This is a genomic window from Methylobacterium sp. EM32 (assembly GCF_040593685.1).
Lineage (GTDB): Bacteria > Pseudomonadota > Alphaproteobacteria > Rhizobiales > Beijerinckiaceae > Methylobacterium.
The window spans coordinates 1-112,804 of sequence record NZ_JBEXZS010000145.1; the positions used below are offsets into that span (position 1 = coordinate 1).

101 protein-coding genes and 1 pseudogene (1 of these 102 cut by a window edge) are annotated in these 112,804 nt (G+C 71.1%); 52 read left to right on the forward strand and 50 right to left on the reverse strand.

Annotated elements, in window-relative coordinates; all coding sequences use genetic code 11:
- Positions 1–366 precede the first annotated feature (366 nt).
- The 3 genes from ABZT49_RS19070 (at position 367) to ABZT49_RS19080 (ending at position 2,814) form a co-directional block, all read left to right on the forward strand.
- Complete coding sequence (locus ABZT49_RS19070) at positions 367–1,320, forward strand: sugar kinase (protein ID WP_355288001.1); 954 nt, start codon at positions 367–369, stop codon at positions 1,318–1,320.
- The gene (eda, locus tag ABZT49_RS19075; RefSeq protein ID WP_355288003.1) at positions 1,320–1,976 is read left to right on the forward strand and encodes a bifunctional 4-hydroxy-2-oxoglutarate aldolase/2-dehydro-3-deoxy-phosphogluconate aldolase; all 657 of its coding nucleotides are present in this window, start codon (positions 1,320–1,322) and stop codon (positions 1,974–1,976) included. The genes ABZT49_RS19070 and eda overlap by 1 nt, the downstream gene beginning before the upstream one ends.
- 205 nt (positions 1,977–2,181) lie before the next feature.
- Complete coding sequence (locus tag ABZT49_RS19080) at positions 2,182–2,814, forward strand: L,D-transpeptidase (protein WP_355288005.1); 633 nt, start codon at positions 2,182–2,184, stop codon at positions 2,812–2,814.
- A 429-nt stretch (positions 2,815–3,243) separates the two neighbouring features.
- On the opposite strand, the gene ABZT49_RS19085 is transcribed toward ABZT49_RS19080, so the two are convergent.
- The gene (locus ABZT49_RS19085) at positions 3,244–4,038 is read right to left on the reverse strand and encodes a helix-turn-helix transcriptional regulator (RefSeq protein WP_355288007.1); all 795 of its coding nucleotides are present in this window, start codon (positions 4,036–4,038) and stop codon (positions 3,244–3,246) included.
- 126 nt (positions 4,039–4,164) lie between these two features.
- Between ABZT49_RS19085 and ABZT49_RS19090 the strand changes: the two genes are divergently transcribed.
- A complete protein-coding gene (locus tag ABZT49_RS19090) occupies positions 4,165–5,484 on the forward strand; it encodes a tetratricopeptide repeat protein (RefSeq protein WP_355288009.1) in 1,320 nt (439 codons plus the stop codon).
- Between the two features lie 17 nt (positions 5,485–5,501).
- Positions 5,502–6,758 carry an MFS transporter gene (locus ABZT49_RS19095; protein WP_355288011.1) on the forward strand — a complete coding sequence of 419 codons (1,257 nt, stop codon included), beginning with the start codon at positions 5,502–5,504 and terminating at the stop codon, positions 6,756–6,758.
- On the opposite strand, the gene ABZT49_RS19100 is transcribed toward ABZT49_RS19095, so the two are convergent.
- The gene (locus ABZT49_RS19100; protein ID WP_355288013.1) at positions 6,759–7,163 is read right to left on the reverse strand and encodes a DUF971 domain-containing protein; all 405 of its coding nucleotides are present in this window, start codon (positions 7,161–7,163) and stop codon (positions 6,759–6,761) included. It abuts the gene before it with no gap.
- A gap of 124 nt (positions 7,164–7,287) precedes the next feature.
- On the opposite strand from ABZT49_RS19100, the gene moaA reads away from it, so the two are divergent.
- Positions 7,288–8,337: a GTP 3',8-cyclase MoaA gene (gene moaA / locus ABZT49_RS19105; RefSeq protein WP_355288015.1), complete on the forward strand. Its 1,050-nt coding sequence runs from the start codon at positions 7,288–7,290 to the stop codon at positions 8,335–8,337.
- A 228-nt stretch (positions 8,338–8,565) separates the two neighbouring features.
- On the opposite strand, the gene ABZT49_RS19110 is transcribed toward moaA, so the two are convergent.
- Positions 8,566–10,302: a chemotaxis protein gene (locus ABZT49_RS19110; RefSeq protein ID WP_355288017.1), complete on the reverse strand. Its 1,737-nt coding sequence runs from the start codon at positions 10,300–10,302 to the stop codon at positions 8,566–8,568.
- A gap of 159 nt (positions 10,303–10,461) precedes the next feature.
- Here ABZT49_RS19110 and ABZT49_RS19115 point away from each other — a divergent pair, with 159 nt between their 5' ends.
- Entirely contained in the window at positions 10,462–11,262 is an 801-nt protein-coding gene (locus ABZT49_RS19115) for a transporter substrate-binding domain-containing protein (protein ID WP_355288019.1), read from the forward strand.
- A 117-nt stretch (positions 11,263–11,379) separates the two neighbouring features.
- The gene (locus ABZT49_RS19120) at positions 11,380–12,246 is read left to right on the forward strand and encodes an NAD(P)-dependent oxidoreductase (protein ID WP_355288021.1); all 867 of its coding nucleotides are present in this window, start codon (positions 11,380–11,382) and stop codon (positions 12,244–12,246) included.
- Between the two features lie 224 nt (positions 12,247–12,470).
- Here ABZT49_RS19120 and glpK read toward each other — a convergent pair whose 3' ends face one another.
- From glpK to ABZT49_RS19175, 11 genes are all read right to left on the reverse strand, one after another.
- Complete coding sequence (glpK, locus tag ABZT49_RS19125) at positions 12,471–13,964, reverse strand: glycerol kinase GlpK (RefSeq protein ID WP_355288023.1); 1,494 nt, start codon at positions 13,962–13,964, stop codon at positions 12,471–12,473.
- A 25-nt stretch (positions 13,965–13,989) separates the two neighbouring features.
- A complete protein-coding gene (locus tag ABZT49_RS19130) occupies positions 13,990–14,424 on the reverse strand; it encodes a type II toxin-antitoxin system VapC family toxin (protein ID WP_355288025.1) in 435 nt (144 codons plus the stop codon).
- Complete coding sequence (locus ABZT49_RS19135) at positions 14,421–14,660, reverse strand: type II toxin-antitoxin system Phd/YefM family antitoxin (RefSeq protein WP_109970440.1); 240 nt, start codon at positions 14,658–14,660, stop codon at positions 14,421–14,423. The genes ABZT49_RS19130 and ABZT49_RS19135 overlap by 4 nt, the downstream gene beginning before the upstream one ends.
- A gap of 93 nt (positions 14,661–14,753) precedes the next feature.
- The gene (locus ABZT49_RS19140) at positions 14,754–16,499 is read right to left on the reverse strand and encodes an ABC transporter substrate-binding protein (RefSeq protein WP_355288028.1); all 1,746 of its coding nucleotides are present in this window, start codon (positions 16,497–16,499) and stop codon (positions 14,754–14,756) included.
- A 72-nt stretch (positions 16,500–16,571) separates the two neighbouring features.
- Entirely contained in the window at positions 16,572–16,853 is a 282-nt protein-coding gene (locus tag ABZT49_RS19145) for a DUF2160 domain-containing protein (protein WP_355288030.1), read from the reverse strand.
- A gap of 17 nt (positions 16,854–16,870) precedes the next feature.
- On the reverse strand, positions 16,871–17,668 hold the full coding sequence (locus ABZT49_RS19150; protein ID WP_355288032.1) for a carbohydrate ABC transporter permease: 798 nt from the start codon (positions 17,666–17,668) through the stop codon (positions 16,871–16,873).
- On the reverse strand, positions 17,668–18,642 hold the full coding sequence (locus ABZT49_RS19155; protein WP_355288034.1) for a sugar ABC transporter permease: 975 nt from the start codon (positions 18,640–18,642) through the stop codon (positions 17,668–17,670). Before ABZT49_RS19155 ends, ABZT49_RS19150 begins: the two co-directional genes overlap by 1 nt.
- Positions 18,639–19,724: an ABC transporter ATP-binding protein gene (locus tag ABZT49_RS19160; protein ID WP_355288036.1), complete on the reverse strand. Its 1,086-nt coding sequence runs from the start codon at positions 19,722–19,724 to the stop codon at positions 18,639–18,641. Before ABZT49_RS19160 ends, ABZT49_RS19155 begins: the two co-directional genes overlap by 4 nt.
- A 14-nt stretch (positions 19,725–19,738) precedes the next feature.
- Positions 19,739–20,824 (reverse strand): ABC transporter ATP-binding protein, encoded by a 1,086-nt coding sequence (locus ABZT49_RS19165; protein ID WP_355288038.1) that lies wholly within the window; start codon positions 20,822–20,824, stop codon positions 19,739–19,741.
- A gap of 22 nt (positions 20,825–20,846) precedes the next feature.
- Complete coding sequence (gene glpD, locus ABZT49_RS19170; protein WP_355288040.1) at positions 20,847–22,394, reverse strand: glycerol-3-phosphate dehydrogenase; 1,548 nt, start codon at positions 22,392–22,394, stop codon at positions 20,847–20,849.
- Between the two features lie 134 nt (positions 22,395–22,528).
- Positions 22,529–23,338, reverse strand: coding sequence for a DeoR/GlpR family DNA-binding transcription regulator (locus tag ABZT49_RS19175; protein ID WP_407943531.1), 810 nt, complete (start codon positions 23,336–23,338; stop codon positions 22,529–22,531).
- A gap of 315 nt (positions 23,339–23,653) precedes the next feature.
- Between ABZT49_RS19175 and ABZT49_RS19180 the strand changes: the two genes are divergently transcribed.
- Entirely contained in the window at positions 23,654–24,406 is a 753-nt protein-coding gene (locus ABZT49_RS19180) for a hypothetical protein (protein WP_355288042.1), read from the forward strand.
- A gap of 83 nt (positions 24,407–24,489) precedes the next feature.
- On the opposite strand, the gene ABZT49_RS19185 is transcribed toward ABZT49_RS19180, so the two are convergent.
- Positions 24,490–25,530: an RHE_PE00001 family protein gene (locus ABZT49_RS19185; protein ID WP_355288044.1), complete on the reverse strand. Its 1,041-nt coding sequence runs from the start codon at positions 25,528–25,530 to the stop codon at positions 24,490–24,492.
- Between the two features lie 209 nt (positions 25,531–25,739).
- Here ABZT49_RS19185 and ABZT49_RS19190 point away from each other — a divergent pair, with 209 nt between their 5' ends.
- From ABZT49_RS19190 to ABZT49_RS19200, 3 genes are read left to right on the forward strand one after another with little or no spacing between them, the layout of a single operon-like run.
- Positions 25,740–26,678: a glycosyltransferase family 2 protein gene (locus ABZT49_RS19190; RefSeq protein WP_355288047.1), complete on the forward strand. Its 939-nt coding sequence runs from the start codon at positions 25,740–25,742 to the stop codon at positions 26,676–26,678.
- On the forward strand, positions 26,675–27,643 hold the full coding sequence (locus tag ABZT49_RS19195; protein WP_355288049.1) for a glycosyltransferase family 2 protein: 969 nt from the start codon (positions 26,675–26,677) through the stop codon (positions 27,641–27,643). The genes ABZT49_RS19190 and ABZT49_RS19195 overlap by 4 nt, the downstream gene beginning before the upstream one ends.
- Positions 27,644–27,681: 38 nt before the next feature.
- A complete protein-coding gene (locus ABZT49_RS19200; RefSeq protein ID WP_355288051.1) occupies positions 27,682–29,442 on the forward strand; it encodes an ABC transporter ATP-binding protein in 1,761 nt (586 codons plus the stop codon).
- Positions 29,443–29,679: 237 nt separating this feature from the next.
- Here ABZT49_RS19200 and ABZT49_RS19205 read toward each other — a convergent pair whose 3' ends face one another.
- Positions 29,680–30,645 carry a C45 family autoproteolytic acyltransferase/hydolase gene (locus tag ABZT49_RS19205; RefSeq protein ID WP_355288053.1) on the reverse strand — a complete coding sequence of 322 codons (966 nt, stop codon included), beginning with the start codon at positions 30,643–30,645 and terminating at the stop codon, positions 29,680–29,682.
- Positions 30,646–30,672: 27 nt separating this feature from the next.
- A complete protein-coding gene (gcvA, locus tag ABZT49_RS19210) occupies positions 30,673–31,578 on the reverse strand; it encodes a transcriptional regulator GcvA (RefSeq protein ID WP_355288055.1) in 906 nt (301 codons plus the stop codon).
- A 140-nt stretch (positions 31,579–31,718) separates the two neighbouring features.
- On the opposite strand from gcvA, the gene ABZT49_RS19215 reads away from it, so the two are divergent.
- Positions 31,719–32,549: an EamA family transporter gene (locus tag ABZT49_RS19215; protein ID WP_355288056.1), complete on the forward strand. Its 831-nt coding sequence runs from the start codon at positions 31,719–31,721 to the stop codon at positions 32,547–32,549.
- Between the two features lie 4 nt (positions 32,550–32,553).
- Here ABZT49_RS19215 and ABZT49_RS19220 read toward each other — a convergent pair whose 3' ends face one another.
- Positions 32,554–33,174, reverse strand: a complete 621-nt coding sequence (locus ABZT49_RS19220) for a pyridoxamine 5'-phosphate oxidase family protein (protein ID WP_355288058.1) — start codon at positions 33,172–33,174, stop codon at positions 32,554–32,556.
- 290 nt (positions 33,175–33,464) lie between these two features.
- On the opposite strand from ABZT49_RS19220, the gene repA reads away from it, so the two are divergent.
- From repA to ABZT49_RS19255, 7 genes are all read left to right on the forward strand, one after another.
- Positions 33,465–34,685, forward strand: a complete 1,221-nt coding sequence (gene repA / locus ABZT49_RS19225; RefSeq protein ID WP_355288060.1) for a plasmid partitioning protein RepA — start codon at positions 33,465–33,467, stop codon at positions 34,683–34,685.
- Positions 34,682–35,716, forward strand: a complete 1,035-nt coding sequence (repB, locus tag ABZT49_RS19230) for a plasmid partitioning protein RepB (protein ID WP_355288062.1) — start codon at positions 34,682–34,684, stop codon at positions 35,714–35,716. The genes repA and repB overlap by 4 nt, the downstream gene beginning before the upstream one ends.
- A gap of 195 nt (positions 35,717–35,911) precedes the next feature.
- Entirely contained in the window at positions 35,912–37,051 is a 1,140-nt protein-coding gene (locus tag ABZT49_RS19235; RefSeq protein WP_109974990.1) for a replication protein RepA, read from the forward strand.
- 1,863 nt (positions 37,052–38,914) lie between these two features.
- Entirely contained in the window at positions 38,915–39,655 is a 741-nt protein-coding gene (locus ABZT49_RS19240) for a damage-inducible mutagenesis protein (RefSeq protein ID WP_355288064.1), read from the forward strand.
- Complete coding sequence (locus tag ABZT49_RS19245) at positions 39,573–41,075, forward strand: DUF6504 family protein (protein WP_355288065.1); 1,503 nt, start codon at positions 39,573–39,575, stop codon at positions 41,073–41,075. Before ABZT49_RS19240 ends, ABZT49_RS19245 begins: the two co-directional genes overlap by 83 nt.
- Before the next feature lie 256 nt (positions 41,076–41,331).
- Entirely contained in the window at positions 41,332–44,550 is a 3,219-nt protein-coding gene (locus tag ABZT49_RS19250; RefSeq protein WP_355288067.1) for an error-prone DNA polymerase, read from the forward strand.
- Positions 44,551–44,614: 64 nt separating this feature from the next.
- Positions 44,615–44,908: a FitA-like ribbon-helix-helix domain-containing protein gene (locus ABZT49_RS19255; RefSeq protein WP_355288069.1), complete on the forward strand. Its 294-nt coding sequence runs from the start codon at positions 44,615–44,617 to the stop codon at positions 44,906–44,908.
- A gap of 82 nt (positions 44,909–44,990) precedes the next feature.
- Here ABZT49_RS19255 and ssuD read toward each other — a convergent pair whose 3' ends face one another.
- The 5 genes from ssuD to msuE form a co-directional block, all read right to left on the reverse strand.
- Positions 44,991–46,154, reverse strand: a complete 1,164-nt coding sequence (gene ssuD / locus ABZT49_RS19260) for an FMNH2-dependent alkanesulfonate monooxygenase (RefSeq protein WP_355288070.1) — start codon at positions 46,152–46,154, stop codon at positions 44,991–44,993.
- Positions 46,155–46,405: 251 nt separating this feature from the next.
- Entirely contained in the window at positions 46,406–47,230 is an 825-nt protein-coding gene (locus ABZT49_RS19265) for an ATP-binding cassette domain-containing protein (protein WP_355288072.1), read from the reverse strand.
- A gap of 47 nt (positions 47,231–47,277) precedes the next feature.
- Positions 47,278–48,063 carry an aliphatic sulfonate ABC transporter permease SsuC gene (ssuC, locus tag ABZT49_RS19270; RefSeq protein WP_355288074.1) on the reverse strand — a complete coding sequence of 262 codons (786 nt, stop codon included), beginning with the start codon at positions 48,061–48,063 and terminating at the stop codon, positions 47,278–47,280.
- 5 nt (positions 48,064–48,068) lie between these two features.
- The gene (locus ABZT49_RS19275; RefSeq protein WP_355288076.1) at positions 48,069–49,013 is read right to left on the reverse strand and encodes an aliphatic sulfonate ABC transporter substrate-binding protein; all 945 of its coding nucleotides are present in this window, start codon (positions 49,011–49,013) and stop codon (positions 48,069–48,071) included.
- Positions 49,010–49,591 (reverse strand): FMN reductase, encoded by a 582-nt coding sequence (gene msuE, locus ABZT49_RS19280; RefSeq protein WP_355288077.1) that lies wholly within the window; start codon positions 49,589–49,591, stop codon positions 49,010–49,012. The genes ABZT49_RS19275 and msuE overlap by 4 nt, the downstream gene beginning before the upstream one ends.
- A 524-nt stretch (positions 49,592–50,115) precedes the next feature.
- Between msuE and ABZT49_RS19285 the strand changes: the two genes are divergently transcribed.
- The gene (locus tag ABZT49_RS19285; RefSeq protein ID WP_355288079.1) at positions 50,116–50,568 is read left to right on the forward strand and encodes a TerB family tellurite resistance protein; all 453 of its coding nucleotides are present in this window, start codon (positions 50,116–50,118) and stop codon (positions 50,566–50,568) included.
- Positions 50,569–50,878: 310 nt separating this feature from the next.
- Here the strand turns inward: ABZT49_RS19285 and ABZT49_RS19290 are convergent, their stop codons facing one another.
- Together ABZT49_RS19290 and ABZT49_RS19295 are read right to left on the reverse strand one after the other, a co-directional pair.
- Positions 50,879–51,844 carry a D-2-hydroxyacid dehydrogenase gene (locus tag ABZT49_RS19290; RefSeq protein WP_355288081.1) on the reverse strand — a complete coding sequence of 322 codons (966 nt, stop codon included), beginning with the start codon at positions 51,842–51,844 and terminating at the stop codon, positions 50,879–50,881.
- Positions 51,845–52,027: 183 nt separating this feature from the next.
- Positions 52,028–52,300, reverse strand: a complete 273-nt coding sequence (locus ABZT49_RS19295; RefSeq protein WP_407943532.1) for a hypothetical protein — start codon at positions 52,298–52,300, stop codon at positions 52,028–52,030.
- 160 nt (positions 52,301–52,460) lie between these two features.
- On the opposite strand from ABZT49_RS19295, the gene ABZT49_RS19300 reads away from it, so the two are divergent.
- The 3 genes from ABZT49_RS19300 to ABZT49_RS19310 are packed head-to-tail and all read left to right on the forward strand — an operon-like array spanning position 52,461 to position 56,285.
- Positions 52,461–52,976, forward strand: coding sequence for a (2Fe-2S)-binding protein (locus ABZT49_RS19300; protein WP_355288083.1), 516 nt, complete (start codon positions 52,461–52,463; stop codon positions 52,974–52,976).
- Positions 52,973–54,028, forward strand: a complete 1,056-nt coding sequence (locus ABZT49_RS19305; RefSeq protein ID WP_355288085.1) for a xanthine dehydrogenase family protein subunit M — start codon at positions 52,973–52,975, stop codon at positions 54,026–54,028. The genes ABZT49_RS19300 and ABZT49_RS19305 overlap by 4 nt, the downstream gene beginning before the upstream one ends.
- A complete protein-coding gene (locus ABZT49_RS19310; RefSeq protein ID WP_355288087.1) occupies positions 54,021–56,285 on the forward strand; it encodes a xanthine dehydrogenase family protein molybdopterin-binding subunit in 2,265 nt (754 codons plus the stop codon). Before ABZT49_RS19305 ends, ABZT49_RS19310 begins: the two co-directional genes overlap by 8 nt.
- Before the next feature lie 270 nt (positions 56,286–56,555).
- On the opposite strand, the pseudogene ABZT49_RS19315 reads toward ABZT49_RS19310, so the two are convergent.
- The 3 genes and pseudogenes from ABZT49_RS19315 to ABZT49_RS19325 form a co-directional block, all read right to left on the reverse strand.
- A pseudogene (locus tag ABZT49_RS19315) lies at positions 56,556–58,535 on the reverse strand (PhoX family protein).
- Between the two features lie 75 nt (positions 58,536–58,610).
- Positions 58,611–58,868, reverse strand: a complete 258-nt coding sequence (locus tag ABZT49_RS19320) for a hypothetical protein (RefSeq protein ID WP_355288089.1) — start codon at positions 58,866–58,868, stop codon at positions 58,611–58,613.
- Between the two features lie 648 nt (positions 58,869–59,516).
- Positions 59,517–59,843, reverse strand: a complete 327-nt coding sequence (locus ABZT49_RS19325; protein ID WP_355288091.1) for a hypothetical protein — start codon at positions 59,841–59,843, stop codon at positions 59,517–59,519.
- Positions 59,844–60,228: 385 nt separating this feature from the next.
- Between ABZT49_RS19325 and ABZT49_RS19330 the strand changes: the two genes are divergently transcribed.
- Positions 60,229–61,647 (forward strand): pyridoxal-dependent decarboxylase, encoded by a 1,419-nt coding sequence (locus ABZT49_RS19330; RefSeq protein ID WP_355288093.1) that lies wholly within the window; start codon positions 60,229–60,231, stop codon positions 61,645–61,647.
- Between the two features lie 61 nt (positions 61,648–61,708).
- The gene (locus ABZT49_RS19335; RefSeq protein ID WP_355288095.1) at positions 61,709–62,017 is read left to right on the forward strand and encodes a HigA family addiction module antitoxin; all 309 of its coding nucleotides are present in this window, start codon (positions 61,709–61,711) and stop codon (positions 62,015–62,017) included.
- A gap of 9 nt (positions 62,018–62,026) precedes the next feature.
- On the opposite strand, the gene ABZT49_RS19340 is transcribed toward ABZT49_RS19335, so the two are convergent.
- The 5 genes from ABZT49_RS19340 to ABZT49_RS19360 all read right to left on the reverse strand — a co-directional run bounded on the left by ABZT49_RS19340 (position 62,027) and on the right by ABZT49_RS19360 (position 66,216).
- The gene (locus ABZT49_RS19340) at positions 62,027–62,239 is read right to left on the reverse strand and encodes a hypothetical protein (protein WP_355288097.1); all 213 of its coding nucleotides are present in this window, start codon (positions 62,237–62,239) and stop codon (positions 62,027–62,029) included.
- An 81-nt stretch (positions 62,240–62,320) separates the two neighbouring features.
- Positions 62,321–63,436 carry an aldo/keto reductase gene (locus tag ABZT49_RS19345; protein ID WP_355288099.1) on the reverse strand — a complete coding sequence of 372 codons (1,116 nt, stop codon included), beginning with the start codon at positions 63,434–63,436 and terminating at the stop codon, positions 62,321–62,323.
- 16 nt (positions 63,437–63,452) lie between these two features.
- Entirely contained in the window at positions 63,453–64,130 is a 678-nt protein-coding gene (gene larB / locus ABZT49_RS19350) for a nickel pincer cofactor biosynthesis protein LarB (protein WP_355288101.1), read from the reverse strand.
- Positions 64,127–64,936: an adenine nucleotide alpha hydrolase gene (locus ABZT49_RS19355; RefSeq protein WP_355288103.1), complete on the reverse strand. Its 810-nt coding sequence runs from the start codon at positions 64,934–64,936 to the stop codon at positions 64,127–64,129. Before ABZT49_RS19355 ends, larB begins: the two co-directional genes overlap by 4 nt.
- Positions 64,933–66,216, reverse strand: a complete 1,284-nt coding sequence (locus ABZT49_RS19360) for a LarC family nickel insertion protein (protein ID WP_355288105.1) — start codon at positions 66,214–66,216, stop codon at positions 64,933–64,935. The genes ABZT49_RS19355 and ABZT49_RS19360 overlap by 4 nt, the downstream gene beginning before the upstream one ends.
- 199 nt (positions 66,217–66,415) lie before the next feature.
- Here ABZT49_RS19360 and ABZT49_RS19365 point away from each other — a divergent pair, with 199 nt between their 5' ends.
- The 10 genes from ABZT49_RS19365 to atpC all read left to right on the forward strand — a co-directional run bounded on the left by ABZT49_RS19365 (position 66,416) and on the right by atpC (position 76,730).
- The gene (locus tag ABZT49_RS19365) at positions 66,416–67,999 is read left to right on the forward strand and encodes an aldehyde dehydrogenase (NADP(+)) (RefSeq protein WP_355288107.1); all 1,584 of its coding nucleotides are present in this window, start codon (positions 66,416–66,418) and stop codon (positions 67,997–67,999) included.
- Between the two features lie 100 nt (positions 68,000–68,099).
- Positions 68,100–68,333, forward strand: a complete 234-nt coding sequence (locus ABZT49_RS19370) for a DUF2171 domain-containing protein (protein ID WP_355288109.1) — start codon at positions 68,100–68,102, stop codon at positions 68,331–68,333.
- 447 nt (positions 68,334–68,780) lie between these two features.
- Positions 68,781–70,004: a Zn-dependent hydrolase gene (locus ABZT49_RS19375; RefSeq protein ID WP_355288111.1), complete on the forward strand. Its 1,224-nt coding sequence runs from the start codon at positions 68,781–68,783 to the stop codon at positions 70,002–70,004.
- Between the two features lie 14 nt (positions 70,005–70,018).
- Entirely contained in the window at positions 70,019–70,510 is a 492-nt protein-coding gene (locus ABZT49_RS19380; RefSeq protein WP_355288112.1) for a glutathione peroxidase, read from the forward strand.
- Between the two features lie 75 nt (positions 70,511–70,585).
- Positions 70,586–71,290 carry a DsbA family protein gene (locus ABZT49_RS19385; RefSeq protein ID WP_355288114.1) on the forward strand — a complete coding sequence of 235 codons (705 nt, stop codon included), beginning with the start codon at positions 70,586–70,588 and terminating at the stop codon, positions 71,288–71,290.
- A gap of 383 nt (positions 71,291–71,673) precedes the next feature.
- Positions 71,674–72,246 (forward strand): F0F1 ATP synthase subunit delta, encoded by a 573-nt coding sequence (locus tag ABZT49_RS19390; RefSeq protein WP_355288116.1) that lies wholly within the window; start codon positions 71,674–71,676, stop codon positions 72,244–72,246.
- 60 nt (positions 72,247–72,306) lie between these two features.
- Positions 72,307–73,836, forward strand: a complete 1,530-nt coding sequence (atpA, locus tag ABZT49_RS19395; RefSeq protein ID WP_355288118.1) for a F0F1 ATP synthase subunit alpha — start codon at positions 72,307–72,309, stop codon at positions 73,834–73,836.
- A 31-nt stretch (positions 73,837–73,867) separates the two neighbouring features.
- Positions 73,868–74,755, forward strand: a complete 888-nt coding sequence (locus ABZT49_RS19400) for a F0F1 ATP synthase subunit gamma (RefSeq protein WP_355288120.1) — start codon at positions 73,868–73,870, stop codon at positions 74,753–74,755.
- A 25-nt stretch (positions 74,756–74,780) separates the two neighbouring features.
- A complete protein-coding gene (gene atpD / locus ABZT49_RS19405; RefSeq protein ID WP_355288122.1) occupies positions 74,781–76,238 on the forward strand; it encodes a F0F1 ATP synthase subunit beta in 1,458 nt (485 codons plus the stop codon).
- A 90-nt stretch (positions 76,239–76,328) separates the two neighbouring features.
- Positions 76,329–76,730, forward strand: a complete 402-nt coding sequence (gene atpC, locus ABZT49_RS19410) for an ATP synthase F1 subunit epsilon (RefSeq protein ID WP_355288124.1) — start codon at positions 76,329–76,331, stop codon at positions 76,728–76,730.
- Between the two features lie 72 nt (positions 76,731–76,802).
- Here atpC and ABZT49_RS19415 read toward each other — a convergent pair whose 3' ends face one another.
- The 3 genes from ABZT49_RS19415 to ABZT49_RS19425 all read right to left on the reverse strand — a co-directional run bounded on the left by ABZT49_RS19415 (position 76,803) and on the right by ABZT49_RS19425 (position 80,695).
- Entirely contained in the window at positions 76,803–78,197 is a 1,395-nt protein-coding gene (locus tag ABZT49_RS19415) for a sulfatase-like hydrolase/transferase (protein WP_355288126.1), read from the reverse strand.
- 285 nt (positions 78,198–78,482) lie between these two features.
- A complete protein-coding gene (locus ABZT49_RS19420) occupies positions 78,483–80,099 on the reverse strand; it encodes an AMP-binding protein (protein WP_355288128.1) in 1,617 nt (538 codons plus the stop codon).
- On the reverse strand, positions 80,096–80,695 hold the full coding sequence (locus tag ABZT49_RS19425; RefSeq protein WP_355288130.1) for a nitroreductase family protein: 600 nt from the start codon (positions 80,693–80,695) through the stop codon (positions 80,096–80,098). The genes ABZT49_RS19420 and ABZT49_RS19425 overlap by 4 nt, the downstream gene beginning before the upstream one ends.
- A gap of 163 nt (positions 80,696–80,858) precedes the next feature.
- Between ABZT49_RS19425 and ABZT49_RS19430 the strand changes: the two genes are divergently transcribed.
- The 8 genes from ABZT49_RS19430 (at position 80,859) to ABZT49_RS19465 (ending at position 85,932) form a co-directional block, all read left to right on the forward strand.
- On the forward strand, positions 80,859–81,218 hold the full coding sequence (locus ABZT49_RS19430) for a hypothetical protein (protein WP_355288132.1): 360 nt from the start codon (positions 80,859–80,861) through the stop codon (positions 81,216–81,218).
- A 4-nt stretch (positions 81,219–81,222) separates the two neighbouring features.
- The gene (locus ABZT49_RS19435; protein ID WP_355288134.1) at positions 81,223–81,516 is read left to right on the forward strand and encodes a hypothetical protein; all 294 of its coding nucleotides are present in this window, start codon (positions 81,223–81,225) and stop codon (positions 81,514–81,516) included.
- 10 nt (positions 81,517–81,526) lie between these two features.
- Positions 81,527–81,700 carry a hypothetical protein gene (locus ABZT49_RS19440; RefSeq protein WP_355288136.1) on the forward strand — a complete coding sequence of 58 codons (174 nt, stop codon included), beginning with the start codon at positions 81,527–81,529 and terminating at the stop codon, positions 81,698–81,700.
- Between the two features lie 79 nt (positions 81,701–81,779).
- Positions 81,780–82,022 (forward strand): hypothetical protein, encoded by a 243-nt coding sequence (locus tag ABZT49_RS19445; RefSeq protein ID WP_355288138.1) that lies wholly within the window; start codon positions 81,780–81,782, stop codon positions 82,020–82,022.
- A gap of 104 nt (positions 82,023–82,126) precedes the next feature.
- Positions 82,127–83,548, forward strand: coding sequence for an SNF2-related protein (locus ABZT49_RS19450; protein ID WP_355288140.1), 1,422 nt, complete (start codon positions 82,127–82,129; stop codon positions 83,546–83,548).
- A 12-nt stretch (positions 83,549–83,560) separates the two neighbouring features.
- A complete protein-coding gene (locus ABZT49_RS19455) occupies positions 83,561–84,166 on the forward strand; it encodes a sulfite oxidase-like oxidoreductase (protein WP_355288142.1) in 606 nt (201 codons plus the stop codon).
- Between the two features lie 222 nt (positions 84,167–84,388).
- On the forward strand, positions 84,389–85,096 hold the full coding sequence (locus ABZT49_RS19460; RefSeq protein ID WP_355288144.1) for an FAD-binding oxidoreductase: 708 nt from the start codon (positions 84,389–84,391) through the stop codon (positions 85,094–85,096).
- Between the two features lie 8 nt (positions 85,097–85,104).
- Complete coding sequence (locus ABZT49_RS19465) at positions 85,105–85,932, forward strand: shikimate dehydrogenase (protein ID WP_355288146.1); 828 nt, start codon at positions 85,105–85,107, stop codon at positions 85,930–85,932.
- Between the two features lie 230 nt (positions 85,933–86,162).
- Here ABZT49_RS19465 and ABZT49_RS19470 read toward each other — a convergent pair whose 3' ends face one another.
- Complete coding sequence (locus ABZT49_RS19470) at positions 86,163–87,461, reverse strand: S8 family serine peptidase (protein ID WP_355288148.1); 1,299 nt, start codon at positions 87,459–87,461, stop codon at positions 86,163–86,165.
- Between the two features lie 271 nt (positions 87,462–87,732).
- Between ABZT49_RS19470 and ABZT49_RS19475 the strand changes: the two genes are divergently transcribed.
- The 3 genes from ABZT49_RS19475 (at position 87,733) to ABZT49_RS19485 (ending at position 91,472) form a co-directional block, all read left to right on the forward strand.
- Positions 87,733–89,142, forward strand: coding sequence for an FAD-binding oxidoreductase (locus ABZT49_RS19475; protein ID WP_355288150.1), 1,410 nt, complete (start codon positions 87,733–87,735; stop codon positions 89,140–89,142).
- A 255-nt stretch (positions 89,143–89,397) separates the two neighbouring features.
- Positions 89,398–90,993 carry a choline dehydrogenase gene (locus ABZT49_RS19480; protein ID WP_355288152.1) on the forward strand — a complete coding sequence of 532 codons (1,596 nt, stop codon included), beginning with the start codon at positions 89,398–89,400 and terminating at the stop codon, positions 90,991–90,993.
- 11 nt (positions 90,994–91,004) lie between these two features.
- Positions 91,005–91,472, forward strand: a complete 468-nt coding sequence (locus tag ABZT49_RS19485; RefSeq protein ID WP_355288154.1) for an ureidoglycolate lyase — start codon at positions 91,005–91,007, stop codon at positions 91,470–91,472.
- Between the two features lie 212 nt (positions 91,473–91,684).
- On the opposite strand, the gene ABZT49_RS19490 is transcribed toward ABZT49_RS19485, so the two are convergent.
- From ABZT49_RS19490 to ABZT49_RS19510, 5 genes are all read right to left on the reverse strand, one after another.
- Entirely contained in the window at positions 91,685–92,458 is a 774-nt protein-coding gene (locus ABZT49_RS19490) for a DUF4198 domain-containing protein (protein WP_093567682.1), read from the reverse strand.
- Positions 92,459–92,799: 341 nt separating this feature from the next.
- The gene (locus tag ABZT49_RS19495; RefSeq protein ID WP_355288156.1) at positions 92,800–94,101 is read right to left on the reverse strand and encodes a CCA tRNA nucleotidyltransferase; all 1,302 of its coding nucleotides are present in this window, start codon (positions 94,099–94,101) and stop codon (positions 92,800–92,802) included.
- Positions 94,098–94,355 (reverse strand): DUF6111 family protein, encoded by a 258-nt coding sequence (locus ABZT49_RS19500; RefSeq protein WP_093567680.1) that lies wholly within the window; start codon positions 94,353–94,355, stop codon positions 94,098–94,100. Before ABZT49_RS19500 ends, ABZT49_RS19495 begins: the two co-directional genes overlap by 4 nt.
- A gap of 23 nt (positions 94,356–94,378) precedes the next feature.
- Positions 94,379–95,050, reverse strand: coding sequence for a CoA pyrophosphatase (locus tag ABZT49_RS19505; RefSeq protein ID WP_355288158.1), 672 nt, complete (start codon positions 95,048–95,050; stop codon positions 94,379–94,381).
- Entirely contained in the window at positions 95,047–95,661 is a 615-nt protein-coding gene (locus ABZT49_RS19510) for a DUF1285 domain-containing protein (RefSeq protein ID WP_355288160.1), read from the reverse strand. The genes ABZT49_RS19505 and ABZT49_RS19510 overlap by 4 nt, the downstream gene beginning before the upstream one ends.
- A 401-nt stretch (positions 95,662–96,062) precedes the next feature.
- On the opposite strand from ABZT49_RS19510, the gene ABZT49_RS19515 reads away from it, so the two are divergent.
- A complete protein-coding gene (locus ABZT49_RS19515; RefSeq protein WP_355288162.1) occupies positions 96,063–97,538 on the forward strand; it encodes a TadE/TadG family type IV pilus assembly protein in 1,476 nt (491 codons plus the stop codon).
- A 56-nt stretch (positions 97,539–97,594) separates the two neighbouring features.
- On the opposite strand, the gene ABZT49_RS19520 is transcribed toward ABZT49_RS19515, so the two are convergent.
- A complete protein-coding gene (locus tag ABZT49_RS19520) occupies positions 97,595–98,026 on the reverse strand; it encodes a PaaI family thioesterase (protein ID WP_355288163.1) in 432 nt (143 codons plus the stop codon).
- A gap of 144 nt (positions 98,027–98,170) precedes the next feature.
- Between ABZT49_RS19520 and ABZT49_RS19525 the strand changes: the two genes are divergently transcribed.
- Complete coding sequence (locus ABZT49_RS19525; protein WP_355288211.1) at positions 98,171–98,554, forward strand: PaaI family thioesterase; 384 nt, start codon at positions 98,171–98,173, stop codon at positions 98,552–98,554.
- A gap of 102 nt (positions 98,555–98,656) precedes the next feature.
- Here ABZT49_RS19525 and ABZT49_RS19530 read toward each other — a convergent pair whose 3' ends face one another.
- Positions 98,657–99,022, reverse strand: a complete 366-nt coding sequence (locus ABZT49_RS19530) for a cytochrome c family protein (RefSeq protein ID WP_093567675.1) — start codon at positions 99,020–99,022, stop codon at positions 98,657–98,659.
- A gap of 279 nt (positions 99,023–99,301) precedes the next feature.
- Here ABZT49_RS19530 and ABZT49_RS19535 point away from each other — a divergent pair, with 279 nt between their 5' ends.
- Complete coding sequence (locus tag ABZT49_RS19535; RefSeq protein ID WP_355288165.1) at positions 99,302–100,735, forward strand: FAD-linked oxidase C-terminal domain-containing protein; 1,434 nt, start codon at positions 99,302–99,304, stop codon at positions 100,733–100,735.
- A complete protein-coding gene (locus ABZT49_RS19540; RefSeq protein ID WP_355288167.1) occupies positions 100,732–102,519 on the forward strand; it encodes an SWIM zinc finger family protein in 1,788 nt (595 codons plus the stop codon). Before ABZT49_RS19535 ends, ABZT49_RS19540 begins: the two co-directional genes overlap by 4 nt.
- Positions 102,520–102,523: 4 nt before the next feature.
- Here ABZT49_RS19540 and ABZT49_RS19545 read toward each other — a convergent pair whose 3' ends face one another.
- The 3 genes from ABZT49_RS19545 to ABZT49_RS19555 all read right to left on the reverse strand — a co-directional run bounded on the left by ABZT49_RS19545 (position 102,524) and on the right by ABZT49_RS19555 (position 104,760).
- A complete protein-coding gene (locus ABZT49_RS19545) occupies positions 102,524–103,369 on the reverse strand; it encodes a 23S rRNA (adenine(2030)-N(6))-methyltransferase RlmJ (RefSeq protein WP_355288169.1) in 846 nt (281 codons plus the stop codon).
- A gap of 264 nt (positions 103,370–103,633) precedes the next feature.
- Complete coding sequence (locus ABZT49_RS19550; protein ID WP_355288171.1) at positions 103,634–104,287, reverse strand: ribonuclease T2; 654 nt, start codon at positions 104,285–104,287, stop codon at positions 103,634–103,636.
- Positions 104,287–104,760 carry a hypothetical protein gene (locus tag ABZT49_RS19555; RefSeq protein WP_355288173.1) on the reverse strand — a complete coding sequence of 158 codons (474 nt, stop codon included), beginning with the start codon at positions 104,758–104,760 and terminating at the stop codon, positions 104,287–104,289. The genes ABZT49_RS19550 and ABZT49_RS19555 overlap by 1 nt, the downstream gene beginning before the upstream one ends.
- Before the next feature lie 298 nt (positions 104,761–105,058).
- Here ABZT49_RS19555 and polA point away from each other — a divergent pair, with 298 nt between their 5' ends.
- Positions 105,059–108,118, forward strand: coding sequence for a DNA polymerase I (polA, locus tag ABZT49_RS19560; RefSeq protein ID WP_355288175.1), 3,060 nt, complete (start codon positions 105,059–105,061; stop codon positions 108,116–108,118).
- A 433-nt stretch (positions 108,119–108,551) separates the two neighbouring features.
- Here polA and ABZT49_RS19565 read toward each other — a convergent pair whose 3' ends face one another.
- The 3 genes from ABZT49_RS19565 to ABZT49_RS19575 all read right to left on the reverse strand — a co-directional run.
- Entirely contained in the window at positions 108,552–110,636 is a 2,085-nt protein-coding gene (locus tag ABZT49_RS19565) for a HAMP domain-containing methyl-accepting chemotaxis protein (protein WP_355288177.1), read from the reverse strand.
- Positions 110,637–111,438: 802 nt separating this feature from the next.
- Complete coding sequence (gene nadC, locus ABZT49_RS19570) at positions 111,439–112,299, reverse strand: carboxylating nicotinate-nucleotide diphosphorylase (RefSeq protein WP_355288179.1); 861 nt, start codon at positions 112,297–112,299, stop codon at positions 111,439–111,441.
- Positions 112,296–112,804, reverse strand: the final stretch of a protein-coding gene (locus ABZT49_RS19575) for an L-aspartate oxidase (RefSeq protein ID WP_355288181.1). 1,021 nt of this gene lie beyond the right edge of the window; the window shows 509 of its 1,530 coding nt (coding positions 1,022–1,530); the start codon falls outside the window, past its right edge; its stop codon occupies positions 112,296–112,298. The genes nadC and ABZT49_RS19575 overlap by 4 nt, the downstream gene beginning before the upstream one ends.

The window sequence follows — 112,804 nt, forward strand, 5'->3', positions numbered from 1 at the left end:
AAACCGCCGCGGGCTCAAACCGCCGCGGGCTCAAACCGCCGCGGGCTCAAACCGCCGCGGGCTCAAACCGCCGCGGGCTCAAACCGCCGCGGGCTCATCGCTGCGATCGCCCATCGGCGACGCTAGGTCAACGCTTCTAGCGTCATCTCCGGAACGTTCAAGAGTTAACTCCAGGGAAGATCACCCCGGGGCGGCCGAGGCGCGCGGCGGGCCGTCGGCCGTTGACATGGCACCTCGCCTCCTCCTTGTGGGGAGGGAAGAAAGCCGGCCTCTGCAACGTCTTGGCCATAGAGGCTTTGGCCCCGGGACCTCGGCCTTGCGACGAAGTGTCGATCCGCCGGCGCGGCGGGGAGAGGAACGAACACGATGACGACGAGGGTCGCCTGCATCGGCGAGTGCATGATGGAGCTGTCGGAGCGGCCCGACGGCAGCCTCTCGCGCGGCTACGGCGGCGATACGCTGAACACCGCGCTCTATCTCGCCCGGCTCGGCGTCGCGGTCGATTACGTGACGGCGCTCGGCGACGATCCGTGGAGCGAGGAGATGCTGGCGGCCTGGGCCGCCGAGGGGGTCGGCACCGGTCAGGTGCGGCGCCTGCCCGGGCGGATGCCGGGGCTCTACATCATCCGCACCGACGCCTCCGGCGAGCGCAGCTTCCATTACTGGCGCGACAGCGCCGCCGCCCGCGACCTCTTCTCCGGCCCCGGCGCCGCGGAGACGCGGGAGGCGCTCGCGGGCTACGACCTCGTCTACGCCTCCGGCATCAGCCTGTCACTCTACGGCGAGGCCGGGCGGGCGGCGCTCGCCGAGACCTGCCGGGCGGTCCAGGCCCGGGGCGGGCGGGTCGCCTTCGACACCAACTACCGGCCCCGCGGCTGGCCCGACAAGGCGAAGGCGCAAGCCGCCTTCCGCGACGCGATGGCGGCGGCCGACCTGATCTTCGCATCAAGCGAAGATCTCGAATGGCTGTACGGGCGCGACGGCGAGGCGGAGGTGCTGCGCCACCACGGCCGCTGCGAGATCGTGCTGAAGGGCGGCGGCTCGCCGCCGAGCGTGCGGGTGCTCGCTGGGACCGGGGACGTCACGGTGCCGGCCCCGCCCGTGGACTCGGTCGTCGACACCACCGCGGCGGGCGACAGCTTCGCGGCGGCCTACATGGCGGCCCGCCTCGCCGGGAAGCCGCCCGCCGAGGCCGCCTCTCACGGCCACCGCCTCGCCGGCACCGTGATCGGCCATCACGGCGCCGTGATCCCCCGGGCGGCGATGCCCGGCCTGCCGCTCGCCCCGGATTCTCTTGCAACCGAACAGGGACGCCCGTGATGACCGAGACCCGCCCGACCGAGACCCGCGCCCAGCGCCTCGACGCATTGCTCGCCGCGTCCCCGGTGATCCCCGTCATCACCGTGCCGGAGCTCGCCCACGCGGTGCCGCTCGCCCGCGCCCTGGTGGCGGGCGGCATCACCACCCTGGAGATCACCCTGCGCACGCCGGTGGCCCGCGACGCTGCCAGGGCGATCATGGACGAGGTGCCCGAGGCGGTGGTGGGCCTCGGTACGGTGCTGAATCCGGCCGACCTCGAGACCGCCCATGCGCTCGGCGCCCGCTTCGCGCTCAGCCCCGGGGCGACGCCGGAGCTGCTGCGGGCGGCCGCCGCCAGCGACATGGTGTTCATGCCCGGCATCGCCACGCCCTCCGACCTGATGCAGGTGCTGGCCGCCGGCTTCACGGTGGCGAAGTTCTTCCCCGCCGTGCCGGCGGGCGGCATGGCGGCGCTGAAGGCGCTGGGCGGGCCGTTCCCGCAGGCCCGCTTCTGCCCGACCGGGGGCATCGGCGAGGCCGACGCCAAGGCCTGGCTCGCCCTGCCGAACGTCGCGGCGGTCGGCGGCTCGTGGCTGGCGCCGGAGGCCGAGATCCGCGCCGGCCAGTTCTCCGCCATCACCGAGCGGGCCCGCCGCACCCTCGCAGCTTTGCAGTAACACGCCAGAAACGTGTCCGCGCCGCCACGGTGTGGCGCGGGCACAACGCCGCTTTCGCAACCGCGAAGCCGAAATGGATTTAAGCTTGGCTTTGGGACGCGGGCGTTTACGGCTTGGCCATTGGTTCCGCCGTACGGTGCCGGTCGCGTTCGCACCGACCTTCCCCGCGCTTTCCCCGCCGAGTTTTCTTAGCCAAGAGGCTTCCATGCGCCGCTTCGTCCCCGCCCTGGCCGGGCTGGTCTGCGCCGTCACCGCCTGGGCGGCGCCCGCCGCCGCCTATGAGATCGACCCGCTCACCCGCCAGCCCCTCGACCAGCCGCTCACCGTGACGGTGCGGTCCCCCGCCGCGGCCGCGGCGTCCGTCGATCCCCTCGACGCCTCGGTGCCGAAGCTGAGCCCGATCCCGCGCGAGACGGTGGCCTATTCGGGCCCCTACGGCGCCGGCACCATCGTGGTCTCGACCGGCGAGCGCCGCCTGTACTACGTCCTCGGCAACGGCCAGGCCCTCCGCTACGGCGTCGGCGTCGGCCGCCCGGGCTTCACCTGGGGCGGCGTGCAGAGCATCTCGATGAAGCGCGAGTGGCCCGATTGGCGTCCGCCGGCCCAGATGATCCGGCGCCGGCCCGACCTGCCGCGCTACATGAAGGGCGGCCCGGAGAACCCGCTCGGCGCCCGCGCGATGTATCTCGGCGGCTCGCTCTACCGCATCCACGGCTCGAACGAGCCCGAGACCATCGGCACCGCCGTCTCCTCCGGCTGCATCCGGATGACCAACGACGACGTGATGGACCTGTATACCCGCGCCAAGGTGGGTACGAAGGTGATCGTGCAGCGCTGAAGCGGTGCGTTTTCTTCTTGATGGTTGAGGCCGGCCTTGTGCCGGCCTTTTCATTTCAAGCCGCCGGATAATCCGCACCGTCTGACGTACGATCCCTTCTCTCTCGGGATGCTACCCTGTGAATGAAGGCGCAGGTCATCTCCTCTCCCCGACAGATCCCGGGCTTGCCCGGGATCTGCAAGCGACAGGCGAAGTCGGGCAAGCCCGACTTCTCGCGGGGAGAGGGCCGTGTCCCCGTTCAGGGGATGCGGCAAGCGGAGGCGAAAGCCGGAGTGAGGGTTAGGGGGTGTCTCCGGATAAGGCTCTTCCGGAAACACCCCCTCACCCCCGCCCTGCGGGCTCGCTGAACCCTCTGAACGAGGGTTCAGCCCTCTCTCCGCCCGCTGGGAGAGGTGAAGAGTGCGAACCCTCTGAACGGGTGAGCCCCGCTCACACCCCCACCCCCGCCGATCGCCCGCGCATGTAGGCCTGCGGCGCGCAGCCCATGTCGCTGCGGAACGCGTAGACGAAGGCCGAGGTCGAGCCGTAGCCCAGCGCCAGCGCGGTCCGGGTCACGTCGAGCCCGCCGCCCATCAGCTCGATCGCCTTGAACAGCCGCAGGCGCCGGCGCCAGGAGCGCAGACTCATGCCGAGCTCGGCCTCGAAGCGGCGGGCCAGCGTGCGGCCCGACAGGCCGAGCGCCCGGCCCCATTCCTCCGGACCCCGCGCATCGGCCGGCTCGGCGTAGAGCGCCTCGCACAATTCGGTCAGCGGGCCGCCGCGCGGCCAGGGCAGCGCCCCGGGGAGCGGCGCGGCGCGGCGGAGCTGGTCGAGGATCAGGCCGGCGACACGACCCGCATAGCCGTCGGAATCATCCTGCCCGTCGATGGCGGCGGCCTCGACGATGAGCGCCTGGAGCAGGGCCGAGACGCCGAACACCGTCGGGTCCTCCGGTAGCCCGCGCCCGGCCGCGTCGGCGATCCACAGGCTGCGGAACTCGGCGCCGAGCAGGGATCCGACCCGGTGCCGGTGCCCAGTCGGCAGCCACACCGCCTGCTCCGGCGAGATCACGAAGGAGCGCCCGGCCACCGACACCGTCAGCACCCCCGAGATGGCGTAGACGACCTGGTGCCAGGGATGGGCGTGCTCGGGGAAGGAGTGGCGCGCCGGGATGGCTTGCGCCCGCACCGTCAGCGGCTGCGGCGATCCCGCTCCGGGCGGCGTCTCGATCGTCTCCCACCGCATGCGGGGCTCCAGATTGGCGGCCAGTCTACACGGATTGGCGCCCCGTCGAAATACGGACAGCCGGCGCTCCGTTATGCAGGAGAAGAATTCTGCTGCCGCAGGCCTTCACCAGAGAAGAACACCATCATGGGCCACAACGACCGCCGCGGCCTGCCCCTCTCGACCCGCTCCGACCGCGCCGCCGAGCGCTACCGCGCCGGCATCGACCTCCTGCTCGCCGCCTGGCCGGGCGCCGCGGACGCCCTCGACGCGGCGATCGCGGAGGATCCCGGCTTCGCCCTGGCCCACGCCGCCCGGGCCCGCCTGCACGCGATGCGCACCGAATCGCGCGCGGCGCGGGCCTGCATCACGAAGGCCGCCGAATGCGTGGCGCGGGGCGGGACCGAGCGGGAGCGCAGCCACGTCGCGGTCCTGTCGCTCGCGATTGACGGCCAGTCGGAGCAGGCTCTGGCACGGGCGTTGGCCCACGCCGAGTCCTGGCCGCGGGACGCCCTGATCCTGTCGCTGCCGCTCGGCGCCTTCGGGCTCCTGGCCTTCTCCGGCCGGCCCGACCACGACCAGGCCCGGGTCGATCTCTGTGAGCGCCACGCCCACGCCTACGACGCGGACGACTGGTGGTTCACGACCTATCGCGGCTGGGCCCACACCGAGAACGGCGCGGTCGCTCGTGGGCGGGCGCTCGCCGAGCAGGGTTTTGCCCTGCGGCGCGAGAACGCCAACGGCGCCCACGCCCTCTCGCACGCCCTGTTCGAGGACGGGGCCGGCCCCGAGGCCGAGGCGCTGATCGCCGGGTGGCTGCCGGATTACGACCGCTCGGGCATCCTGCACGGCCACATCGCCTGGCACGCGGCGCTCGCGGCCTTGGAACGCGGCGACCCGGACGGGGCGCTGGCGATCTACGCGGACCACGTCCGGCCCGGGGTGACCGCGGGCCTGTCGCTCAACGTGATCACCGACACGGTCTCGCTGCTCTGGCGGCTCGCGGCTTACGGGCACGCGGTCCCGGCCGGCCTGTGGGACGAGGTCCGGGCCTATGCCGCACCGTACTTTGCCAAAGCGGGCTTCGGCTTCGCCGACGCGCATATGGGCCTGCTCGCCGCCGCGACCGGCGACCGCGCGGCGGCGGAAACGCGCATCGACGCGCTCACCGGCCTCGTCGAGGCGGGGACGCTGGCGGCGGGGCCGGTGGTGCCGGCGATCTGCCGGGCGGCCCTCGCCTTCGCGGAGGAGGATTACGGTGCTTGCGCGCGGATCCTCGAACCGGTCGCGGCCGAGGTCGTGCGCATCGGCGGCAGCGGCGCCCAGCGCGAGGTGATCGAGGACACGCTCCTCGTCGCCCTGATGCGCGCCGGCGAGACCGCGAAGGCCCACACCCTCCTCGACCGGCGCCTCCACCGCCGCCCCTCGCCGCGCGACGCGCGCTGGCAGGCCCAGCTCACCGCCTGACACCCGAGACGAGAGAAATGTCCAACCCCGCCGCCGCCCTTCCTGAAGAGTCCTTGCCCGGAGCCCCCGTCCGCGCCGAGACCGGCACCGGCACCGGCACCGGCACCGGCAACGTCCTACGCCTCGCCCTCGCCCAGGCGCTCGCCGGCGCCAACTCGGTCGTGGTCTACGCCACCGGGGCGGTGATCGGCAGCCAGTTGGCGCCGAGCCCCGCCTTTGCCACCCTGCCGATCTCGATCTTCGTCGTCGGCATGGCCGCCTGTACCCTGCCGGCCGGGCGCATCGCACGGGCTTATGGCCGCCGCACGGCGTTCCTGGCCGGCACGGCAAGCGGCGTGCTCGTCGGGCTCCTGGCGGCGCTCGCGGTCGTCCTGTCCTCGTTCTGGCTGTTCTGCGTCGCGACCTTCTTCGGCGGGGCCTACGCCGCGGTGGTGCTGTCTTTCCGCTTCGCCGCCGCCGATTGCGTCGCGCCGGAGCGGAGGCCGCGGGCGCTGTCCGCCGTCATGGCCGGCGGGGTTTTTGCGGGCGTCATCGGGCCGCAGCTCGTCAGCCACACCATGTCGCTGTGGCCGGCCCACGCCTTCGCCGCCACGTTCCTGGCTCAAGCGGCGGTCGCGGCCCTGTCGGCCGTGGTGTTGATCGGCGTGCGGCTGCCGAAGCCGACGCCAGCCGACCTCTCCGGCGGGCGCCCGCTGCCTGAGATCGCCCGCCAGCCCCGCTTCGTCACCGCCGTCCTGTGCGGGGTGGTGTCCTACCTCCTGATGAACTTCCTGATGACCGCCGCGCCGCTGGCGATGCACCTGTGCGGCTTCACGCAGGACGACGCCAATCTCGGCCTGCAATGGCACGTCATCGCCATGTACGCCCCGAGCTTCTTCACCGGGCGGCTGATCGCGCGGTTCGGCGCCTCGCGCGTCGTGGCGGCGGGGCTGTCGCTCACCGCGGTCGCGGCCTTCGTCGGGCTGTCGGGGCTGGACCTCGCCCATTTCTGGGCCTTCCTGGTCCTGCTCGGGCTGGGCTGGAACTTCGGCTTCGTCGGTGCCTCCGCGATGGTGCTCGAGTGCCACCGGCCGGAGGAGCGGACCCGGGTGCAGTCGCTCAACGACTTCGTGGTGTTCGGCACGATGGCGGTCGGGTCGTTCTCCTCCGGCGGGCTGCTGGCGCGCTACGGCTGGGACGTGGTGCTGTGGGTGTCATTCGCGCCATTGGCCGTCGCGGTCGCGGCGCTCAGCCTGTCGGCGGCGTCGCGGCCCGTGCGCGTGGCGGAGGGCTGATCACCGCCGCTTCGCCGGCTCCCGGCTCAAACCTCGCGCGGCCAGTTCCTCCTCGTAGCGGGCGAAGCGCTCCGCCTGCTCCTCGCCGAGGCGGCGCAGGAAGTCGAAGGCGTAGATCCCGGTATCGTGCATGTCGTCGAAGGTGAGCTTGACGGCGTAGTTGCCGACCGGGGCCACCGCCAGGATCTCGACCTCGCGCTTCCCCGGCAGCCATTTGCGCTCCGAGGGCGCGTGGCCCTGGACCTCGGCCGAGGGGCTCTCGACCCGCAGGTACTCCGCCGGCAGGGCGTAGGCCGCGCCGCTGGCGAAGGCGACGTGGAGCGTGCGCTTGTCGCGCGACAGCCGGATCTCGGTCGGCCAATCGGCCTGGTCTGCCGCCTGGTCGGTCCTATGAGCCTCGGTCATGGGTTGCGTCTCCCTCGCCTCTGGCACAACTTGCCCGTGGTCCCGCAAGCGCTCATATGCAGGCCGACAGCCGGCCGCCAGAGCCCAAGTCCCGCAGAATTTAAGCCCCGAGGATTGTGTTCGCATGTGGGGTCCCCGTACCGACGATCCGATGCCGGCCGTGCCCGTGCCGGCGCGGCCGGCGCCGCTGATCGATCCGTTCCAGCGCGCGATCACCTACCTGCGCGTCTCGGTGACCGACCGCTGCGACCTGCGCTGCGTCTATTGCATGTCCGAGGACATGACGTTCCTGCCCAAGCGCGACCTGCTCACCCTGGAGGAGCTGGACCGGGTCTGCTCGGTCTTCGTCGAGCGCGGCGTGCGCAAGCTCCGGATCACCGGCGGCGAGCCGCTGGTGCGCCGGGACATCATGCGGCTGTTCAAAAACCTCTCGCGCCACCTCGCCTCCGGGGCGCTGGAGGAGATGACGCTCACCACCAACGGCACGCGCCTGCGCCAGCACGCCGCCGAGCTGGCGGATCTCGGCATGCGCCGGATCAACGTCTCGCTCGACACGCTCGACCCGGACAAGTTCCGGGCGATCACCCGGCGCGGCGATCTCGAGACGGTGCTCGACGGCATCGCGGCGGCGCGCGAGGCGGGGCTCAAGGTCAAGATCAACGCCGTGGCGCTCAAGGGCGTCAACGAGGACGAGATCCCGTCGATGCTCGCCTGGGCCCACGGGCTCGGCATGGAGATGACGCTGATCGAGGTGATGCCGCTCGGCGACATCGAGCCGGACCGCGTCGACCAGTTCCTGCCGCTCTCGGTGGTGCGCGAGCGCCTGTCGGAGCGCCTCACTCTCACCCCGCTCCCCGACCGCACCGGCGGTCCCGCCCGCTACGTGCGGGTGGAGGAGACCGGCGGACGCCTCGGCTTCATCACGCCGCTCACCCACAATTTCTGCGAGAGCTGCAACCGGGTGCGCCTGACCTGCACCGGCCAGCTTTATCTGTGCCTCGGCCAGGAGGACGCCGCCGACCTGCGGGCGGCGCTCCGCGCCTCCCCCGACGACGCGGTGGTGGCCGAGGCGATCAGGGAGGCGATCACCCGCAAGCCGAAGGGCCACGACTTCGTCATCGCCCGTGCGGCGAAGCCGGCGGTGCCGCGGCACATGAGCACGACGGGGGGGTAGGCTCCGGGTCGAGGCCGAATCGACTCGCGCGACGAGGCTGACACCCTCCTCGTCATTCCGGGGCCGCGCAGCGGAGCCCGGAATCCAGACACGCAGGACGTTTAGAAGAGAGCGACACGCGGTCCGCTTCGTTGTCGACCACCTGTGCTTCTGGATTCCGGGCTCCGCTGCGCGGCCCCGGAATGACCCTGTGGATGTCAAAAAATTCGGAGAAACCCAGACGGGCGCTCAGATCCGAAATCCCATCCGCAACGCCCCCCAGTGCCGCCCATGCACCCGGATCGGGCTCGATACCTCGCGCAACGGCTGGCGGCCGGCCTCGTCCTGCGGGCAGGCCTGGACCAGGAAGGCCCGGGTCGAGCGGGCGGCGGACAACCCGATGCGGTCGTCGTAGAGCCGGCGCTGGCGGGCGTGGAGGGCGTTCCAGGCCGGGTCGCCGGCCCGCGGCGCCTGGGCCTGGGCGCGGTTGTAGACCGGGGCGTAGCCGTTGCGGTCGACCGCGATGCAGAACGCCGTGCGCGCGTCAGCCAGGAGCAGCGGCTCGAGGATCGGCGGCAGGATGTCCTCGAGCGCCGGCACGGCGGCGGTGAGGTAGTGCGGCGGCTCGATGCCGGCGACCGGGCGGTAGGTGGTGTCGAACAGGGCGTGATGCGCGAGCCGGCCCGCGGCCAGCGCCTGCTCCAGGGCCGTGCCGACCGAGGCGGCCCCGCCCAGCACCGCCGCGATCAGCGGCCGGTTCTCCTCCTCGATCGCCACCAGGGCGTCGCGCATCCGCGCGTCCGATACGGCGTCACCGAGCGCGCAATGCAGGCCGCGCGGGCTCGCGCCGACGACCCGCACCTGCATCCGGCCGATGCCGCGCAGGTCGAGGGAGAGCCGAGCGCCAACCGCCGCGCCGCAGCCCTCCGGCGGGGTCAGGAGCAGGCCGCCCCGGCTCAGGTCGAGCACCCGCCCGAGGCCCCAATTGCCGACCCGCGCCGCGAGGTCGACCGGATAACGGTCGTGCACCCGCCGGTCGCCGATCTCCGCCTGGCGCAGCGACGCGACGGTGCGCCCGGCGAGCCCCCCGGCGAGGCCGGCGACGCCGGCGCCGACGGAGCGGGCCGCCTCCATGCGCCGGGCCGCCTCGCCGGCGGCGACTGTGGCCAGAGCGGCCTCCCGGCCGAGGTCGTCGGTGACCTCGGCGAGGTCCCGGGCCCCGTCGGAGAGGCGCCGGGCGGAGGCGGCTTGCGCCTCGGCTGCCGAACCGGTGGTGGCGAAGGCCGGGCGCAGGCAGGCGAGCGAGGTCGCGACGCTGCCCATCGCCACCGCCCCGGGGCCGGAGAGACGGCGGCTCAAGGCACGCACCTCCTCCACCGCCCGGGCGGCATCGGCCGACAGCAGCCTGAATTCCTCGGCCGCCTGCCAGAGCGGCCCGCCGCCCGCGCCGGCGCGGGCCGCTTCGACGGTGGCGTTGAGGGCGAGGCGGTTGGCCTGCCGCGCCAGGGTCGCTACCGCCTCGACGACGCGGGCGGCCTCCTGCGCGGCGCTTCCTATCTCGGCTTCGAGCACCCGGCTCTGCTGGTCGGTGCGGTCCAGGTGGCGGCCGGCCTGGACCAGCACGCCGGCGAGCCCGTCCGCCTCCGCCGCGAGGATCTCGGCGTCGGCGCTCAGCGCACGGCCGCGCGCTCCCGCCGCGTCGGCCCGGATTCCCAGGCCGTCGAGGCCGCGGGTGAGGGCGGCGGCGTCCGCGGCCGCCGCCTCGGTCTCGGCGCAGCCGTCCCGGGCGGCGACCCCGACGGCGCGGGCGGCCCGGACCAGCTCCGCCTCCACCCGGTCGACGGCGTCGCGCCCGGCCCGGCCGGCATCGCGCCCGGATCCCTCGGCCGGCCCCTCGATCGCCGGCCCGACGGGGAGCGGCGGCAGGATCTCGACCGCGTCGGCGCGGTCGCGGGACGGGTGGGGCGGGCGGAAGCTCAGGCGCATGGCCGGATCAGAGCGCGCCGCGCTTAAAGGCCAGTTAACCCTGACGAAGCGTCACCGCCGCCAGTGCGGGTCCGACGCGCGAGTTGCGCCGGCAGGCGCGGCCGTGGCAGGGTCCGGCCCCGTTCGATCCGCTATCCTGCCACGAGAGACCGCCGCCGGATGAGCCGCCTGCTCGCCCGCCTCCTGCTCCTGTCGCTGCTGGCCGCCGGGCCGGCCCTCGCCGAGGACGCCCCTGCCACGCAGCAGGCCCCCGCCCCTCTCCCCTCCCCCGTGCGCATCGCCACCGAGGGCGGCCACCCGCCGTTCAACTATGTCGAGGACGGCAAGCCGGCGGGGTTCGAGGTCGAGCTGGCCCAGGCCCTGTGCGCCGAGGCCAAGCTCACCTGCACGATCGTGCTCCACCAATGGGACGGCATCATCAAGGGCCTGGAGGCCGGCGAGTACGACGCCATCATGGCGGCGATGGCGATCACCCCGAAGCGCGCCGCCCGCATCGCCTTCACCCGGCCTTATCTCCGGATCCCCTTCGCCTACGTGGCCCGGCGGGACACCTCGCTGCCGACCGTGAGCCCGGCGGCTCTCAAGGGCCGCACGATCGGCGTCGCGGCGCATGGGCCGCAGGTCGCCTTCCTGGAGCAGCGGGTGCCGGGCGCCGAGATCCGCACCTTCGACACCCTCGCCGACGCGACCCTCGACCTGCGCGCCGGCCGGGTCGACGTCGTGCTCGGCGACAAGCTCGACCTCGCGACCTTTCTCGGCAGGCCCGAGGGCGAGGCCTGCTGCCGCCTCGTCGGCGACGTGCCGGCGGGCGAGCCCATCCTCGGCGAGGGGTTCGGGATCGGCCTGCGCAAGGGCGACGGCGCGTTGCGCGACGCATTCGACAAGGCGCTCGCGGCGCTCGTCGCCGACGGGCGCTACGACCGCCTCCGGGCGAAGTTCATCCCGTTCGACACGAAGTGACGCTCCTCGCCACGAACGATCTCGTTCGTAGAAGAGGCGAACCGGTTTGACGGGCGGCGGGCCGGCTCACTACACCGGGGGCCGATCGCCGGGACAACGGCGTGGGAGGATGAACGCATGGCAAAGGTCGCGTTTCTGGGTCTCGGCGTGATGGGCGGCCCGATGGCCCGGCACCTCGCCGCCAAGGGTCACGACGTCACGGTCTACAACCGCACCAAGGCCAAGGCGGATGCCTGGGTCCAGGCTCACGGCGGCAAGGCCGCGGCGACGCCCCGCGAGGCGGCGGAAGGCCAGGAGATCGTCTTCGCCTGCGTCGGCAACGACGACGACCTGCGCTCGGTCACGACCGGACCGGACGGCGCCTTCGCGGCGATGGGCAAGGGCACCGTCTTCGTCGACCACACCACCGCCTCGGCGGAAGTCGCCCGCGAGCTGTCGGCCGCCGCGGAGAAGGCCGGCTTCGGCTTCATCGACGCGCCGGTCTCGGGCGGCCAGGCCGGCGCCGAGAACGGCGTGCTCACGGTGATGTGCGGCGGCGACGCCGACACCTTCGCCCGGGTCGAGCCGGTGATCGCCTCCTACGCCCGCGCCTGCCGGCTGCTGGGGCCCGTCGGCGCCGGCCAGCTCGCCAAGATGATGAACCAGATCTGCATCGCCGGCCTGGTCCAAGGCCTGTCGGAGGCGGTGCATTTCGGCAAGCAGGCCGGGCTCGACATCGAGGCGGTGCTCGACGTGATCTCCAAGGGCGCTGCCGGCTCCTGGCAGATGGAGAACCGCGGCAAGACCATGAACCAGGGCAAATTCGATTTCGGCTTCGCCGTCGACTGGATGCGAAAGGACCTGTCGATCGTGCTGGCGGAAGCCCGCAGCAACAAGGCGAAGCTGCCGGTGACGGCTCTCGTCGACCAGTTCTACGCCGAGGTGCAGAGCATGGGCGGCGGGCGCTGGGACACGTCGAGCCTGATCGCCCGGCTGGAGAAGTAAGAGCGCCGCGGTCGGCAGGGCCGGCCGCGTGCAATCCTAGACTCTATCGTCATCCCGGGGCCCGGCGCAGCCGGGAACCCGGGATCCATAACCGCTGACGACGCAGAACGAGGCGGATCGCGCACCGCTTTCTTCCGGGCCGTCAGCGTTTATGGATCCCGGGTTCCGCTGCGCGGCCCCGGGATGACGTGGAGAGTTTTGGACCGGGACGGAAAATGCCGTCCCTACTTCCCCACCAGACAGCTCACCGCCTTGCGCCAGCCGGCGAGCCGGCGCTCGCGCAGGGTCGGCTCCATCGCCGGGGCGAAGCGGCGCTCCAGGCGCCAATGGTCGGCGAAGTGCTCGGGCTCGGGGTAGAGGCCGCAGGCGAGACCCGCGAGGTAGGCCGCGCCCAAAGCCGTGGTCTCCTTCACCTCGGGCCGGTCGACGGGGGCGGCCAGCAGGTCGGCGAGGCGCTGCATCGTCCAGTCCGAGGCGACCATGCCGCCATCGACCCGCAGCACCGTGGCGCTTCCCTCCCCGTCCGGCCAGTCGGCCCGCATGGCGGCGAGCAGGTCGGCGGTTTGGTAGCAGACGCTCTCGAGCGCCGCGCGGGCGAGCTCGGCGGGGCCGGTGCCGCGGGTCAGCCCGAACAGGGCGCCGCGGGCGTCGGGCTCCCAGTAGGGCGCGCCGAGGCCGACGAAGGCCGGCACGAGGTAGACGTCCTGGGCCGGATCGGCCCGCTCGGCGAGCGCGCCCGTCTCAGCGGCCGAGTCGATCACCCCGAGCCCGTCGCGCAGCCACTGCACCGCCGCGCCCGCGACGAAGATCGAGCCTTCGAGCGCGTAGGTGCGTTTCCCGTCGAGCTGGTAGGCGATGGTGGTGAGGAGCTTGTTCTTCGAGACCACCGGCTGGGTGCCGGTGTTGAGGAGCGCAAAGCACCCGGTGCCGTAGGTCGACTTGACCATGCCGGGCCGGAAGCAGGCCTGGCCTACCGTCGCCGCCTGCTGGTCGCCGGCGACGCCCCGGATCGGGATCGCGGCGCCGAACAGTTCCGGGTCGGTCTCGCCGAAATCGCCCGAGGAATCGCGCACCTCCGGCAGCATCGAGGCCGGCACGCCGAGGAGCGCCATCATCTCCTCGTCCCAGGCGCCGCGATGGATGTCGAAGAGCAGGGTGCGCGAGGCGTTGGTGGCGTCGGTGACGTGGAGCCGGCCGCCGGTGAGGCGCCACAGGAGATACGAATCGACCGTGCCGAAGGCGAGTTCGCCGGCTTCCGCCCGGGCGCGGGCGCCGGGCACGTTGTCGAGGATCCAGGCGATCTTGGTGCCGGAGAAGTAGGGATCGAGGATCAGGCCGGTCTTCGCCGTCACCGCGGGCTCGTGGCCCGCCTCCTTGAGACGGGCGCAGATCCCGGCCGAGCGCCGGTCCTGCCAGACGATGGCGCGGTGCACGGCCTCGCCGGTGCGCTTGTCCCAGACCAGCGTCGTCTCGCGCTGGTTGGTGATGCCGATCGCCGCGATGTCCCTCGCCGTCACCCCGGCCTGCTTCATCGCCGCCCGGCAGGTCTCGAGCGTGGTGCGCCAGAGGTCCTCCGGCTCGTGCTCGACCCAGCCCGAGGCCGGGAAGTGCTGCGGGAACTCGGCCTGGGCGAGGCCGGCGATCGAGGTGTCGGGGCGGAACAGCAGGGCGCGCGAGGAGGTGGTGCCCTGGTCGATGGCAAGGATGAGGGAGGACATCGGGACGGCTCTTTCGCGCGGTGCGTTAGAGGGGTGGCGGCTCCAGCGTGGCGAGGCCGAGGGTGGCGGCCGCCCGGCCGAGCCGCGCGTCGAAGGTCGCGAAGGGCAGGCCGGTGACCTGCAGCAGCGCGAGGTGCAGGGCGTCCGGGCCACGCACACCGAGGGCGGCGTCCTCGACGATGGTGCGGGCGTTCGCGAACATCTGTCGGGTGATGGTCAGCGGGCGGCCGAGGGCCGCCCGCCAGAACTCGAAGCGTGAGCGAACCGACTGAGCCTCAGCCGAGTCCAGCTTGCGCTCGCGGACAAGGCGGGAAATCGCCGATGTAAATTCGAGAACCGTAAGATCCGATATGACGACGCCAACGCTCGGGTCGGCGACCCAAGCCTGGATACGCGCTGACGAGGCTTCCCGCACGAAGATCGCGATCACGATGTTGGCGTCACAATAAACGCGGTTCACGCGCCTTCATCCCGCATCTCGCGAACGAGGGCGACCGCGTCGATCGGCTCACGCGGTGTCACGATGGTGTCGCGCAACCAATCGACTTCCTCCTTCGTCATCGGCCTTGGTTCGGTCGGGACGAGCTTAACGAGATCCTCGTCGAGGCGGGTGATGATCACCTCCTCGCCCTCCGTCGCCTTGGCGAGCAGTTCGGGCAGGCGGGCGATGGCATCTTCCAGCGAGTAATAGGCCATGACAACCTCCGTGGCAGCGTCTCCGCCAGGATAGCGGAATCCGGCCGTCCGCGGAAAGGAGAGCCGGGGCTTCTCGCCCCGGCTCCCGCAAGGTCAGCCCCGCTTCGGCGGCGAGGCCGGCCAGCTCTTGATCAGGGTGTCGTAGTCGATCGTCTCACCCTTCGGCTTCTCGTCGGCGAGCTTGCGCTGGGGGGCCAGCGTGCCGTCCTTCTTGGCCTGCTCGTACCAGTGCTCGGCCGAGGTCTTGGGGTTCAGCTTCGGGCCGCAATCGCCCTGGACCTTGGAGCGCTCCAGGCGCGCCATCACGTCGTCCTGGGCGTTGGCGAGGGCGTCCATCGCCGCCTGCGGGGTCTTGGCGCCCGAGGAGGCGTCGCCGATGTTCTGCCACCACAGCTGCGCGAGCTTGGGGTAGTCCGGCACGTTCACGCCGGTCGGGGTCCACTGCGTGCGGGCCGGCGAGCGGTAGAACTCGACCAGGCCGCCGAGCTTCGGCGCCCGCTCGGTGAAGGACTTGTCCCAGATGTCGCTCTCACGGATGAAGGTGAGGCCGACATGGCTCTTCTTCAGGCTGACCGTCTTCGAGACGATGAACTGCTGGTAGAGCCAGGCCGCCTTGCGCCGGTCGAGGGGGGTCGACTTCAGGAGGGTGAGCGAGCCGGCATCCTGGTAGCCGAGCTTCATGCCGTCCTTCCAGTACGGGCCCTTCGGCGAGGGCGCCATGCGCCACTTCGGCGTGCCGTCCTGGTTCATGACCGGGAGACCGGGCTTCACCATGTCGGCGGTGAAGGCGGTGTACCAGAACATCTGCTGGGCGACGTTGCCCTGCGACGGGACGGGACCCGACTCCGAGAAGGTCATGCCGGCGGCCTGCGGCGGGGCGTACTTCTTCAGCCACTCGACGTATTTGGTGACGGAATAGACCGCCGCCGGGCCGTTGGTGTCGCCGCCGCGCTCGATCGAGGAGCCGACCGGGCGGCAGCCCTCCATGCGGATGCCCCACTCGTCGACCGGCTTGCCGTTCGGAATGCCCCGGTCGCCGTTGCCGGCCATCGACAGCCACGCATCGGTGAAGCGCCAGCCGAGCGACGGGTCCTTCTTGCCGTAGTCCATGTGACCATAGACCTTGACGCCGTCGATCTCCTTCACGTCATTGGTGAAGAAGTCGGCGATGTCCTCGTAGGCCGACCAGTTGACCGGCACGCCGAGCTCGTAGCCGTACTTGGCCTTGAACTTCTCCTTGAGGTCGGCGCGGGTGAACCAGTCGTAGCGGAACCAGTACAGGTTGGCGAATTGCTGGTCGGGCAGCTGGTAGAGCTTGCCGTCCGGGCCGGTGCCGAAGGACTTGCCGATGAAATCGTCAAGGTCGAGGGTCGGCGAGGTGACGTCCTTGGCCTCGCCCTTCATGAAGTCGGAGAGCGCCACGGTCTGGCCGTAGCGGAAATGGGTGCCGACGAGGTCGGAATCGTTGATCCAGCCGTCGTAGATGTTCTTGCCCGACTGCATCTGGGTCTGGATCTTCTCCACGACGTCGCCCTCCTGCAGGAGGTCGTGGCGGAGCTTGATCCCGGTGATCTCGGAGAAGGCCTTGGCGAGGGTGCGGGCCTCGTATTCGTGCGTGGTGATGGTCTCGGAGACGAAGTTGATCTCCATGCCGGCGAAGGGCTTCGCCGCATCGACGAACCACTGCATCTCCTTGAGCTGCTCCTCCTTCGACAGGGTCGAGGGCTGGAACTCGGTATCGACCCAGCGCTTGGCCTCCTCCATGCCGGCGAAGGCGTGGCCGGCGGCGAGGCACAGGGCCAGCGCGCTCGCGGCCGTCAGCAATCCGTGGCGTTTCATCCTGGTTGTCCTCCCTCTGGTGTGATCAGGCCCGTCTGATGCCGGCTCGTGCCGAACGTAGCGACGGGCTTTTCAAGCGAAGCGGAACATCACCGCCCCGTAAACGAGCGAGAGCGCGAGCGCCCATTCGAGGCTCGGGCCGACGAGGCCGAGCCAGGCGAGATTGATGAAGGCGGCCCCGACCAGCGTCAGGAACAGCCGGTCGCCCCGGGTGGTGGGGATCCGCAGGATCCCGACCTGCTCGGTCTCCGGGCGCCAGACGGCGAGCGCGGTCATCAGGGCGAGCAGGCCGGCGATGACCACGAAGAAGAGCGCGGTCTGCCAGGTCCAGGCCATCCAGGCGAAATCGAGCATCGCTCGGAACTCCCCGATCACACCCGGCCGAGGGCGAAGCCCTTGGCGATGTAGTTGCGCACGAACCAGATCACGAGGGCGCCCGGCACGATGGTGAGCACGCCGGCCGCCGCGAGCAGCCCCCAATCCATGCCGGCGGCCGAGACCGTGCGGGTCATGGTGGCGGCGATGGGCTTGGCGTCGACCGAGGTCAGCGTGCGGGCGAGCAGCAGCTCGACCCAGGAGAACATGAAGCAGAAGAAGGCGGCGACGCCGATGCCCGACGCGATCAGCGGCATGAAGATCTTCACGAAGAAGCGCGGGAACGAGTAGCCGTCGATCGCCGCGGTCTCGTCGATCTCTCGCGGCACGCCGGACATGAAGCCTTCGAGAATCCAGACGGCCAGCGGCACGTTGAACAGGCAATGGGCGAGCGCCACCGCCCAGGGCGTGTCGAACAGGCCGACCGCCGAGTACAGGTTGAAGAAGGGCAGCGCGAACACTGCCGGCGGCGCCATCCGGTTCGACAGGAGCCAGAAGAACAGGTGCTTGTCGCCGATGAAGCTGTAGCGCGAGAAGGCGTAGGCCGCCGGCAGCGCCAGCCCGATCGACAGCACCGTGTTGATCGCCACGTAGGACAGCGAGTTCAGGTAGCCGCCGTACCAGCTCGGATCGGTGAAGATCCGGATGTAGTTGTCGAACGTGATCGCATGCGGCCAGAGCGTCATGCTGGTGTTGATTTCCTGGTTGGTCTTCAGGCTCATGTTCACGAGCCAGTAGATCGGGACAATCAGGAACAGGAGGTAGAGCGTCATCACGACGTGGCGCGGGCGCATCAGGCGGCCCTCCGGTCGAGCGGGATGGTGGTGGCGGGAGGCAGGCTGCCGGCGGCGGCAGCCTCGGCCGGGTCGCTGTCGGCCAGCACCGTGCGGTTGCCGGCGTCGACGTTGGTCATGACGGTGTAGAACACCCAGCAGACGCTCAGGATGATCAGGTTGTAGACCAGCGACATCGCCGCCGCCCGGCCGAGGTCGAACTGCCCGAGCGCCAGCTTGACGAGGTCGATCGACAGGAAGGTCGTGGCGTTGCCGGGCCCGCCGCCGGTGAGCACGAACGGCTCGGTGTAGATCATGAACGAGTCCATGAACCGCAGCAGCACGGCGATCAGCAGGACGCGGCGCATCTTCGGCAGCTGGATGGTGCGGAAGATCGCCCACTGGCTCGCCCCGTCGATGCGGGCGGCCTGGTAATAGGCGTCGGGGATCGACTTGAGACCCGCATAGCACAGGAGCGCGACGAGGCTGGTCCAGTGCCAGACATCCATGGTCACGATGGTGACCCAGGCGGCGAGCGCGGAGCCGGCATAGTTGTAGTCGATGCCGATCGTGTTGAGGAACGAGCCCAGCAGGCCGATATCGGAGCGGGCGAAGACCTGCCAGATCGTGCCGACGACGTTCCACGGGATGAGGAGCGGCAGCGCCATCAGCACGAGGCAGAAGGCGACCCCGCGGCCCTCCCGCGGCATCGAGAGTGCCACCGCGATGCCGAGCGGCACCTCGATCGCCAGGATGATTCCCGAGAACAGCAGGTTGCGCCACAGCGAATCGAAGAAGCGCTCGCCGAACTGGCTCGACGGATCGAGCAGTTCCTGGAACCAGCCGAGACCGTTCCAGAAGAACTGGTTGTTGCCGAACGTGTCCTGGACCGAATAATTGACCACCGTCATCAGCGGCAGCACCGCCGAGAAGGCGACGACGGCGAAGACCGGCAGGACGAGGAGCCAGGCCTTCTGGTTGACGGTCTTGGTCATGCGGCCTCTCCGGGCACCAGGGCGCCGTCGGCGTAGATGTGGATCTGGCGCGGATCGAGGGTCAGCGCCGCCTCGGTGCCGTCGAGGCTCTGGTCCTCCGCCACCGTGGCGACGAGGGGCCGGCCACCCAATTCGACCCGGGCGAGGCGCTGGCGGCCGATATCGTCGATCCGCCGCACCTGCACCGGGAGCCCGAGGCCCTTCGGCGCGAGATGCACGTATTCCGGTCGGACGCCGAGCTCGATGCGCTTGCCCTTCGGCAGGTCGGGATAGTGCCGGGCGAGCGGGATGGCGTGGCCCTCGATCGTCGCGGTCGCGCCCTGCACCTCAGCGGGAAGCAGGTTCATGCCCGGCGAGCCGATGAAGTGGCCGACGAAGGTGTGGGCCGGGCGCTCGAAGAGTTCGTCGGGGGTGCCAGTCTGCACCACCGCGCCGTCATGCATCACCACCACCGTGTCGGCGAAGGTCAGCGCCTCGGTCTGGTCGTGGGTGACGTAGATCATCGTCAGGTCGAGCTTGCGGTGCAGCTCTTTCAAGGTCGAGCGCAGCTGCCACTTCAGGTGCGGGTCGATGACGGTGAGCGGCTCATCGAACAGGATCGCCGCGACGTCCGGGCGCACGAGGCCCCGGCCGAGCGAGATCTTCTGCTTCATGTCCGCCGTCAGGTTGTTGGCGCGACGGTCGAGGACGCGCGTCAGGTCGAGGAGCCCGGCGATCTCCTCCACCCGCGAGCGGATGGTGGCGGGCGCGACGCGCCGGTTCTTCAGCGGGAAGGCCAGGTTCTCCCGCACCGTCATGGTGTCGTAGACGACCGGGAACTGAAAAACCTGGGCGATGTTGCGCCCCTCGGTCGGCACGGTCGTGACGTCGCGATCGTCGAACAGGATCCGGCCGCGGGTCGGGACGACGAGGCCCGAGATGATGTTGAGCAGAGTGGACTTGCCGCAGCCGGAGGGGCCGAGCAGCGCGTAGGCGCCGCCCTGGCGCCAGACGTGATCGATCTCCTTCAGCGCGTAATCCTGCGGGCCTTGCGGGTTCGGGCCGTAGGCATGGGCGAGGTGGTCGAGGGTGATGCGGGCCATGGATCCCCTCCCCTTCAGGCGGCCGCCGGCAGGTCGAGGGCGGCGGTGCGGCCGCTCTCGTCGAACACCAGGGCGTGGCGGGGGTCGAGATAGGCGGTGACCGCCGTGCCAGGCTCGAACCGGCGCACGCCGGGCAGGAGCGCGATCAGGCGGCTGTCGCCGGCATCGACGTGGACGAAGCTCTCCGAGCCGGTGATCTCGGCGACCGAGACGGCGGCGGGGAGCGCGATCGCCTCTCCCGGCAGCGGATCGAGGGCGAGGTGGTGGGCGCGAAAGCCGATCGTGTAGGCGCCGTCCGGGATGGTCGCGAGCGTGCCGGTCGCCCGGACCTGGCCGCCGGTCGGCAGCGCGACCCGGCCGCCGGCCTTGACCACGCGCAGGGTGTTGAGCGGCGGGTCGGAAAAAACCTTCGCGGTGGTGAGATCATCGGGCCGGCGATAGACATCCGGCGTCGGCCCGACCTGCGTGACGCGGCCCTGGTGCAGGGTGGCGGTGCGCCCGCCGAGCATCAAGGCCTCGGCCGGCTCGGTGGTGGCGTAGACGAAGATGGCCCCCGTGGCGGCGAAGATGCGCGGCAACTCCTCGCGCAGTTCTTCGCGCAGCTTGTAGTCGAGGTTCGCCAGCGGCTCGTCCATCAGCACGAGGTCGGCGCGCTTGCAGAGCGCCCGGGCGATGGCGGTGCGCTGCTGCTGGCCGCCCGAGAGTTCGAGGGGCTTGCGCTTGAGGTAGGGCGTCAGCCGCAGCAGACCCGCCGCCTCTTGGACCCGCGCCTCGATCTCGGCCTTCGCGACGCCCGCGACACGCATCGGCGAGGCGATGTTCTCGTAGACCGAGAGCGAGGGGTAGTTGATGAATTGCTGGTAGACCATCGCGACGTTGCGGCGCTGCACTGGCAGGCCGGTGACGTCCTTGCCGTCGGCGATGATCCGGCCCTCGCTCGGCGCCTCGAGCCCGGCCATCAGGCGCATCAAGGTGGTCTTGCCGGCGAGCGTCTGGCCGAGCAGCACGTTGAGCGAGCCCTTCGGCAGGGCCAGGCTGACGTCGCGGATATGGGTCTCGGGCCCCACCCGCTTGGTGATGGTCTCCAGGATCAGGGTCATGGCGCCCTCCCGTCTCTTCTCGTCAGGCCGCGTTGGGAGCGGCGGCGGCGCGGCGCATGAAGTCGTCGAGGGCGGCGGCCTCGGCGGGCGTCAACCTAAGGCCGAGCTTCGAGCGGCGCCAGAGCACGTCGTCGGCGCTCACCGCCCATTCGCGGCGCATCAGGTGGCGCACCTCGCGTTCGGTGAGGTCGGCGCCGAAGAGCCGGCCGAGATCGGCCATGGCGCGGGCGCCGCTCAGGATCTCCCGCGCCTCGGTGCCGTAGGCTCGCACCAGCCGGGCGACCAGCACCTCCGGCACGCCCGGATGCTGGCGCGTCAGTCCGGCCACGACGTCGTCGTAGCTCTCCTTCGGGAAGTTGCCGCCCGGCAGGGTGGCGCCCGAGGTCCAGGGACTCTTTCGCGCCGCCGGCAGGTGGTCCTTCAGGCGTTCCAGGGCCGATTCGGCGAGGCGCCGGTAGGTGGTGATCTTGCCGCCGAAGACCGAGAGCATCGCCGGCTGGCCCTCCGGCGCGTCGAGGGTCAGCACGTAGTCGCGGGTGGCTTCCTGCGCCTTCGAGGCGCCATCGTCGTAGAGCGGGCGCACGCCCGAATAGGTCCACACCACCTCGTCGCGGGTGACCGGATCGCGAAAATACTCGCTCGCGGCGGCGCAGAGATAGGTGATCTCCTCCTCGCTCGCCTTCACGTCGGCCGGATCGCCCGTGTAGTCGCGGTCGGTGGTTCCGATCAGCGTGAAGTCGCGCTCGTAGGGGATCGCGAAGATGATGCGCTGGTCGGCATTCTGGAAGATGTAGGCCCGGTCGTGCTGAAATAAGCGCCGCACCACGATGTGGCTGCCCTGGACCAGGCGCACGCCCTCGGTGGAATTGGCCCGCGCCACGCCGGTGAGAACATTGGCCACCCACGGACCGGCGGCGTTGACGAGGGTGCGAGCCCGCACGGTCTCGCGGGCGCCGGTCTGGCGGTCCTCGACGGTGACCTCCCACAGGCCCTCGCTGCGGGTCGCGGCGACGACCCGGGTGCGCGGGCGGATGATCGCGCCGCGCTCCGCGGCGTCGCGGGCGTTCAGCACCACGAGGCGCGAATCCTCGACCCAGCAATCCGAATATTCGAAAGCGCGGCGAAAGCCGGGTTTCAGCGCCTCGCCGGCGGGATCGCGGGTGAGGTCGAGGGTGCGGGTGCCGGGCAGGCGCTTTCGGCCGCCGAGGTTGTCGTAGAGCAGCAAGCCTAAGCGCAGGAGCCAGCCCGGCCTGAGGCCCGCATGGTGCGGCAGCACGAAGCGCAGGGGCCAGACGATATGGGGCGCCATGCCCCACAGCACCTCGCGCTCCATCAGCGCTTCGCGCACCAGGCGGAACTCGTAGTGTTCGAGGTAGCGCAGGCCGCCGTGGATCAGCTTGGTCGAGGTCGAGGAGGTGCCGCTGGCGAGGTCGTTCTGCTCGAACAGCACCACGGAGGCGCCGCGGCCCACCGCGTCGCGGGCGATGCCGCAGCCATTGATGCCGCCGCCGATCACCGCGAGGTCGAACACCCCGCGCTCGTCGCCGGGCTGCTGACGCCTGGGGGCCAAGGCCACCTCCCTGTCGGAGCCTTTCGGCTCTTTCGTTTGCATCCTGGCGCGAATCTAGACGCGCTCCCGGCCTGACGCAAGCGAAACCGAAAGCAAAAAGGCGCGAACGAAAGCCTAAGACTTTCGGTTTGGCTTCACTCCGCGGCGTCGGAGGTGTCCTGCGCCTCGAGTCCGGCCTCGACCAGGGCGACGCGGTGGGCCGCGCACATCTCGCGCAAGGACCCGGAGGGCAAAGCGTCGGTGACGAAGTAGTCGAGCTCGCGCAGGTGGCCGACCCGGATCGGCGCCGAGCGCTCCAGCTTCAGCTTGTCGGCGACCAGGATCACCCGGCGGGCATTCTCGATGATGGCGCGGGCGACGCGCACCTCGCGGTAGTCGAAATCGAGCAGCGTGCCGTCCTCGTCGATCGCCGAGACGCCGATCACCGCGTAATCGACCTTGAACTGGTTGATGAAATCGACCGCCGCGGAGCCGATTACCGCCCCGTCCGCCCGCCGCACCGGCCCGCCGGCGACGATCAGGCTCATCTTCGGGTGCCGGTAGAGGAGCGTCGCCACGTTGAGGTTGTTGGTGATGACCAGAAGATCCTCGTGGTCGCCGAGGGCGCGCGCCACCTCCTCGGTGGTGGTGCCGATATTGATGAACAGCGAGGCGCTGTTGGGGATCAGCCGCGCCGCGGCGGCGCCGATCGCCCGCTTCTCGCCGTGGGCGACGAGGCGGCGCGCCTCGTAGGAGACGTTCTCGACGCCGGACGCCACCACGGCGCCGCCGTGGATGCGCGACAGGAGCCGGCTGTCGCAGAGCTCGTTCAGGTCCTTGCGGATCGTCTGCGGCGTCACCTCGAACCGCCCCGCCAGCTCCTCGACGCTGACCCGCCCGTGCAGGCGGGCGAGGGCGAGGATGTCCTGCTGGCGCTGGGAAACCTGGTCGATCACGACGCGCATGCCTTGGTCTTGCCCGCCGGGATGCGGGGGCGGGCATTGTCGGGGCAAGCGGAGGCGGGCGCAATCGGGGTGGGGATGGTTGCGTTCAGACCGCCACAGCCCATCGAACCTAGACTTAGGTAGATTCCAATCTTGAGTTGGAATTTCAGTATTGGAAGAAGGCTATAAAAATCTAATCCCTTAACAGTGCGCACGTTCGTTCCAGCGAAATGGAGTTAACATTTTCGAAAAAATGTGTGCTATGATACTCTTCACCTACGCTGCAGCCACGCGAAAAATTCTGAATGGATCTCCCCAAGAAAGATAGAGACTGGCATGAATTACGAATTAATATCAGACTCCGACTATGCGAATTTACCAGAGGATAATGATCGATGTTTTGTAGAATTTGAGGCTATATGTCGGCGAAATATGACCAGAATGATCGATGAAAATAGTTCGACAGATTTTGACCGCGCCGTTCGTGAGCAATATATGACTGCAGTTTCTGCAGTTGCGCAAGAATGTTTTATCACAAATATTACTCATACTGCTAGCGGGCAAAATGGATTTTGGGATGATTTCAGTCGGTTTTCTCTAGCAGTTCAAGGCGAAATCGCCCGGATAAGAATTCGCCAGCGTGGAGAGCGCAATCCCCATTCTGTACTGCTCACAACCAATACACGAACAAAGATTGAACATCACATTTCTCGTATTCGGGAATTAATTGACAAATCGGACATGAATGAAAATTCTAGAAGTCGCCTACATGAAAAACTTGATATTTTATCAAACGAACTACGAAACCAACGCTCAAATATTACCGCAATGCTTGCTGTATTGATGTACGCAACTACTACAATCGCGGCCGTTACAACCATAGCGGCAGACGGCAAAAATGCGATTCTGCAAATCATGCAGTTGATCGGACAAGACAAAGAAACTGAAGATGCAGCCAACAAGCGTCTCACACCGCCGCAAAAATTTTTGCCAACTCCCGTCAAGCAAATCTCCCCACCAGCTAAGCAACAACCCCGCCAGATCACGGCGCGTCGCTACGACGGTCTGGATGATGATATTCCGTTTTAATAAAATCTAACTCTGAAACATGAATAGATAGAATTTATAAAAATCTTTAACAGCATTCAAGGCGGGTGTGCATCAAATGAATATCACACGATCCCCCACGCCCGATACCGCCGCCTTTCCGTCAATTCCCGCGGCCGGGCCGCCCCCAGCTCCGCCAGCATTCCCTCCACCGCCTGCGGGCTGACCGCGAGGGCCCGGGCGGCACTCGCCACCGTGACGAGGGGGGTGCCGACGAACAGGTCGACGAGTTGCGGCAGGCGGGAAGTCCGGCGCCGCCCGGCGCAGGCGCGCAGCATCACCTCGCGGGCGAGCGCCAGGCGGTCGAGATCGCGGCCGACGGCGCGGGCCGAGGCCTCGACCGCGCCGAGGAGGCCGGTGAGCCGGTCGGGGAGCGGCCGAGCCTGAGACCAGCGCGCCCGGGCCTCGCGCAGGCCCAGCGACAGGGCCGGCAGGTGGGCGCCGGCCTTGCCCCGGGCCCGCAGCAGGGCGGCCGCCAGGAGCGGGCCGCGATGGCCGCGGCGCGGGGCCGGATCGAGCACCAGCCAGGCATCGAGGGCGATCGCCGCCGCCAGCAGGGCCGGCAGGTCGCGGGTCTCGTCGAGGATCCGCTGCCAGCGGGCGAGCGGATCGTCCGGCGCGGCGCGCGGCGTCGGCGCGCCCGTCATGTGGTCGGCGAGGGTGCGGCGGGTGCGGGCGAGCAGCCGGTCGATGGCGGCGAAGTCCGGCTCCTCCGTCTCCTCGGCATCGTCCTCCGCGTCCGGCCCGGGCCCGGCGAGCAGCCCCCAGCCGGCATCGGAGAAGGCCCAGCCGGGGGCCGCGGCGGCCAGCCGACGGCGCTCGGTCAGCACCGCGACGGCGCGGGAGAGCGCCAGGGTCGGGCGGCGCACGTCCATCGCCGCCTCGTGCAGCACCAGGTCCTCCAGGGCGACGAGCTCGCCGTCGAGGTGGAGGGCGGCCTGCGCGTCGAACAGGTGGGCCCGGGCGCGGGCACCGTCGGCCAGCACCGGATCGGCCCGGGCGAGGCGCTCGTCGAGGCGCACCAGCGCGTCGGACGCCGCCTCCAGGGGAACGGTCAGGCCTCGCCAGGCGGCGGGCAGGCGGATCGCATCGACATCGTAAACCATTGCGGCGTCACGATACGAAGATCCATCCCCAAGGAAAGCCACGCTTCGCTTGGGTCACAGCGAAAGCGCGATCGGGCCCGTTTCGCCACCCACTGCCCGCGAGACGCCTGCCCCAGCCGGTCCGGCCGTGCCGCCCCGCCACAATGTCGCTGCCGCTCCGGCATATTGACCCGCCCGCCCCGACGGCCCTACGGCGGCGGGATTCCCTGATGCCGCGCCAGCCCCTCGCCGAGACGATCCTGCCACCCTCTCCCGCCCCCGATTCCCGGTCCGTCGCCATCGGCATCACGGTCTTCCGCCCGGACGCGGCGCAGGTCGCGGCCCTGCGCGCCCGGGTCGCGGCGGAGACGCGCCGGACCATCGTGTTCGACAATGGCGGCCTGCCCGCGGACGCCGCCGCCGACCTGACCGCCCGCGGCGCCCTGGTTCTGTCGGCGGGGCGGAACATCGGAATCGGCGGCGCCCTCGACGCGATCGCGCAGGCGGCCATCGCGGCGGGTGCGGGCCAGGTGCTGCTCCTCGACCAGGATGCGGCATTCGCGCCTGAGCAGGTCTCGGCCCTGGAGGCGGCGCTGGCGCACTTGGGCCAAGCGAGCCCGCCGCCCGCCATCGTCGGGCCGCGGCCGGAGGCGGCGCCCGACCGCAAGGCGCCGGCCTATCCGCGCCGGCCGGGAATCCCGGAGGACGGCGCGCTGGTCCCGGTGGAGTTCCTGGCGACCTCCGGCTCGCTCGTCGACCTCGCGGCCTATGCGCGGATCGGCCCGTTCCGGAGCGATTTCTTCATCGACGGCGTCGACCTCGAATGGTGCTTCCGCGCCTGGGCCCGGGGCTATGGCTGCTGGATGGAGACCGGCACCGCCCTCCCCCACCGGGTCGGCGCCGGGGTGATCCGCTCGAAACTCCTCGGCATCGAGATGCCGCGCCAGCCACCCTTCCGGATGGCGGCCTACCTGCGCAACAGCGTCTATGCCTGGCGGCTGCCGCACGTGCCCCGGCGCTGGCGCCTGCGCCAGGCCGCCTACCTGCCGCTCCAGGCCCTGCTGTACTGGGCCGATGCCGGCTTCCGCCCGGGCGTGCTGGCGCAGCTCGCCGGCGCGGTGTGGGACGGCCTGCGCGGCCGGCTCGGGCCGCCGCGAGGATTGCCATGACAGCCGATCCGACAGCCGACGCTCCGAATCCCGCCCTCGACGTCGTCATCGTCAACTGGAACGGCGGCGCCCTGCTGCGGGCCTGCCTCGCCAGCCTGGCGGCGGCGGAAGGCCAGCTCGGCGACGCCCTGCCCCTGCGCGTCGTGGTGGTCGACAACGCCTCTCGCGACGGCTCGCTGGCGGGCCTGCCGCCCCTGCGTCACGGCCCGGCGGTGATCGCCAATCCCGACAACCAGGGCTTCGGCCGGGCCTGCAATGCCGGCGCGGCGCGGGGCCGCGCGCCCGCTATCCTGTTCCTCAACCCCGATGCGCGGGTCACGGCCGCGAGCCTGACGGGCGCCTACGCCGCCCTGATGGCGGATCCCGACACCGGCATCGTGGGCGCGCAGCTCCTCGACGAGGCGGGCATCGTGCAGCGCTCCTGCGCCCGGCGGCCGACCACCCGCTCGCTGATCGGCCAGGCGCTGCTCCTCGACCGGGTGCGGCTGGTGCCCACCCACTTCATGACCGAGTGGGACCACGCCGAGGACCGGGCGGTCGACCAGGTAATGGGCGCCTTCCTGATGACCCGCCGCCCGCTCTTCGAGGATCTCGGCGGCTTCGACGAGCGCTTCTTCGTCTATTACGAGGATGTCGATCTCTGCGCCCGGGCCTGGGATGCCGGCGTCGCGGTGCGGCACCTCGCCGGCATCGCCGTCCGGCACGAGGGCCAGGGCACCACCCGGGCGGCCAAGGCCCACCGCCTCGCCTGCTTCCTCGAGAGCCAGATTCGCTACGCCGCCAAGCATCACGGCCGGGCGACCGCATTCATTCTGGTGGCGACCGCCTTCGGCGCGCAGGTGCCGTTGCGCCTCGTCCAGGCGCTGGCGCGGCGCTCGATACCTGAGGCCGGCGAGGTCCTGCGCGGTGCGGGCCTGCTTGCCCGGGCGCTGCCCGACGTGATGCGGACGATCGGTCCCCGATAAGCCCCCTCCCCCGATTCCAAGTCTCCCGTGAGTCCACGATGCGCGCCCTGATCGACCTTCTCCGCGCCATGACCCCGCGCGAGCGCCGCCGCGCCGGGCTGATCGGGGCCGGGCTGGCGCTCGCGGCCCTGCTCGAAGTGATCGGCGTCGCCTCGGTGATACCGTTCCTGACGCTGGTCGGCGATCCGGGCGCCGCCGCCCGGGTGCCGGCGCTGGGGGCGATCCGCGACGGGCTCGGGCTCGCCGACGACCGCAGCTTCCTGATCGTGGTCGGGTTGAGCGCCTTGCTCGCCATCCTCACCACCTCCTGCGTCAATGCCGGGCTCACCTACGCCCAGTTGCGCTTCAGCCACAGCGTCGGCTACGGCTTCGCCCGCCGGCTCCTGTTCCGCACCATCGACCGCGAGCGGCTGTTCTTCACCACCGCCAACAGCGCCGCGCTCGCCAAGACGATCCTGAGCGAGACCGACCGCCTCGTCGTCGGCGTCCTGACCCCCGCCACCGTCATCGCCTCGCGGGCGACCTCAGCGAGTGCCGTGATCGTCTTCCTGCTCGTCGTCTCGCCGCGCCTCGCGCTGATCCTGGGTGCGGGCTTCGGCGGGCTCTATGTCGGCATCTTCCTGGTGGTGCGGGCGCGGCTCGCGCGCATCGGCGCCCGGGCCGTCGCCGGCAACGAGGGCCGGTTCCGCGTGGTGCACGAGACCCTCGGCGGCCTCACCGAGCTCAAGCTCTACGGCCGGGCGGAGGGCTTCGCGCGCCGGTTCGAGGCCCCGGCCCGCGCCTACGCGCAAGCCAGCGCCGAGAGCCTGCTCACCGGGCAATTGCCGCGCTTCGTCATCGAGGCGCTGGCCTTCGGCGGCGTCATCGTGGTGGTGCTGTTCGCGCTCTCGCAGGGGCTCGACACCGCCGGCATCCTGCCGCTGCTCGGCCTGTTCGCCTTCGCGGGCTACCGGATGCTGCCGGCGTTCCAGAACGTGTTCAACGCGCTCGCCCTCCTGCGCTTCACCCTTCCGGCGGTGCGGCTCGTGGTCGAAGGGCTCGAGGGCGAGCGCGCCTCCACCCCCCGGACGCCCGAGCGCCTGCCGTTCCGGGACGCGATCCACCTCCAGGGCGTCCGGTTCGACTACGAGCCCGGCCGCCCGGCTTTGTCGGACATCGACCTCACGATTCCGGCCCACGCCACGGTCGGCCTCGTCGGCCGCACCGGCTCGGGCAAGTCGACCCTGGTCGGCCTGATCCTCGGCTTCCTCACCCCCACAGCGGGCCGCATCGCGGTCGACGGCACGATTCTCGATCCCGCCACCCTGCCGGCCTGGCAGAACCGCATCGGCTACGTGCCACAGGACATTTTTTTGATCGACGGCACCATCGCCGAGAACATCGCCTTCGGGCTCGACGCGATCGACGCGGCCGCGGTGGAGCGGGCGGCGCGGCTCGCCGGCGCGCACGACTTCGTCGCCACCCTGCCGGAGGGCTACGCCACCCGCGTCGGCGAGCGCGGCGCCCGGCTCTCCGGCGGCCAGCGCCAGCGCATCGGCATCGCCCGGGCGCTCTACCACGACCCCGACGTCATCGTGTTCGACGAGGCGACCTCCGCCCTCGACGACGAGACCGAGGGTGTGGTGATGCGGGCGGTGCAGGGCCTCGCCGGCACCCGCACCCTGATCATGATCGCCCACCGCCTCACCAGCCTCGCCGGGGCCGATACGGTGCACGTGCTGGAGGGCGGCCGTATCGTCGCCTCGGGTCCGCCGGAGCAGGTGCTGCCGCAGCTAGCCCGCACGGTGGATCAGGGGTGATCCAGCGCGGCAGCGCGGAAGCGGTCCCTCGACGGGGCGGATGCCAGCTCGTCGCAGTCGGGCCAAGAGGGACGAGAGCGGCGCCCCTTCGCAAGCCACCTCCCCCTTTCCCGGACGACTGAAGCGACAGCGGAAGGAGATCCGGGAAAGGGAGGCGTGGGTTACGAGAAGCGTTCAGGTGCCGACGCGCGCCGGTTGCGGAGCGCGGCGCGCCGCGATCGGGCGATGCTTCCGGGATCACGCTTCCAGCGCGCCGTACTCGTGGGTATAGGCCCCCTCCTCGAACCGGTCGAAGCTCTGGCTCCAGCGTTGGCCGGGCCAGAGGTAATCGACCCGGCCCGCCTCCGGCCGATACACGGCCGTGTAGGCGGTGGTGAAGCTGAGCTTGCGCGAGTAGAGCGGCGGCGCGAAGAAGCGCGCCGTCAGAGCCTCGAGGGTCATCGACGGGTCGTCGAGGGCCTCCTCCAGCACCCGCTGGCGCAGGGCCGAGCGCGAGGCGGGCAGGATCCGCTCCTGGTGGTTGGTGCAGGTTCTCTGCCGCGTCACCGCGGCCTCGCGCCGGGGGCCGAGAAAGACCGTGGCGTGGTCGCCGGTCCGGTCGAGCAAGGTGACGTTGTGGAGCTGCACCGCCGGGAGGCGGCGGAGCGCGGCGACACCCTCGGGCACCGAGCCGCAGGTCTCCAGCACGTAGCGCAGCATCTGGATGATGGCAAAACCCTCGCCACGCCGGGCGAGGCCGCCGAGGGTACAGCTCGCCACCAGCCCGTCCTCGTTCATGCCGTCGAGGCAGCCGCCCCAGGGCCGCTGCACCATCCCGATCACCCGCCGCCCCGCCCAGGCGGTCAGCTCGATGCGGCCGGTGATCGAGGTCAGGGGATAATCGTAGTTGCGGATGAGGGCCGGCCCCTCGTCGCCGAGCCACACCGCTTGGCTGCAGCCCTGGCGGTGGGGGGCCGGGCGGTAATGGCTGAGGATGCGGTGGGCGAGGTCGTCGTCGCCGACCATCCCGCACACATCGTCGTAATGCGGGACGAGTTCGGGCATGTGCCGCGTCAGCGCAGCCCGACACTCGGCGGCGTCCGGCCGGTCGGGCGCGCCCTCGCCGAGATACCACCGCGCCGCCTCATCCCGTCCGTCCCGGAAACGCGCGAGCCACGCAGGCCCGGGCCGGTCCTCGCGATGGGCGGTGAAGGTCTTTTCCATGATGACGCCATGTAGGCGCCCGGCCCGTCACGCTCCAGGCGGCGCGGCAATCGGACTGGCCCCCTCCGCTTCGATCCAGGCCAAGAAGGCGGCGACCGGCCCGGCCGAAGCCCTCCCCTCCCGCACGTAGGTGCAGTAGCTCCGCGCCGGGAGACGCGGCCCCGCGAAGGCTGCGACGAGGCGGCCCCGCGCGAGGTCGTCGGCGATCAGGGCCGTCGGGCCCATGGCGACGCCGACGCCGTCGAGGGCGGCCTGGAGCGTGAGGTAGAAATGGTCGAGGGTCAGCGCCGCCTCCGGCTCCAGACCCGGGATGCCGGCGGCGGCCAGCCAGTCGTCCCACAGCCGCGGCAGGCTCGCGCTGTGCAGCAGCGTGTGATGCCGGAGATCCGCGGGTTCGCGGAGCGCCACCCGGTCGCGCAGGCCGGGGCTGCAGACCGGCAGCCGCTCCTCTGACAGGAAGACCCGAGCCGTCAGACCATAGAAGGTGTCGGGCCCACCGCGGATGGTGACGTCGCCCGGATCTGCCAGGGCCTCGAGCGGCTGGTTCGAGGTCTCCAGCCGCACCCGGATCGCGGGATGCCGCGCCCGGAACTGCGCGAGCCGCGGCACCAGCCAGCGCAGGGCGAAGGTCGACGGCGCGTTGATCCGCAGCACCGCGCCCGCCTCGTGGCCGTATTGTGCCGTCGCGGCAGCGATGCGGTCGAGGGCCGGGCCGATCTCCGCCAGATAGGCGCGGGCCGCCGGGGTGAGCACGACGCGCCGGTTGTGCCGCTCGAACAGGCTCGCCCGCAGCCACTCTTCGAGCCCGCGCACCTGCTGGCTGACGGCGCCGTGCGTCACCCCGAGCTCGTCCGCGGCGGCCTTGAAGCTGCCGAGGCGGGCGGCGGCCTCGAAGGCGCGCAGGGCGTTCAGGGGTGGCAGCGCGCGCCGCATTCGGGTGAGTTTTCCTGTCTCATGCCGCCTGAACAAATGGTTTGCCGGGGCGTCCCGCAAGAGCCACCCTCACGCGTGCTCGTAACCAACCGCGTGACTCCGATGCCCGACACTCCGATCCACCGCACCGAGGCCGCCGCGTGACGCCGCTCGTTCTCGCCTCCGTCACCGGCGCCGCGATCCTGCATGCGGGCTGGAACGCGGTCCTGCGCGGCGGCAGCGACCGGCTGTGGTCGATGACCCTGATGATGGTGGCGGTCAGCGCCGTCACGGGACTCGCCGCCCTGGTCCTGCCCTGGCCGAACGCCGCGAGCTGGTCCTACGTGATCGCCTCCGCACTGATCCACGCCGGCTACAACCTGTCCCTGGTGCGGACCTACCGCATCGGCGATCTCGGCCAGACCTACCCGATCTCCCGCGGCTCCTCGCCAGTCCTGGTCGCTCTCGGCGCGATGGTCTTCGCGCACGAGGCCGTCACCCTCGTCTCGGCCCTCGGCATCGCGCTCGTCTCCGGGGGAATCGTCTCGCTGGCCTTGCAGGGCCGCAATGTCCGGGCCGAGGTGCTGCCCGCCGCGCTGACCACCGGCGTGCTGATCGGCGCCTACACGGTCGTCGACGGGATTGGGGTGCGGCTCTCGGGCGACAGCGTGGCCTACGCCAACGCGATGTTCCTGCTGTGGAGCCTGACGATGCCGCCGCTCTACCTCGCCCTGCGCGGCCGGCAGCGCCCGGCCTATACGCGGCGCGAGACCGCGATGGCGCTCGCCGGCGGCGTGGTGTCGATCCTTGCCTACGGCATCGTCATCGGGGCGATGCAGTTCGGCGCGATGGGCGTGGTCTCGGCCCTGCGCGAGACCAGCGTGGTCTACGCCGCGCTGATCGGCCGGATTTTTCTGAAGGAGCGGCTGACGGCGCAGCGGATCGCCTCCTGCCTGGCGATCGCCGCGGGCGCGGCCTGCCTCGCCGCATGAGCTCTCACCACATCGTCTGCTTCGCCCGCTCGGCCCACGCCCCGTCGTAGCTCTCGCCGCCGACGCGGCCGTCGCTCAATTCGGCCAGGATCTGGCCGGTGGTCGGCAGGGTTTTGGGGTCGACCTGGGCCTCGGCCCGCCACAGGCCGGAGCGGATCAGCGCCCGGGCGCACTGGAAATAGACCTCGCCGACCCGGATCACCATCACGGTGCGGGGCGCCTTGCCCTCGACGGCGAAGGACGCACACAGGGCCGCATCGTCCTCGATCACCGCCCGGCCGTTGACCCGGAGCGCGTTGCCGATGCCGGGAATCAGGAACATCAACCCGACCCTCGGATCGCGGACGACGTTGCGCAGGCTGTCGATGCGGTTGTTGCCGCGGCGGTCGGGCAGCAGCAGCGTGCGCGGATCGGCGATCCGCACGAAGCCCGGGCGGTCGCCGCGAGGCGAGCAATCGAGCCCTTCCGAACCGCAGGTTGCCAGGGCGGCGAAGGGGGCCGCCTCGATGAAGCGGCGATAATGCGGGGTGACGTGGTCTGTCACCTTGACGGTCGAGGCCTCGCCGACGGCGCCGAACTCGCCGTAGACCCGCTCCAGATCCGCTTCCGTCTCCAGGATCGCCATTGTCTCGTCCCTCCGTCGCCGGGTGTCGGATCCTTAGGAGAGCGGGAGGCGCGTGACCATCGAGAAGATTGCACCCTCGCGTGAGCGGCGCTCATAGAGCCGCGGCCCGCCCCGGGCCTCCCGGTTGCCACCTGGCAACGATCCGAGGTGGGACGCAGCCCGGCACCGGGTTGCCAGCTGGCAACTGACTTCTGATGGTTAACGGAGCTTAACCAAAAACCGTTTGCGTCGTCACGGCCACGCTGGCATCGTCTTACGGAGTTTATCCGTGATGCGTCCAGGAACCGTAAATGCCCGATCAGCCGCAGGAGCAGGCGAGAGCCGCAGCCTCCGACCGTCCCTCGATCACCCGGATCATCGCCGATGACGGCGGCGCCCTGTCGAGCGAGCTGAACGCCCTGCGGCGCACGCTCTTCCCGCCGGCCTCGCACAAGCTCCTGCGCTCGTTCTCCTCCGGCGAGGCGGCGAAGCTGATTGGCGTCGCGGACGGCTACCTGCGCCAGCTCTCCCTCGCGAGCAAAGGCCCGCAGCCGGAGATCGGCCCCGGCGGCCGGCGCTCCTACACGCTCGGGCAGATCAACGAGTTGCGCCAGCTCCTCGACGACGGCCCGAAGGCGAAGGGCTACGTGCCGCATCGCTCCGGTGACGAACACTGCCAGGTGCTGGCGGTGGTGAACTTCAAGGGCGGGTCGGGCAAGACCACCACGGCGGCCCATCTCGCGCAGTACCTCGCCCTGCGGGGCTACCGGGTGCTCGCCGTCGACCTCGATCCGCAGGCCTCGCTGACCGCGCTCCACGGCTACCAGCCCGAATTCGACGTCGGTCCCAACCAGACCCTCTACGCCGCGATCCGCCACGACGACGAGCAGCGCCCTCTCGTCGAGGTGGTGCGCAAGACCTACTTCCCGGGCCTCGACCTCGTGCCCGGCAACCTCGAACTGATGGAGTTCGAGCACGACACCCCGCGGGTGCTGGCCGACCGGAATGCCGAGCCGTTCTTCGGCCGCATCGCCACGGCGCTCGGCAGCGTCGCCGACGATTACGACGTGATGATCCTCGACTGCCCGCCGCAGCTCGGCTTCCTGACGCTCGGCGCGCTCTGCGCCGCCACCGCGATGCTGGTGACGGTTCATCCCCAGATGCTCGACGTGATGTCGATGTGCCAGTTCCTGCTGATGGCCTCCGACCTGCTCGGTGTGGTGCAGGAGGCCGGGGCCGACCTCGATTACGACTTCCTGCGCTACGTCGTGACCCGATACGAGCCCTCCGACGCGCCGCAGACCCAGATGGTCGGCTTCATGCGCTCGCTGTTCCGCGAACGGGTTCTGACCCACCTGATGCTGAAATCGACCGCGATCTCGGATGCCGGCCTGTCGAAGCAGACCCTCTACGAGATCGGTCGCGAGAGCTTCACCCGCGCCACCTACGACCGGGCGATCGAGGCGCTCGACGGGGTCAATGGCGAGATCGAGGGCCTGATGCACCGCGCCTGGGGACGCGTTCCGGCATGAAGCGCAAGGATGCCCTCCGCGCCGCCCTCGGCGCTCGCTCCGCCGACCGCGAGACGACAGAGTTGCCAGCTGGCAACCCGGCCGAACCGCTGGAAACGCCCCCCGAGGCGCCGCGCCCCCTGGTGCGCTCCGGCGCCGTCGGCGCCATGGGCCGCAGCCTCGGGCGCATCGCCAGCGCGGCGGCGGAAGCCCGCGCCATGGTCGCCTCCGGCGACCGGGTGGTCGAGCTCGATCCCGCCCTCATCGACGGGTCCTTCGTGCAGGACCGCCTCACCGGCGATCCGGCCGAGCACGCCGCCTTCGTCGAACTGATCCGCGAGCGCGGCCAGCAGGTGCCGATCCTGGTGCGGCCGCACCCCAGTGCGGAGGGCCGCTACCAGGTGGCCTACGGCCATCGCCGGTTGCGGGCGGCAATCGAGCTCGGCCGGCCGGTGCGGGCGGTGGTCAAGGCGCTCTCGGACGAGGATCTCGTCGTCGCGCAAGGCCAGGAGAACTCGGCCCGGGCCGATCTCAGCTACATCGAGCGGGCCTTGTTCGCGATCGCGCTGGAGGATCGCGGCTTCGACCGCGCCACCATCATGGCGGCGCTCGCGGTGGAGAAAACCCAGCTCTCGCGCCTAATCGGCATCGGCCGGGCGGTGCCGGCCGAGGTCGTGGCGGCGATCGGCCCGGCGCCGAAGGCCGGGCGGCCGCGCTGGACCGCGCTCGTCGAGGCGCTGGCGCGGGACGGGGCAGGGGAGGCGGTGACCCGCCTCCTCGCCGCCCCGGATTTTTCGGATCTGTCCTCCGACGACCGCTTCGCCCGGCTGCTCTCGGGCCTCACCGCGCCGGCGCCGCGGCCGGCGCCGAGCCCGGCTTTCTGGACCAATCTCGGCGGCCGGCCGGTGGTGCGGGTCGAGCGCGGCCGCCAAGGCACCCAGCTCACGGTCGACGACACTCTCGAGCCGGACTTCGCCGCCTATCTTATCCAGAGTCTTCCACAGCTCTACGCCAGCTTCACCGAGTCGAAGACGCGCGACGAGACCGATTAAGGTTCGATCCACGATCGAGCCGGCGGGACAAAGACTCGCCGGTTAGGCACAGAGATTCACAGGAATCTGTCGCTCTGCTTCGAGAATCGGCCGGACTCGACTCGGCCGATTCGGGTTTCGCGCGTTAGGACTCATCGACAGACAACAGTCACGACGCGCGCCTTCAACCGCGCGTCTCCGCGCGGAGCCCTCTTGGTGGAGACGACGACCCCGCCGCAATCCGCCCTCGAACCGGTCGAGGGCGTGCGCGACGCCGACCTGATCGAGATCGTCGAGAAGGCGCGCGGCAGCGTCGCCTACAAGGCGACGCTCGCCTTCGTGCGCGCCAGCCAGGCCAAGCGCGACGCGGAGGCCGAGGCGCGCGACAAGCTGGTGGTGCTGAAGGCCGAGGCCGCGGCCGAACGCGCCCGGCTCCCCCGCAACGCCCGCCGCCGCGACATGGTGCGCGAGGTGATCGAGAACGAGCCGGCGGCGCCCGAGAACATCCAGCACATCCACTCGGTGCTGGCGCTCTGCGGCCTGCCGTATCGCGAGCCGAAAGGCGTCACCAACGTCTCGCGCGAATACGGCCGCAACACGCTCGCCATCAATGCCGGCCGGCTCATCAACCCGTCGACCGGCGAGATGGAGATGCAGGGGCTGCCCTACGGCCCGAAGGCACGCCTCCTGCTGCTGCATCTCTGCACCGAGGCGGTGCGCCAGCGCAGCCCCAAGGTCGAGGTGGCGCAGAGCATGTCGGGCTTCATCCGCGACATGGGCTTTCCGGTCACCGGCGGCGAGCGCGGCACGCTCAAGCAGTTCAAGGAGCAGCTCAACCGGCTCGCCGCCTGCTCGATGCAGATCGGCCTGTGGGACGGCACCCGCGCCTCGACCCTCAACGTGCCGCCCTTCCGCCAGATGGATGTGTGGCTGCCGCTGCACAACCATCCTGACCAGGGCCTGCTCTGGTCCTCCACCATCACCTTCCACCGCGAGTTCTACGACAACCTGATCCAGCACGCGCTCCCGGTCGACATCCGCGCCGCCCGCGCCTTCGCAGGCTCGGCGCGCAAGCTCGATCTCTTGTTCTGGGTCGGCTACCGGCTCTCGCGCCTGGAGCGTCCGCTGCGCCTGACCTGGGACAACCTCTACAAGCAGTTCGGCAGCGAGAACGGCTCGATCCGCTCGTTCCGCCAGGAGTTCCGCAAGGACGTCGCCCATCTCACCGAGGTGTTTCCGCGCCTGCGTCTGACCCTCGACGATGGCGGGATGCAGCTCCTGCCCTCCGATCCGAAGGACCTGCTGGTGCCGCCCAAGGCGACCCTGGCAAATAGGCGAGCCCGCGCAAAGGCTTGATTCCGCCGACTTCCCTACGAGGGGAGGCGTGGGCTGGCCCGCGAACGAGGCTCCGCGCGCGGGCGTTACGGATCCGCCGCTTTCGATGAGGCTCTATATAGGATTATTTTCTTACATTTGATTGCTCCCCGATGCCGGCTTCGCGCATCGGCCGAGGACTGAATCATCGATCTCAACCCTGTTTATGATCCTCCGCGTCATCCCGGGGCCGCAAAGCGGGACCCGGGATCCATAACCGCTGAGGAAGCCGGATGAGGCGGTGCGCGTCCCGACCCCTTCTGAAGCCTCGGCGGTTATGGATCCCGGGTTCTCGCCTGCGGCGAGCCCCGGGATGACGATGGAGGGTGTATTTTAGGTTCAAAGGGGCAGATCAGCGTTTCATGCAAGATCTTACGCCCTCATAAATGGAGTATAAACTTAATATATATTATATATATCAATATCCTGAGGAGTTTTAACCGATATAATATCGGTACATCCGTCGATATCGTATGGGAAAAACCTTTTCCGATCGCACCATGGTGCTCCGCTGGGGCTACCATCCTACGCCGAGTTGCCTACGCTCCGCCACGACCCGGACCGCCCCCGATCACGCTGACTCGCCTACGCGCCCTGAGCCCCGCGCGGCGCCCCGAATCCAGCGTCTTGCCGTTGAGATTCCGCGGCTTTTCCGATTCTCCCACGGCGCAGACCAGCCTACGGGACGGGACCGATCCCACGCCGAATTGCCTACGCTTCTCCGCGACCGGGCAGCCGGCCGGTAACCCTTCGCCCGTCGGGCGCCGCGAGTCGCGCCCAAGTATTGCCGGGCCCCGGCGGCCTCGCGAGAGTCGAGCAAGAGTCCCGCATCGGGACGGCGAATCATCAGTCAGCGTACAGGCGAGTCGGTTCCGGCCGCTCAAGCCTCGGCTCGACTCATCCCCGGGGAAACGATCCCGGCTGTGCTGGGCTTTGTCGGACGAGGACTCGTGAGCCGCGAGTCTCCGACTCGGCGGCGTCGCCCCAAGACTCAGGAGGGGCGGGGGAGGGGGAGCGCCTCGTACGGCCCGGCCCCGGATCGTGACGCCTCCCCCTCCGGCCGATCACGAACGGGGCGGATCTCGACGATCAGACCCCGAAAAACCCCTAACTTCCGATCCCCAAAAGCCTTTTTATGAAAGATTCAGAATCTGGATTCTGAGTCTGAATCCGTAGAGCTATATGGGTATTATATGGGGTGGCGATTTTCTGAAGTCCTGCAAGGGGTTGAGCCCTGCTCGCGTAGGCATGTCTGCGCGGTCGCGTAGGCAACTCGGCGCGGCCGCGTAGGCAGGTCTGCGCGGAAACGGGGGGCCAGCGAAGGCGACTCGGCGTGACCCCGTAGGTTACTCGGCGCAGGGCCCCGATTAACAGCTTGGAAAGCTGTGTGAATCGCGGATGGCCCGCCGTAGGCGATTCAGCGTGCCGCACGAGGCCGCGCAACACCCCGGACGGCACCAGATTCGTGACCTCGGCGCAGCGCGCCGACCCCTGAAGCGCCGGGATCGCCGGAATCTCCGCCAGGAGGCCCGTGGAGGCCCATCGCGCCCCAGGACAGTTGTACGGCACCTCTCAGCCTCGAATCCAGCTCAGCGGCGCTCCTGGCGGCTTGGCGGGCGTTGTCCAACGGCTGTGCCCGCTCGCTCCCAGAATCGCACGCCCGCCCGATCCCCTTGTTCCACCGCGCTTTCCGGGCGCTGCCGACCCAGCTGTCCCCGCTGCCGTCAACAGGGGACCGGTTTCCGGAGGTGCCGTCAGAGCCTCGGTCCACAGCCCCGATTGACACTCCGGTGAAACCGAACAAAACAAGAACGAGTTGGTGTTTCGGTCGGTGATGGGCATGAGATGCGACAGGCCGAGCGGGAGCAGCAGCTCGCGGCGTTGCGCGAGCGGATCGGGGGGCTGGCGCCCGAGGGGGCGGGCCGGCCGGTCCTGCCATTCGGCGTGGCAGACCTGGACGGGCACCTGCCGGGCGGGGGCCTGCGCCTCGGCGCGGTGCACGAGGTGCTGGCGGCGGGGCCCGTGGACGGGGAGGGGGCGCTCGCGGCCCTGTTCACCGCCGCGATCCTCGCGCGCCTCCCCGGCCCGGTCCTGTGGTGCCTGGCGAGCCGCGACCTGTTCGCCCCCGGCCTCGCCGCCGTCGGCCTCCACCCCGACCGGGTGCTCTACGCCGAGACCCGGCGCGAGGCCGAGGTCCTGCCCACCATGGAGGAGGGCCTGCGCCATCGCGGCCTCGCGGCGGTGGTCGGCGAGGTCGCCCGGCTCGGGCTCACCCCGTCGCGCCGGCTCCAGCTCGCCGCCGAGGGCAGCGGCGGCCTCGCCCTGGTGATCCGCCGCTGGGGCGCCGCCGTCCCGGAGCCCAACGCCGCCGCGACCCGCTGGAGCGTCGTCGCGGCGCCGTCCCCCGCTCTTCCCGTACCGGGCCTGTCGCGGGCCCGCTGGACCGTGGCGCTCGTCCGCGCCCGGGGCGCCGAGCCCCGCACCTGGCTCCTCGAGGCTCCCGATGCGAAGGGTCGTCTGCGTGTTCCTGCCGACCTGGCCGACCGACCGCTGGCGACGCCGGAACGGCGGGCCGTCGCCGGATGAGCCCCTGGTCGCGGCGGGGCAGGAGGGGGCGCGCCGGGTGCTCACGGCCGTCGACCGCGCCGCCCGGGCTCTGCGCCTGCGCCCCGGCCTCGCGCTGGCCCAGGCGCAGGCCATGGTCCCGGGGCTCACGGTGATCGAAGCCGATCCGGAGGGCGATGCGGCGGCGCTCGCCCGCCTCGCGGCCTGGTGCCTGACCTATGCCCCCCTCGTCGCCCCTGACCCGCCGGACGGGATCTGGATCGACGTCGCGGGGGCGGCCCACCTGCATGGCGGCGAGGCGGCGCTGCTCGCCTCGTTGCGCCGCCGCCTCGGCCGGGCCGGCTACCGGGTGCGGGTGGCGGTCGCCGACACGCCCGGCGCCGCCTGGGCGGCCGCCCGCTGCCTGAACCCTGAGACCGTGCTCGTGCCCGGCGCGCAGCGCGAGGCGCTTCCCGCCCTGCCGCTCTGGGCCCTGCGCCTCGATCCCGACACCGTCGCGGGCCTCGCCCAGCTCGGCCTCACCCGGGTCGAGCACCTCGTGCACCAGCCCCGCGGCCCGTTGCGCCTGCGCTTCGGCGAGGCGCCCGCCCGCCGCCTCGACCAGGCGCTGGGCGTGTGCACCGAACCCCTCGCCACCCTGGCGCCGCCGGTGGAGCACGCGGTGCGGCTCGCCTTCGCGGAGCCGATCGGGGCGCCCGAGACGCTCGCCCGGGTGACCCGGCGGCTGACCGCCATGCTGGCCGACGACCTCGCCCGGCACGGGCTCGGCGCGCGCCGGCTCGACCTGGTGTTTCGCCGCGTCGACGGGCTCGACCAGGCGGTCAGCGTCGGCACCGCCCGGCCGAGCCGCGATCCGCGCCACCTCGCCCGCCTCCTCGCCGAGCGTCTGCCCCAGATCAATCCCGGCCACGGCCTCGACGAGGCGCGGCTCGCCGCTCCTCGCGTCGAGCGCCTGGAGGCGCGCCAGCTCGCCGCCCCCGGCGCGGAACCGGATCCGGATACGATGGCGGAACTGGTCGACCGGCTGGTGCTGCGCCTCGGGCCGGGCCGGGTGTTTCGCAAGGCCCCGGTCGAGAGCGAGTGGCCGGAGCGGGCGGAGCGCCGGGTCGCCCCGTTGAGCCCCGCCGCCGGCGCGACTTGGGCCCCCGACCTGCCGCGGCCCGGCCGCCTGCTCTCCGTGCCGGAGCCGGTGGCGGTGCTGGCGGCGCTCCCCGATGCGCCGCCCACCGCGTTCACCTGGCGCGGCACCCGCCGCCGGGTGGCCCGGGCCGACGGTCCGGAGCGCATCTTCGGCGAGTGGTGGCTCGCCGACGACGAGGTCGCGGCGACCCGCGACTATTACCGGGTCGAGGACGAGACCGGCGCCCGCTACTGGCTGTTTCGCGATGCCCTGACGCGGGACGGCGCGCGCTGGTGGCTGCACGGATTGGGGGAGGCGTGATGCGCCCGGTCCCCCGAGGCTTGCCGGCTCTGGGTTTGCCAGCTCTGGCGGACGGATTTCATCCCACCCGCGACCTCATCCTGAGGTGCTGGGCGATCGTAGATCGCGCAGCCCCGAAGGAGGCCGCCAGGAATCTCCGAGACATCTGGAGCCTTCCTTCGAGGTTGCCGCGAGCGGCAGCACCTCAGGATGAGGTCGTAGTGTGGGAGAGAAGGGGTGCCGACGATGCTGCCGTCAGCAGCCGGCCGGGCTCCCGATGAGCGTCGAGCTCCAGGTCACCACCCACTACTCGTTCCTGCGCGGCGCCTCCTCGCCGGAGGAGCTTTTTGCCGCTGCCGCCCTCCTCGGCATCCGGGCGCTCGCCGTCACCGACCGCAACAGCCTCGCCGGGATGGTGCGGGCCCATGCCGCCGCGCGCACCACCGGCTGCCGCCTGATCGTCGGCTGCCGGCTCGACCTCGCCGAAGGCTGGAGCCTGCTCGTCTATCCGACCGACCGGGCGGCCTATGGCCGGCTGTGCCGGCTCCTCACCATCGGCCGCTCGCGCGAGCGGGCGCCCCACGGCGGTTGCCACCTGACAACCGCGGACGTTGCGGAGTGGAGCCGGGGCCTCGTGGCGGTACTGCCCGCCGACCGGCCGGACGACGTCCTCACGGAGCGCCTGCGCAGCCTGAAGGCGATCTTCGGAAAAAACCTCTCCTGCGGCCTGTCGCGCCGCTTCGGCGTCAACGACCACCTGCGCCTGGACGGCATCGCGAGTCTCGCCCGCGCCGCGCGGGTGCCGTCGGTCGCCCTCGGCGACGTGCTCTACCACGTCCCCGAGCGGCGGATGATGCAGGACGTGGTCACCTGCATCCGCCTGAAGACCACCATCGCGGCGGCGGGCTTTGCCCGCGAGCGCCATGCCGGGCGCCACCTGCAGGAGCCCGACGAGACCGCGCGCCTGTTCGCCCGCCATCCGGAGGCGCTGGTCCGCGCCGCTTCCATCGCCGAATCCTGCCGCTTCTCCCTCGACGAGCTCACCTACACCTACCCGGACGAGGCCGGGGAGGACGGTCGCCCCGCGCAGGTGCGCCTCGCGGCGATGACCTGGGAGGGGGCGGCGCGGCGCTATCCGGGAGGCGTGCCGGAGGCGGTGCGCCGCCAGCTCGGCGACGAACTCGACCTCGTCGCCAAGAAGGCTTACGCGCCGTACTTCCTCACCGTCGAGGCGATCGTCCGCTACGCGCGTGCCCAAGGCATCCTGTGCCAGGGCCGCGGCTCGGCGGCGAACTCGGCGATCTGCTGGTGCCTCGGCATCACCGCCATCGATCCGGTGGAGCAGGGGCTGCTCTTCGCCCGCTTCATCAACGAGAACCGCGACGAGCCGCCGGACATCGACGTCGATTTCGAGCACGAGCGCCGGGAGGAGGTGATCCAGTGGATCTACGCCACCTACGGCCGCGAGCGCGCGGCGCTCACCGCCACGGTGATCCGCTACGGCGCCCGCGGCGCGGTGCGGGAAGTCGGCAAGGTGCTGGGCGTGCCGGAGGACGTCACCGGGGCGCTCGCCCGCCTGGTCTGGGGCTGGTCGCGCGAGGGGGTCGGCGAGCGTGAGGCGACGGCGCTCGGCCTCGACCTCTCCGCGCGCCCCTTGCGGCTCACTTTGGAGATCGCCCGGGCGCTGATCGGCACGCCGCGCCATTTCGGCCAGCATCCCGGCGGCTTCGTCCTGACCCTCGACCGGCTCGACCTGCTCTGCCCGGTGGTGCCGGCCCGGATGGAGAACCGCCAGATCATCGAGTGGGACAAGGACGACATCGAAGCCTTGCGCTTCATGAAGGTCGACGTGCTCGGCCTCGGCATGCTCGGCTGCCTGCGCCGGGCCTTCGCGCTCCTCGCCGAGCACAGGCCCGAGACCGACCCGCCGCGGGAGATCGCCGACATCCCGCCGAACGACGAGCCGACCTACGCGATGATCCGGCGCGCCGACACGATCGGGGTCTTCCAGATCGAGAGCCGGGCGCAGATGGCGATGCTGCCGCGGATGAAACCCGAGAACCTCTACGACCTGACGATCGAGGTCGCGATCGTGCGGCCGGGCCCGATCCAGGGCGACATGGTCCACCCCTACCTGCGCCGGCGCCGCGGGCTCGATCCCGTCACCTATCCAACCAGGGAACTGGAGACCGTGCTCGGGCGCACCCTCGGCGTGCCGCTGTTCCAGGAGCAGGCGATGCAGGTCGCGATCGTCGCTGCCGGCTTCACCGCCGAGGAGGCCGACGGCCTGCGCCGCGCCATGGGCACCTTCAAGGGCGACGGCACGATCAACCTCTACGAGGACAAGCTCGTCCAGGGCATGATCGCCAACGGCTACGATCCGGATTTCGCCGCCCGCACCTACCGCCAGCTCGAAGGCTTCGGCTCCTACGGTTTCCCGGAGAGCCACGCCGCCTCCTTCGCCCTCATCGCCTACGCCTCGTCCTGGCTGAAATGCCGCCACCCCGAGGTTTTCGCTTGCGCCCTCCTCAACGCCCAGCCGATGGGCTTCTACGCCCCGGCCCAGATCGTGCGCGATGCCTGCGCCCACGGGATCGAGGTGCGGCCGATCAGCATCAACGCCTCGCGCTGGGACTGCACCCTGGAGCCGATCGGCGACGGGCGCCTCGCTTTGCGCCTCGGCCTGCGGCTGGTGCGCGGCTTGGGCAACCAGGACGGCGCCCGGATCGCCACGGTGCGGGAGGCCGATCTCTTTCGCTCGGTCGAGGACCTGTGGCGCCGGGCCGGGCTCTCGCTCAAAGGCCTGCGCAGCCTCGCCGCCGCCGACGCCTTCGCGTGTCTCGGGGTGGAGCGGCGCGAGGCCCTGTGGGCGATCCGCGGCCTCGCGCCGGCGCCCTTGCCGCTCTTCGCGGCGGCCGACCGGCGCGAGGCGATGCCGTCCCCCGAACTCGCCGAGCCGCCGGTGCAGCTTGCACCGCTCGGGGAGGGGGCGGCCGTGGTGGCGGATTACCGGGCGTCGGGCTTGAGCCTCGGCCGCCACCCGCTCGCCTTCCTGCGGGCGACGTTGTCCCGCGACGGGGTCTCGACCTGCGCCACCTTGCGCCGCCTGCGCGACGGCGCCCGGGTGACGGTGGCCGGGCTGGTGCTGGTGCGCCAGAAGCCGGGCTCGGCCAAGGGCGTGATGTTCATCACGCTGGAAGACGAGACCGAGGTCGCCAACCTGGTGGTCTGGCCGGCCCTGTTCACCCGCCAGCGCAGCCTGATCCTCCAGGCCGGCCTGATGGCCGCCCGCGGCCGGGTGCAGCGCGAGGGCGAGGTGATCCACCTCGTCGCCGAGCACCTGATCGACCGCTCGGACCTCCTGGGCCGGGTGGCGGAGGAAGCGGCCGGGACGCTCGCGGTCGATGGCGGGCGGGGGGACGAGGCGCGGCGCGGGAGTGCGGATCCGCGGGGCGTGGCGCGGCCGCTGCGGGTGGGGAGCCGGGATTTCCGGTGAGGGGGCTCTGCCCGATCATGGATATTCGCGCTACATTGCCGAACTACCCTTACGCGAATCGTCCATGGCCACGCTCACGATCCGCAATCTCGATAGCCAAGTCGAAGAGTTGTTGCGCGTGCGCGCCGCACGTAACGGCCGATCCATTGAGGCGGAGGCGCACGCGATCCTCACCGAGATGGTCGGACCATCCCCGCGCGAGATGCGCAATCTGGCGGAGGCGATCGGCCACCGCTTCGCTCCGCTCGATGGGGTCGAGCTTGAGCTGCATCCGCCGGTGGCGATCGAACAGCAGAGGGACAGGGCGTACGAGATCATGAAGCGCCGCTACAACGCGCTTCGGGAGCTTGCACGATGAAGAAAGTCCCTACGTCCTTTCCCGGACGACTGAAGCGAGAGCGGAAGGAGATCCGGGAAAGGGAGAGGGGCAATTTATCCCCTCAATGCGCCGCCACCCCCCGCGCCGGCACGATGTCGTTGGCGATCACCTCGCCGAACGGGCCGTCGTTGCGGGCCCCCGTCGCGCCCGTCCCGGTGGTGCTGCGCAGGGGCAGCTTGGGGAAGACCAGCTCGGCGAAGCGGTAGGCCTCCTCCAGGTGCGGGTAGCCCGAGAGGATGAAGCGGTCGATGCCGAGGTCGATGTATTCCTTCATCCGGTCGGCGACCTGGTCGGGGGAGCCGACGAGGGCGGTGCCGGCGCCGCCGCGCACCAGGCCGACGCCGGCCCAGAGGTTCGGCGAGACCACGAGCTTGTCGCGCCGGCCGCCGTGGAGCTGCATCATCCGGCTCTGGCCGACGGAATCCTGGCGCGCCAGGGTCGCCTGCGCCTTGGCGATGGTGGCGTCGTCGAGGCGCGAGATCAGCGACTCGGCTGCCTCCCAGGCCGCCGATTCGGTCTCGCGCACGATGACGTGCAGGCGGATGCCGTAGGAGAAGGTTTTTCCGCGCTTCTCCGCCGCCTCGCGGGCCCGCGCGATTTTTTCCGCCACGCCGGCCGGGGGCTCGCCCCAGGTCAGGTAGACGTCGCAATGCTCGGCCGCGACCTCGATGCCGGCCGGCGACGAGCCGCCGAAATAGAGCGGCGGGTAGGGTTTTTGCACTGGCGGGAAGATCAGCCGCCCGTCCTCCAGCCGCAGGTGCTCGCCCTCATAGGTCACGGTCTCGCCGGAGAGGAGCCCGCGCCAGACCCGCAGGAACTCGTCGGTCACCGCGTAGCGCTCGTCATGGGCGAGGAACACGCCGTCGCCGCGCAGCTCCACCGGATCGCCGCCCGTGACCACGTTGATCAGGAGCCGCCCGTCCGAGATCCGATCGAGGGTCGCGGCCATGCGGGCGGCGGTGGCAGGCAATTGCAGGCCCGGGCGCACCGCCACCAGGAAGCGCAGGCGCTTGGTCAGCGGCGCGAGCGCCGAGGCGACGACCCAGGAATCCTCGCAGGAGCGCCCGGTCGGCAAGAGCACGCCGAAATAGCCGAGCTCGTCGGCGGCCTGGGCGATCTGGCGCAGGTAGGGCAGGGTGACGGCCCGGGCTCCTTCCTGCGCGCCGAGGTAGCGGCCGTCGCCGTGGGTGGGCAGGAACCAGAGGACGTCGGTCTGGCCGGTCATGGGGGACTCCGTGGAGAGGTTTTGAGGCGCCGGTCTGCCTGCTAGAGCAGACGAGAGGACACCGACATTCAGAACTCTCCGCGTCATCCCGGGGCTCGCCGGAGGCGAGAACCCGGGATCCATAAACGCTGACAGTTCAGGATGAGGCGGAACGCGATCCGCCTCTTTCTCCCACGTTGGCGGTTATGGATCCCGGGTTCCGCTTTCGCGGCCCCGGGATGACGCGGAGGGTGGGGGATTCGTCGGACGATTTAAGCCCGCCCATCCAGGAGATGATCCAGAATGCGCCCCTCCAAAGCCGCCAGTTCCGAGTCGCCGCGCCGGCGCGGGCGGGGCACCGGCACCGCCACGTCGAGGGCGATGCGGCCGGCTTCGACCACCAGGATGCGGTCGGCGAGCGCCACCGCCTCGGCGACGTCGTGGGTGACGAGGAGCGCGGTGAACCCTTGCGCCCGCCAGATCCGCTCGATCATCGCCTGCATGTCGATGCGGGTGAGCGCGTCGAGGGCGCCGAGGGGTTCGTCGAGGGCGAGGAGCCCCGGGCGGCTGACGAGGGCGCGGGCGAGCGCCACCCGCTGGCGCTGACCGCCCGAGAGGGTCGAGGGCCATTGCCCCGCCTTGTCGGAGAGCCCGACCTCCTGCAGCGCTGCCGCCGCGCGCTCGCGCCGCTCCGCCGCCGAGCCCTCGCGAAGACCCACCGCGACATTGTCGAGGACCCGCGCCCAGGGCAGGAGCCGCGGCTCCTGGAACATGATCCGGCGCGGAGCCTCGCCGCCCTCGACCGCGACGCGGCCCGCGCTCGGCGTCTCGAGGTCGAGGATCAGCCGCAGCAGGGTGGACTTGCCGCAGCCCGAGCGCCCGACCACGGCGACGAACTGGCCGGCCGGGATGTGCAGGTCGAGCCCGTCGATGACGGGCTTGCCGCCGTCGAAGCTCTTCGACAGGCCGCGCAGGGTGAGGCCGAGGCCGGCCGTCTTCCGGTCGCGGGCGATCTCCCGGTCGAGGGCCTCGCGGCGCAGGCGGGCGGGGGAGGCGGGCGAAAGACCCTCGAACCGGCGCAGGGTGGTGGCGAACATGGGCGAAAAATCCTGGGCAGAAAATCCTGGAAGCGGGAGCTTGAGGATCAGGCCGAACGGTAGGCCGGGTTCCAGGCGAGGCAGGCGCGCTCCAGCTGGCGGGTCAGCAGGTCGGCGACCTTGCCCAAGAGCGCGTAGATCAGGATCGCCAGCACCACGACGTCGACCAGCATGAACTCGCGGGCCTGCATCGCCATGTAGCCGAGCCCCGACGAGGCCGAGATCGTCTCGGCGACGATCAGCGTCAGCCACATGATACCGAGTGCGTAGCGCAGGCCCACGAAGACCGAGGGCAGGGCGCCGGGCAGCACCACGCGCCGGAAGAGCTCGGCCCGCGACATGCCGTAGATCCGGCCCATCTCCACCAGCTGCGGATCGACCGAGCGGATGCCGTGCAGGGTGTTGGCGTAGATCGGGAAGAACACGCCGAGAGCGACCAGGAAGAGCTTCGCCTCCTCGCCGATGCCGAACCACAGGATCACCAGCGGGATCAGCGACAGGTGCGGGATGTTGCGGATCATCTGCACGGTGGTGTCGGTGAGCCGGTCCGACAGGCGCGACAAGCCGTTGGCGAGGCCCAAGGCGAAGCCGATGCCGCCGCCGATGATGAAGCCGCTCGCCGCCCGCAGGAAGCTGACGCCGAGATTGGTCCAGAGCTCGCCCGTCTCGGCCAGGCGCCAGCCGGCGGCGGCCACGTCGAGGGGAGCCGGCATCAGCCGGGTCGAGACGAGGCCAGCCGAGCCGGCGGCCTGCCAGCCGAAGAGGATCGCGGCCGGCAGGAGCCAGGGGGCGAAGCGCCGCGCCGCCGCGGCGGGGGAGGGGAGGGTGGACATGAGTGTCAGCCGTTCTGCGGGACGGGCGCGCGGAGCGCGTCGGCGATGCGGATCGGGCGCGGGATCAACCCGAGAGCGTGAAAGCGGTCGGCGACGCGCTGCTGCTCGCTCACCGCCCCAGAGGTCATCGGGCCGATGACGTAGTCGGTGCGGTCGACGGCGCGCCGGGTCGCGGGCAGCGGCACGCCGGTGCCCTTGGAGAGGATCGCCGCCACCTCGCCGCGATTGGCCGCGCACCAGCCCGCGACGTCGGCGAGCGCGTCGAGGGCGGCGTCGAGCACCGGGCCGCGCTCGGCGGCGAAGGCCCGGTGGGCGAGGAAGAAGCTGTTGGGCTTGGCGATGTCGTTGGCGAGCGTCAGCACCCGGGTCGTCGGCTGCATCTCCGCGATGGCGAAGTACGGGTCCCAGATCGTCCAGGCATCGACGCTGCCGCGGGCGAAGGCGGCGGCGGCGTCGGCCGGCGCCAGGGTCACCGGCTCGATGTCGCGGTAGGTGAGCCCCGCCGTCTCCAGGGCCGCGATGGTGAGGTTGTGCGCGCTCGACGCCTTGGCGAAGGCGACGCGCTTTCCCTTCAGGTCCGCCAGGCTGCGGATCGGAGAATCCTTCTGCACCAGGATCGCGGCGCCCGAGCCCGCCGCTTCCATCGCCGCCACGTAGACCAGAGGGCTCCCGGCCGCCTGCGCGAAGATCGGCGGCGCATCGCCGGTGGGGCCGAGATCGATGGCGCCGAGGCTGATCGCCTCGAGGAGCGGCGGGCCGAACGAGAACTCGACCCAGGTCACGGCGACGCCGAGGGGCTTGAGCTTCGCCTCGATCGCGCCCTGCTGCTTGGCGACGACCAGGATGCCGTTCTTCTGGTAGCCGATGCGCAGGGTGTCACCGGAAGCGGCGCGGGCCGGCAGGGCGGCGCCGGCGAGCGCCGCGGCCAGCAGGGTGCGGCGGTCGATCACCGGGCGCCCCCGGCGACGCGGGCGAGCGGCGCCGCAGCCGTGGCGCGGGTGCCGGCGAGGGCGGCGAGCTGGCTGCCGGCCTCGGCGACGCGCTGGCGGATCGCCGCGGAATCGAGGCCGCCGTCGCGAAAATCCGGATCGGAGGCGTAGACGGCGGTCGGCACCGTGAGCGCGGTGAAGAAGCCGAAGAGCGGGCGCAAGGCGTGCTCGACCACCAGCGCGTGGCGCGGACCTCCGCCGGTGGCGGCGAGCGCCACCGGCTTGCCGGCCAGGGCCTCCGGCGCCACGAGGTCGAACAGGTGCTTGAACAGGCCCGTATAGGCGCCCTTGTAGACCGGGGTGCCGACCACGAGGGCGTCCGCCTCCTCCACCGCCTCGACGAGGCGGCGGGCCGGCAGGGAGAGCTGGTCGCGGGTGAGCGCGGCCCCGAGGCCGGGACCGGCATCGACGAGATCGAAGATCCGCACCTCGACCGGCAGCCGCACGGCCGCCTCGGCGGCGATCGCCTCGACCAGGGTGCGGGTCTTCGAGGGCCGCTGAATATTCGCGGAGAAGCCGACGAGGCGCGGTCGCGTCATGGATGTCGATTCCGGTGGTCGGGGTGGGGCACGGACGGAGCGTCGCGGCCCCGGTGCTCGATGGCACTACGATGCGGCCGTGGCCGAGATCCGTCAATGAAATGAGATTTTAAATGAGCGTATAGTTGGAGTTGATCCTGCTCCTGTAATGACGGATGAGAGAAAATGCGACCTGTCTCCCGGTAGGGAGCGAGAAAGATCGTAGAATTTCGATGCGATATGCTGGATGTGCCGATGCCGCGGCGGTTCAGGTACGGCAATCGGCACGAGGTGATCGCCCATGAGACGTGCACGAGACGGTTCGGTCCTGGCTCACGGGCGAGGTCGCATTTTCAAGCATTCATTCGGGATTAAATTCATTCAACAAACGTAATCAAGCAAAACGCTCCGCTATATGGGAGTCTCAGCCGGCAAATGGAATACGGGCGAGCACAAAAATACTCGCCCTCGACCGCCCTACCGATGATCGACACCGCCGCACCGTTGCGGTAATCGACCGTCTGCGCTGATCGCCGATTCAGCACATGTCCGGATCACCTTACCAGGGGCCCCCGACGATGTTCAACATGTTCAAGTCGCAGACCTCGCTCGACCTCACGCCGCGGACCTGCCTCGCGGTCTCGCTGATCTACTGCATGAGCGCCGACGGCGAGATCGACCCGGAGGAGATCGGCCACCTGATGTCGGTGCTCGGCCGCAACGCGACGCGCCAGAGCCTCGAATCCGCCGTCAAGTACGCCCGCGCCACCCAGCCGGCCCAGTTCCTGGCCGACGCCGCGCCCCGCCTGCGCCCCGAGCAGCGGCTCTGCATCATCCTCAACATGATCGACAGCGCCATGGCCGACGGCGAGGCCGAGGCGGGCGAGCAGCAGCTCATCATGCAGTTCGCCCAGGCCTTCGGCCTCTCCGAGAACGACCTGAACCCGTATTTCCGGGCCCTGGTGGCGAAGAACGACCGGGCGGTGCTGGATCGGTGAGGCGGAGGCCGCCCGCTCCGCCCTTCAGCCCGGAACGGGCCGTAGGAGGGCATCGAAGCGGGCGATCTCTACAGCGTGAGGGTTTCACCCTTTGAAGCTCGACGGCTCGTCCTGACGGCTTTGACACCCTCCTCGTCATTCCGGGGCCGCGCAGCGGAGCCCGGAATCCAGAACCGCTGGGGGTGCAGAAGAGAGCGGATCGCATTCCGCTTTATCCTCGACGACCTGAGTGTCTGGATTCCGGGCTCCGCTGCGCGGCCCCGGAATGACGAGGAGGGGTTGAATTCGGTAGCTCGACTCGAAGAGCCCCTCACACCACCGGGTTCACCAGCTCCTCCCCCCGCCGCAGCCGCCCCAGATTCTCGATCAGCAGGTCGATCACCCGGCCCTCGTAGAGGCTGGTCTCGCCGGCGCTGTGGGGGGTGACGATCACGTTCGGCATGCGCCAGAACGGCGCCTCCGGCGGCAGCGGCTCGTCGTGAAAGCAGTCGAGGCCGGCGCCGGCGATGCCACCCTCGGTGAGCGCCCGCGCCAGGGCGTCCTGGTCGACCACGCGGCCGCGGGCAACGTTGATCAGGAGCGCGTCGGGCTTCATCGCCGCGAGGGCCGCCTTGTCGATCAGCCCCTCGGTCTCCGGCGTCAGCGGGCAGGCGAGCGCCACCACGTCGGCCTGACCGAGCGCCTCGTGCAGCCGGTCGGGGGAGACCACCGCCTCGACCGGATCGCCGGCCTGAAGCGGGCGCCGGCGCAGGCCGATCACCCGCATGTCGAAGGCTTGCGCCAGCCGGGCGATCCGGGTGCCGATGCGCCCCAGGCCGATCACCAGCAGGGTTTTGCCGCCGAGCTCCTGCTCGCGTTGGCCCGGATTGGCGATCATCGGCCGCCAGGTCGCGGCGGCCTGGTTGCGCAGGGCCTCCGGCAGGTGGCGGGTGAGGCCGAGCATCAGCGCGAGGGCGTGCTCGGCCACGGCGCGCTCGTTGCCGCCCTGCGCGCTGGCGAGCCGGATGCCGCGCTCGCGCAGAAGATCCTTCGGGAACTGGTCGGTGCCGGCGCTGACCGACTGGATGAAGCGCAGGCGGGGCGCCCGCTCCAGCAGGGAATGACGCCAGAGCCCCGAGACCACCAGCACCTCGGCCCCCGCCACCGCCTCCTCCAGCGTCGCGAGGTCGCGCACCTCGACGAAGGGCTGCGGCGCGCCCTTCGCCTGGTACGCGTCGCCGAGGCGGTAGGCGGCGTGGGCGAGGACGATGGGGCCTTCGAGGGCGGGTGCGGTCATCGGCGGGCGGCTCGCGAACGTGGGGAAGCGGGGCCGCGGGAGTTCACACCGGGCGCGAGGCCGAGGCAAGCCGGCGCGTCGCTTCACAACATGAAAGCCCGCCCCCGCTTGGCGCAGGGACGGGCTTCACCGGCTCGCGAGAGCGAGGATCCCGAACGGGGCGGACGGGATCCTCGGGCTCGATCAGCGGCCGTAGACGTACGGGGCGGTCGGGGCGTAACCCGGGGGCACCTCGCGGATCAGCACGCCGCGCTCGTCGCGCGGGTAGACGACGACGCTGCCGGTGCTGTCGACGGCCGGGGCGCCGCCCGGGGCACCGTAGGCCCGCTCCGCGCCGGCCAGCGGGCCGCCAGCCTGCGAGCCCGAGCGGTTGTAGGGCGAGCCGCCCTGGGCAAAGGCGGGGGCGGCGGCGACGGTCAGCAGGGCCGCGGCAAGGGCGAGACGGGTCTTCATCATAGTACCTGTCAGTCGAGGGGGACCGCGTTGCGGTTTCGCAGCGTCAACCATCCGTCCGGCGAAAGGTTCACTGCGACATGTGCGCTGCCGCACGCAGCCGCACCTGGGCGGTGCGGTGCACAGGATTACCTTGGAGCGCGTCTAGCCTGGAGGAAGCCGCATGAGCGTCGACATCGTCCTGACGGTGAACGGCACGAGGCGCACGATCCCGATCCCGGACCCGCGCATCACCCTGCTCGATCTTCTGCGCGAGGGCCTGCACCTCACCGGCGCCAAGAAGGGCTGCGACCGCGGCCAGTGCGGCGCCTGCACGGTGCTGGTCGACGGGCGGCGGATCAATGCCTGCCTCGCGCTCGCGATCAGCCTCGACGGCGCCGAGATCCTGACGATCGAGGGACTGGCCGAAGGCGACCGCCTGCATCCGGTGCAGGAGGCCTTCATCGCCCATGACGGGTTCCAGTGCGGCTTCTGCACCCCGGGCCAGATCATGAGCGCCGTCGGGCTGATCCGCGAGGCCCAGGCCGGCAACGATCCCGAGCGGGTGCGCGAGGCGATGAGCGGCAACCTGTGCCGCTGCGGCGCCTATGCAGGCATCACCGAGGCGGTGCTGGAGGCGCAGGGCGCCATGAATCAGAAAACCCAGCATCCGGCCACCCGGCAGGGAGAGGCGGCATGATCCCGTTCGAGTACGTCCGCGCCACCGACGTCGCCGGCGCGCTCGCCGCGGGGTCGGTCCCCGGCGCCGCCTACCTCGCCGCCGGCACCAACCTCCTCGACCTGATGAAGGGCGACGTCAGCCGGCCGACCCGCCTCGTCGACATCACCCGCCTGCCCGGCCTCGCGGCGGTCGAGCGGCGGGACAACGGTTCAATGCGGATCGGGGCGCTCGCCCGCAACAGCGACCTTGCCCACGATCCCGCCTTCGCCAGGGCCTACCCGGCGGTGGCGGAGGCGCTGCTGTCGGGCGCCTCGGCGCAATTGCGCAACGCCGCGACGGCGGCCGGCAACGTGATGCAGCGCACCCGCTGCCCGTACTTCACCGACACCGCCAGCGCCTGCAACAAGCGCGCACCCGGCACCGGCTGCGACGCGCGAGGGGGCGAGACGCGGCTCCACGCGATCCTCGGCTGGAGCGAGGCCTGCATCGCCACCCACCCGTCGGATTTCTGCGTGCCGCTGGTGGCGCTGGAGGCCGTCGTCGAGATCGCGGGTCCGGCCGGGACGCGCCACGTGCCGCTCGAGGTTTTCCACCGCCTGCCCGGCGACGCGCCGGAGCGCGAGACGGTGCTCGAACCCGGCGAGCTGATCACCGCCCTGGTGCTGCCGCCGGAGGCCGCCGCCTTCGCCGGCCACAGCCGCTACCTCAAGGTCCGCGACCGTACCTCTTATGCCTTCGCGGTGGTTTCGGCGGCGGTGGGCCTGCGCCTCGATAACGGCCGCATCGCCGAGGCGCGGCTGGCGCTCGGCGGCGTCGCCCTCAAGCCCTGGCGGGCGAAGGCAGCGGAGAGCCTGCTCGCCGGCCGCGCGCCCGACGACACCGCCTTCCGGGCGGCCGCCGACGCCGCCCTCGCGGGGGCAAAACCCTCCGGCGACAACGCCTTCAAGATCGAGCTCGCCCGCCGCCTCGTCGTGCGGGCCTTGTCCCGCGCCGCGTCCGGCACGCCGGAGCGCCTGCCGGCGCTGCCGGGTTCCGCTTTCGCCCCCGCCCCGGAGGCCGCTCATGTCTGAGACCCGCCTGTCCGAGACCAAAATATCCGAGACCGCTCCCCGGGCTCGCCACGGCTCGAATCTCGGCCAGCCGCTCACCCGCCGGGACGGGATCCTGAAGGTGACGGGCGCGGCCGCCTACGCCGCCGACCAACACCCGCCCGGGATGCTCTACGCCGTGATGGCGGTGAGCCGCATTGCCCGCGGCCGCGTCACCCATCTCGACGTCGCGGCGGCCGAGAGCCATCCCGGAATCGTCGCGGTGATGACGCCGCAGAACAAGCCCCAGCTCGCGCAGCACCCGGACGAGAAGCACGACGGCTTCACCTTCCGGCTCGACCTGCTGCAGGACGACCGCGTCCGCTACGCCAACCAGCCGATCGCGGTGGTGATCGCCGAGACCCTGGAGGCCGCGACCGAGGGCGCCGCGCTGCTCAACCCCACCTACGAGGCCGAGACGCCGGCGGTCGGGCTCGATTCGGCGAAAGAATTCACCCCGCCGGCGATCGGCGTCGGCGACCCGGCCGACCTGGAGACCGGCGACGTCGCGGCGGGCCTGGCCGCCGCCGCGAGGACGATCGAGGCGACCTACGAGACGCCGGCCCAGTACCACAACGCGATGGAGCCGCACGCCGTCGTCGCGACCTGGGACGGCGACCGGCTCGACCTCGACATGCCCTCGCAGGGGCTGGCGATGGCGCAGGGGCGCATCGCCGGCCTGTTCGGCATCTCCCCCGGCGACATCCACATCCGCAGCCCGTTCCTCGGCGGCGGCTTCGGCTCGAAGGGGATGGTGGCGGGCCCGCAGGTGCTCGGCATCATGGCGGCCCGCCTCGTCGGCCGGCCGGTGAAGCTCGTCATGAGCCGGCCGCAGATGTTCGGCCCGGTCGGCCATCGCGCCCCGACCCGCCAGACCCTGCGCCTCGGCGCGGGCGAGGATGGCGGCCTCACCGCCCTCGACCACCACACGCTGACCGCGACCAGCACCTTCGACGACTTCATCGAGCCGAGCGGCGGCGTCTCGCACACGCTCTACGCCGCACCGGCCCTCGCCACCCGGCACCGGGCGGTGCGGCTCGATACCGGCACGCCGCTGTTCATGCGCGCGCCCGGCGAGGCCTCGGGCAGCGCGGCTCTGGAGGCCGCCATCGACGAGATGGCCGAGGCCTGCGGCATGGACCCGCTGGCGTTCCGCCTGCGCAACTATGCCGAGACCGAGCCGGCCTCCGGCAAGCCGTTCTCCTCCAAGGCCCTGCGGGCGTGCTACGCGCGCGGGGCGGAGGCCTTCGGGTGGAGCAGGCGCCCGCTGGCGCCGGGGCAGATGCGCGATGCGAACGGGCTCCTCGTCGGCTGGGGCGTCGGCACCGCGACCTTCCCGGCCCTGATGTTCCAGGCCGAGGCGCGGGCGACGCTGAGGGCCAGCGGCGAGGCGGCGGTCGCGATCGGGGCGATCGACATGGGGCAGGGGGCCTGGACGGCGCTCGCCCAGATCGCCGCGGAAGAACTCGGCCTCGACATCGACGCGATCGACTTCCGCATCGGCTCCTCGGACCTGCCGAACGGCGGCATCGCCGGCGGCTCGGCCCACACCGCCACCGCCGGCACGGCGATCAAGGGCGCGGCGGCCGACGCCATCGCGCAGCTCGCAGGCCTCGCGACGCAGGATTCCCGCTCCCCGCTCTACGGCGCCGGCAATGCCGGGGTGATTGCCCGCGGCGGCCGCCTGGTGCGGCGCGACGACGAGACCCGGTCCGAGGCCTTCACGGAGATCCTGGAGAGGGCCGGCCGGGATTCCGTCGAGGGCAAGGGCGCCGCCGGGCCCGACGCGGCGCGGGAGCACTACGCCATGCACGCCCACGGCGCGGTCTTCGCCGAGGTGACGGTCGATCCCGATCTCGGCCAGATCCGCGCGACGCGCCTCGTCGGCGCCTTCGCGGCCGGGCGGATCATCAACCCGCGGCTGGTGCGCAGCCAGTATTACGGCGGGATGATCTGGGGCGTCTCCTTCGCCCTGCACGAGCAGGCGGTGATGGACCCGCGCACCGGCCGGTCGATGAACGCCAACCTCGCCGAGTACCACGTGCCGGTGAACGCCGACGTGCCCTCGCTGGAGGCGATCCTGGTCGAGGAGGAGGACCCGCACGTCAACCCGCTCGGGATCAAGGGCGTGGGCGAGATCGGGGTGACGGGCAGCGCCGGGGCGATCGTGAATGCGATCTGGCACGCCACGGGCAAGCGGGTGCGGACGCTGCCGGCGACGCTGGACAAGCTGCTGTAGGGCTTGCGCCGAACCCTCCCCCCACGGAACTCGGGCTTGCCCGAGTTCCGCATCCCTGTGCCCAAGTCGGGCATGCCCGACTTGGGATGGGAGAGGATGCCCGGCGGAGCCGGGCGGGAGAGGGGACCGCGACGCTGCTCCAGGGTTCGCCCGTCATCGAGCGCGTGACCTCTCCGGAAGCGGCGTCCCCTCTTCCGGCTCGCTCCGCTCGCCACCCTCCCCCGCGAAAGGGGGGCGGGCCGGCGCGACTTCTCAAGTCGGGAGAACCGCTTACGTCCCCACCTTCCCCCCACCCCTCTTCGTGATCGCCACCACCGCCGGGCGCGGCGGCAGGGCGGGGTCGAAGTCGGGCCAGCGGGTCGCCGGATTCTCGAAGGTCGCGGGCTGGGCGTTCGGATCCTCCTCGTCGGCCTCGCCGGGATGCTGCACGGCGACGAAGAACGTCGTGTCGTCGGGGGTGAATTAGGGGCCGCACATCTCGGCCCCCAGCGGCACCTGGAAGAAGTGCTTGGCGGTGCCGCGGCCGGGCCCCTGCGTCTCCATCGCCCAGATGCCGTCGGTGCGGCCGGTCTTCGAGGGCGAGTTGCCGTCGGTCGAGATCCAGAGCCGGCCCTGGCCGTCGACGGCGCAATTGTCCGGCATGCCGAACCAGCCGTCCTTCGTCGTCGCCGACGAGAAGGTGGCGCCCACCGCCGCGACCGAGGGGTCGCCGCAGCGCACCAGCACCTCCCAGGCGAAGCGGTCAGCCGCGAAGTCGCCGCCCTCGGGCGAGAGTTCGACGATGTGGCCGAAGCGGTTGTCCGGCCGCGGGTTCGCCGCGTCGACCTGGTCGGCCTTGCGGCGGACGTTGTTGGTCAGCATCACGTAGACCTTGCCGGTCTTCGGGTTGGCCTCGACGTCCTCCGGCCGGTCCATCTTGGTGGCGCCGAGGAGGTCGGCGGCCCGGCGGGTCTCGATCAGCACGTCGGCCTGATCGCGAAACCCGTTCTCCGGCGTCAGCGGGCCCTGCCCGAACACCACCGGCAGCCAGGTGCCGCGCCCGTCGGCGTCGAAGCGGGCGACCGACAGGGTGCCGTGGTCGAGGATGTCGCGGTTGGCCGATCTGTCGGCTTTGTTGACCGGATCCCGCGTGACGAAGCGGTAGACGTAGTCGAAGCGCTCGTCGTCGCCCTGGAACACGACGTAGCGGCCATCACGCGCCACGGCGCCGGCGGCGCCCTCGTGCTTGAAGCGGCCCATGGCGGTGCGCTTCACCGGTACGCTGCCTGGATCGAACGGATCGATCTCGACCACCCAGCCGAAGCGGTTCGGCTCGTTCGGCTCCTTGCCCAGATCGAAGCGCTCGTGGAAACGGCTCCAGCCGTAGAGGTTGCCCGGCAGGCCGAGGCGCTTGTGGTTTCTCGCCTCGCCCGAGCCCTCGGGGAGCCGGCCCTGGAAGTAGTAGTTCACGTTCTCCTCGCAGGTCAGCCACGTGCCCCAGGGCGTGACGCCGCCGGCGCAGTTGTTGAGCATGCCGAGGACCTGGATTCCTTGCGGGTCCGCGCCGGTGCGCAGGCGGTCCGCGCCGGCGGCGGGGCCGGCGATCCGCATCGGCGTCGTCGCGGTGATGCGGCGGGCGTAGGGCGAGTCCGCCACCACGCGCCAGCGCCCGTTCTCGCGCTTCACCTCGATCACCGAACCGCCATGGGCCGCCATCTCGATGTCGACGAGGTCGCGGCTCATGCCGGCGAAGGCCACCTTGCCGTCCTGCCGGCCGAGGCCGGGGAACATCAATTCCTCGTTCGTGTACTCGTGGTTGACGACGAGGAGGCCGTGGCCGGCGGGGTCGTCCGTGCCGGGCAGGGGGAAGAAGCCGAGGAAGTCGTTGTTGTAGCCGAATTGCTGCGCTTGCGCGGCGGCCGACTGCTTGTGCGGGTCGAAGGCCGGCGCGCCGGGCAGCACCGGATCGCCCCAGCGGATCAGCACCTCGGCGTCGTGGCCCTCGGCCACGTGGTGGCGCTCGTCGGCGCCGGCCGGCAATTCGCGGAACGGGAAAGCCTCGGGGGCGACCGCTGCCGCGACCGCCCGGGGCGCCAGCGTCGCCGAGATCGCCGAAACCGCCAAACCTCCCGCCAAGCCGCCGCGCAGGATCTCGCGCCGGTCGAAGCGCCGAGCCACGACCTCGCCGAGGGTCGGGTTCGGGCTCGGGTTCGAGCCGGCATCCTCGGCGGCTTCGGCCTGCTGCGATCGGTTCAGCGACGGCTGTGTCATCGGGCCCCCTCGGCGCTCCGTCTCGGATCAAACTGGACGCTTACCCTGGGGACAATGGCGGGCGGATGACAACGCTCAGCGATGCGTCCGCCGCCGGGCCGGCAGCGCCCGCACGGAACCCGTCGCCTCGGGCGCGTACCACGGCACCGGCTGGTCCTGCGGGCGGGTCTCGGCGAGCGAGCGGGAGGTGGCGTAGGGGTTGGTGACGTAGCTGCTCATGAAGGCGCCGCCGGCGGGCTCGCGGTCGCCGCCATTGGCGAGGGCCGGGACGGACAGGGCGAGGACGGGCAGGGCGACGAGGGCGGCAGCCATCACGGGGACGAAGCGGGTCATGACGTCGGGTCTCCGGCCGTCCTTCGATCCCGGCGTCTCACGCGGGCGCGGCGGGGATGCGGGCGGCATGGGAGAGAGATGGGCCCGGACCGTCCAGCCTCGCGTGCGCCGGCGCACCGGCTTGACGAGCCGGGTGGCAGGGTCGGTTGAGGCGCTGTTGTGATGCGACGCTTCAACGCCTGCATTGCACGCACGTCCACGGTACGCGACAGGATGGCTCCCCTACGGCGTCGGCCCTTCTCTCCCGCGACCTCACCCTGCGGCCCCGACATGCGCGGGCGGACTCGGGCGGACTGATGTGAAACCCTCCGTGTCATCCCGGGGCCGCGCAGCGGAACCCGGGATCCATAACCGCTGACGGTGGAGGACGGGGCGGGACGCGATCCGCCTTATTCTGGACCGTCAGCGGTTATGGATCCCGGGTTCTCGACTTCGTCGAGCCCCGGGATGACACGGAGGGTTGCAAGTCGGTCGACGAACCCGACTAGAGCAGCGCCCGATCGCGTTGCAATCGGGCGCTGCTCTAGATCATTGATTTTGCCGCATTGTCTTCGCCCAACCGGCGGTCACTTGGTCGGAAAATGCTCTTGGCTCCTGCTCAACCGTCCTAGACCGTGGTTCAGGCTGGATCGGCCCTGCGCCGCCCCCTCACGGCAGCAGGTGCGCGTCCAGCCACGCAGGCGGGGCCGGGCGCGGCAGGCGGCGGGCGATCCAGTCGACCACCGCGTCGGGCGTGTCGAAGAGCGGGGCGCGGGCGAGCGCCTGGCCGGGCCCGTAGGTCTCCGCCACGCGCCACTTGTGGCGGTGCTCCGGCGCGGCGGTGCCGGGCTGCAGCCGGACCAGCAGCGAGACCGGCTGGTCGCCGAGATAGATCAGGCAGCCGTCTTGGTCGGCACCCTCGCCGCCGCTCTGCACGCGAACATGGTGCTGGGTCAGCGTGCCGGCCGGTCTCGTCTGGGTGCCTCGCCCGAACATCGCGCTCCTCTCGTCGTCCTCTCATGAACTAACAGGGCGGGTTAAGAAGCAGCGAAGGGAGTTCCGACGATTCGCGATACCAACGGGTGTTTTCGCCACATCCCTCGCAACCTTACGTTCTCAGGCTGTCGTGATTGGCAATTGCAACCATAATTTGGTTAAACAACCGTAAATGGCGCCCACTCGACTGATCGTGGCACGTCGTCGCCGTGCGCTCAAGTGGGCCGGATCCGGGGATCGACTGGACGGATCCGGTGCCGTCCCGGCCGCTTCCCGCGCCTCGATTGCGCGACCTGGGCGGGGGCGGGGGCGGGGAGGCGCATCCCGCGAAACCTGCTAAACACCCGCCCGGGCACCGGAATGCCGGGCCGGCGGGAGGACGGGCATGGACGACGAGACGTTTCGGGCCTGGGCGCACCGGGCCGCCGATTGGTCGGTGGATTACCTGGCGGGCGTCGGCGAGCGGCCGGTCCGGGCGCAGGTGACGCCGGGCGAGATCTTTCGCCAGCTTCCGGCCGAGCCCCCGGCCGCGGGCGAGCCGATGGAGCGGATCTTCTCCGACCTCGACCGGGTGGTGATGCCGGGCATGACCCACTGGCAGCACCCGCGCTTCTTCGCCTACTTCCCGGCCAATGCCAGCCCGCCCTCCCTGGTGGCGGAGTTCGTCACCGCGGCGCTCGCGGCGCAGTGCATGCTCTGGCAGACCTCGCCGGCCGCGACCGAGCTCGAGACCCGGGTGATGGACTGGCTGCGCCGGATGATCGGCCTGCCCGAGGGTTTCTCGGGCGTGATCCAGGATTCGGCCTCGGGCGCGACTCTCGCCGCCCTCCTCACCGCCCGGGAGCGGGCGCTCGGCTTCACCGGCAACGCCAACGGGCTCGCCGGCGGGCCGGTGTTGCGGGTCTACGCCTCGGCGCAGGTGCATTCCTCGGTCGACAAGGCGGTGCGCATCGCCGGCTTCGGCGACGCCAACCTGGTGCGGATTCCGGTCTCAGGGTCCCTCCACGGCATGGATTCGGACGCCCTCGACGCGGCGATCCGGGCCGACCGGGAGGCGGGCTTGAAGCCGGCCGCCATCGTCGCCTGTCTGGGCGGCACCAGCATCGGCGCCTGCGACCCGATCGAGGCGGTGGCCGCGGTGGCGCGCCGGCACGACGTCTTCCTCCACGTCGACGCCGCCTGGGCCGGCAGCGCGATGATCTGCCCCGAATTCCGCGCTCTGATGCGGGGGGCAGAACACGCCGACAGCCTGGTGTTCAACCCGCACAAGTGGCTGTTCACCCATTTCGACTGCTCGGCCCACTTCATCCGCGACCCGAAGGCGCTCACCGACACGCTCGGCATCCGCCCGCCCTTCCTGCGGACGCTCGGCCAGGACGGCTTCGTCGACTACAACGAGTGGTCGATCCCCCTCGGGCGCCGCTTCCGGGCGCTGAAGCTGTGGTTCGTGATCCGCCACTACGGCGTCGAGGGCCTGCAGGACATGATCCGCGCCCACGTCGCCTGGGCGCGGGAACTCGCCGGGCTGATCGCGCAGGAGCCCGATTTCGAGCTGACGACCGACCCGATCCTGTCGCTGTTCACCTTCCGCTACGCGCCCGAGGGCGCCGGCGACCTCGACGCGCTGAACGCCCGCCTCGTCGAGCGCATCAACGACGATGGCCGCACCTACCTGACCCAGACCCGCCACGAGAACCGCTTCGTCATCCGCTTTCAGGTCGGCCAGACCACGACGACGCGGGAGGACGTGATGATCGCGTGGGACGCGGTGCGGGAGATCGCGGCAGGGTTGCGGGCGGGGTGAGGCGCTTGCCCTTGCGGCATCGGCTCGTCATGCTCTCGGGGGCATTCGAGGATCGTCACCGATGACCGGCAATCCGCTGCTCGCCGGCCTCGCGCCGGCCTCTCCGGGCGAGATCCTGCGCGAGGACATCCTCCCGGCCGTGAACCTGCCGAAGACCGAGATCGCCCGCCGGCTCGGGATCTCGCGTCAGACGCTCTACGACCTGATCGAGGAGCACCAGCCCGTCACGCCCGCCATGGCTTTGCGCCTCGGCCGGCTGTTCGGCAACGCTCCCGAATTCTGGGCCAACCTCCAGCGCGACCACGACCTGCGCAGCCTGGAGGTGCACATGGCGAGCGAGCTGGCCGCCATCGAGCCGATCGCCGCCTGAGCGGCCGGCTCACGACGTCGGCGGGCAGCGCAGCACGGCCTCCACCTCCTCGCGCGACTTGCCCCGCACCGCGTAGCCCATCTCCTCGAAACGCTCGATCAGGGCCGGGCTGTCCTCGGCCGTGCAGGCCGCCCAGGCGGCGAGGCGCTCGTTCATCGTGTGCAACTCGGCGGACGGGTTGCGGGGCGGGGTGGGCGTGTCGCTCGTAAGGGTGTCGCTCATGGAACGGCCTCGTGCCGGCGTGAAGACGTCAGATCAACGCGCCGGCCGCATTCATGGTTGTGTCTTAAATCCCCGCCCGCCTCACTCCATGGTGGGTGCGAGCTTCTTCACCCCCGGCACGTCCTCGCCGAGCCAGGCGGCGTTCTTGGCGGTGCCGTCGAAGGTCGCGCTGGTCTTGAACAGCTCGTACTTGCCCTCAAGCGCGTAGGGCCGGCTGCGATTGAGCAGTTCAGCCACCGTCGCCTTGTCCATCGGCGTGAAGGTCTTCACCGCCTCGAAGGCTTGGTCGAGGTCGCGCTGGTTCTGGATGCCGGTGATCACCACCGTCGTCTGCAGGTTGAGCGAGAAGTGCAGGTACTCGATCGGCTTGATCGGCGCATCGCTCTTCAGGATCACCCCATCGCCGAAGGTCTTCATCGCGAGCGCCGCGATGCCGTTCTGGACGAGGTAGGGCAGCACCAGGTGGCCGAAGCTGCGGAAATGCGCGTCCATCACGTTGATCGGCATCTGCACCGAATCGAAGTGGAAGCCGCGCTCGGCCGCCACTTCGAGCATCTGCAGGTGGATGCGCGGGTCCTTGTGGCCGGTGAAGCCGATATAGCGCAGCTTGCCTGCCTTCTTCGCCTCGACGAACGCCTCCATGGCGCCGCCCTCGGCGAAGACCCGGTCGGGATCGTCGTAGCGCAGGATCTCGTGGTGCTGGACGAGGTCGATCCGGTCGGTGCGCAGGCGGCGTAGCGACTGGTCGATCTGCTTCATGGCTTCCTGCTTGGTCCGCCCGTCCATTTTGGACATCAGGAAGACCTTGTTGCGGTAGCCGTTCTGCTCGAGGGCGATGCCCATCCGCTCCTCGGAGCGGCCCTCGTTGTAGTCCCAGCAATTGTCCATGAAGGTGATGCCGCGGTCGACGCCTTCATGGATCAGCCGGGTCGCCTCCGCGTCGGTCACCACGCTCTTGCCGAGGTGGAAGCCGCCCATGCCGATGACGGAGATCTTCTCGCCGGTCCGGCCGAAGGGCCGGTAGAGCATTTCGCCCCGGCGCTCGCCGGGATCGGTGACGAAGGGCAGGTCGGCGGGGTCGCTCGGCCGGGTGCCAGAGAGGGGAGGGGGCGGATTGGTCACGGCCGCCCCCGCATTGCTGGTGACGGCGAGACCGGCCCCGAGGGCCGCGCCCTGCAGGAAGCTGCGACGTTCCATGGCGTTTCTCCGTGCTTCATGAGGAGGCCTCCGCGAGCCGGGCTGCCGCGTGGAGCAGGCGCAGGGCCGCGCAGGCGGCGCCGTAGCCGTTGTCGATGTTGACGACCGTGATGCCGGGGGCGCAGCTCGCCAGCACTGCGTCGAGAGCGGCGCGGCCGCCTTCGGCGACGCCGTAGCCGACCGAGGTCGGCACCGCGATCATCGCGCCGGCGACGAGGCCGCCGAGCACGCTCGGCAGGGCGGCGTCCATGCCGGCGGCGCAGATCACCACCGGGTGGGCCCGGATCTCCTCGATCCGCCGGGTCAGCCGCCACAAACCCGCGACGCCGACATCGGCGATCAGCGTCGAAGCAAAGCCCTGGTAGGCGAGCGTCCGCTCGGCCTCGCGGGCCACCGGCACGTCCGAGGTGCCGGCCGCCACGATGGCGATGCGGGCCGGTGCCGCGACGCGCCGGGCCTCGCCGAAGAAGGCGGTGCGCGAGACCGGGCAGTAATCGAGCCGGTCCCTGTACCGCAGCGCCGCGTGACGCTCCGGATCGAGGCGGGTGACGAGGAAGCGCGCGCCGCGCTCGTCGGCCGCCGCCAGGATGGCGTCGATCTGCGCCGGCGACTTGCCGGCGGCGAACACCGCCTCTTCGAGGCCGATCCGTTCGGTGCGGGCGAAGTCGAGGGTGAACTCGTCCTCTATGCTCACCGGGCACCTCCGGTCAGGAAGGCGCTGCCGGTGCGGTAGGGCGCGAAGGAGACCGGCGCGTCGGAAAGCCGGGCCGGCGCGCGTGCGGCGATGCGGCGGCCGAGTTCGGCCTGCGCCGCCTCGGGGAGGCTGGCGAGGCTCTGGGAATCGAGCTCGACCACGATGCCGGCGGCACGCACCCGGCAGCGCACGGCACGTTTCGCACCCGTCACCGTCAGATCCTCGCCGACCAGCCGCTCGACGGCGTGGATGAAGGCCAGGGTCTCGGGCTCGATGCGGATGCCGGTCTCGACCCGGCTCGACAGGCAGGGCGCGGCGGGCAGCTCCGCCACGGCGCCGAGGCCGAGGTCGCGGGCGAGCGCCCGCACCATCGCCTTGCTGAACGACGCTTCCACGAAGGGATGGCGCACCCCGTGCTCGCGGGCGGCATCGAGACCGGGGCGGTACTCGCCGAGGTCGTCGAGATTGGCGCCCGACACGATCTGGCGCTCGGTCACCCGCCGGATCGCCCCGTAGAGGTTGGTCTTGCAGAAGAAGCAGCGGTTGACCGGATTCTCCCGGTAGGCCGGGTCGGCGAACTCGCCGGCCTCGATCACGCGCAGGGACCAGCCCTCGCGGGCGGCCTCCGCTCGCACCCGCGCGGTCGCCTCGCCGGGCACCGCGGGGGAGACGGCGTGGACCATCAGGGGCGGCTCGGCGCTCGTGCGATGCGCGATCGTCGCCAGGGTCAGGCTGTCGACCCCGCCGCTCACCGCGACGGCGACCGGCCCGAGGCCGGCGAGAACGGATTCGAGGACCGCGCTCATTCCCCGTCCTCCGGCCGTTCGAGGGCCAGCCGCTCGGCCTCGCGGCGCAGGGCCTGGCGGGCGGCGTGGCCCTCCGTTGCGAGCGCGTCGTCGGCCTCGGCCTTGGCGGTGCGCCCGCCCGGCCGCGCGACGCTCTTCACCCGAACCGTCTTCCCCGCCACCGCGACGGCGTCGAGCCGCCGCGCGAGCGCCGCCCCCGAGACGGTGTGGTGGCGCAGACCTATCGTGGTGGTCTCGCGAAAGCAGGCCTCGATCGCTTCCTCGATCGCGTCGGCCCGGGCGAGCGCCCGGACATGGGTCATCATCCGGCCCTTCTTGCCGAAGACCGGCATCTGCACGATGTCGAAGATTTTTGGGTGTGCCCGCAGGCGGTCGAGCCCCATGGCGAGATCCTCCGCCGACTGGTCGTCGACCTCGAACTCGATGATGCCGAGCTCGCGGTGGCCGGGCGATCCGGTCTCGCCCTGCTCCTCAAAGGCGAGCACCCGCAGCACGTTGCTCAGGCCCGGCAGGGTCTTGGTGCCGAAGCCGAGGCCGCTGCGCAGGAGCCGGCGCGGCCCGCTTTTGCGAGCTTGCTCGCCGCAGAGATGGCGCAGGATCGCCGCCCCAGTCGGGGTCACGCGCTCGCCCGGCACGCCGTCGTCGAGGGTGAGGAAGCCTTCGAGCAGGAGCGCGGTCGCCGGCGCCGGAACCGGCAGCGGCCCGTGCTGGGTGCGCACCCGGCCGGAGCCGAGCGGCAGGGCCGAGACGCTCCAGGCCGTGGCACGAAGCGCGTCGATCAGGTGCGCCGCCGCCACGATGTCGGCGATCGAGTCCCAGGCGCCGACCTCGTGGAACGCCACCTCCTCGACCGGGATGCCGTGCACCCGCGCCTCGGCCTCGGCCAGGTGCCCGAAGATCGCGAGCGCGTGGGCGAGCACCGCCGGGGGCAGCCCACAGGATTCGAGGTCGCGGCGGATGCCGGACCAGTGCCGGTGCGCGTGACTGCCGCTGTGATGGTGGTGGCCGTGAGCGTGGTGATGGTCGCCGTGGTGATGGTGATGGTCGCCGTGCTCGTCCGCCGGCCGATCCGGCGCCTCGCCCTCGGGGCCGGTGACGGCGAAGCGCCGGCCCTGCAGCACGCCGTCGCCGTGGGCGAGGAGGGCACAAGCGGTGCGGCCGCGGCTCGCCCGCGCCACGCTCTCGCGCACGCCCGCCTCGTGCTCCGGAAAGGCGTCGAGGAGGGCCGCCACGAGCATGTCGCCGGCCACGCCCCCGACCGCGTCGAGATGAATCTGCATCGGGTCCTTCGTCCGGTATTGGATCTCATACCGGTCGGGGGCACATCGGCCCGCGGGAGCCCGCGGCAAGCGCCGGCCCCTCGGGACAGACCGTCGCAGCGGGGACGAACGCGGATTTTTCCCATCCCCCGGTGGATCGCCCCCGCCCGCCGGGGCATAAGCCCGGCCAAACACCCCGTCTCAGGAGAGGACGCGACCCATGCCCATCACCGGAGAGAACCTGATCGGCGCTGCCGCCCGCCGCGGCGAGGGCGAGAGCTTCCGCGCCGTCGAGGCCGCCACCGGCACCCACCTGGAGCCGGCCTTCGCCTCGGCGACGCCGGCGGATGTCGAGCGGGCCTGCGCCCTCGCCGCCGAGGCCTTCGACGTCTACCGCGAGACCTCGCTCGAGGACCGCGCCCGCTTCCTCGAGGCGGTGGCCGACGCGATCCTGGCGGTTGGCGACGAGCTGATCGTGCGCTGCATGGCCGAGAGCGGCCTGCCGCGGGCCCGCCTCGAGGGCGAGCGCGGCCGCACGATCGGCCAGCTCAAGATGTTCGCCGGCGTGGTGCGCGACGGCGGCTTCCTCGAAGCCCGGGTCGATCCGGCCCAGCCCGAGCGCAAGCCCCTGCCCCGCCCCGACCTGCGCCTGCGCCAGATCGGCGTCGGTCCGGTGGCGGTGTTTGGCGCCTCGAACTTCCCCCTCGCCTTCTCGGTCGCCGGCGGCGACACCGCCTCGGCGCTCGCCGCCGGCTGCCCGGTGGTCGCCAAGGCCCACCCGGCCCATCCCGGCACCTCGGAGCTGGTCGGCCGCGCCGTGCAGGCGGCGGTGAAGCAGTGCGGCCTGCCGGAGGGCGTGTTCTCGCTCCTGATGGATTCCGGCATCGCTGTCGGCCAGGCGCTGGTCGCCGATCCGCGCATCGCGGCCATCGGCTTCACCGGCTCGCGCCGCGGCGGCGTCGCGCTGATGCAGGCCGCCGCTGCGCGCCCGGTGCCGATCCCGGTCTACGCCGAGATGAGCAGCATCAACCCGGTCGTCCTGCTGCCGGCGGCGCTCGAATCCCGCGGCCGCGACATCGGCCGCGCCTTCGTTGGCTCGCTCACCCTCGGCTCGGGCCAGTTCTGCACCAATCCGGGCCTGATCCTGGCGGTGGAGGGCGCGGGCCTCGACGGCTTCCTGGAGGCGGCTTCCGCCGCGCTGAAGGAGACCCAGGCCGCCACGATGCTGACGCCTGGCATCCACAAGGCCTACTGCGCCGGCGTCGCGGCGCTGGAATCGAACCCCGCCGTGACCACCCTGGCGCGAGGCCTCGCCGGCGGCACGCACCAGGGTCAGGCGGCGCTCTTCTCGACCACCGCCGAGGCGTTCCTCGCCGATCACAATCTCGCCGAGGAGGTGTTCGGCGCCGCCTCGCTGGTGGTGCGCTGCCCCGACCTCGCGACGGTCCGCGCGGTGCTGGAGCGGCTGGAGGGTCAGCTGACGGCGGCCGTCCATCTCGACGAGGCCGATCACGACGCCGCCCGGGCGCTGCTGCCGGTGCTGGAGCGCCGGGTCGGGCGCATCCTGGTCAACGGCTTCGGCACCGGCGTCGAGGTCGGCCACGCCATGGTGCATGGCGGGCCCTACCCGGCGACCTCGGACGGGCGCACCACCTCGGTCGGCAGCCTGGCGATCCACCGCTTCCTGCGCCCGGTGAGCTACCAGGACCTGCCCGAGGCCCTGCTGCCGGCCGCCCTGAAGGACGGCAACCCGCTCAAGCTGTGGCGGCGGCAGGACGGGAAGGTTGTGGCGCCCGGCGCCTGAGATTCCTGGACACCCGCGGGAGGCCCTGTGGCCTCCCGCATCCGGCAGGAACCTGCCCCGGGTATCCTCGTTGATCGCCGCACCACGCAAGGAGCGCGCGATGATCGATCTCAGCAGCATCAAGGAGCACATGCCGGTCGTCGGCTCCGACGGCGGGCATGTCGGCACGATCGATCACCTCGACGGCCAGCGGATCAAGCTGACGAAGACCGATCCGGCGGCCGGGGGCCATCATCACTTCATCCACGTCGATTCTATCGCCGCCGTCGAGGGCGGAGAGGTTCGCCTCAACCGCACCACCGCCGAAGCGAAGGACGAGTGGGCGACGGCCTGACCACGCCCGGGCAGCACCTTTCGGCGGTAGTCCGAGGGAGGATGCAACCGGAAGCGCGGGACTTGAGTTAGGTTAACAATCCTGGACGAAAAAGGGCCGCCCCTTGAGAAGGCGGCCCGAGTCTAGGGAGGAAACGCCCGAGGAGGGCGCGAGCAGCGCAGCGGCATCGCCACCGCCCTGCACAGGACAAACCCGGTCCGCTGCCGCGTGGTTCCCGGGCGGGAACTGAGACCAAGGTCCGCTTCGGCGGGCCTTCTTTTTGCCGTGATCGGCGCGGCGGCATTTGCGCGAGGGGCCGACGTGGATTCTGTCGGTGCCCGCTCCTCACCCCCGCTTGTTATCGCTTGACCGGTTCGTCCCTGGTACGGATCGTGCCTCGCGCCGGCTGTGCCCGACCGCTCCGGTCCGGGACGGCCGAGACAGCGACCAAGGGGGAAATCGAGCATCATGCGGGCGATCGATACGCAGGCATTTCTCAAGGATCTCCACGACCTGCGCGCCATCGGCCGCTTCCGCACCGGGGTGCACCGCCCGACCTACTCGCCCCAGGACATGGAATCCCGGCGCTGGCTGATGCGGCGCCTGGAGGAATGCGGGCTCGATCCCGCCATCGACGGCGTCGGCACGGTCCTCGGGCGCCATCGGGGCGAGGGGCCGCGCCTCCTCGTCGGCAGCCACATCGAGAGCCAGAACGAGGCCGGCTGGCTCGACGGGGCGCTCGGGGTGGTGGCGGGCCTCGCGCTCGCCCGAGCCGGACTGCCGGTCGACGTCGTCGCCTTCGCCGACGAGGAGGGGCATTTCGACGTCGGCTTCCTCGGTAGCCGCTCCGCCATCGGCGAGGTCACCGAGGCCGAGATCGACGGCGGCCGCAACAGCACCGACGGCACCCCTCTGCGTGACGCCCTCCAGGCTGCCGGCCTTGCCGGCCTGCCGCGGATGCGGCTGGAGGCGGGGCGTTACCGCGGCTTCCTGGAGATGCATATCGAGCAGGGCACGCAGCTCGAAGCGACGGGTTTGCGCCTCGGAATCGTCACCGGCATCGTGGCAATCTGGCAGTGGCGGATCGTGATCGAGGGCGCGCAGGACCATGCCGGCGGCACCACGATGGCGGAGCGCCGCGATGCCGGCCTGACCGCCGTGCGGCTCCTCGCCGCCATCGACCAGGCCTTTCCGCAGGTCTGCGGCGAGCGCAGCACCTGGACCACCGGCCGCATCACCCTCGATCCCGGCGCGCCGAGCATCATCCCGGGGCGGGCCGAGATCCTGTTCCAGTTCCGCGACGTGTCGGTCGCGGTGCTGGAGCGGATGGAGGCGACCCTGCGGGCGCTGATCCGCGAGAGCAACCGGCGCGAGCGCTGCACCGCGACCCTCGAGGAGATCTCCCGCAACAGCCCGGCTCTGTGCGATCCCGGCCTGATGGGGGCCTTGTCGGAGGCGGCCGAGGCCCTGTGCCCCGGCTGCTGGCAGACGATGCCCTCGGGCGCCGGTCACGACGCCCAGAACGTCGCCAAGGTGATGCCCTCCGCGATGCTGTTCGTGCCCTCGATCGGCGGCATCAGCCACCACTGGTCCGAGGATACGAAGGAGGAGGACCTGGCGCTCGGGGTGCGGGTGCTGGGGGCGGCAGCCGAGCGGGTGCTTACGGGCGGGAAGACCTCGGCCGCGGGCTGAGGCATACCAGGCCGATGAGCACGGTCCACGATTTCACCCCCGCCGCCGCCGACGGCGCCCCCCACCCGCTGGCGCAGTACCGCGGCAAGGTGCTGCTCGTCGTCAACACCGCCTCGGCTTGCGGCTTCACCCCGCAATACGCCGGGCTGGAGGCCCTGTCGCGCCGCCACCGCGACGGCGGCCTCGTGGTGCTGGGCTTCCCCTGCAACCAGTTCGGCGCCCAGGAGCCGGGTGATGCCGAGGAGATCGCCCGGTTCTGCACGCTGACATACGACGTCAGCTTCCCGCTCCTCGCCAAGGTCGAGGTGAACGGGGCAAGGGCCGAGCCGCTCTTCGACCATCTGAAGGAGGCGCGGCCGGGGCTGCTCGGCACCCGCGCGATCAAGTGGAACTTCACCAAGTTCCTGGTCGGCCGCGACGGCCGGGTGATCGCGCGCTTCGCCCCGCGGGTGAAGCCGGAAGCGCTGGAAGGGGCGGTGGTGAGGGCGCTGGCGGAGAGGGCGTGAGGTCATCATCCGGCCAAAATGGCCGAGCTAGTCCTCAAGCGTGACGACAGCCCGTCGCGCGTTGGAAGTCCACCCATGTCGCTCTCCCGCCGCACCCTCCTCGCCGCCCCCCTGGCGGCCATTCCCGCCCTGGCCTCCGGCAAGGTCCTGGCGCAGGCCGAGGGCCAGTGGCGCGCGGTGACCGGCGACAACGGCCAGCCGATCCCCAACACCCGCCTGCCGGGCGAGCTCGCCTCGGAGATCGGCCGGCTGCGCGGCGTGACCTGGCTCGGGCCGCGGGAAGCCTCGGTCACGCTCTACGAGTTCTTCGACTACAATTGCCCGTGGTGCCGGGCGGCGGCGCGCGACCTCGACGACCTCGTCAAGGCCAACCCGGACCTGCGCATCGGCCTCGTCAACAACCCGATCCTGTCGGTGCAGTCGGCCCAGGCCGCCAAGGTGGCGCTGGCCGTGCAGCGCGCCGGCGGTTCCGCGGCGACCGCCAAGCTCTACGCCGCGCTGCTGGGCCCCGGCACCACCGGGCGCAACGACGGGCCCCGGGCGCTGGAGGCGGCTTCGCGGCTCGGCCACGACCGGGCGGCCATCGAGCAGGCGGCCGATTCCGACGAGGTGCGCGAGGCGTTGAAGAGCCAGATGAGCCTCGCGGCCAATCTCGGCCTGCACGCCACCCCGTCCTACGTCGTCGGCACCGCGGCGCTGCTCGGCTATCCGGGCCCGAAGAGCCTCGCCCGGGTGCTCTCGAACGTCGCCGAGTGCGACGAGATCGCCTGCACGAGCTGAAGACCGTCGAACCCGCGAAATTGTTTGGAAACCTTACCGAAACCTCCGCGGCCGGCGCGCCGCGGCGGTGATTCCGCGTCGCGTCCGCGCGCCGACGCATCGCAAAAGCGCAATCCGACCATCGTCGAAGCGCCGCCCCGTCCCCGCAACCGCGAGGCGCCGGATGGGTTTAAGCCCACGGCCCGCCTCGCGATTGGCGCGCCTCCGCTCGCCTTGCGCCCCTTAAAAACCCATGCTAGGCCGGCGCCGCGCCGGGGGAGGGGGCATTCTTCTCGCGCCGGAGCCTTTCCCATCATCGACGGGCCGCGCGCCGCCGCCGCTCCACTCCAGACCGGTGCGATCCGGCCGGACCCGTCGGGCCAGGACATGAAGAGAGAGCGCTGGTGGCTCAGAACGCATCGGAATCGGGTTCTCCCCTGGCGGGCGTCGCCGGGCGGTACGCCTCGGCGTTGTTCGAGCTCGCGCGCGAGGAGCGGGCCGTCGACGCGGTGGCCGAGGGGCTCGACCGGTTCGACGCCCTGCTGGCCGAGAGCGCCGACCTGCGGCGCCTCGTGCGCAGCCCGGCCTTCTCGGCCGAGGACCAGGTCAAGGCGATCGAGGCCGTGCTGGCCAAGGCCGGCATCCAGGGGCTCGCCGCCAACTTCATCCGCCTCTCGGCCTCGAACCGCCGCCTCTTCGCCCTGCCGGACATGATCCGCGCCTATCGCGAGCTGGTGCGCGAGTCGAAGGGCATCGTGCGCGCCGAGGTGCGGCTCGCCGAGAAGCCCTCCGACGCGGTGCTCCAGGACATCAAGGCGTCGCTCAAGGACGTCGCGAAGGCCGAGGTCGACCTCGATCTCCGCATCGATCCGAGCCTGATCGGCGGCATCGTCGTCAAGCTCGGCAGCCGCATGGTCGACGCGTCCTTGCGCACCAAGCTCAACAGCATTCGCCTGGCGATGCAGGGCGCCCGCTAAGGGCCCCGCAACCGCCGCTCCCAGACAACGCCCGATACGAACGAACGAGGGAAGGTCCAGATGGACATCCGTGCCGCCGAGATCTCCGCCATCCTGAAGGAGCAGATCAAGAACTTCGGCCAGGAGGCCGAGGTCACCGAGGTCGGTCAGGTCCTGTCGGTCGGCGACGGCATCGCCCGCGTCTACGGCCTCGACAACGTCCAGGCCGGTGAGATGGTCGAGTTCGAGTCGGGCGTGCGCGGCATGGCCCTGAACCTCGAGCAGGACAATGTCGGCGTCGTGATCTTCGGCTCCGACCGCGAGATCAAGGAAGGCCAGACCGTCAAGCGCACCGGCGCCATCGTGGACGTGCCGGTCGGCAAGGGCCTGCTCGGCCGCGTCGTCGACGCGCTCGGCAACCCGATCGACGGCAAGGGCCCGATCGTCGCCGAGAAGCGCAGCCGCGTCGACGTGAAGGCCCCGGGCATCATCCCGCGCAAGTCGGTGCACGAGCCGATGGCGACCGGCCTCAAGGCGATCGACGCCCTGATCCCGATCGGCCGCGGCCAGCGCGAGCTGATCATCGGCGACCGCCAGACCGGCAAGACCGCCGTCGCGCTCGACACCATCCTGAACCAGAAGCCGGCCCATGCCGGCACCGACGAGAAGGCCAAGCTGTACTGCGTCTACGTCGCGGTCGGCCAGAAGCGCTCCACCGTCGCCCAGTTCGTGAAGGTGCTGGAGGATAACGGCGCCCTCGAATACTCGATCGTCATCGCGGCCACCGCCTCGGACGCGGCCCCGATGCAGTTCCTGGCGCCCTTCGCCGGCTGCGCCATGGGCGAGTATTTCCGTGATAACGGCATGCACGCCGTGATCGTGTACGACGACCTGTCGAAGCAGGCCGTGGCCTACCGCCAGATGTCGCTGCTGCTGCGCCGCCCGCCGGGCCGCGAGGCCTATCCGGGCGACGTGTTCTACCTGCACTCCCGCCTGCTCGAGCGCGCCGCCAAGATGGGCGACGCCGCCGGCAACGGCTCGCTGACCGCGCTCCCGGTCATCGAGACCCAGGCCAACGACGTCTCGGCCTACATCCCGACCAACGTGATCTCGATCACCGACGGCCAGATCTTCCTCGAGACCGACCTGTTCTACCAGGGCGTGCGCCCGGCGGTGAATGTCGGCCTCTCGGTGTCGCGCGTCGGCTCCGCCGCCCAGACCAAGGCGATGAAGTCGGTCGCCGGCAAGATCAAGGGCGAGCTGGCGCAGTACCGCGAGATGGCGGCCTTCGCGCAGTTCGGCTCGGACCTCGACGCCTCGACCCAGAAGCTGCTCAACCGCGGCGCCCGCCTGACCGAGCTCCTGAAGCAGCCGCAATTCTCGCCGCTGAAGATGGAAGAGCAGGTCGCGGTGATCTACGCCGGCGTGAACGGCTACCTCGACGCGATCCCGGTCAACCGGGTCCGCGCCTTCGAGGACGGCCTGCTCTCGACCCTGCGCACCAAGCACATGGACCTGCTCGACACGATCCGCTCCTCCAAGGAGCTGTCGGCCGAGAGCGGTGCCAAGCTGAAGGGCGTGGTCGAGTCCTTCGCCAAGTCGTTCCAGTAAGCCTCAAGGCTCGACACCAAAGGACGCTCCGATGGCGAGTCTGAAGGACCTGCGCAATCGCATCACCTCGGTGAAGGCGACCCAGAAGATCACCAAGGCGATGCAGATGGTCGCCGCCGCCAAGCTGCGCCGGGCGCAGATGGCGGCGGAGAGCGCCCGGCCCTACGCCGAGCGCATGGCGCAGGTGCTCGGCAACCTCGCCGCCAACCTGACCCCCGGGGCGGAGACGCCCCGGCTGCTCTCCGGCACCGGGCAGGACCGCACCCACCTGCTCGTCGTCTGCACGGCGGAGCGCGGCCTGTGCGGCGCGTTCAACTCCTCGATCTCGCGGCTGGCCCGCGACCATGCCCGCCGCCTGATGGCGCAGGGCAAGACGGTCAAGATCATCTGCGTCGGCAAGAAGGGCTACGACGTCCTGCGTCGCGAGTTCCGCGACCAGATCGTCGAGCTGATCGAGCTGCGCGGCGTGCGCCAGCTCGGCTTCGAGAACGCCGAGACGATCGCCCGCAACCTGCTCGGCCGCTACGACGCGGGCGAGTTCGACATCGCGACGCTGTTCTACTCGCGTTTCCGCTCGGTGATCGCCCAGATCCCGACGGCGCAGCAGATCATCCCGGCCGAGATCGCCACGACCGAGGCCGCCGCCACCGGTGCCTCGGCCGACGCGGTCTACGAGTACGAGCCGGGCGAGGGCGAGATCCTGGCGGCCCTGCTGCCGAAGAACCTCACCGTCCAGATCCTCCGGGCGCTCCTGGAAAACGCCGCCTCCGAGCAGGGCGCGCGCATGGGTGCCATGGACAGCGCCACGCGCAACGCCGGCGAGATGATCAAGAAGCAGACCTTGATCTACAACCGGACGCGCCAGGCGATGATCACTAAGGAGCTGATCGAGATCATCTCGGGCGCCGAGGCGCTCTGACCGCACGCAATCAGGGATTAGCATCATGGCGAACACTGCCACCCCCGGCGCCGGCTCGAACAAGACCGGCCACATCACCCAGGTCATCGGCGCGGTCGTCGACGTGCAGTTCGAGGGCCACCTGCCCGAGATCCTGAACGCTCTCGAGACCAAGAACAACGGCAACCGCCTCGTCCTCGAGGTCGCCATGCAGCTCGGCGAGAACACCGTGCGCTGCATCGCCATGGACACCTCCGAGGGCCTGGTCCGCGGCCAGGAGGTCACTGACACCGGCTCGCCGATCCGCGTGCCCGTCGGCGCCAACACGCTCGGCCGCATCATGAACGTCATCGGCGAGCCGATCGACGAGGCCGGCGAGATCAAGACCGAGTCGCTCCGCGCCATCCACCAGCCGGCCCCGTCCTACGCCGAGCAGTCGACCGAGGCGCAGATCCTCGTCACCGGCATCAAGGTGGTGGACCTGCTCGCTCCCTACGCCAAGGGCGGCAAGATCGGCCTGTTCGGCGGCGCCGGCGTCGGCAAGACCGTGCTGATCATGGAGCTCATCAACAACATCGCGAAGGCCCACTCGGGCTACTCGGTGTTCGCGGGCGTCGGTGAGCGCACCCGCGAGGGCAACGACCTCTACCACGAGATGATCGAGTCCAAGGTGAACATGGACCCCAAGGAGCACGGCTCCGCGGAAGGCTCCAAGTGCGCCCTGGTCTACGGCCAGATGAACGAGCCCCCGGGCGCCCGCGCCCGCGTCGCCCTGACCGGCCTCACTGTCGCGGAGCACTTCCGCGATGAGGGCCAGGACGTGCTGTTCTTCGTCGACAACATCTTCCGCTTCACCCAGGCGGGTTCGGAAGTGTCGGCGCTGCTCGGCCGCATCCCCTCGGCGGTGGGCTATCAGCCGACTCTCGCCACCGACATGGGCGCCCTGCAGGAGCGCATCACCACCACCACCAAGGGCTCGATCACCTCGGTGCAGGCGATCTACGTGCCGGCGGACGACCTGACCGACCCGGCGCCCGCCGCCTCGTTCGCCCACCTCGACGCCACGACCGTGCTGTCGCGCTCGATCGCCGAGAAGGGCATCTACCCGGCGGTGGACCCGCTCGACTCGACCTCGCGCATGCTCTCGCCGGCGATCCTCGGCGAGGAGCACTATAATGTCGCTCGCCGCGTCCAGCAGGTGCTGCAGCGCTACAAGGCGCTCCAGGACATCATCGCGATCCTGGGCATGGACGAGCTGTCCGAGGAGGACAAGCTCACCGTCGCCCGCGCCCGCAAGATCGAGCGCTTCCTGAGCCAGCCGTTCCACGTCGCCGAGATCTTCACCGGCTCGCCGGGCAAGCTCGTGGCGCTCGAGGACACCATCAAGGGCTTCAAGGGCCTGGTGGACGGCGAGTACGACAACCTCCCCGAGGCCGCCTTCTACATGGTCGGCTCGATCGAGGAGGCCAAGGAGAAGGCCCAGCGCCTCGCCGCCGCGGCCTGATCGGCAGCGACATTGTGGGCCCGGCCGCGAGGCCGGGCCTTTTCGCGCAAATCCTGTCGCGCCTGACGAAACCGGAAACGACCTGACCCCATGGCCACCTTCCAGTTCGACCTCGTCGGCCCCGAGCGGATCCTGTATTCCGGCCCTGTCGACGCCGTGCAGCTTCCGGGTTCCGAGGGCGAGATGACGGTGCTGCCCGGGCATGCGCCCGTGCTCACCACCCTCAAGACCGGCATGCTGGTGATCACCGAGAGCCCGCAGCACGGCAAGCGGGTGCTGGTGCGCGGAGGCTTCGCCGAGATCAACGCCACCTCGCTGACCGTGATCGCCGAACGCGCTACCCCGATCGAGGAGCTGACGCCCGCGATCATCGACGCCGACATCGCGGCGGCCGAGCTCCAGTACGACGCCACCGACGATTACGATCGCAAGATCGAGATCGAGGGCCAGATCGCGCAGCTGCGCGAGGCCAAGGTGGCGCTGAGCTTCTGATCCCGGATCGGACGGGTTCGCCGTTTCGAGGGGGCGGTGGAAGCCACGAGGCTTCCGCCGCCCTTTTCGCGTTCAAGGCAAGGGTTTCAAGGGCAAGGCCGCGGTGGCGACCGGGATCGGCGCGAGCCGGATCCACGGCACCCGGCCGGGTTCGAACGCGTCGCGGGCAGTCCTGCGCCACAAGGGCGGCGCATGGTCGCCGACGAGCAGGATCTCGGTGCCCGGATGGGCCAGGGCGATGCGCGACACCGCCGCGAACACATCCTGCCAGATCTCCACCATGGTGCAGACCTCGCGGTCGCCGAACGGGCTCTCCGGACGCCCGCAATCCTGCCGCTTCGTCGCCTCGTCCCGCGGCACCGGCACGTGCGAGTTCAAGGTGAGCCGGTAGACGAAGGTGGGCCCGGGCGCGGCCAGCTCGGCCTCGACCACCTCCGCCACGTCGCTGTCGCAGGGGCCTGGGAACGGACCGCCGCAGGCACGGGCGAAACGGGGCGCCAGGGCCTCGCCGAACAGGCTCTTCCGGAAGCCGGCGAGCGGGTACCACTGCGCGCGGCCGTAGAAGCCGGCATGGTAGCCGTGGACCGAGACCGTCCGGTAGCCGCGGGCGGCGAACCGCTTGGGCAGGCAGGTCGGGTCGTCCCCGGTGGACGTTTGCCCGGTGAAGACTTGGGTGAAGACTTGGGTGAAGACTTGGCGGTGCGAGCGGTAGGTGCGGCACAGTTCGCGCATCTCACCCGAGGCGGTGGCCCCGAAGAAGGCGCTGGTGCCGGTCGTGACCGTGTAGAGCCGGCGCAGGGCTGGATCGTCGAACGGCGCCGTCAGGATCCCGCGCTGGCCGGCATCGCGCAGGACGCCCAGGCTCTCGACCATCACCATCAGGACCCGGTGCGGCGGCCGGGCCTGGTCGGTGAAGGCGTCGAATCCGGAGGCGAGGCTGCCCGATTCGAACGGCTGGCCGACGCTCGCGAGCGCCCCGAAATCGTAGGCCGTGGAGCCGTTGGCCAGCCCGTCGCCGACGAGCAAAGCGGCGACCGCCGCCGCGAAGACCGGGCGGCTGCCCCGGCGCATCGCCGGGCCGGCCCGCACCAGGACGGCGAGGTAGGCGAGCGCGAGACCGACGGTCGCGGCGGCACCGGCCGCGTAAGCGGGGGTCGCCAGGAGCGTCGCCAGCGTGCCGGCATCGATCAGGTGCAGGAGGGCGTCGGGATCGAGGAAGAACATCCGGCCTATGGCGAAGGCGAGATCGAGCACCATTACCGGCAGGGCGAGCAGCGCCAGCGCCCAGCCCGGAAGCCGTCCGCCGAGGAGCGCGAGCGCCGCGTAGAGCGCGATGGCGCTCGTGCGCGCCGGCACGCCCGCGACGATGCCGGCGGCGAGCGCCAGGGCGTTCGGCAGCACGAGGCCGCCGACGAGAAGGGGCAGGTTCGGCCGGACGAGGGCCGTGGCGCGTCGGAGCGACCGCAAGGCCGCGGCGGAGGCTGCTGATCCATGACGTAGAGGCATGACGGATTTGTAGACGTTTCTCGTTAATGCAGCCTTCCGACTTGCCGATTTCTCAGGTCTAACTAACCTCTATCGAGGCCGTTTCGAGGAATTCATTGCGGCTTGACGGCAGATGTATCGATCGCGAGACGATGGGGCGCGATGGTTATGCGATGGCGGCGCCGGTCTTCCGGCGCCACAGCCTTGCGATATCCAAGGATAATAATCTCGTGGCGCGGAACGACGTCCGGCGTGGGGGATCGCTCCTCACGCCTCGTCGCGCAAAACCCGCCGGATGATCTTGCCGGTGGTGGTGAGTGGCAGATTCGGCCGGAACGCGATCTCGCGCGGGTATTCGTGGGCCGAGAGGTGCGTGCGGACGAAGGCCTGGATCTCGGCCGCGAGCGTGTCGGACGGGGCGTAGCTGGGACGCAGGACCACGAAGGCCTTGACGATCTCCGTGCGGACGGGGTCCGGCTTGCCCACCGCCGCGGCGAGCGCCACCGCCGGGTGGCGCAGCAGGCAATCCTCGATCTCGCCCGGGCCGATCCGGTAGCCCGACGAGGTGATGACGTCGTCGTCGCGGCCGACGAAGTGGACGTAGCCGTCCGGGTCCATCCGGCCCTGGTCGCCGGTGGTCATCCAGTCGCCGAGAAACTTGCGCTCCGTCGCCTCCGGGTCGTTCCAGTAGCGCAGGAACATCACCGGGTCGGGCCGGGCAACGGCGATCTGGCCGGTCTCGTCGGGCTCCGCTGGGCTGCCGTCCGGGCGGATCACCGCGACGCGGTGGCCCGGCACCGGCTTTCCGGTCGATCCCGCCCGGGCGAGCCCCAGGGCGGCGCAGGAGGCGAGAACCAGGTTGCACTCGGTCTGGCCGTAAGCCTCGTTGATGGTCAAGCCCAGCGCGTCGCGCGCCCAGTGGAACGTCTCGGGGCCTAGCATCTCGCCGGCCGAGGCGAGGGTGCGCAGGTGGCTCAGGTCGAAGCGGCCGCGCGGATCCTCGATGGTGCGCAGCATCCGCAAGGCCGTCGGCGGCACGAAGGCGTTGGCGACCGAGAGATCGGCCATCAGCCGGAACGCCTCCTCGGGCTCGAATTTTTCCGCCTTGCGCGCCACCACGGCGACGCCGTGATGCAGGCTGGGCAGCAGCGCGTTGAGGAGCCCCCCGGCCCAGGCCCAGTCGGCCGGGGTCCACATCCGGTCGCCGGCCCTTGGCATGAAGTCGTGCATCATGGAGAAGCCCGGCAGATGGCCGAGCAGCACCCGGTGGCCGTGCAAAGCCCCCTTCGGCGGGCCGGTGGTGCCGGAGGTGTAGATCATCAGGGCCGGGTCGTCGGCCCAGGTGTCGACCGGAACGAGGTCGGGCGAGGCCGCGCCTAAGAGGTCGGCGTAGCCGAGCGCGCGATCGCCGGCGCCGTCGGTCGAGACGACGAGGTCGAGCTCCGGCAGCGCGTCGCGCAAGGGTCCGAGCTTGGCGACGCCGCCCGCATGGGTCACGACCGCCCGCGCGCCGGCATCGCCGAGACGGTGGAGCAGAGCCTCCGGCCCGAACACCACGGCGAGCGGCAGCGCCACGGCGCCGAGCTTGTAGATCGCCAGATGCGCCACCACCACGGCAGGGGATTGCGGCAGCAGCACCGCCACCCGGTCGCCGGCCTGGACGCCGTGGGCGCGCAAGGCGTTGGCGAAGCGGTTCGAGGCCTCGCGCAAGGCGGCGAAGCTCCAGGCCTCCACCCGGCCGTTCGGCGCCACGTCGAGGATCGCGGTGCGCTCCGGGTCGGCGGCGGCCCAGCGGTCGCAGACGTCGACCGCGATGTTGTAGCGCTCCGGGATCCGCCAGCGGAACCCGGAGGCGAACGCCTCGTAGGAGGTCGGGGTGGTCACGCCTCGCGCGGCGGGAACCCGCCCTCGAACACGAAGTCGGACAGGGGGTGGCGGCCGTTCGGGGTCTCGCGGGCGCGGGTCTCCTCCGGCAGCGTCGCCGGGTCGGCCTTGCGGCCGACGGCGAAGGCGGCCTCGACCCGGTGGTGGGACGGCAGGTTCAGGGCGGCCGGCGCGGCCTCGTGGTCGAAGCCGGTCATGCCGTGGGCGTGCCAGCCCATCTTGACCGCCTGGAGCTGGAACAGGGCCGAGGCCGTGCCGGCATCGAAGGACGCGCTGTAGGAGGGCTTCAGCCCGTCCTTGGTGTTCATCATCCCGTTCGAGGCGATGAAGACCAGCGCTCCTGCCGTCTTCACCCAGCCCTGGTTGAACGGCACGAGAAGGTCGAACAGCGTTTCCCAGGCGGGGGTGTCGCGCAATGCGTAGACGAAGCGCCAGGGCTGCGAGTTGTAGCCCGAGGGGGCCCAGCGCGCCGCCTCGATCATCGTCATCAGCGCATCCTGCGGCACCGCCTCACCGGTGAAGGCGCGGGGCGACCAGCGCTCGAGGAAGAGCGCGTCGATCGGATGGTCGGCGGTACGAGAATTGGCGGATGTCACGGGCGTCAGGGTCTCCGTGGATGTCGCGCCGTCCTGCCAGCAAGCGCGGCGGTTGTCACGGGCCGGAGCACCGGACCGCGGGCGCGGCTGACCCGCGGAAACCTCATACCGACCCCGGTGTTGTCTTCGACACGAGCGAACGGCCGCAACAGGAGATGGATCGATGGCGAAGACGGATCAGGCGCGGCCCAGCTTGCGCGACTTCGACCCCTATACCGACCGCAACGGGCAGGACATGGGGCAGGATTCGCCCCTCGATGTCGGCGTGCCGCAGCGCACGCAAGCGGACATGGCCCACGACCCGATGGGCCAGGCCCGCGACGCCCGGGTCGCGTCCGATTTCAACCGCCTCGACGCGATCGGCGCCACCGACGGCAGCCAGGCCACCGAGGACGAGACGCCGCCGGAGAACCTGCGCCGGATCAGCGACCCTTCGACCGGCAGTTCCGCTGCGCAGAATCCCGCCACCAAGGAAGCGATCGACAGGGCGACGGCCGCGGTCGGCAAGGACGAGGGGGAGTGAGACCATGACGCGCAAGCCCGACGACGTGGTGGGCAGCCGGGGCGGTCCGGCCGCCGGCGGCGGCCACCAGACGCCCCAGCAGGAGGCGATCACCCGGCAGGAGGGTGGCGGCCGCGACGAGGCCGAGCTGAAGCGCGAATGGTCCTCGGCCGGCACGCCCGGCCGGCCGCCGGTCTCGGTCGGCGGCAGCTCCGGCGGCCATTCCGACCAAGTCGCCGCGCAAGGCCCCCGCGAGGGGAAGAAGGTCGCGGACGGCGAGTACCGGACCGAGAAGACCGGCGGCAAGGTCGATTGGTGAGGAGAACGGGATGGCGGAGCGCAAGGACGACCGGGGGCCCAAGTCTCCCCGCGACGATACGATCACCGCCGACGACCTGAAGGGCGTGGCGGCGGTGCCGCAGGACGGCGACGGCGAGGGCAACAAGTCCGGGGCCAATGCCGGGGACCGGCAGGGCGACGAGGTCGATCCGGGGGCGGGTTAGACACCGAGCCCATCTGGGCCGCCCCGAGGCGAGACGGCCGGTCGCGTCGCGGCCGGCCTGGTTTCTCACGAGGACGACGATGACGAAGCTCTTCATCGCGCGGGTGCGCGGGACGTCCGGCGATCGGCCGCTCGTGACGGTGCGCGCTGCCGCCGAGGGCGAGGCGAGGCTGTTTCTCGAAGCGGCGTATCCGGACGACGAGGTGGTCGAGGTCGCCGAGCCCGGCGACTGGGTGAGCACCTCCGACACCGGCTCGAAAACCGGAGACGTGCGCGAGCATCCCGGCGTGGCGTGGCAGGCGCCGACAACCGGCTTGAGCTAGGCTTCAGCTCGGACTGAAAACCTGCTTGGCGGACAGGCACCTCCACCGCGTACCAACCGGGGCACGGGCTTGAGCCCTACCCCACCCCCCGGCATATGGAGGCCATGTCCTCCCTGTCCGCGCCACCCCGCCTGATCCCCCGCCCGCATCAGGTCGAGGCGATCCGCGCCATCCTGTCGGCGCGGGCGGAGGGGCGGCCGGGCTTCCTCCTCGGCGACATGACCGGGCTCGGCAAGACGCTGTCGGTCTGGGGCGCCGTGGCGGCGATGCCCGAATCCACGGTGCTGATCGTCTGCCCCAAGGGGGCGATGCCGCAATGGCGGCGCACGATCCGCGATTCGGTCCTCGCCCAGAAGGACGTGACGCTCATGAACTACGAGCGCACCAAGTCCCTGCTCGCGCTCCCTGCCGCCAGCACCCGCCGCTCGGTGCGGGCGAAGAACAACGAGCTCGCCAAGCTCGGGCAGCCGAAGCGCGTCTGGCCGATCGTGGTATTCGACGAGGCCCACCGCCTGCGCAACCCGAACTCGCAGCAGGGCCAGGCCTGCCGGCGGATGGCCGAGGCCGCCGCCTTCACGATCTATGCCAGCGCCACCGCCGGGCAGGCGCCGCACGAATTGTCCTATCTCGGCGCGCTGCTCGGCCACGCCACCGGCCGCCCGGTCGAGACCATGGCCGATTTCCGCGCCCTGATGCAGCACCTGAAGATCGGCCGCGCCAAGGGGCGCTGGCAGAACTGGTCGTGGGAGCCGAACGCCCGCGACCAGACCGTGATGGCCGACCTGCTCTATCGCGGGACGCGGGCGATCGGGCTGCGGCGGCGGCCCGCCGACATCGCCGGCTGGCCCGAGGTGCAGCGGGAGCTGGCCCCCACCGCCCTCGATGCACCCTCGAAGCGCCTCTACGACGCGACCTGGCGCGAGTTCCGCCGCGAATGGGGTCTCGTCGGCGGATCGAACCGGCGCGCCGCCGGCTGGGCGGCGGATCTGCGCTTCCGTCAGAAGGCGAGCCTGATCCGGGTCGCCGGCACGCTCGACCTCGCCGAGGACCTGCTGGCGGCCGGCGAGCAGGTGGCGGTCTCGGTGGCGTTCCTGGAGACCGGCGCGGCGCTCGTCCAGGCCTTCACCGGCCGCGGCTGGCGCGCTGGCGCCATCGACGGGACGCAGAGCCCTGAGACCAACGAGGCGGTCCGGATTGCCTTCCAGCGGGGCGAGCTCGACGCGGTGGTGTTCACCGTCACCGAATCGATCTCGCTCCACCGCAACGAATTGCCCGGCGGCGAGCGCCCGCGCAGCCTGATCGTCCACGACATGCGCCACAGCGCGATCCAGCTCAGCCAGATCGAGGGCCGCTGCCACCGCGACGGCGAGCGCGCCGCGATCCTCTTCGCCTACGCGGAGGGCACCGTCGAGGAGCGGGTGGCCGCCACCGTGATCGCCCGCATGGCGGGGATGGACAGGATGGCCGGCGAGGATACCTCCCTCCTCGACGCGATTGCGCGAATCATTGACCGTGAAACCGAATAGGGAGTCCCGCCGATGGTGACGCGAGGGTTCACGGGGCGCCGTCCGGCCCGGCCGGACGCGGAGCGCCTGCCGCCGGGCCAGTACCTCACCGAGGATTTCCCGGTGCTGCAGCTCGGGCCGACGCCGAAGATCGACCTCGCGCGCTGGCGCTTCACCCTGCGGGAGGGAGCGAGGCCGCTGAAGAGCTGGAGCTGGGCCGAGTTCGATTCCCTGCCGCGCACCCGGTGGAAGGGCGACATCCACTGCGTGACCAAGTGGTCGAAGTTCGACACCGCCTGGGAGGGCGTGACGATCGACGACCTGCTCGCGGCGGCCGGGATCGAGGCGCCGACCGCCTACCTGCTGGCCGAAGGCTACGACGACTACACCACCAACCTGCCGGTGGCCGACCTGACCGGGGCCAAGGCCATGGTGGCGACCCGCTACGCCGGGGCGCCGATCCCGCCCGATCACGGGGGGCCGGCGCGGCTCCTGGTGCCGCACCTCTACTTCTGGAAGAGCGCAAAGTGGGTGAAGGGGCTCAAATTCACGAAAGTGGACGAGGCCGGGTTCTGGGAGCTGCGCGGCTACCACATGTATGGCGACCCCTGGCGCGAGCAGCGCTTCACGGGGGATTGAGGACCCGGTCTTGCCCTCCCCGTCTCATCCCACTCGCGACCTCATCCTGAGGTGCCGCGCAGCGGCCTCGAAGGAGGGCTCCAGCACTCTCGGAGACTTCTGGAGGCCTCCTTCGAGGCTCACTCCGTTCGCACCTCAGGATGAGGTCGCGAGTGGGAGAGTACCGGCCTCTGCGACGCTGTCTCTGTGCCTCGACCGTGTACCGACCGGTGGTGCTCGCCGATGGTCTTGACCTGGCAGGAGGCGCGGATCACCGCCGCCGTCCCCGAGACGCCCCGCGTGCGGCGCCTCACCCTGGCAGTCGGCTGGAGCGAGCCGTTCCGGGCCGGCCAGCACGTCGACGTGCGCCTGACCGCGCCGGACGGCTACCAGGCCCAGCGCAGCTACTCGATCGCCTCCTCGCCGACGGCCCCCGGAACGATCGATCTCCTGATCGAGCGCCTCGACGACGGCGAGGTCTCGGGCTTCTTCTCCGACGTGGCCGAGCCCGGCGACGCGATCGAGCTGCGCGGGCCGATCGGCGGTGCCTTCGTGTGGGATCCCGGCCTGGGCGGGCCGCTGCTCCTCGTCGGCGGCGGATCCGGGGTGGTGCCGCTGCTCGCCATGCTGCGCCACCGGGCGGAGGCCGCGCCGGACGTGCCGGCCCTGCTGCTCTATTCCGCCCGCACGCCCGACGAGGTGATCGCCCGCGAGGAGCTGATGCGCCGCGACGCCGAGGAGCCGGATTTCCGGCTGAGGCTCGTCCTCACCCGGGCGCCGGGCGGCCGGCGGATCGATGCGGACATCGTCGGCGCGGCGCTCGCCGCCCTCGGGACCCCGGCCTACACCTTCGTGTGCGGATCGACCCCTTTCGTCTCGGCCGCCGCCGACCTCCTGGTCGAGGCCGGCGTGCCGGCCCGCACGATCCGCACCGAGCGCTTCGGAGGATAGACCACGCGATGCAGGAAGCGACACGACACGAGATCGAAGTTCGAGAGATCACCGGCCGCACCCGCGTCTTCGCGATCCTCGCCGACCCGATCGCCCAGGTGAAGGCGCCGCAGGGGTTGAACCGCATCATGGCCGAGCGCGGGGTCGACGGGGTGATGGTGCCGCTCCACGTCGCCGCCGCCGACCTCGCGACGGTGCTGGCGGGCCTGCGGGGCGTGCAGAGCTTCGGCGGCGCGATCATCACCGTGCCGCACAAGACCGCGATCGTGCCGCTGCTCGACCAGGTCAGCGAGGCGGCGCGGCTGGTCGGGGCGGTCAACGCCGTCCGGCGCGAGGCCGACGGCCGCCTCGTCGGCGAGATCCTGGACGGGGCCGGCTTCGTCGCGGGCCTCAAGAGCGCAGGCTACGATCCGCGCGGCCGCAGCGCCTATCTCGCCGGGGCGGGCGGGGCGGCGAACGCCATCGCCTTCGCGCTGGCCGAAGCCGGGGTGAGCCGCCTCACCGTGCACAACCGCACCGCGGCGCGGGTGGAGGACCTGTTCGCGCGCCTGCGCCGCCTCGTCCCGGACCTGACTCTGACCCTCGGCACGCCCGATCCGGCGAGGCACGATCTCGTGGTCAACGCGACCTCGCTCGGTCTGCGCCCTGACGACGCCTTGCCCCTCGACCCCTCCGGGCTGACGCCCGATCAGCTCGTGGCCGAGATCATCATGCAGCCGGCCGAGACGCCGCTGCTCGCGGCCGCGGCGGCGCGGGGCTGCCGCACCCATCCGGGCTGGCCGATGCTGGAGGGCCAGCTCGCCCTGATGGCGGATTTTTTGCGGATGCGGCCGTGATCCGGTTCGGAGCTTGTTCGGCTCGCCCCATCAGGCTTCATACCCTCCGTGTCATCCCGGGGCCGCGCAGCGGAACCCGGGATCCATAACCGCTGACGGTACCGGATGAGTCGGGACGCTGGTCGCTCTATTCTGAAGCGTCAGCGGTTATGGATCCCGGGTTCTCGCCTTCGGCGAGCCCCGGGATGACACCGAGGGTGAGACATCGTCGGGAGATCATCAAACGCGCCTCACAGCCCCAGCCGCATGGCGGTGCGCAGAGGCGCCATCACCCCGTAGCCGAGGCTGTGGTGCCAGCTCGATGGGCCGCGGCGGCTGGCATCGGCCTGGAGCGCGACGGTGAGGTCGCGGGGGTTGAGGGCGGCGTGCGGTAGCCGGGTCCGCAACGCGGCGACGCAGCCGGCGGCGACCGGGCAGGCGGCGGAGGTCCCGACATCGGCCTTCCCCGGCCCGCCCGCCTCCGAGCCGAGGAAGTCGGTGTAGCTCGCGAGGTCGGGCTTGGCGTAGACCATCCCGGGAATGCCCGGCCCCTGCAGCGCGTCGCCGGACAGCCGGCCCCGCAGGGTCGCGCCGGTCACCGTGATGACGTCCGGATGGGCGTTCGCCCCCATGATGGTGGCCCGGCCGCGCGGGCCGGCCCGCCCGCCGGGCGGGGTCTGAGGCTCCGGACCGTCGTTGCCGGCCGCGAACAGGATGTCGACGCCGTAGCGGGAGAGCGCCCCGACGATCCGGTTGAACGGGTGGCCCGGATTGTCGACGTAGCGCCCGGGATGGCCGGGCGGGAAGTCCCAGCTCTCGTGGCCGAGGCCCCAGGAATTGGTGACGACGAGGGCCTTGAAGCGCGGCTTGTCCGTCCGCACGGCCGTGAGCAGGTGCGCGTAAGCCTGGAGCGCGTCGCTGAGGGAGCCGGATCCCGCCGCGGGCAGGACGGGCAGGTCGATCAGCGTCGCCTGCGGGGCGGCGATCAGGGCTCCGTAGGCGCACATCGTGCCGGGGCCGACCGGGTGATGGCCGGGCTCGACTGGGCGGGGCGGCCAGCTCACCGCGGCGTCGAGCGAGGCCGCGACGTCGCGCGCGGCCAGGTGCGCGAGGTTGATCCCGGTATCTACCACCGCGATCGCCACGCCCGCGCCGTCGAGCCGGCGCGCGGCGAGCCCGGACACGCCGAGGCGCTGCTCCACCTCCGCCCGGGTGCCGCCCGGAGCGCCGGCCGGCGCTGCGAAATGCGCGATCGGCGGGTCGGAGAAGATCGCCGCACCCTCGGTCGTCAGCGCCGCCAGCTCGGCCTCGGCGTCGATCGTCGCCCGGACGGCGTAATGCGAGGCGCCGTCGGGCGACGACACCGAGAACGGCGAGCCGGACTGACTATTCCCGAGCGGGACGGCAGAAAAACCCGTGTCGATCTCCGCCCGGGCCGGTAATCCGGTCAGCCGGCGGCCGATTCCACTGCCGCCGCTCAGCCTCATCATGGCGGAGTCGTGCAGCGCTTCCTGCGTCGGCAGGACGAGAATCACGCTCCGCTCGGGCATTGTCGTCTCCGGTCGGGATTTGTGCGGCTTTTTATAGTAATTTTGCTTTTCCGCAAGTAGTTTCCGCTGCGAGAGATGCGTTCTCTCGCCGGAGCTTCGGATGACGGTCAGCGTCCGGTCGGCACGCTGAAAATGTTCTTCCCAATTGACGGGCCGCGACGAACCGGCCGCGTCCGGCTCCGCGCCGCACGGGCTTGACCCCGGCCGCCATCCGGGCGAGGCCGGCGCCACCCGAAAAACCCCACCCGCGCGACTCAACCGGAGGACGCCGATGACCCTTCCGGCCCACCCATCCCCGCACGACGATCTGATCCGGCGCCTCGGGGAGCGTCTCGGCCCTGCCGGCCTCCTCACCGCGGAGGCCGACATGGCCCCCTTCGCGATCGACTGGCGGCGCCTGTTCCCGGGCCGCCCGGCCTGCGTGGTGCGCCCCGCCTCGACCGCCGAGGTCGCCGACGTGGTGCGGCTCTGCGCCGAGGCCGGCGCCGCCCTGGTGCCGCAGGGCGGCAATACCGGGCTCGCCGGCGGCGCGGTGCCGGACGCCTCGGGTGGGCAGGTGGTGCTGTCGCTCGCCCGCATGACCGCGATCCGCGCGGTCGATCCCGTCGGCCTGACCCTGACGGCGGAGGCCGGCTGCGTCCTCAAGATCGCGCAGGACGCCGCCGAGGCCGCCGGCCGGTTCCTGCCGGTGAGCTTCGCGGCGGAGGGCTCGGCGCTGGTCGGCGGCGTGATCGCCACCAATGCGGGCGGGATCAACGTGGTGCGCTACGGCATGACCCGCGGCCTCGTGCTGGGCCTCGAGGTGGTGCTCGCCGACGGCAGCACCGTCGACGGATTGCGGGCGCTTCGCAAGGACAATGCCGGCTACGACTGGAAGCAGCTCTTCATCGGCACCGAGGGCACGCTCGGCATCGTCACGGCGGCGGTCCTGCGCCTCGTGGCGAAGCCCCGCCACAGCGCGACGGCGCTGCTCTCCGTGCCCGATCCGGCGGCGGCGCTCCGCCTGTTCACCCTGGCTCAAGAAGAGATCGGCGACAGCATCCAGGCCTTCGAGCTGATCTCCGGCACCTCGCTCGGCCTGGTGGAGAAGCATGCGGGCCTGAAGAGCCCGGTGGGCCAGGCGGGCTGGAGCGTGCTGATCGAGGCGGCCTCGTCGCTCTCGGGGTTGCGCGAGGCGATGGAGGGCGTGCTCGGCACGGCGCTCGAGCGCGAGGACGCCCTCGACGGGGTGCTCGCCGAATCCGGACGCCAGGCCGCCGAGCTCTGGGCTTTGCGCGAGCACGTGACCGAGTGCGAGGCCCGCGAGGGCAAGAGCGTGAAGCACGACGTCTCGGTGCCGATCACCGCGATCCCCGCCTTCCTCGACGAGGCCGGAAGGGTGCTGGCGGCGGGCGCGCCGGGCACCCGCGTCAACGCCTTCGGCCATATGGGCGACGGCAACATCCACTACAACGTCCTGATCGGGCCGGACCATGCCTCGGAGGCGATCAACGGCCTCGTGCACGGGGTGGTCGACCGCTACGGCGGCAGCATCTCGGCCGAGCACGGCATCGGCCAGTACCGCGTCGCCGAGCTCGCCCGGCACCGCCATCCCGACGAGATGGCGTTGGCGCGGCGGATCAAGGCGGCGCTGGATCCGGAGGGGTTGCTGAATCCGGGGAAGGTGCTGGCGCGGGGGTAGGGAAGGCGCGCTCCTTAACCCTCCCCCCTCTGCGGGGAAGGGTGGCGAGCGGAGCGAGCGCAGCGGGACGAAGTCCCGCCGAGAGGGGCAGCACGATGCGGTGGCGCCCGTCATCATGGTCGCGACCGCTTCGGAAGCGTGGTTCCCCTCTCCCGCCCCACTCCGTGGGGCACCCTCCCCCGCAGAGGGGGAGGGTTCGACTGCGCGGCGAGCCCGGTCCATAACCAACGACAAGAACGAACACCGGGGAGGACCATGGACGCGTTCGACGTCGTCATCGTCGGCGGGGGCACCGCGGGCTGCGTGCTGGCCAACCGCCTGAGCGCGGATCCCCGCACGCGCGTGCTGCTGCTCGAGGCGGGCGGGGAGGGGACCGGGTTCTGGGTTGGCATCCCGGCGGGCTTCCCAAAACTCCTCACCGGCGCCGCCTTCAACTGGCGCTTCGCCACCGAGCCGGAGCCGAACACCCACGCGCGCACCATCGTGGTGCCCCGCGGCAAGGGGCTCGGCGGCTCGACGCTGATCAACGGCATGATCTTCGTGCGCGGCCAGCCGCAGGATTTCGACACCTGGGCCCAGAGCGGCAACCGCGGCTGGAGCTGGCAGGACGTCCTGCCCTATTTCCGCAAGCTGGAGCGTTTCGAGGGCGGCGACCCGGAGCTTCGCGGCCGCGACGGTCCCCTCCACGTCACCCGGGTCGGGGTGAGGAACCCCCTCGCCGACGCCTTCATCCGGGCCGGGACCGAGGCCGGCTTTCCTGAAAACCCCGACTATAACGGCGCCTCGCAGGAGGGTTTCGGGTATTATCAGGCCAACCAGCGCAACGGCCGGCGCTGGAGCGCCCGGGACGCCTACCTGCAGCCGACCCGCCGGCGCCCGAACCTGACGGTGCGCACGAACGCCCAGGTCCTGCGCCTCGACCTCGACGGCAATCGCGTCACCGGCGTCACCTACCGGCGCGGGGGCCGTGAGGAGCGGGTCAGCGCGCGGGCCGAGGTGATCCTGGCGGCGGGCGCCGTGCAGTCGCCGCACCTGCTCGAACTCTCCGGCATCGGCCGGCCGGAGGTGCTGGCGGCGGCGGGAATCCCGGTCCGCCACGCCCTGCCGGGGGTCGGCGAGAATTATCGCGATCACTACGCCACCCGGATGAACTGGCGCGTCAAGCTGCCGGTGACCCTCAACGAGGCGACCCGCGGCTGGCGCCTCGGCCTCGCGGTCGGGCAGTATTTCCTGACCCGCCGCGGCATCCTCACCCTCGGCACCGGCCTCGCCCACGGCTTCGTGCGCACCCGGCCCGACCTCGCCGGGCCCGACGTGCAGTACTTCTTCATGCATGCGAGCTACGCCAACGCCGCCGACCGCACCCTCGACCGCGAGCCCGGCATGACGATCGGCGTGACGCAGTTGCGGCCCGAATCCCGCGGCACCATCCACGCGGTCTCGGGCGATCCCCTCCGCCCCCCGGCGATCCGCCCGAACTTCCTCAGCCAGCGCAGCGACCAGGAGGCCCTGATCGAGGGCATGCGCATCGCCCGCCGGGTGATCGACCAGCCCGCGATGGACCCCTACCGCGCCCACGAGCTCAACCCCGGCGCGGGCGTGCAATCGGACGACGAGTGGCTCGATTTCGCCCGCCGCAACGGCCAGACGATCTACCACCCGGTCGGGACCTGCAGCATGGGGCAGGGCCCCGACGCGGTGGTGGACGAGCGCCTGCGGGTGCGCGGCCTGGAGGGCCTGCGGGTGATCGACGCCAGCGTGATGCCGACCGAGGTCTCGGCCAACACCCAGGCCGCCGTGATGATGATCGCCGAGAAGGGGGCGGACCTGATACGGGAGGATGGCCGCTGAGAGGATCCGAGATGCGCACCCTTCCGATCGAGCCGATCACCGCGGAGGCCTTCGCGCCGTACGGCACGCTGCTGGTCGGCCCGGCGGCCGGTCCGCGCCAGGACCGGGCGGCCGAGATCGAGAACGGGCGGCCGGGCGTCCCCCTCAACCTCGCGCTGATCCGCAGCGAGCCCTTCGCCGGTTCGATGCCCCTGCGGCGGCTCGAACGGCACCCGCACTCGGCGCAGAGCTTCCTGCCGCTCGCCGTCGGCGCGTACCTAGTGGTGGTGGCGCCCGATGCCGGCGGGCGGCCGGACGAGGCGGCCCTGCGCGCCTTCCAGGTGCCGGGCGATACGGGAATCGTCTATCGCAGCGGCGCGTGGCACGCCCACATGACCACGCTGTCGGCGCCCGGCACCTTCGCGATGCTGGTACACGAGGACGGCAGCGCGGAGGATTGCGTGTTCGCACCGATCGATCCGGTTGAATTGGCGGCGTAGAGTCGTCTCGCTGGATGCTTGTTCGATGAATAGAGTATCCAACCCGCACCCTCATCCTGAGGTGTCAGTCGATCGAAGATCGACTGACCTCGAAGGAGGCCTCCAGAAGTCTCGGAGCTCTCTGGAGACCTCCTTCGAGGCCGCTGCGCGGCACCTCAGGATGAGGTCGTGGGTAGGAGAGAAATGTCTCGCATTTCTAGCCAAACGGATCCTCAATTGACCGACGGCTCGTCGAGCCGGAACGCGAAGGTCGCGGTGTAGACGTCCTCGTCGGCGAGCGTCGGGGTGGCGGAGGGGCTCACCGTCTGGGTCACCGTGAGCACCTGGCTGCCGGCCTTGCGGATCGGCACCGTGGCGACGCCCTCCGGGTCGGTGGTGTAGGCCGGCACGCCGGCCCGCTCCGGCTCCATGCCGCTGTCGCCGTAATAGAGGTCGGCCCCCGGCAGCGGCGCGCCGCGAAACAGCACCCGCACCCGGATCGCCCCCGCGGTCGGACCCGGGACCTCGACCGGCACGATCTCCAGGGTGTGGCCGACCACCCGCAGCCACGGCGCGCCGGGGCCGAAGGCGGCCTTGGCGTATTTCACCGACCAGCGGCCCTCGCGGGCCTCCGTCACCAGGCGCCGGCTGGCGTTGAGGCGGGTGCCGTCGCGAAGCGTCGTCCAGTACCCGGCATCGTAGGTCGCCGCGACCAGGGTGCGGCCGGGCTTCGTGCCGAGCGGCGCCAGCAGGGCCGGCGGCACGTCCGGCGGGGCGGGCTTGAGGCCGGCGCGCAAATCCGTGCGCCCGTCCTGCGTCAGGGCGACGAGGTCGATGAGCTGCGGCGCGCGCGGCGCCTCGCGCTTCGAGGCGTGGCCGTAATTGACTCGGACCTGCGGGACCTGATCGACGGTGCTGAGGGTCAGCCACAGCTCGTGCGCGGCGCCGGGCCGCGAGGCCCCGAGGACGAGGGCGGCGGCCAGGGCGGTGCGGAGCAGGGGCTGCATCGGTCGTCGGTCTCCATCGGGCGGCGCCGGACGGCGCCTCGCGTGAGGGGCGAGGCACGAAGCGGGCCCGCGGCGGCAAGGCATCATAACCCATCCGGCGGCAAACCGATCCACGCGAACCGATCCACGGCGGGGAGCCCGGAGACCGGAACTCCCGCGCCGGCGTGGGTCAGCCCGGCTTGGCCTGCTGCCCCCGGCCGGCCTGGCGCAGTCCGTTCGCCAGGTAGGACAGGGCCACCGCCCCGGCAACCGCCGCGCCCACCATCCCGAATGCCATCGCGATCCGCGCCATCCCGGTCCTTCCTCCGGGGCGAGCCCGGAAAAGTCAGCTTCTTCAAGCGTTAGCTCTTGGAATGGGGCGAACGGGCGGCATCTTCGGCGGTTCCGCCGGCTGCCGCGAGGGCGAGCGCGCGCAGGCGCGCCTTGGCGGCCGCGTCGGTCGGGCAGCCTTCCGCGAGCCAGGCCCGCCGCGCCGCCGCGAGGCCCCGGCCGAGGGCGCGGCCGGGGGGAGCGCCCGCCGCGACGAGCGCCGCGCCGGTGACCGGCAGGACCGGCACCGGCTCGGCGCCGGCGGCGAACCGCGCGAGCGCCTCGCCCGCCTCCGGCGTCAGCGCCGGCCGCGTCTCGCCGGTCAGCACCAGGGCGGCGTCGGACAAAGCCCCGGCCCCGTGCACGGCCACGAGGCGCCGCACATCCGCTGGCGTCAGGGGTTCGAGCGCCCCGTGCAGGGCGGCCTCCGCGCCCGCGAACGCGATGAGCCGCGCGTGCTCGGCCTTCGACAGGCGCAGGGTCTCCCGCAGGCGCTCGGCATCGGCGGATGAGCGCACAGCCAGGGCGGCGAGGCGGCGCACCGGATCGGCCTCGACCCCGACCTCGACCTCTGCGGCGGCGAGCCGGGCGAGGCGGCCGAGATCGCCGACCCCGCCGATCAGCCGCTGCAGCAGGCCGGTCTGCGACAGGATCGCCGTGACGGCGGGCGCCCCGGGGGCGACGAGGAGCTTCAGGATCTCCCCCCGCACCCGCTCGCGGGAGAGCTGCGCCAGCCCGTCCCGAGCCTCGACCGCGGCGGCGAGCCCCTCCGGGTCGGGGGCGCCGGCGCCGTAGCGGGCGTGGAAGCGGAAGAAGCGCAGGACCCGCAGGTAATCCTCGCGGATGCGCTGACGGGCCTCGCCGATGAAGCGCACCCGGGCTGCCGCCAAGTCGTCGAGGCCCCCGACCGTGTCGTGGACGCGCCCGTCGGGCGTGACCGAGAGGGCGTTGACGGTGAAGTCGCGCCGGGCCGCGTCACGGGAGAAGTCGCGGCCGAAGCGCACCACGGCGTGGCGCCCGTCGGTCTCGATGTCCTCGCGCAGGGTCGTCACCTCGAACGGCTCGCCCTCCGCCACCACCGTGACGGTGCCGTGGGCGATGCCGGTCGGCACGGGTTTCAGGCCCGCCGCACCCGCGCGCGCGACCACCGCCTCGGGCAGGAGCGTGGTGGCGAGGTCGATATCGGCGACCGGGCGGCCGAGCAGCGCGTCGCGCACCGCGCCGCCGACGAGGCGGGTCTCCTCGCCCGGGGCGTCGAGGGCGGCGAGCACGCGGGCGAGGCGCGGCCGCGCCAGCACGCGCCGCAGGGCGGCCTCGTCGAGGGCCGTGCTCACCGGAACTGCCCGGGCACCACCCGGCCGTTCTCGATATGGGTCGGCACGAAGCCGTCCCGGTGCCGCTCGGCGGTGAGCGCCACTACCACGAACGACAGGATGACCAGGGCGGCGCCCGCGATGGCGAGCCGCGCGGCGTGGTCGCTCCAGTGGACCCAGCGCAAGGGGCTGCGCTGGCGTAAGGTCAGCCACACCGCGAAGACCGCGAAGGGGAGCAGGAACAGCAGGACGTCGTCGATCAGCGCGCGGGCCATGAGGTCCTATCGGGGCGGAGGTTCTACCGGGGTGTCGGCTCGTCCGCGTCGCGGAGCCGGTCGTAGAGGTTGCGCACGATGCCGGCGGTCACCCCCCAGATGTAACGCTCGCCGAAGGGGATCGCGTAGTAGCGCCGCTGGCGCCCGCGCCATTCCCGGCTGTGCAGGGCGTGGTTGGCCACATCCATCAGGAAGGCGAGCGGCACCTCGAAGGCGTCGGCCACCTCGTGCGGGTTGAGCGTGAGAGTGGCGTCCGGTGCCACCAGCCCGACCACCGGCGTCACCAGGAAGCCGGTGCCCGATAGGTAGGGGTCGAGGTAGCCGAGCGGCGTCACCGCCGCGGGATCGAGCCCGATCTCTTCTTGCGCCTCCCGCAGGGCCGCGGCGAGCGGCGAGGGGTCGCTAGAATCGATCTTGCCGCCCGGGAAGGCGACTTGGCCTGAATGGTCGCGCAGATGCGCCGAGCGCAGGGTGAACAGCACCGACACGCCGTCGTCGCGCGGCACCACCGGCACCAGCACTGCGGCGAGCCGCGGCGGGCGCGCGAGCGCCGCCTCCAGCACGTCGGGCTCGAGGTCGTGGTCGCCCCTCGGATTCGAGGTCGAATCGTGCGGGCCCGGCGGCTCGGGCCGCAGGCGCGCGCGGGCGCGCTCCAGGAAGGCGTCGAGGGCGGTGGACGCGACGAGATCGGTCACGACAGCTCGGCCGCCCCGATTTCGGCGGATTTGGCGATGCGGTGGAAGCGTCCGCCGGCAGCGAGGCCGAACCAGGTCTCGCCTGTCTCCTCGCGCTCCTCGCACAGCTCCACGAGATCGTAGGCCAGCGCCCGGGTGAGGCGGGCCCACAGGCCGTGGCGCACGGCGATATAGGGCTTGAACCCGCCCTCCGGGTCGCGCTCGAACCGCAGGGGATGGGCGTCGTCGAGGGGGACGACGTCGTCGAGGTTGGTGCGGAAGGCGATGGCGCGGGCCTCGCCCTCGCCCTCCACCGCCATCTCGACCGCCAGGAAGGCCGCGTCCTCGACCTCGATCCCGACCCGCTCCACCGGCGTCACCAGGACGGTGCGCCCGTCGGGGTCGCGGCGCAGGATGGTGGAGAACAGCCGGACCAGGGCCGGCCGGGTGATCGGGCTGCCGTTGTAGTGCCATGTCCCGTCGGCGGCGATGCGCATCGGGATCTCGCCGCAATAGTCCGGGTTCCAGCGCTCGACCGGCGGCGGCCCGCGCCGCGCGCCCTCCGCGCCCAGGGAAGCGGTCAGTCGTTCGAGAACCCCACCGGGCGGGGTGCCGTTCGGATCGTGCGTCATCCCGCTCTAAATAGCGGATCGGGACGGATTGTGCAGGCACGCCGGTGCGAGGCCGGGACATGGCGCCGCCGGCCGGCCTGTTCACGGCCGTCCAGGGTTCCCTGGCGCCTCGGTGCACGGCCGGTGCGCCGGTGCGCGGCAGGTGGGCCGGATGTCCCGCCTGCACTGGCATTCGTGGCCGGCGGAGCAACCTGCGATCGATGCAGGGCAGATACAATATCACTTGCCGTAGATGTTATTGGTGATTTATAAGAATAATATCCTATTTTGAGTCGGCTTCACGATAGTATAAGGTTTTTATTCCTTTGTATAACTCCTGTAATGTTGCATCTAAGACATAATATTAGCTATTTATTCATGTATTTGCGCCTAAAATCATTGCAAAATAGGACAAAATGTTTATGTTTCGCGTCGTTACAGGTCGTGTCGGCTGTTTCGTCCGCAGTCGACAGGGAGGCGTCGCCCTCGCTTTCGCGTTCCTCGCCCCCGTCATCCTCGGTTGCGTCGGCATCGGTGTCGATTACGCGACCTGGCTGCTCCGCAAGCAGAAGCTCCAGAACCTCGTCGACGTGACAGCGCTCGCGGTCGTCTCCGACATGCAGGTCGGCGGCTTCGACAAGGGCCGGGCCTGGGCCGTGGCGAAGGGCCAGACGGAGAGCTTGGCGCAGACCAAGATCCGCGACGAATGGATCAATCTCGCGATCGAGCCCGTCTATCGCCGAAGTCATGCGGACGATCCCTTCGCGGTCGCACTGGTCAACGAGCGCGATCAGGCGCCGACCGGCGTTAGGCTGACCATGACGCAGCGAAAGCATGCGATTATGACGAAGCTCGTCGCGCCCTACCTGACCGAGATCGTCGTCCGGGCGACGGCCGAGATCGTCGGCACGTCCAAGGTGTGCATCGTGGCGCTGGACGGGCAGTCTGCGCAGAGCATCGGCCTGAACGACGACGCCCAGATCGCCGCGACCGGCTGCTCCGTCTACGCGATGTCCGCATCCGCCGCCGCGATCGATGCGCGCGGCGCCTCGAAGCTGAGCGCGATGAAATCCTGCGCGGTCGGCGGCTATGCCGGGCCCTCGCAGCACTACCAGCCTGTGCCGATTACGGGTTGCCCGGCCATCAAGGACCCACTCGTCGGCCGCGTCGCGCCGCCCACGGGCGGTTGTGACCACAACGACATGCAAGTGGACAAGCAACAGGGAGGCGGAACCGTCGTCCTGGATCCCGGAATTTATTGCGGCGGTCTCGCCCTGACGTCGGGGGCGAATGTCAAGCTCAATCCCGGTGTTTATGTTATGAAGAACGGCCCTCTCGTGGTCGGGTCGGACGCTTGGACAAGCGGGTCAAGGCGTCGTAAGTACGTCCCTTGTCTTTGCTATCATAGCCGTGTTTCAGAAAGAATTAAGTCTCTCCTGCGCTGCCCGACCTCGCCAACGTGGCTGCCGCCGGCTTCGCTGAGTGGTGACGGCGTCGGCTTCTACTTCACCGGCACGGTCGATCCCGAGGAGGACGGCATTGCCCGCCCAATTCAGTTCATGCCGCGCTCGAGTGTGTCGCTCAGCGCCCCGACGGACCGCGCGATGGCGGGTCTGCTGTTCTTCGAGGATCGCGCGTCCCCGGCGAACCGGGTGTTCGAGGTCATGAGCGACAACGCCCGCCGTCTCGTCGGCACGATCTACCTGCCGCGCGGGACCTTCGTGGTTTCCGCCAACCAGGTCGTCGCCGACCAGTCGGAGTATACGGCGATCGTGGTGCACAGGCTCGCGCTGTCGCAGGCGCCGCATCTCGTCGTCAACGCGAATTACGGGGCGAGCAAAGTGCCGGTACCGAAAGGGATCGGGCCGACGAGCGCCTACCCGACGCTCACCAATTGAGGCACCCCCGACGTGCCGGTGCCGGCCCGGACCGCGCCTGACGCGGACCGGCCACGTCAGGCCGGCCCGAAATCCGGCCGGCGGCGCAGGATCTTCCACACGCCAGTCGCGGTGGCGACGATGCCGCGGTCGCAGACCGCGTCGCCGCGCAGGAAGACCAGGCTCGCCGTGCGCTGCACCACCTGGGGCGTCATCGTGATCGTCTCGCCGATCCGTCCGGCCGAGACGAACTGCATCTCGAACTGCACCGTGACGCAATTCGCGCCCCCGGCGGCCCGCATGGCGGCGAAACCCAGCGCCCGGTCGGCGAAGGTCATCATCATGCCGCCCTGCACCACGCCGATCAGGTTGGCGTGCTTGGGCTCGGCCCGGAACGCGAAGCTTACCGCCTCGCCGTCCTCGCGCAGCAGGACCGGGCCGACCAGGGAGAGGAAGCCCGGATCGTCGAAGGGGCGCCAGCCGGCCGGGTCGGAATCGGGGGAGGTCATGGGGCCTCGGAGGGTGAGAACGCTGGACAGCGCGGCCGCGGCCGTGCCTCAAGACATCTACAAGAAAAATCCCGCGGGAGGGGCCCAGTGACGGAACGGACATCGGAAGCGCGCGTGCGCGCCAGCTTCGACAAGCAGGGCCTGATGCGTACCCTCGGGGCCACGCTCGAAGCGGTGGCCCCCGGCGCGGTCGAGATCGCGCTCGTGCCCGGGCCGGCGGTGTCGCAGCAGCACGGCTTCGTCCATGCGGGGGCGGTGGGCGCCATCGCCGACAGCGCGGCGGGCTACGCCGCCCTGACCCTGATGCCGCCCGGTGCCGGGGTGCTGACGGCGGAGTTCAAGATCAACCTGCTCGCGCCGGCGGCCGGCCGCCGCATCCTGGCGCGGGGCCGGGTCGTCAAGGCAGGCCGCACCCTGACGCTGGCGCAGGCCGAGGTCTTTTCGGAGAGCGAGGGCGGCGAGAAACTCGTCGCGCTCCTCACCGCCACCCTGATGGCCGTCCAGGGGCGGGACGGCGTCGGCGATTGAGCGCATCTCGAACGAAGCTCCCGCGGCGCCGGAGCTGCGGGAGCTTCGTTCGCGAGACACCGCGGCGGGCCCCGGCGGACGCCGCCGGGGCCGCGCCCGGACCTACTTCTTGGTCTCGAGATAGGCGATCAGGTCGGCGACCTTCTTGTCGTCGGTGATGCCGGCGAAGATCATCTTGGTGCCCGGCACCTTGGCCTTCGGGTTGTGGATGTAGTCCCGGAACGTGGCCTCGTCCCAGGTCAGGCCGGAATTCTTCATCGCGGCCGAGTAGTTGTAGCCCTCGTGGGTGCCGGCCTTGCGGCCGATGACGCCCGTGAGGTCCGGGCCGACGCCGTTCTTGCCGAAGGCGTGGCAGGCCTTGCAGGGCGCGAAGACCTTCTCGCCGGCGGCCGCGTCGCCCGCGCTCTGGGCCTGGGCGGCGAAGGGCAGGAGCGCCGCCAGGGCGGCACCGAGGATGAGCTGACGCATGAGGTTCCCTCCAAACGGACGTCGTTCGCGACCGGCCAAGGGGATATGGCCCAGCCTGCAGATTGGTACAGTTAAAAACGCCGACGGTTCGCGCCGGGTCCCATGCGACGAAAAGAAGCTCTGCCGCGTTCGCGCGCAATCGGACCAAGGTGCGGGGCAACCCCTCGCACGGGCGCGGGATGGGCGCGGTCCCTCGCCTCCGGTATGATGGGACACCAAGGACCGGCCCAATGGACACGGTCCCGAGACCTCCGACAAGAAGCCGACAGGGGACACGCCATGACGATCGCCTTCCCGCCCCCGGATCCCGCGATCCTCGCCCGCCGCGACGCGATCGTGGAGGGCCTGCGCGGCCTCGTCGCGCCGGAGGCCCTGGTGACCAGCGAGGATGAGCGCCGCGCCTTCGAGACCGACGGGCTCACCGCCTACCGCAAGATGCCGCTCGCCGTGGTGCTGCCCTCGACCACCCAGGAGGTCTCGGCTGTGCTGCGCTACTGCCACGCGCAGGGCGTCAAGGTGGTGCCGCGCGGCGCCGGCACGTCGCTCGCCGGCGGCGCCATCGCGCAGGAGGATGCGGTGATCCTCGGCGTCGCCAAGATGACTCGGGTGCTCGACGTCGACTTTTCCAACCGCACCGCTCGGGTCCAGGCCGGCATCACCAACCTCGCCATCAGCGCCGCGGTGGCGCACGAGGGCTTCTTCTACGCCCCCGACCCGTCGAGCCAGCTCGCCTGCACCATCGCGGGCAACATCGCGATGAACTCGGGCGGCGCCCACTGCCTCAAATACGGCGTCACCACCAACAACCTGATGGGCGTGACCCTGGTGATGATCGACGGCACGGTCGTCGAGATCGGCGGCGACCACCTCGATGCCGCCGGCTACGATCTTTTGGGCCTCGTCTGCGGCTCGGAAGGCCAACTCGGCATCGTCACCGAGGCGACCGTGCGGATCCTGCGCGCCGCGGAGGGCGCGCGGCCGGCGCTGATGGGCTTCGGCACGGTCGAGGATGCGGGCGCCTGCACGGCGGCGATCATCGGCGCCGGCATCATCCCGGTGGCGATCGAGTACATGGACCGCGAGGCGATCGCGATCTGCGAGGCCTTCGCGCATGCCGGCTATCCTCTGGATGCCGAGGCGATGCTGATCATCGAGGTCGAGGGCTGCCAGGAGGAGTGCGACGCGATGCTCGCCCGCATCGTCGAGATCGCCAAGCCCTTCAACCCGACGAGCCTGAAGGTCTCGCAATCGGAGGCCGAGAGTGCCGCGATCTGGAAGGGTCGCAAGTCGGCCTTCGGCGCGACCGGCCGCATCTCCGACTACATCTGCATGGACGGCACCATCCCGACCGGGCAATTGCCCCGCGTGCTGGAGCGCATCGGCGAGATCACCCAATCCTACGGTCTGCGCTGCGCCAACGTCTTCCACGCCGGCGACGGCAACCTGCACCCGCTGATCCTGTTCGACATCAACACGCCCGGCGAGATGGAGAAGGCCGAGGCCGCCGGCGAGGAGATGCTGAAGCTCTGCGTCGAGGTCGGCGGCTGCCTCACCGGCGAGCACGGCGTCGGCATCGAGAAGCGCGACCTGATGACCTATCAGTACAACCCGGAGGACCTGCACCAGCAGATGCGGGTGCGGGCGGTGTTCGATCCCGCCTGGCTGATGAACCCGGCCAAGGTGTTCCCGCTGGACGGGCGGATCGCGGCGTGAGCCTCAAACGGGTCGGCAAAGGCGCCGCCAAGAGCGTTGCCGAGGGGGAAGCGCCCGCCGCCCTGCCGGGCGAGGCGGCGATCAAGGCGCTCGCCGACCCGAAAATCTTCGAGCGCGGCCGCGAGGCGGCGCGCTCGGGCGCCGTCTCCGACCTCGTGCGCCGCGGCGACGTGCTCACCGCCGCGGTCGCGGGCAGCGAGGACGCGCCCTACCGGGTCACGATCCACCTGAAGGACGGTCGCGCGACCGACCTTCGCTGCACCTGCCCCTACGAGTGGGGCGACGTCTGCAAGCACGTCGTCGCGACCCTCATCGCCGCCGGCAAGCCCGGGGCGGTGGCCGAGCGGCCGACCCTGCGCCAGATCCTCGACGACCTGCCGCGCGAGTCCCTGGCGAACCTGCTCCTGCGCCGGGCCGAGGCCGATCCCGACCTCGCCGGCTGGATCGAGGTCGAGCTCGCCGTCGCCCCGGGCCGGGACGTCGTCGATCCGGCGCCGATCGCCGCTCAAGTCCGCACGTTGCTGGCCCACCGGGCGCGGAGCTACTGGGACGATTACGAATCCGCCGGTCCCTCCGACGAGCTGCAGACCCTCGTCGGGAAGGCGGTGCCGTTCCTGGAGGCCGGGGACGGGCGCAACGCCCTGCGCGTCCTCGTGGCGGTGGCCGAGCCGTTCATCGAGGAGTGGCTCGGCGAGATGGCCGAGACCGACGAGGACATGTACCTCCTGTTCGAGGATCTCGGGCGGATGATGGCCGAGGCGGTCCTGATGGGCGACCTCTCGGAGGACGAGCGCGACGACCTGTTCGAGACGGTCGAGGGCTGGCAGGCCGAGCTCAGCGACTACGCGCCCGACGGCTTCTCCCGCGTCACCGCGGCGCTCGCCGCCGGCTGGGACGCGCCGGCGCTCCAGGCCGTGCTCGCCGGCAAGGCCGAGGCGTCCCTGCCGGAGACCGAACGGGACCTCGTCGCCGTGCGCCTGCGGGCTCTCGCGGCCTCGGGACGCACCGAGGAATACCTGAACCTCGCCCGGGCCGCGGGAGACAGGGTCGCCTATGCCGACATGCTGTTGCGGCTCGATCGGGCCGACGAGGCCGTCGCCTACGCGACCGAGCACGTCGCGGCGCAGGGCCAGATCCTCGCTCTCGCCCGGCGCCTGCGCGAGGCCGGGCATGCCGACCAGGCGCTCTCCCTGGCGCGATCCGGCCTGCGCCCCGCCGACGAGGAGAGCGAAGCCGCCGGCGCCCTGGCGCGCTGGCTGCGCGACGAGGCCGCCGCGCTCAAGCGCCGGGACCTCGCCCTCGAGGGAGCCCGCGCCGCCTTCGCGGCGAGCCGCGCCCTCGACGACTACGTTGCCGCGCGCACGATCGCCGGCAAGGGCTGGGAGCCGGTCCGCGACGAGCTTCTGACGATCCTCGCCAAGTCCGATTTCTCCCACGACCGAATCGCGATCCTGCTCGAGGAGCGGCTGATCGGGGATGCCATGCGGGCGGCCGAGTTCAGCCGCGAAGATTACGTCGACGAGGACGTGCTGCACCGCCTGGCCGAGGCGGCGCTGGAGCGGGATCCCGCCTGGGTCGCGCGCTTCGCGGAGGAGCGGGCCCAACCGTTCCTGAACGGCGGCTCGTCGCGCCTCTACGAGAAGGCTGCCGCCTGGCTCGCCCATGCCCGGACGGCGTACCTTAAGCAGGGCAAGCCGGCGGAGTGGGCCGCTCGGATCGAGGCGCTGATCACCGAGCACAAGCGGCGCCACGCGCTCAGGCCTCGTCTGGAGGCGTTGCGCTGACGCGTCAGGCCGGCGGACCGAGGGAGGCGCAGCGGAAGGCACCGTAGCCGGCCTGCGCCAGGCGCTCGGCCAGAGCCGGCAGGACGATCTCGGCCTCCTCGCGCAGGGTCCAGGGCGGGTTGACCACGATGAGGCCGCTGCCGCTCAGGCGCGTCGGGTCGGGCCGGTGGATCAGCAGGTCGAGGCGCAAGGCGGGCCGGGGCAGGGCGGCGTCGAGGGCGGCGGCGAGGCGGTCGATCGCGGCGGCGTCCTTGATCGGGTACCAGGCGAGGTAGGTGCCGGTCGCCCATTTCGCGACCGCCTTCAGGAGCTCGCGGCCGAGGCGCTCGATCTCGCCCGGCACCTCGTAGGGCGGGTCGATCAGCACGAGGCCGCGGCGCTCCTTCGGGGGGATCAGGGCGGGGAGCGCCGTCCAGCCGTCGAGAGCCAGCACCTTGGTGCGCGCATCCTGGTTGTAGCGGGCATGCAGCACCGCCCCGTCGGCCGGGTGCAGCTCGACGAACACGCCCTGGTCGCCGGGGCGCAGGAACTCGCGGATCAGCGCCGGCGAGCCGGGATAGACCGTCGCGCCGTGGCGCGCCCGCACCGACTCGACCGCGGCGCGGTAGGGAGCGAGCAGCGTCTCGACCGCCTCGGGGAAGGGATCGTCGAGCCGGCCGATGCCGTCGTGCCACTCGCCGGTGCGCCCGGCCTCGTCGGCGGTGAGGTCGTAGAAGCCGAGGCCCGCATGGGTGTCGATCGCCCGGAACGGCGTCGCCTTGCGCTGGAGATGCGCCAGCACCCGGGTCAGCACCCAGTGCTTGAGCACGTCGGCGTGGTTGCCAGCGTGGAAGGCGTGGCGGTAATTCACGGATCAGAGGTCCTCGTCTCGCCGTCCCGTGATCGCAGCGTCCAGCATTCGATCGGTTCGCGACCCGGATATCGTACAGCACGACGTCATCCCGGGGCTCGGCGAAGCCGAGAACCCGGGATCCATGAACGCTGAGATGCCAGAATAGCGCGACCAGCGTCCCGCTTCACCCGGCATCGTCAGCGTTCATGGATCCCGGGTTCCGCTGTCGCGGCCCCGGGATGACGCGGAGAATATTAAAACCGTCGGGTCTGGCGATGTGCCCTACCGCCCCGCCCCCACCGTCACCTCCCCGGCGCGGCAGTTCTGGCGGGCCACCTCCGGGCAGGCGGTGAAGCCGCGCAGGTCCTTGGTGAAGCAGATCCGCACCTCCTCGAGCCGGCCCGCCTTGCAGGTGACCGACATCATGTCCGGGCGCAGGCCCGGATTGGCGGCGACGAACTGGCGGGCGATGTCGATGGGGGCGGCGCTCAAGGACTCCGCCGGCTTCGCCAGGGCGGCCGGGATCGTCACCGCGTCGCGGGCCTTGGCGGTCGCGCGGAAATAGGCCGCCGGGTCGAGGCCCGAGCAGGTGCCGTGCTGGCGCCACTCGTGGCGGGCCAGGCCCTCGCTCGGGAAGACGCCTTCGGCCACGTCCATCGCCGGACGGCTCGGGCTGCGGGAGAAGGCGCCGCACTCGCTCGGGAAGCCGCGGTCGTATTGCGGCCACAGGCCGTGGACCACGAAGCCCGGGTTGCGGCCCGTGTCGCATTGCCGGTCGTTGCGGCGCTCGCCGGTCAGCGCGCAGTAGGTCGGCGACCAGGACAGGGCCAGGACGTAGAAGTCGAACACCCCCGGCTCGCCGCCGCCGCGCCCCTGCGCGGCGGCTGGGCCGGCGGCGACGACGGCCGCGAGGGCGGCACCGACCAGCGCGCGCATCACGGCCGGGCTTCGCGGCAGGACGAGGCCGAGGCGTAGGCGTAGGCGAGGTTGCGGTCGAGGCCGTGGACGCAGAACTCGACGCCGTAGGTCATCCCGATGATGCCGAGGCTCTCGCGCACCGAGTAGTCGACGCGCCGGCGCACCCCGTCCGAGGTGGTGGCGACCGCGGTGCAGAAGCGGCGGGGATAGAAGTCGAGGCCCCAGGGCCGCCAGGCGGTGCGCTCGATGCGGTCGTAGGACGCGATCGTCAGCGTCGAGTTCCAGAACTTCGCCTCCTTCTCGGCGAACTGGTACGTGATCTTCTCCAGCACGCCGGCATCCTGGCAGCCCGGGATCTGGGCGTCGAACGGGAACTCGCGCTCCTCGGCCGGGGCGATCTCCTGGCGGGCCGAGCGGGCCTCTGCGGCGGACAGGCCGGCGGCGGTGGCGAGCCCTGCGAGCAGGGCGGCGAGGAGGGGTGTCTTGCGCATGGGCCGGTCCTTGGGCCCGGGGCAGGCGCAGGCCCGCGGGCGGGCCCGCGAGGCTCAAGCCTTCCGGGGGAATGACGGTTGCTCTCTCAAGCCTGACACCAAGCCTCCGCCCGCGCCAAGTCAAGCTTCCGGACTAGTCCGGCGGCGCTTTCGCAGGCGCCTGGTGTGCTCAGGGCACACCCGGCCGGGGCCGGCGCGCACCCATTCCCCGGGGAGCGCGCCCGCGCCGCGGTTTGCCTCGCCCCGGCGACGCACTAAGACGGGACTCACAAAGCCCGCCGAGAAGATGTCCGCCCGCATGAGCACCGAGACCGCCCCCGAGACGAAGCCCGTCGGCCCCGGCGATCAGGTGCTCCTGGTCGACGGCTCGTCGTTCATCTTCCGGGCCTATTTCCAGTCGATCAACCAGCCCGAGCGCTACAATTTCCGCCCCTCCGACGGGCTGCCGACCGGGGCGGTGCGGCTGTTCTGCGCCAAGCTCGCGCAGTTCGTGCAGGAGGGCGCCGCCGGCATCGTGCCGACTCATCTCGCCATCGTGTTCGACAAGTCCGAGGGCTCGTTCCGGAAGGAGATCTTTCCGGACTACAAGGGGCATAGACCCGACGCCCCCGACGACCTCAAGCGCCAGATGCCCTTGATGCGCGACGCGGTGCGGGCCTTCGGCCTGCATCCGATCGAGCTGCAGCGCTACGAGGCCGACGACCTGATCGCCACCTACGCCCGCCAGGCGGAGGCGCGGGGGGCAGGCGTCATCATCGTGTCCTCCGACAAGGACCTGATGCAGCTCGTCGGCGATCTCGTGCGGTTCTACGACTTCGAGTCGGGCCAGAAGGGCAAGCCGGGCTACCGGCCCGAGCGCAACCTCGACCGCGCCGCCATCCTGGAGCGCTGGGAGGGTTTGGGGCCGGAGCAGATCGGCGACGCGCTGGCGCTGATCGGCGACACCTCCGACAACGTGCCGGGCGTGCCGGGCATCGGGCTCAAGACTGCCGCGGCGCTGATCAAGGAGTTCGGCAGCCTGGAGGCGCTGCTGGAGAAGGCGGCCACGATCAAGCAGCCCAAGCGCCGCGAGACCTTGCTCGCCAATATCGACCAGGCGCGGCTGTCGCGCCGCCTCGTCGCCCTCGACGAGCAGGTGCCGGTGCCGGTGCCCCTCGACGACCTCGGCCTGCCGAAGCCCGATCCGGAGCGCCTGGTCGGCTTCCTCAAGGCGATGGAGTTCAACACCCTGACGCGCCGCATCGCCCAGATGCTGCACGTCGACCCGGAGGCGGTGCGGCCCGATCCGGCGCTTCTGCCGGAGGGCGCCGATACCGGCTTCTCGAACGGGAAGGGCGGCAGCGACGTGACGCCGTTCTTCGGGGACGCGCCGGATGCCGCGCCCGAGTCGAAGGCCGAGGTCGATCCCTTCGCCGATCTCGACCTGCCGGACGCTCCCCCGAAGCCGAAGGCGCCCGCCGAGGCGACGCCGACGACGCTGGTGGCGGCGCGCGCCGCGGAAGCGGTCAAGCCCTTCGACACCGCGTCCTACGAGACCGTCACCACGGTCGAGAGCCTGGAGGCCTGGATCGCCGAGGCGGTCGAGGCAGGGGTGGTGGCGGTCGATACCGAAACCACGGCGCTCGACGCCAACAAAGCCGACCTCGTCGGCGTCTCGCTCGCCACCGCGCCGGGGCGCGCCGCCTATATCCCGCTCAGCCACCGCGGCGGCGAGGACCTGTTCGGCGGCGGCCTGCTGCCGGGGCAATTGTCCTGGGAGGTCGTGCAGGCGCGGCTGAAGCCGCTGCTCGAGAATCCGGCTGTGCTCAAGGTCGGCCAGAACATCAAGTACGATTGGCTGGTGCTCGCCCGCCACGGCATCGAGGTCCGGCCCTTCGACGACACGATGCTGATCTCCTACGTGCTCGATGCCGGCAAGGGCTCGCACGGCATGGACGAACTCGCCCGCCGCCATCTCGGCCACCAGCCGATCACCTTCGCGGACGTCGCCGGGACCGGGCGCCAGAAGGTGACGTTCGACCGCGTCGCCCTCGACAAGGCGACGGCCTACGCGGCCGAGGACGCCGACGTCACCTTGCGGCTGTGGCGGCTGATGAAGCCGCGCCTCGCCGCCGAGCGCCGGGCCACCGTCTACGAGACCCTGGAGCGGCCGCTGGTGCCGGTGCTCGCCCGGATGGAGCGCGAGGGCATCAAGGTCGACCGCCAGATGCTGAGCCGGCTCTCCGGCGACTTCGCCCAGTCGCTGGCGCGGCTCGAGGACGAGATCCAGGAGATGGCGGGGGAAAAGTTCTCCGTCTCGTCGCCGAAGCAGATCGGCGACATCCTGTTCGGCAAAATGGGCCTGCCCGGCGCCAAGAAGACCCCGTCCGGACAGTGGGCGACGCCCGCGACCCTCCTGGAGGAGCTGGCCGGCCAGGGCCACGACCTGCCGCGCCGGATTCTCGAATGGCGCCAGCTCTCGAAGCTGAAATCGACCTATACCGACAGCCTGCAGGAGCATGCCGACCGCGGCACCGACCGGGTCCACACCTCCTTCGCGCTCGCTGCCACCACAACCGGGCGGCTGTCCTCGTCGGACCCGAACCTGCAGAACATCCCGGTCCGCACGGAGGAGGGGCGGCGCATCCGCCAGGCCTTCGTGGCGGATGCCGGGCACAAGCTGATCTCGGCCGATTACAGCCAGATCGAGCTGCGGCTCCTCGCCCACATCGCCGACATCCCTCAGCTGCGCCAGGCCTTCGAGGACGGCATCGACATCCACGCCGCCACCGCCTCGGCGATGTTCGGCGTGCCCCTCGACCAGATGAACTCCGATCTGCGCCGCCGCGCCAAGACCATCAATTTCGGCATCATCTACGGCATCTCGGCCTTCGGCCTCGCCGACCGGCTCGGCATCCCGCAGGGCGAGGCCTCGGCCTTCATCAAGCAGTATTTCGAGCGCTTCCCCGGCATCCGCGCCTATATCGACGACACCAAGAAGATCTGCCGCGACAAGGGCTACGTCACGACCCTGTTTGGCCGGGTCTGCCACTACCCGCAGATCCGCTCCAACAACCCGCAGGAGCGCGCCTCGGTCGAGCGCCAGGCGATCAACGCGCCGATCCAGGGCACGGCCGCCGACATCATCCGCCGGGCGATGGCCCGGATGGAGGGCGCCTTGTCGGAGGCGGGCCTCTCGACCCGGATGCTGCTCCAGGTCCACGACGAGCTGGTGTTCGAGGCGCCCGACGACGAGGTCGAGCGGGCGCTGCCGATCATCGCCCGGGTGATGGAGGAGGCGCCCCACCCGGCGGTTCAGCTCCGGGTGCCGCTCGCCGTCGAGGCCAAGGCGGCGGCGAACTGGCAGGAGGCGCATTGACGCGCCGCCGCCGCCGCCGCGCGCGCCAGCAGGCCAAGCCCGGGCTTGCAGGCAGACGTTTATCGTGAGGCTCTCCCTTTCCCGGATCTCCTTCGGCTGACGCTGCAGTCGTCCGGGAAAGGGGGTGGTTCAAGAGAGCCTGTTTGATTGGCCACCACAGAATCAACATCCTCCGCGTCATTCCGGGGCCGCGAAAGCGGAGCCCGGAATCCAGAGCCGCGGATGGTTCAGGATAGAGCGGAGGCCATTTCGCCTTCTTCTGAATCACCTGGGCGTCTGGGCGTGCCTGCGGCACTCCGGGCTCCGCTGCGCGGCCCCGGAATGACATGCAGGATGTCAGCTCCGTGGGCTCTAATCAAACAGGCTCATGACAGACCGCTTGGCCGTATCCGCGCCCGCCACCGTCGTGTCCCGGCGCCGCGGCGTCGGTTCCTCAGGCCGCCCGCACGGTGTCGAGGAAGCGGTGCACCTCGGCGCCGAGATGCGCCGCTTCCTGCTGCAGCTCCGAGGCCGAGGCGAGGACGCGGTCCGCGGCCGCCCCGGTCTGCTCCGCGGCCCCGGCCACGCCGGCGATGTTCGTCGTCACCTCGCCGGTGCCGCTGGCGGCCTGGTTCACGTTACGGACGATTTCCTGGGTCGCCGCACCCTGCTGCTCCACGGCGCCGGCCAGGGCGACCGTCACCGCGTCGATCTCCTCGATCCGCCCGGTGATCGCCGCGATGGCCGATACCGCCTGGTCGGTGGATCCCCGGATCCGGCCGATCTGCTGGGTGATCTCCTCGGTGGCCCGCGCCGTCTGGTTGGCCAGCTCCTTAACCTCGGCGGCGACCACCGAGAAGCCGCGGCCGGCCTCGCCGGCCCGGGCCGCCTCGATCGTGGCGTTCAGCGCCAGCAGGTTGGTCTGGCCGGCGATGCCGGCGATCATCGCCACCACGTCGCCGATGCGCGCGGTGGTGGCGCTCAGGTCGTTGACCAGCGCGGTGGTCCGCTCCGCCTCGCCCACCGCGACCCGCGCCAGGCCGGCCGCGCCCTGGACCTGCCGGCCGATCTCGATCACCGAGGCGCCGAGCTCCTCGGCCGCCGCCGCCACGGTGCCGACATTGGCCGCCGCCTGATCGGCCGCCGTCGCGACGGTGAAGGACTGGCTCGCCGTCGCGCTGGCGGCGCCGGACATGGTCTGGGCCGTCGCGCGCAGCTCCGTCGCCGCATGCGCGACCAGACCGACGATGCCGCCGATTGCGGTCTCGAAATCATCGGCCACCCGGTGCATCGTGGCGCGCCGCTGCGTCTCCGCATCGGCGCGGGCCTCGGCGGTCTCCGCCTCGAGGGCCCGGCTGCGGATGAGGTTCTGGCGAAACACCTCGACGCCCCGGGCGACGGCGCCGATCTCGTCGCGGCGGCCGAGATCCGGAACCGTCACCGCGGCGTCGCCGCCGGCCAGGCGGTTGATCACCGCGGTCATCCGGTCCAGGGGCCGGGTGATGCCCCGCACGATCACGCCCGCGCCGAGCCCGGTCAGCAGGACGATCCCCGCCATCAGGGCGGCATCGACGGCCAGAGCCCGCTTCGCCGCCGCCTCCGCCGCCTCGGCCTCCCTGGCGAGCTGCGTCACCGCCCGCGCCGGGATCGCCAGCAGCGTGTCGAGGGCCGGCACGACCGCCAGGGTGAAGTCCTCGTTGGTGAGCTTCGTCTCGTACCGGCCGGTCACCGCTGCCATCAGAGGACCGACCATCTCGCCGTAGCGGCCGCCGAAATACGTCGCCTTGGCCGCCGCCACGGCGGCAGCGAGGTCCGCGCCGTCCGGCAGCTGACCCACCGCCTGCTCCACCTGCTGGAACACCGCCTCCACCTGGCCGCGCCGGACGAGGATGGTGGTCGCTTCCTGCTCCGTCAGGGGGCGCTGGTAGGCCAGGGCCCGGGTGAGCGCGCTGGCGGCGTCGCCGGCCATCCCGCGGGCGATCCAGCCCTTGCGCCGGATCTCGATCAGGTCGGCCAGCCGATGATCGCCGGTGCGGATCGGCCGCTCGATGGCATCCGCGAGGGTGTCCATCGTCGCCAGCATCGCCGGGACATGGGCGGAGAGGTCCGTGAGCAGCTTGGGATCGCGCTCGCCCTTGGGCCGCGTCACCTGGCGATCCACCTCGCCGCGCAGCGCGCGGAGCCCCGTATAGGCCGACGCCGTCGCCTCGCCGAGGCCGGCCTTCTCGGGGCCGAGCTGGCCGAGGCGATCGAGCGCCTGGGCGATCCCGCCATCGACCTCGCCGCGTCGCGTCGCGAGCCGGGCCGCCGCCGCGGCCGCGGCCTCGCCGTCGAGCTTCAGCACCCCGACCTCGTAGCTCAGCTCGTAGCGCAGCGAACCCATGGCGGTGAGGAGCAGCTCGTCGATCTTCGCCAGGCGGGCGACCTGCTCCGACGTCGTCCAGGCCTGACGCGAGCGCAGCAGGTCGCGCCCGAATAGGCCGAGCGTGAGACACGAGAACACCACGATGATGGTGATCAACTTGGATTTGAGCGACACGATTCGTGCTTCCGGCGGGTTGGGGCGGCAGGGAATTCGGAAGAGAAGACCGGCGATCCCGTGGCGATGGGAAAGTTATCTCGGTCTATTGACGATAGGTAATAATAGTAAAATATCATCGATGGACATTAATAAAATCGGCCCGGGTCGGCTGCGGACGCGCGGCTCGTAGCGGTTAAGTGCCTCTTGCCGAATTCCTGCGGCGCCTAGGCAAGCTCGGCGAGCGAGGCCGGCGATCGGGATTTGCGTGAGGTGCGTCGATGATCGCAGGGGCGAGCGGCCCCCAGGCGACGGTGCGGGGGGCACGCCGTCAGGGCCGGAGGCGTTGTTCGACGAAGTGGACAGCCGGTCCCTCGAAGGGATGCGGATGAATCGAGGCAATGGCGCGTCGTCCGAGCCTGCTTGATCGAGAGAACCTCACTCACGCACTCGAGCGTCATCCCGGGGCCGCGGAGCGGAACCCGGGATCCATCACCGCTGACGGTTCAGGACGAAGCGGAACGCTGCCCGCCTCTTCAGGACATGTCGGCGGTTATGGATCCCGGGTTCCCGGCAAGCCTCGCCCCGGGATGGCGAGGAGAGCGGTCGATGTTTGTGCAAGATCGACGAGGGGCGCCAATCAAGCAGGCTCTCGTGCATCAGCGTGGTTCAAGCTGTCGGGCAAGTCGAGCAGACACGCAAGAGGAGCCCGTGAGTGAGGGGGAGGACGCATCAAGCCGTCGCGCAGGCCTCGACCGCTGCACCGTCGGCCCGGCGCCGCGGGCCGGACCGGCCCCGGGCGTCCCGGGTCACGCAACCGCCGTTACGCCACATCGAGCCCCAGATCGACGATCGGCGCGCTGTGGGTGATCCAGCCGGCCGAGATCAGGTCCACCCCCGTCGCCGCGACCGCGCCGACGGTCTCGCGGGTGATGCGGCCCGAGGCCTCGCTCACCGCCCGGCCGTCGATCATCGCCACCGCCTGCCGCAGGGACTCAGGGCTCATGTTGTCGAGGAGCACCGCGTCGGCGCCGACCGCCAGGGCCTCCTCCAGCTGGGCCAGGGTGTCGACCTCGACCTCGATCTTCACCAGGTGCCCGACGCCCGCGCGGGCGCGCCGCACCGCCGGGCCGACGCCCCCGGCCACCGCCACGTGGTTGTCCTTGATCAGCACCGCGTCGTCGAGGCCGAAGCGGTGGTTGGCCCCGCCCCCGGCCCGCACCGCGTGCTTCTCCAGCGCCCGCAGGCCCGGCGTGGTCTTGCGGGTGCAGACGATGCGGGCCTTGCCGTGCGGCCGGGCGGCCTCGACCAGCGCGGCGGTCGCGGTGGCGACGCCCGACAGGCGGCAGAGCAGGTTGAGGGCGACGCGCTCGGCCGAGAGGATCGCCCGGGCCGGGCCGTCGAGGGCGATCACCGTGTCGCCCGGGGCGATCGGGCTGCCGTCCGGCCGCAGGACCCGGACGCTCACCGCCGGATCAAGGAGCCCGAAGGCGAGAGCGGCGGCGTCCGTGCCCGCCACCGTGCCGGCCTGGCGCGAGACGATGGCGCCGGAGAAGCGCGCCTCGGCCGGGACGATGCTGTCGGTGGTGAGGTCGCCGGCCCGGCCGAGATCTTCCAGGAGGGCGGCCCGCACGACCGGTTCGACCAGCAGGTGCGGCAGGGAGGAGAGGGTGGTGTCGGTCATCGGATGGCCTCGAAGGGGGACGGCAGGGCATCGCCGAGGGTTTTCGCGATGGCGAAGGCTTGGCTCAGGGTGATCTCGGTCGAGCGGGGGGCGCGCTGCCCCGGATGGTCGGTCCGCCAATGGGCGCCGCGGCTCTCCTCCCGGCCGAGAGCCGCGGCGGCGACGAGCAGCCCCGCGGTCGCCGCCGCCGAGCCGGCCCGCGCCAGGGCGGCGAGGCGCACGACCGCGGATCCGAGGCCGGCGGCCTCGCGCACCAGCCCGACCTGCGCCTCCATCACGGCGCGGACCTCCGGCAGCGCCTCCGGGCCGGAGGCTTCCTCCGGGGCGCGGCCCAGGCCGGCGGGGAGCGCCTCCATGCCCTGGATGTCCGCCGCGATCGGCACCGCGAAGGACATCGCCTCGAGGAGCGAGTTGCTGGCGAGGCGGTTGGCCCCGTGCAGGCCCGTCGCCGCGACCTCGCCGCAGGCCCACAGGCCGGGCAGCGAGCTGCGCCCGCACCCGTCCA

Coding starts and splice junctions, on each gene's coding strand:
- ABZT49_RS19070 (WP_355288001.1), top strand. CDS start 367: ATGACGACGAGGGTCGCCTGCATCGGCGAGTGCATGATGGAGCTGTCG.
- eda (WP_355288003.1), top strand. CDS start 1,320: ATGACCGAGACCCGCCCGACCGAGACCCGCGCCCAGCGCCTCGACGCA.
- ABZT49_RS19080 (WP_355288005.1), top strand. CDS start 2,182: ATGCGCCGCTTCGTCCCCGCCCTGGCCGGGCTGGTCTGCGCCGTCACC.
- ABZT49_RS19085 (WP_355288007.1), bottom strand. CDS start 4,038: ATGCGGTGGGAGACGATCGAGACGCCGCCCGGAGCGGGATCGCCGCAG.
- ABZT49_RS19090 (WP_355288009.1), top strand. CDS start 4,165: ATGGGCCACAACGACCGCCGCGGCCTGCCCCTCTCGACCCGCTCCGAC.
- ABZT49_RS19095 (WP_355288011.1), top strand. CDS start 5,502: ATGTCCAACCCCGCCGCCGCCCTTCCTGAAGAGTCCTTGCCCGGAGCC.
- ABZT49_RS19100 (WP_355288013.1), bottom strand. CDS start 7,163: ATGACCGAGGCTCATAGGACCGACCAGGCGGCAGACCAGGCCGATTGG.
- moaA (WP_355288015.1), top strand. CDS start 7,288: ATGTGGGGTCCCCGTACCGACGATCCGATGCCGGCCGTGCCCGTGCCG.
- ABZT49_RS19110 (WP_355288017.1), bottom strand. CDS start 10,302: ATGCGCCTGAGCTTCCGCCCGCCCCACCCGTCCCGCGACCGCGCCGAC.
- ABZT49_RS19115 (WP_355288019.1), top strand. CDS start 10,462: ATGAGCCGCCTGCTCGCCCGCCTCCTGCTCCTGTCGCTGCTGGCCGCC.
- ABZT49_RS19120 (WP_355288021.1), top strand. CDS start 11,380: ATGGCAAAGGTCGCGTTTCTGGGTCTCGGCGTGATGGGCGGCCCGATG.
- glpK (WP_355288023.1), bottom strand. CDS start 13,964: ATGTCCTCCCTCATCCTTGCCATCGACCAGGGCACCACCTCCTCGCGC.
- ABZT49_RS19135 (WP_109970440.1), bottom strand. CDS start 14,660: ATGGCCTATTACTCGCTGGAAGATGCCATCGCCCGCCTGCCCGAACTG.
- ABZT49_RS19140 (WP_355288028.1), bottom strand. CDS start 16,499: ATGAAACGCCACGGATTGCTGACGGCCGCGAGCGCGCTGGCCCTGTGC.
- ABZT49_RS19145 (WP_355288030.1), bottom strand. CDS start 16,853: ATGCTCGATTTCGCCTGGATGGCCTGGACCTGGCAGACCGCGCTCTTC.
- ABZT49_RS19150 (WP_355288032.1), bottom strand. CDS start 17,668: ATGCGCCCGCGCCACGTCGTGATGACGCTCTACCTCCTGTTCCTGATT.
- ABZT49_RS19155 (WP_355288034.1), bottom strand. CDS start 18,642: ATGACCAAGACCGTCAACCAGAAGGCCTGGCTCCTCGTCCTGCCGGTC.
- ABZT49_RS19160 (WP_355288036.1), bottom strand. CDS start 19,724: ATGGCCCGCATCACCCTCGACCACCTCGCCCATGCCTACGGCCCGAAC.
- ABZT49_RS19165 (WP_355288038.1), bottom strand. CDS start 20,824: ATGACCCTGATCCTGGAGACCATCACCAAGCGGGTGGGGCCCGAGACC.
- ABZT49_RS19175 (WP_407943531.1), bottom strand. CDS start 23,338: ATGCGCGTCGTGATCGACCAGGTTTCCCAGCGCCAGCAGGACATCCTC.
- ABZT49_RS19180 (WP_355288042.1), top strand. CDS start 23,654: ATGAATTACGAATTAATATCAGACTCCGACTATGCGAATTTACCAGAG.
- ABZT49_RS19185 (WP_355288044.1), bottom strand. CDS start 25,530: ATGGTTTACGATGTCGATGCGATCCGCCTGCCCGCCGCCTGGCGAGGC.
- ABZT49_RS19190 (WP_355288047.1), top strand. CDS start 25,740: ATGCCGCGCCAGCCCCTCGCCGAGACGATCCTGCCACCCTCTCCCGCC.
- ABZT49_RS19195 (WP_355288049.1), top strand. CDS start 26,675: ATGACAGCCGATCCGACAGCCGACGCTCCGAATCCCGCCCTCGACGTC.
- ABZT49_RS19200 (WP_355288051.1), top strand. CDS start 27,682: ATGCGCGCCCTGATCGACCTTCTCCGCGCCATGACCCCGCGCGAGCGC.
- ABZT49_RS19205 (WP_355288053.1), bottom strand. CDS start 30,645: ATGGAAAAGACCTTCACCGCCCATCGCGAGGACCGGCCCGGGCCTGCG.
- gcvA (WP_355288055.1), bottom strand. CDS start 31,578: ATGCGGCGCGCGCTGCCACCCCTGAACGCCCTGCGCGCCTTCGAGGCC.
- ABZT49_RS19220 (WP_355288058.1), bottom strand. CDS start 33,174: ATGGCGATCCTGGAGACGGAAGCGGATCTGGAGCGGGTCTACGGCGAG.
- repA (WP_355288060.1), top strand. CDS start 33,465: ATGCCCGATCAGCCGCAGGAGCAGGCGAGAGCCGCAGCCTCCGACCGT.
- repB (WP_355288062.1), top strand. CDS start 34,682: ATGAAGCGCAAGGATGCCCTCCGCGCCGCCCTCGGCGCTCGCTCCGCC.
- ABZT49_RS19240 (WP_355288064.1), top strand. CDS start 38,915: ATGCGACAGGCCGAGCGGGAGCAGCAGCTCGCGGCGTTGCGCGAGCGG.
- ABZT49_RS19245 (WP_355288065.1), top strand. CDS start 39,573: ATGCGAAGGGTCGTCTGCGTGTTCCTGCCGACCTGGCCGACCGACCGC.
- ABZT49_RS19250 (WP_355288067.1), top strand. CDS start 41,332: ATGAGCGTCGAGCTCCAGGTCACCACCCACTACTCGTTCCTGCGCGGC.
- ABZT49_RS19255 (WP_355288069.1), top strand. CDS start 44,615: ATGGCCACGCTCACGATCCGCAATCTCGATAGCCAAGTCGAAGAGTTG.
- ssuD (WP_355288070.1), bottom strand. CDS start 46,154: ATGACCGGCCAGACCGACGTCCTCTGGTTCCTGCCCACCCACGGCGAC.
- ABZT49_RS19265 (WP_355288072.1), bottom strand. CDS start 47,230: ATGTTCGCCACCACCCTGCGCCGGTTCGAGGGTCTTTCGCCCGCCTCC.
- ssuC (WP_355288074.1), bottom strand. CDS start 48,063: ATGTCCACCCTCCCCTCCCCCGCCGCGGCGGCGCGGCGCTTCGCCCCC.
- msuE (WP_355288077.1), bottom strand. CDS start 49,591: ATGACGCGACCGCGCCTCGTCGGCTTCTCCGCGAATATTCAGCGGCCC.
- ABZT49_RS19285 (WP_355288079.1), top strand. CDS start 50,116: ATGTCCGGATCACCTTACCAGGGGCCCCCGACGATGTTCAACATGTTC.
- ABZT49_RS19290 (WP_355288081.1), bottom strand. CDS start 51,844: ATGACCGCACCCGCCCTCGAAGGCCCCATCGTCCTCGCCCACGCCGCC.
- ABZT49_RS19295 (WP_407943532.1), bottom strand. CDS start 52,300: ATGATGAAGACCCGTCTCGCCCTTGCCGCGGCCCTGCTGACCGTCGCC.
- ABZT49_RS19300 (WP_355288083.1), top strand. CDS start 52,461: ATGAGCGTCGACATCGTCCTGACGGTGAACGGCACGAGGCGCACGATC.
- ABZT49_RS19305 (WP_355288085.1), top strand. CDS start 52,973: ATGATCCCGTTCGAGTACGTCCGCGCCACCGACGTCGCCGGCGCGCTC.
- ABZT49_RS19310 (WP_355288087.1), top strand. CDS start 54,021: ATGTCTGAGACCCGCCTGTCCGAGACCAAAATATCCGAGACCGCTCCC.
- ABZT49_RS19320 (WP_355288089.1), bottom strand. CDS start 58,868: ATGACCCGCTTCGTCCCCGTGATGGCTGCCGCCCTCGTCGCCCTGCCC.
- ABZT49_RS19325 (WP_355288091.1), bottom strand. CDS start 59,843: ATGTTCGGGCGAGGCACCCAGACGAGACCGGCCGGCACGCTGACCCAG.
- ABZT49_RS19330 (WP_355288093.1), top strand. CDS start 60,229: ATGGACGACGAGACGTTTCGGGCCTGGGCGCACCGGGCCGCCGATTGG.
- ABZT49_RS19335 (WP_355288095.1), top strand. CDS start 61,709: ATGACCGGCAATCCGCTGCTCGCCGGCCTCGCGCCGGCCTCTCCGGGC.
- ABZT49_RS19340 (WP_355288097.1), bottom strand. CDS start 62,239: ATGAGCGACACCCTTACGAGCGACACGCCCACCCCGCCCCGCAACCCG.
- ABZT49_RS19345 (WP_355288099.1), bottom strand. CDS start 63,436: ATGGAACGTCGCAGCTTCCTGCAGGGCGCGGCCCTCGGGGCCGGTCTC.
- ABZT49_RS19355 (WP_355288103.1), bottom strand. CDS start 64,936: ATGAGCGCGGTCCTCGAATCCGTTCTCGCCGGCCTCGGGCCGGTCGCC.
- ABZT49_RS19360 (WP_355288105.1), bottom strand. CDS start 66,216: ATGCAGATTCATCTCGACGCGGTCGGGGGCGTGGCCGGCGACATGCTC.
- ABZT49_RS19365 (WP_355288107.1), top strand. CDS start 66,416: ATGCCCATCACCGGAGAGAACCTGATCGGCGCTGCCGCCCGCCGCGGC.
- ABZT49_RS19370 (WP_355288109.1), top strand. CDS start 68,100: ATGATCGATCTCAGCAGCATCAAGGAGCACATGCCGGTCGTCGGCTCC.
- ABZT49_RS19375 (WP_355288111.1), top strand. CDS start 68,781: ATGCGGGCGATCGATACGCAGGCATTTCTCAAGGATCTCCACGACCTG.
- ABZT49_RS19380 (WP_355288112.1), top strand. CDS start 70,019: ATGAGCACGGTCCACGATTTCACCCCCGCCGCCGCCGACGGCGCCCCC.
- ABZT49_RS19385 (WP_355288114.1), top strand. CDS start 70,586: ATGTCGCTCTCCCGCCGCACCCTCCTCGCCGCCCCCCTGGCGGCCATT.
- atpA (WP_355288118.1), top strand. CDS start 72,307: ATGGACATCCGTGCCGCCGAGATCTCCGCCATCCTGAAGGAGCAGATC.
- ABZT49_RS19400 (WP_355288120.1), top strand. CDS start 73,868: ATGGCGAGTCTGAAGGACCTGCGCAATCGCATCACCTCGGTGAAGGCG.
- atpD (WP_355288122.1), top strand. CDS start 74,781: ATGGCGAACACTGCCACCCCCGGCGCCGGCTCGAACAAGACCGGCCAC.
- atpC (WP_355288124.1), top strand. CDS start 76,329: ATGGCCACCTTCCAGTTCGACCTCGTCGGCCCCGAGCGGATCCTGTAT.
- ABZT49_RS19430 (WP_355288132.1), top strand. CDS start 80,859: ATGGCGAAGACGGATCAGGCGCGGCCCAGCTTGCGCGACTTCGACCCC.
- ABZT49_RS19435 (WP_355288134.1), top strand. CDS start 81,223: ATGACGCGCAAGCCCGACGACGTGGTGGGCAGCCGGGGCGGTCCGGCC.
- ABZT49_RS19440 (WP_355288136.1), top strand. CDS start 81,527: ATGGCGGAGCGCAAGGACGACCGGGGGCCCAAGTCTCCCCGCGACGAT.
- ABZT49_RS19445 (WP_355288138.1), top strand. CDS start 81,780: ATGACGAAGCTCTTCATCGCGCGGGTGCGCGGGACGTCCGGCGATCGG.
- ABZT49_RS19450 (WP_355288140.1), top strand. CDS start 82,127: ATGTCCTCCCTGTCCGCGCCACCCCGCCTGATCCCCCGCCCGCATCAG.
- ABZT49_RS19455 (WP_355288142.1), top strand. CDS start 83,561: ATGGTGACGCGAGGGTTCACGGGGCGCCGTCCGGCCCGGCCGGACGCG.
- ABZT49_RS19460 (WP_355288144.1), top strand. CDS start 84,389: ATGGTCTTGACCTGGCAGGAGGCGCGGATCACCGCCGCCGTCCCCGAG.
- ABZT49_RS19465 (WP_355288146.1), top strand. CDS start 85,105: ATGCAGGAAGCGACACGACACGAGATCGAAGTTCGAGAGATCACCGGC.
- ABZT49_RS19470 (WP_355288148.1), bottom strand. CDS start 87,461: ATGCCCGAGCGGAGCGTGATTCTCGTCCTGCCGACGCAGGAAGCGCTG.
- ABZT49_RS19475 (WP_355288150.1), top strand. CDS start 87,733: ATGACCCTTCCGGCCCACCCATCCCCGCACGACGATCTGATCCGGCGC.
- ABZT49_RS19480 (WP_355288152.1), top strand. CDS start 89,398: ATGGACGCGTTCGACGTCGTCATCGTCGGCGGGGGCACCGCGGGCTGC.
- ABZT49_RS19485 (WP_355288154.1), top strand. CDS start 91,005: ATGCGCACCCTTCCGATCGAGCCGATCACCGCGGAGGCCTTCGCGCCG.
- ABZT49_RS19490 (WP_093567682.1), bottom strand. CDS start 92,458: ATGCAGCCCCTGCTCCGCACCGCCCTGGCCGCCGCCCTCGTCCTCGGG.
- ABZT49_RS19500 (WP_093567680.1), bottom strand. CDS start 94,355: ATGGCCCGCGCGCTGATCGACGACGTCCTGCTGTTCCTGCTCCCCTTC.
- ABZT49_RS19510 (WP_355288160.1), bottom strand. CDS start 95,661: ATGACGCACGATCCGAACGGCACCCCGCCCGGTGGGGTTCTCGAACGA.
- ABZT49_RS19515 (WP_355288162.1), top strand. CDS start 96,063: ATGTTTCGCGTCGTTACAGGTCGTGTCGGCTGTTTCGTCCGCAGTCGA.
- ABZT49_RS19520 (WP_355288163.1), bottom strand. CDS start 98,026: ATGACCTCCCCCGATTCCGACCCGGCCGGCTGGCGCCCCTTCGACGAT.
- ABZT49_RS19525 (WP_355288211.1), top strand. CDS start 98,171: ATGCGTACCCTCGGGGCCACGCTCGAAGCGGTGGCCCCCGGCGCGGTC.
- ABZT49_RS19530 (WP_093567675.1), bottom strand. CDS start 99,022: ATGCGTCAGCTCATCCTCGGTGCCGCCCTGGCGGCGCTCCTGCCCTTC.
- ABZT49_RS19535 (WP_355288165.1), top strand. CDS start 99,302: ATGACGATCGCCTTCCCGCCCCCGGATCCCGCGATCCTCGCCCGCCGC.
- ABZT49_RS19550 (WP_355288171.1), bottom strand. CDS start 104,287: ATGCGCGCGCTGGTCGGTGCCGCCCTCGCGGCCGTCGTCGCCGCCGGC.
- ABZT49_RS19555 (WP_355288173.1), bottom strand. CDS start 104,760: ATGCGCAAGACACCCCTCCTCGCCGCCCTGCTCGCAGGGCTCGCCACC.
- polA (WP_355288175.1), top strand. CDS start 105,059: ATGAGCACCGAGACCGCCCCCGAGACGAAGCCCGTCGGCCCCGGCGAT.
- nadC (WP_355288179.1), bottom strand. CDS start 112,299: ATGACCGACACCACCCTCTCCTCCCTGCCGCACCTGCTGGTCGAACCG.